The following is a 115343-nucleotide window of genomic DNA, read 5'->3' as shown; positions in this document are numbered from 1 at the left end:
GATCACCGTGCCCGAGTCGACGACCTCCTGCTCGAACGCGTTGATCTCGTCGTACCGCGGCTCCCACACCTCGGGCGGCACCAGCTTGTTCACGCGCACCACCAGCACGTCCTCGTAGTGCGACCGGTCGAACACCCCGATGTGCCCGCCGCTGGGCAGCGCCTCGCGGATGCGCTGGAGATAGTGCTGCGACCGCTCCTTCTCCGTCGGCACCCCGAAGGAGTGCAGCTGGACGCCCTGCGGGTCCACCAGGCCGAGCACGTGCCGGACGATCCCGCCCTTGCCCGCGGTGTCCATGCCCTGCAGGACCAGCAGCACCGAGCGGTTGCCACCCGCCCGGCCCTGGGCGAAGAGCCGCTCCTGCGCGTCGCTCAGGTGCTCCCCGTCGGCGACCAGCCGCTTGTCGGCCGCCTCCTCGCTGTGCTCCCAGCCGGGCGTCGCGGACAGGTCCGCTCTCGCCAGGTCGTACCCGGGCCTGACGCGCAGGACCTCGCGCGGGGGTGTGCTCCACGACTTCGCCATCGAAACGCCTCCTGGGTGCGCAGCGGACGAGTGCACGGTAGCGGGACGACGACGGCCCCGCTCCCCTGACCGGGGAACGGGGCCGCGCGCACGTCAGGTCAGTCGCTGCCGGGCGTCGTCTTCTGCACCTGGAGCAGGAACTCGACGTTCGACTTGGTCTCGCGGAGCTTGCCGATGAGCAGCTCGATGGCCTGGGTCTGGTCGAGCGCACCCATGACGCGGCGCAGCTTGTAGATGATCTTCAGCTCGTCGTGCGGCATGAGGATCTCCTCGCGGCGGGTGCCCGACGCGTTGACGTCGACCGCCGGGAAGATGCGCTTGTCGGCCAGGCCGCGGGAGAGCCGGAGCTCCATGTTCCCGGTGCCCTTGAACTCCTCGAAGATGACCTCGTCCATCTTGGAGCCCGTCTCCACCAGCGCCGAGGCGAGGATGGTGAGCGAGCCGCCGTGCTCGATGTTGCGGGCCGCGCCGAAGAACCGCTTGGGCGGGTACAGCGCCGAGGCGTCGACACCACCCGACAGGATGCGCCCGGACGCCGGGGCGGCCAGGTTGTAGGCCCGCGAGAGCCGGGTCAGCGAGTCCAGCAGCACGACGACGTCCTGGCCCAGCTCGACCAGGCGCTTCGCGCGCTCGATGGCGAGCTCGGCGACGATCGTGTGGTCCGAGGCGGGGCGGTCGAAGGTCGAGGCGATGACCTCGCCCTTGACCGTCCGCTCCATGTCCGTGACCTCTTCGGGGCGCTCGTCGACGAGCACGACCATGAGGTGGACCTCGGGGTTGTTGGTCGTGATCGCGTTCGCGATCTGCTGCATGATGATCGTCTTGCCCGCCTTGGGGGGCGCGACGATCAGGCCGCGCTGGCCCTTGCCGATGGGCGCCACGATGTCGATCACGCGCGGCGACAGCTTGCCGGAGTCGCTCTCGAGGCGCAGGCGCTCCTGCGGGTACAGCGGCGTGAGCTTGTTGAACTCGGGGCGCACGCGGGCGCCGTCCGGCTCCAGGCCGTTGACCGAGTCGAGGCGGACCAGCGCGTTGAACTTGCTGGGCCGGTTGCCCTGCGGCGGCTGCTGCTCGCCCTCGCGGGGCTGGCGCACCGCGCCGGTCACGGCGTCGCCGCGGCGCAGGCCGTAGCGCTTGACCTGGTTGAGCGAGACGTACACGTCGTTCGCGCTGGGCAGGTAGCCCGTGGTGCGGACGAACGCGTAGCTGTCCATCAGGTCGAGGATGCCGGCGACGGGAAGCAGGACGTCGTCGTCGTTGACCTCGATGTCGTCCAGGCCGGCGAGCTCGCCGGGGCCTGGACGGCCGCGCGTGCCGCGGCCCTTGCGGTCCCGGTCACGGTCGCGGTAGCGGTCACGCGAGCGCCGACGACGGCCGCCGCGCTCGTCGAGGCCGTCCTCGTCCTGGTCGCGGCGCGGCTGCGTGCCCTGCTGCGGGTTGGCCTGCTGGACGGTGCCGCCCTGCTGACGGTTGCCCTGCTGGGTGTCGCGCTGCTGGCTGCCCTGGCGCTCGCCCTGCTGGGTGTCGCGCTGCTGACGCTCCTGGCCGTTGGCCTGGGTCGGCTGGCCGTTGGTCTGGGCGCGGTCGGCCTCGTCGCCCTGCGGGGCTCCGGCGCCGCGACCGGCCCGGCGCGAGCGCCGCTCCMCGGTCACTCCCCCGACGGCGTCGGCGGCGCGCGCGGCACGGTCGTCGCGGTGCTCGACGGGCGCGAGCTTGGCGTCGAGCGCGGCCTCGAGGCCGGCCAGCGCGTCGCCGCGCGGCGCACGTGCGGGGCGCTCCTGCGCGGGGGCGACGTCCTGCGAGGCGGCGGGGACGTCGACCGTCAGGTCGAGCTGGGGCGCGTCGGTGCGCGGCGCGCGACCGCGACGCACAGGGGCCTCGGCCACCGCGACGGTCTCGGCACGGCGCGGCTCGAGGGCCTGCGGCCGAGAGCCGCCGCGGGCGTCCGAGATGGCCTGGACGAGGTCACCCTTGCGCATCTTGGACGTGCCCTTGACGCCCAGCTCGGACGCCATCGCCTGCAGCTCGGGCAGGCGGAGCGCCGAGATCCCGGCGCCGCGGGCGGACCCGCCGGACGTGCTCACGGCGGGCTCGATGGTGTCTGTCACGAAGGACCCTTCCCCTCGTCGGTGGCCGGGACCCGATGGGACGGGGATCGGCCGACGTCCGGTCGCGGTGACCGAGACGGTGCTGGAGCCACACACACTGCGTACGACGACGTCTGCGCACGGTGGGCTGGATCGTTCCCGGATCGTCTACTCACTCTGAGGCGGCCGGTCACTGACGACACGGGCCACCGGAGGACGAGATCCGGGGAACGCATCGATGCTATCACTGTCGGCTTGGCCACCCTCCCGGGTGAACGACCGGCGCGTACTTCACCCGGTCAACCCACCCGCTGGACGGTCGCGCCCTCGCGATCCACCGGGAGCGGCAGGATCTGCCAGCCCCCCATGGCACCGCCGAACGCGGCACGCACGGCATCGTCTGCGTCGGTCGACACGACGCCCTCGGCGGGGTTCGTGCTCCCGAGCCGCCGCGCGAGCACCAGGACCGTCGGCCCCGCGCCGGACACGACCGCGGCGACGCCGTGGGCCCGCAGGACGTCGACGAGCGCGAGCGAGCCCGGCATCACCGTGCGCCGGTACTCCTGGTGCAGCCGGTCCTGCGTGGCGGCCAGCAGCAGGTCGGGGCGGCGGCCGAGGGCCTCGACCAGCAGCGCGGACCGGCCCGCCTGGAACGCGGCGTCGGCGTGGGAGACCGTCGCCGGAAGGACTCCGCGGGCGGCCTTCGTGGAGAGGTGGTGCGGTGGGACGACCGCGAGCAGCGCGAGATCGTCGTGCACCGCGAGGTCCACCGCCCGGAACCGCTCGTCGTGCCAGGCGAGGGTCGCGCCGCCGAGCACCGCGGGCGCGGCGTTGTCGGGGTGGCCCTCGATCCGCGCCGCGAGGTCGAGCGCGACGTCGTCGGACAGAGCGTCGGGGTCCGCGATCAGCCCGCGGGCCGCGACGATGCCGGCGACGACGGCCGCGGCGGACGAGCCGAGACCGCGGCCGTGCGGGATCCGGTTGTGGCACACCAGGTGCAGGCCGGTCTGCGACGCACCGACCAGGTCGAGGGCGGCCCGCAGCGAGCTGACGACCAGGTGCTGCTCGTCGTCGGGAACCTGCCCGGCCCCCTCGCCCGTGACCTCCACCTTGACGCCCGGCGAGGCGAGCGCCCGCACCTCGAGCTCGTCGTACAGCCCGAGGGCGATGCCCAGCGCGTCGAACCCCGGTCCGAGGTTGGCGCTGGTGGCGGGGACGCGGACGCGGACGTGGTCCGCACCCAGGCGCATCGCGGGCCTCAGTCCAGGCCGAGGGCGGTGGCGATGGACACCACGTCCGACGAGATCCGCACCGGCACGACGTCGCCGCCGTCCGGGGTGCGCAGCGCCCACTGCGGGTCCTTGAGGCCGTGCCCGGTCACCGTGATGACGATCCGCGCGCCGGCCGGCACGCGACCCTCGTCGCTCAGACGCAGCAGGCCCGCCACGCCGGACGCCGACGCGGGCTCCACGAAGATGCCGACCTMGGCGGACAGGACGCGGTGCGCGGCGAGGATCTCCTCGTCGGTGACCGCCTCGATGAGGCCGCCGGACGAGTCCCGCGCCTCCTCGGCCTGCAGCCAGGACGCGGGGTTGCCGATGCGGATCGCCGTGGCGATGGTCTCGGGGTGGTCGATCGGGTGGCCCTTGACGAGGGGGGCGGCGCCCGCGGCCTGGAAGCCCCACATGATCGGCGTGCGCGTGGCGAGGGCCGTGTGCTCCGCGCCGGCGTCGAGGCCCGCGTACTCGCGGTAGCCCTTCCAGTACGCGGTGATGTTGCCGGCGTTGCCGACGGGTAGCACGTGGATGTCCGGGGCGTCGCCCAGCGCGTCGACGATCTCGAACGCGGCCGTCTTCTGGCCCTCGATGCGGTCGGGGTTGACCGAGTTCACCAGCTCGACCGGGTACGCCTCGGCCAGCTTGCGGGCGGCGACCAGGCAGTCGTCGAAGTTGCCGTCGACCTGCAGCAGCGTGGCGCCGTGCGCGACGGCCTGGCTCAGCTTGCCCATCGCGATCTTGCCGTCCGGCACGAGCACCGCGCAGACCATGCCGGCGCGCGTGGCGTAGGCCGCGGCCGACGCCGACGTGTTGCCCGTGGACGCGCAGACGACGGCCTTGGCGCCGCGGCCGGCCGCGGCCGACATCGCCGTCGTCATGCCGCGGTCCTTGAACGAGCCGGTCGGGTTCATGCCCTCGACCTTGATGAACACCTCGGCGCCCGTGCGCTGCGAGAGCGTCGGCGACGGGACGAGCGGCGTGCCGCCCTCCCCCAGCGTGACGATGCGCTCCTGGACGTGGGCGGGCAGGCGGTCGGCGTACTCGGCGATGACGCCGCGCCACTGGTGGGCCATCAGGCTCCCTCGACTCTCAGGACGGACACGACACGGCGGACGACGTCGAGGCCGGCGATGGCGTCGACGGTGCTGCGCAGCGCGTGCTCGGGGGCGACGTGCGTGGTGATGACCAGGCGCGCGAAGTCGGCGTCGGGCGTCTCCTTCACCGGCGACTGGCGCACGGCCTCGATCGACACGTCGTGCGACGCGAGAACGGTGGCCACCTGAGCGAGGACGCCCGGACGGTCCGCGACCTCGAGCCGGACCTGGTACCGGGTCCGCGCGGCGGAAGCGGGAAGCACGGGCAGCTCGGCGTACCGGGACTCGACGGGGCCCTTGCCGCCGAGCACGCGGTGGCGGGCCACGGAGACGACGTCGCCCAGGACGGCCGACGCCGTGGGCTCCCCGCCCGCGCCGCGCCCGTAGAACATGAGCTCGCCGGCGGCCTCGGCCTCGACGAACACCGCGTTGTAGGCGCCGCGCACACCGGCCAGCGGGTGGCCGACCGGCACGAGCGCGGGGTGCACCCGGACCTGCACGCCCTCGACAGGCGCGCCGGCTGTGTCGTCGATGACCCCGCGCTCGGCGATGGCGAGGAGCTTGAGGACGTAGCCGGTGCGCTGCGCCCACAGGACGTCGTCGGCCGTCAGCGACGTGATGCCCTCGCGGGACACGTCGTCGATGGACACGCGCGTGTGGAAGGCGAGCGAGGCGAGGATGGCCGCCTTGGCCGCGGCGTCGTACCCCTCGACGTCGGCCGTCGGGTCCGCCTCGGCGTAGCCCAGCGCCTGGGCCTCCTTGACCGCCTGGTCGAGGTCGAGGCCCTCCGACGCCATCTTGTCGAGCACGTAGTTGGTGGTGCCGTTGACGATGCCGAGCACGCGGGTCACGCGGTCGCCCGCGAGCGACTCGCGCACCGGGCGCACGATCGGGATGGCGCCGGCGACGGCGGCCTCGAAGTACAGGTCCACGCCCGCCTCGTCGGCAGCGGCGTAGAGCGTGGGACCGTCCTGCGCGAGGAGCGCCTTGTTGGCGGTGACCACGGACGCGCCGCCGGCGATCGCCCGCAGCAGCAGGCTCCGTGCGGGCTCGATCCCGCCCATCACCTCGACCACGACGTCGGCGCGCTCGACGAGCGACTCGGCGTCGGCAGTCAGCAGCGCGCGGTCGACGATCGCGTCGCGGGGGGCGTCGACGTCGCGGACCGCGACCCCGACCAGCTCGAGCGGCGTCCCGACCCGGGAGGCCAGGTCCGACGCCTGCGTCGTGAGCAGCCGCACCACTTCCGTGCCGACCACGCCGCAGCCGAGGACGGCGACGCGCAGGGGCGGGTGGGCGGCAGGCACGGGCGAGGACACGGGGCCTCCAGTCGGAGCGGGCGGGAGCGGACCCAGGATAGGGGTGCGTCCGCCTGGCGGGACGGGTGGTCCGACGGGTGGTCGGGCACCGCCACGCGCAGGCGCAGCCACCGGTCGAGGGAGCGCGGGTCCGGTCAGCCCTGGTCGAGCGCCAGCAGGTCGTCCTCGGTCTCGCGGCGCACGAGGACCCGGGAGGTCCCGTCGGCGACGGCTACCACCGGCGGGCGCGGGACGTGGTTGTAGTTCGACGCCATCGACCGCCCGTAGGCGCCCGTCGCGGCGACCGCCAGCAGGTCGCCCGCGCGGACGTCGGCGGGCAGCTGCACCTCGTGCACGACAATGTCGCCGCTCTCGCAGTGCTTGCCGACGACGCGCGCGAGCACGGTGTCGCCGCTCGCGAGCCGGCCGACGACCTCCGCGTGGTACTGCGCCCCGTAGAGGGCGGGCCGGATGTTGTCGCTCATGCCGCCGTCGATGGACACGTAGGTGCGGGTGCGTCCGTCCTCGATCCGGACGGGCTTGACCGTGCCGACCGTGTAGAGCGTGAGGCCGGCGGGGCCGACGATCGCGCGGCCGGGCTCGATGGCGAACCGCGGCAGCGGCGTGCCGAGCTCCGCGGCGCTCGCCGCGACCGAGGCCGCGACGTCCTTGGCGATCCGGTCGGGGTCGAGCGCGACCTCCCCGGGCAGGTACGCGATGCCGTAGCCGCCGCCGAGGTCGACCTCGTCGACCAGCACGCCGGTCCGCTCGGCCAGCTGGGCGCGCAGCGTCAGCACCGCGCGCGCGGCGACCTCGAAGCCCGACGGGTCGAGGATCTGCGAGCCGATGTGCGAGTGGATGCCCAGCAGCCGCAGCTCGGGCCGCGCCAGCACCGCGAGCAGTCCGCGCATGGCCGGGCTGTCGCCCTGCGCCGACGCGATCGAGAGGCCGAACTTCTGGTCCTCGTGGGCCGTCGAGATGTACTCGTGGCCGCCCGCGTGCACGCCCGTGGTCACGCGGACCATCACGGGCGCGGGTCGGTCGACGGAGGCGGCGTCGGCGACCCGCTCGATCTCGACCAGCGAGTCGACGATGATCCGGCCGACCCCGGCGTCGAGCGCCCGCGCAATCTCCGCGTCCGACTTGTTGTTGCCGTGCAGGCCGATGTCCGCGCCGGGGACGCCGGCGCGCAGCGCGACGGCGAGCTCGCCGCCCGTGGCCGTGTCGACGCGCAGGCCCTCCTCGTGCACCCAGCGCGCGACCGCGACCGACAGGAACGCCTTGCCCGCGTAGTACACGTCGACGCCGGCGCCGATCTCGGCGAACGCCGCCTCGAACGCGCGCCGGTAGCCCCGGGCGCGGGCACGCAGGTCGGCCTCGTCGAGGACGTAGGCGGGCGTGCCGTGCGCGGTGGCGAGCATCCGGACGTCGACGCCGCCGACGCTCACGACGCCGTCGGCCGCCCTCGCGACACCGGCGGACCAGGGTTCGCCGGGGATCGAGGTGCTCACATGCGGTCCGGGGCGGTGACGCCGAGCAGGCCTAGCCCGTTCGCGAGGACCTGGCGGGTGGCGTCGTTGAGCCAGAGCCGGGTGCGGTGCGCGTCGGTGACGGGTTCGTCGCCCTCGGGGACCACGCGGCGCTTCTGGTCGTACCACTTGTGGTACGACCCGGCGAGCTCCTCCAGGTAGCGCGCGACGCGGTGCGGCTCGCGCAGCTCGGCAGCCTGTGCGACGACCCGCGGGAGCTCCGCGATCTGCCCCAGCAGCACCGACTCGCTCGGGTGGTCGAGCAGCGAGGCGTCGAAGCCGTCCTCGCGGCGCACGCCGGCGTCCGCCGCGTTGCGGGCCACGCTCGACGTGCGCGCGTGGGCGTACTGGACGTAGAACACCGGGTTCTCGTTCGTCGCGCGCGTCAGCAGGTCCAGGTCGAGGTCGATGCTCGAGTCCGCCGACGAGCGCGCCAGCGCGTACCGGGCCGCGTCCACGCCGACGGCGTCGACGAGGTCGTCGATGGTGACGACGGTGCCGGCGCGCTTGCTCATCCGGACGGGTGCGCCGTCCTTGACCAGGTTCACCAGCTGCCCGATGAGGATCTCGAGGTTGACGCCGGGGGTGTCGCCGAACGCGGCGCAGACCGCCATCATGCGACCGATGTACCCGTGGTGGTCGGCCCCGAGCATGATCACGACGCGGTCGAAACCGCGCTCGCGCTTGTCGAGGTAGTACGCGATGTCGCCGGCGATGTACGCGGCCTCGCCGTTGGACCGGATGATCACGCGGTCGCGGTCGTCGCCGAACGTCGTCGTGCGCAGCCACACCGCGCCGTCGGCCTCGAAGATGTGGCCGAGCTCGCGCAGGCGGGCGATCGCATGGTCGACGGCGCCCGACTCGTGCAGCGAGTCCTCGTGGAAGTAGACGTCGAAGTGGACGCCGAAGTCCTCGAGGGACTTGCGGATCTCCGCGAACATCAGCTCGACGCCGCGAGCCCGAAAAGCTTCGTTGGCCTCGTTCGCGCTCAACGTGCGCGGGTCGGGCTCGCCGGCGGCCAGGGCGTCGGCCACCACCTGCTCGGCGATCTCGCTGATGTACTGGCCGCCGTACCCGTCCTCGGGCGCGTCCTGGCCCAGCGCGCGGGCGAGCAGCGAGCGCGAGAAGCGGTCGATCTGCGCGCCGTGGTCGTTGAAGTAGTACTCGCGGGCGACGGACGCGCCGGACGCCTGGAGCACGCGCGCGAGGCTGTCGCCCACGGCTGCCCAGCGCACGCCGCCGATGTGCAGCGGGCCGGTCGGGTTGGCGGAGACGAACTCGAGGTTGAGCGAGACGCCGGCCAGCGTCTCGTTCTGGCCGTACTCCGCGCCCTGCTCGACGACGGAGCGGGCCAGCTCTCCGGCCGCGGACGCCTCGAGCCGGATGTTGAGGAAGCCGGGGCCGGCCACCTCGACCTCGGACACTCCGGGGGTGTTGGCCAGGCGGCGCGCCAGCTCCTCCGCGAACGCGCGCGGGTTGGTGCCGGCCTTCTTCGCCAGCTGCATCGCCACGTTGGTCGCCCAGTCCCCGTGCTCGCGCTGCCGGGGTCGCTCGAGGTGCACGGTCGCGGGGATCGCGGCGGGGTCGAGGGCGAACGTGCCGTCGTCGACGGCGTGCACGAGGGCGGCCTTGAGGGCCTCGGAGAGCTGGGCGGGAGTCACCGGAGAAGGGTACCGAGCCGCCGGGAGCGGTTAGGCAGCGGGCTTCGGGCCGAGCATCGTGGGTCGGCAGGCGAACCAGCCCGCCACGAGCAGGAGTCCGACCAGGCCGAGGAGCACGAGGAACGGCTCCCGCCACGAGCCCGTCGCGACGTGCAGGACGCCGATGCCGACCGGCCCGACGACCGCGAGCCCGTACCCGACGCCCTGCACCATCCCGGACAGCGCGACGGCGATCGCGGGCGTGCGCGACCGCAGGCCGATGAGCGCGAGCATGATCGGGAACGAGCCGGGGCCGATGCCGACCAGCACCATCCACACCGCCGTCCCGTGCGCCGGAGCGAGCATCAGGCCGAGCAGCCCGACCACCCAGCACGCGACGAAGCCGACCACCAGCGGGTACGGGTTGCGCATCCGGGCGGTGAGCACGGGCGAGACGATGGACGCCGGCAGGCCGAGGATCGCGAAGACGGCGAGCCATCGCCCGCCCACGTCGGCGCCGAGGTCGGCGTCGGCCAGGATCTCCGGCAGCCAGGCGAACAGCACGTAGGTGCAGGTGGTGTTGGCGAAGAAGGTCAGCACCAGGGCCCAGGCAAGCCGCGAGCGCCACACGATCCGGCTCTCCTCCGCGCCCGCGCGCACCAGCGCCGCCGGTCGGTCGGTACGCGGCGCCCGTCGCACCAGGTTGCGCAGGTGCGCGCGCGCCGACACGGACTGCGCGATCACGACCACCCACGGCACCACGGCCGCGAACCCGAGGATCGCCCACATCCCGACCGACACGCGCCAGCCCACCGCCTGGGCCACCGGCAGCGCCACCAGGGGCGGGACGGCCGCGCTCACGGACATCGCCACGGAGTACGCCGCCGTGACCGTCCCGATGCGGTCGGGGAAGTACCTCTTGACCAGCGGCGGGAGCAGGACGTTGCCCATCCCGAGGCCCCCGAGCGCGACCACCGACCACGCCAAGAACGCCGGTGCCCCGTCGGCCAGCGCCCGCAGCAGCTCCCCGCTCATCGAGAGCAGGAGCGCGAGGATCATCGTCGGTTCGAGGCCCAGGCGGCGGGCCAGCGGCGTGGCCAGCGAGCCGAAGACCGCGAAAGCCGCTACGGGGATGGTGCCCAGCAGCCCCACCTGCGTCGCCGTGAGCGCGAAGTCCTCGCGGACCACCCCGATGATCGGCGAGACCGCCGCCACCGCGATGCGCAGGTTGAGCCCGACGAGGACGATGCCCGCGAGGACGACGAGCCGGCCGCGCCAGGGCGCGGGCGAGGGGGTCGACGGGCGCACGGGCACCTCTCTGCTCGGTGTCGGCGCGGGCCCGCAGATCATCCGTATGGGGGTCTGGCGCCGGCCGACCCGCCAGTGTTGACTGCACCGCATGCCTGGACACGGAGCGTAACCGGATGGCGCGACGGACCGGACTGATCGACACCGCAGTGGACGAGCTCCGCGGCCGGATCGAGTCGGAGCAGTGGCCGGTGGGGTCTCGGATCCCGCCCGAGCCCGCCCTCGTGGACCTGCTCGGCGTCGGCCGCAACACGGTGCGCGAGGCCGTGCAGTCCCTCGTCCACGCGGGCCTGCTCGAGCGCCGCCAGGGCTCGGGCACCTACGTGCTGTCGCGCTCCGAGCTCGCGGTGACCATGGGTAGGCACATCGCCGACGCCCGGCAGCGCGACGTCGTCGAGGTGCGCCGAGCCCTCGAGGTCGAGGCCGGCCGCCTGGCCGCCCGACGACGCACGGCGGCGGACGCGGCCGGCCTGCTCCGGCGTCGCGACGAGCGCGCGACGGCCTACCAGGCGGGCGACCTCGACGCGATGGTKGCCACCGACCTCGACCTGCACCGCGCGATCGTCCGCGCGACCGCCAACCCCGTCCTCGTCTCCCTCTACGAGAACCTGCTCGACGCGATCGGCGAGAACATCCGCTTCAACTTCGTCACCGACACCCACGGCCACGACGCCCACGACGCCCTGGTCGAGGCCATCGTCGCGGGAGACGACGGCCGGGCCGCCAGCGAGACCACGCGGTACCTGTCCGCCCTGCTGGGCGAGTGAGCGACGGCTGGTAGTGTCGTGCACCGCATCGACCCCCGGGTCGGTGTGCCCGCCCGCGTAGCTCAGTGGATAGAGCGTCTGCCTCCGGAGCAGAAGGTCGAAGGTTCGAGTCCTTTCGCGGGCACACTCACTGCAGTTCGTCAGGCCTCGTCGAGCCGGGCGCGCAGCTCGTCATCGAGCACGAGGTCCAGCGCGCCCAAGGACTCGTCGAGCTGCGCCACCGAGTGGGCGCCGACGATCGGGATGACGGGCGTCGGGCCGCCGAGCAGCCACGCGAGCGCGACCTGGTTCGCCGTGGCGCCGACGTCGCGCGCGACCTCGTGCAGCACCTCGACCCGACGCCGGCTGCTCGGGTGGTCGGCGCCGCCGAACAGCGGCTTGTCGGCACGCGTGTACGCCCCCTGGTGCAGCGGCGAGTACACGGTCACGGCGAGCGGCGGGCGTCCGTCGGCCCCTGTGGACGCGGCATAGTCGAGCAGGTCGCCGGACACCCAGCCGGACCGGAACGGCGTCGGGCTCGGGTACACGTAGCTGCCTTGCTGCTGGACGAGGCCGTACGGCTCGACGCCCAGGCGGACGGCGGTCTCGCGTGCCTCGACGACGCGCCACGTCGTGACGTTGGAGATGCCCGGCACGCCGATCACCCCGTCGGCCACGAGCTTGCCGAAGGCTCCGACGGTCTCCTCCAGGGCGGTGTCGCGGTCGTCCACGTGCCCGTAGAAGACGTCGATCCGGTCGACGCCCAGGTGTCGCAGGCTCGTCGCGGCCTCACGGTGGATGGTCTCGGCGGCCAGGCCCTGGAAGTTCGTCGGCGGTGTGTTCGACAGGGGCAGCGCCGGGTCCTTCTTGGCGGCGCCGCACTTCGTCGCGATGCGGACGCGGTCCCGCAGCCCGCGCGACGCCAGCCAGGCGCCGATCACGTCCTCGCTCTCGTGTCCGTGGCCGCCGGCGTCCCAGGCGTCGTAGTTGTTCGCGGTGTCGAGGAACGTGCCGCCGGCATCCACGAAGCGGTCGAGGACGTCGAAGGCCGTCTCGCGCGGGGTGTGCGTGCCGAAATGCATGGTGCCGAGGCACAGGACGCTGACGTCGGTGGAGGTGGGTCCGGAGCCGATGGTGCGCTGCTGCATGGTGTTCTCCTCGTGGATCTGGTGACAGATCCGACGCTAGGCGCGCAGCGGACCGGGAGTACGGTCCATTTCTGTGGCAGACGACCAGACCAATCGGTGGGTCGGCGACGCGCTCGTGACCATCGAGGGCGGCCAGCCGGTCCACGTCGCGCTCGAGCGCGCCCTGCGTACCGCCGTCCGCGAGGGACGCCTCCGCCCGGGCGACCCGGTGCCGCCGAGCAGAGCACTGGCGAGCGACCTGGGCGTCTCGCGGTGGGTGGTCACGCAGGCGTACGGCGGCCTCGTGGCCGAGGGGCTGCTGGAGGCTCGCACGGGCGCGGGCACCCGCGTCGCGTCCACGTCGTGGCCCACCCGCACGCCGGCCCGGGCTCCCGACCGCGCGGTCGCGCCGCGGCCCGCGTTCGACCTCGGGCCGGGCGTGCCGGACCTGCGCCACCTGCCGCGCGCGGCCTGGGTCTCGGCAGTGCGCACGGCCGTCGCGTCCGCGACCCCGGGCGACCTCGTCGCGCCGGACCCTCGCGGTGTGCCCTCGCTGCGGCAGGCGCTCGCCGATCGACTGACCGTCACGCGTGCGGTGCTCGTCGATGCGGACGCCGTCGTCGTGACGCACGGCGCAGCGGACGGCATGACACGCCTGGCGAGATCCCTGCGCGCCGCGGGCCACGACGCCGTGCTCGTCGAGGACCCGAGCTGGCCACGGCTGCGCGACGTCGCCGCGGCTGCCGGCCTGCACCCGGTGCCGGTGCCGGTCGACGAGGACGGGGTGGACACCGACGCGCTCGTGGCGGCGGCCGAGCGCACCGGCGCTCGCGCCGCGCTGGTGACCCCCTCGCACCAGTTCCCTGTGGGCGCCGCGCTCGTCCCGGCGCGGCGCGAGGCGCTCGTCCGGTGGGCCCGCTCCGTCGACGGCGTGATCGTCGAGGACGACTACGACGCCGAGTTCCGCTACGACCGCCGCCCGGTGGCGGCCCTGCGCGCGCTCGCGCCGGACCGCGTCGCCCTGCTGGGCTCGTGGAGCAAGACGCTCGCTCCGGGGCTCGGCGTGGGATGGCTCGTCCCTCCTGACGACGTCCCCGCCGCGCGCGCGGGGCTCGACGTCGACGCGGGCGCTCCGCCGTCGCTGCACCAGCTCGCCTGCGCCGCGCTGCTCGCCGACGGCGGCTACGACCGGCACCTGCGGTCGGCCCGCGCTCGGTACCGGCGCCGACGGGCGGCGCTGCTCGCCGCGCTCGAGCGCTGGCTGCCGGGCCTGCCCGTGACCGGCCTGGCCGCGGGACTGCACGTCGTGCTGGGGCTGCCGTCCGGAGCCGACGAGGACCGCGTGGCCAGGCTGGCCGCGCGACGCGACGTGCGCGTGGTGCCGGCGGGTCGCTATCGCGTCGGGACCACGGCCCGCCCCCCGGCGCTCGTCATCGGGTACGGCAACCTGGTCGACGCGCGGCTCGACGAGGCGGTGGCCCGCGTGGCCGCGGCCGTCAGCGAGGCGGCGTCGTCCGGAGGACGCGCACGAGCTCCGAGAGCTCGCGAGTCATGGCCGACGCCGTCGGTGCCCTGAGAAGGTGGAGGCGTTGCCGCCGGAGGCATGGTCCCCACGGGGCAACGTCGATACAGTCGCAGGCGGCCAGCCCCGACAGGAGGACGCGATGGACTCCACACTCGATCTCGACGGATACCACCCCGGGGCAGAGGACAACCTCCGCGAGTACATCGATCGCCTCGTGGCCGAGGGCTACACCGTCTCGGGCGGCGAAGGGGCGGACCCCGTCCTCATCGACCCGGGCGGCAAGGCCGTCGAGACGTGGCGCGAGGACTACCCGTACGACGAGCTGATGGATCGCGAGGAGTACGAGGAGGCCAAGTACCGCCTGCAGATCGAGCTGCTCAAGCTGCAGTACTGGGCGGAGGACAACGGCGAGCGCCACATCGTCGTGTTCGAGGGCCGGGACGCGGCCGGCAAGGGCGGCACGATCAAGCGGTTCATGGAACATCTGAACCCGCGCGCGGCACGCGTGGTGGCGCTGACCCAGCCCACGACCACCGAGCAGGGCCAGTGGTACTTCCAGCGGTACGTCAAGCACTTCCCGACCGCCGGCGAGATCGTGCTGTTCGACCGGTCCTGGTACAACCGCGCGGGCGTCGAGCGGGTGATGGGCTTCTGCACCGACGACGAGTACGAGTCGTTCATGAGCCAGGCCCCGGAGTTCGAGCGGCTGATCGTCGCCGACGGCACCCACCTGACCAAGTTCTGGTTCTCGGTCACCCGCCGCGAGCAGCGCACCCGCTTCGCGATCCGGCAGATCGACCCCGTCCGCCGCTGGAAGCTCTCACCGATGGACCTCGAGTCGCTCGACCGCTGGGAGCAGTACTCCGCGGCGAAGGAGGCGATGTTCGAGGGCACGGACACCGACCCCGCGCCGTGGATCGCGATCCGCAGCAACGACAAGAAACGCGCCCGGCTCAACGCGATGCGCTACTACCTCAGCCAGTTCTCCTACGAGGGCAAGGACGAGGCCGTCATCGGCGAGGTAGACCCCCTGATCGTCCAACGCGGCCGTCAGACGGTCGGCGACTGAGAGGCACCCGTGAAGGTTTTCGCGTCGTACAACATCAAGGGCGGCGTGGGAAAGACCTCCACGGCCGTGAACCTCGCGCACCTGGCGGCCCGCGAGGGACGACGGACGCTGCTGTGGGACCTGGACCCGCAGGGCGCGGCGACCTACATCTTCCGGGTCCGCCCGCGCGTCAAGGGCGGCGGGCACGCGCTCGTCACCGGGAAGCGCCCGATCGAGGACGCGCTCAAGTCGACCGACTTCGACAATCTCGACCTGCTGCCCGCCGACTTCAGCTACCGCAACCTGGACCTCGAGCTCGACGACGCCAAGAAGCGCACCCGCAGGCTGCGTCAGCTGGTGACGAGCGTCTCCGACGACTACGACGTCGTGTTCCTGGACTGCCCGCCGAGCATCTCGCTCATGTCCGAGAACGTCCTGCACGCCGCCGACACGCTGCTGGTGCCGCTGATCCCCGCGACGCTGTCGATGCGGACGTTCGAGCAGCTGAAGGGCTTCGTGGCCGAGTCCGAGAAGCCGCGCCCGAGCCTGTTCGCCTTCTTCTCGATGGTCGACCGTCGCAAGCGGCTGCACCGCGACGTGATCGACTCGGTCGCCCGGGACGGCGCCCGCATCGCGAGCACCGAGATCCCGGCCCTGTCGATCGTCGAGCAGATGGCCGAACGACGGGCGCCCGTGACCGCCTTCGACCCGACCAGCCGCGTCGCGCAGGCCTACGAGCAGCTCTGGGCCGAGGTCCGCAAGGCGTAGGGCGTTCCCGGCCGTCGTCCGCACGTGTCGCAGCAGACATGAGTGCGGCGAACCCGCTGGTGCGGTAGACGTGGGACCGACAGATCGCCCACCGCCGGAACAGGTGACTCGATGACCGCACCCCAGGGCACCGCGAGACGGCACTGGTCCGACCACGTCCCCCTCGTCGGCGCCCTGCGCGGCTACCAGCGCCCGTGGCTGCGGACGGACATCGCGGCCGGCGTCGCGGTCGCGGCGCTGATCGTGCCGAAGAACCTGGGGTACGCCGGGATCGCGGGGATCCCGCTGCAGAACGGCCTCTACGCCGCGGCTGCCGGGGCGATCCTCTACGCGATCTTCGGGACGAGCCGGCAGATCTCGACCGGGCCGAGCTCGGGCCTGGCCGCCGTCGCCGCGAGCGCCGTGCTCACCGCCGGCGTCGTCGGCGACCAGGTCGCGCCGTTCGTCGCGGGGATCACGCTGGTCTCCGGGCTGATCTTCCTGCTCCTGTCCGTGCTGAAGATGGGGTGGATCGCGCAGTTCCTCTCCCGTGCCGTGGTCACGGGGTTCCTCTTCGGTGCCGCCATCGACGTCGTCATCGGGGAGCTGCCCAAGATCACCGGCACGAGCGTCGAGGGGTCGACGCCGCCGCAGGAGCTCGTGTCGTGGCTCGGGACGCTGGGCGACGCCAACAGAGCGACCGTGCTCGTCGGAGCGCTCGCGCTGATCACCGTCTTCGGCCTGCGCCGCGTCGCCCCCCGGGTACCCGGGGCCCTCGTCCTGGTGGTGGGCGGCCTGCTCGCGACGTGGCTGCTGGACCTCGGGGCGCGGGGCGTCGCGCTCGTCGGGGACGTCCCGCGCGGCCTGCCGTCGGTGGTCGTGCCGGACCCGACGCTGCTGCTCGACAACGCCGCGACCGTCGCGCTCGCCTCGGTCGCCCTCGTGATGATCGGGTTCTCGCAGACCGCCGGCGACGCGCGCATGTTCGCGGCGCGGCACCGGTACCGCGTCGACATCGACCAGGAGTCCCTCGCGCAGGGCGCCGCGAACGTCGGCGCCGGGCTGCTGCAGGGCATGCCCGTCTCCACCAGCCTCTCGGCGAGCTCGCTGAACGACCGGTCCGGCGCGAGGTCGCCCGTGGCGTCGCTCACGTCCGGGGTGATGGTGCTGCTCACGCTCGTCCTGCTCGCGCCGCTGTTCTCGGGGCTGCCGACCGCGGTGCTCGCGGCGATCATCATCGAGGCCGTCGTCATGGGCATGATGGACGTGGCCGGGCTCCGCCGGCTCTTCCGCGTGCAGCGCTTCGACTTCTGGATCGCGATCGCCGCGCTGGTCAGCACGCTCGTCGTCGGGGTGCTGGCCGGTGTGCTCGTCGGCATCGGGCTGTCGCTGCTCTGGCTCGTCTCGGTGACCACGCGGCCGTCCCTGCCGCTCATGGCGCGCGAGCAGGGCACCCAGGTGTTCCGCGAGCTCGGCGTGTACCCGGACGACCTTCCTGAGCCGGGCATCGCGGTCATCCGCATCGACGGCGGGCTCTTCTTCGCCACCGCCGACGCCGTCCAGGACCGCGTGCGCGAGGTCGCCGACGCCCAGCCCGACGCCCGCATGATCGTCATCGACTGCGGAGCCGTCGCGGTGGTCGATGCCCAGGGCGCCGCGGCGCTCCACGAGATCCTCGACCTGGCGCGGGACACGGGCGTCGCCGTCCGGCTGGCGCGCGTGAAGCCGGCGGTCCGGGCGACGCTGCAGCGCGACGGCGTGGTCGAGCGGCTGGGCGCGGAGCGGATCCACGGGAGCGTGCACCGCGCAGTCGAGGCGCACCGCGCGCAGACGCCGCCCGACCGCGAGGAGTGAATCCCTCCCAATCTGGTACGCGTTTGACAGCGGACGAAGGCGTCGGTTTCACTGCCGAAGGGCGTCGAGCTGCTCGTACGCTCCCCCACCCGGCCGGTTCACGGCGCGGATGGCCGTCGGCTCGCTGCCGACGCACCAACGAGAGGTCGACCGATGGACGCGCGCGTGACCCGCACCCAGGCTGCCGAGCCCGCCGGGCCGGCCGTCATGTGTGCGCGCCCGGGCGACTGTCGGTCCCGCTCCCAGCACTGACCTGCTGACGGGCGTCCACGCCCGATCCGTGCCTCCGGCACCCGCACGCCACGCGACCCCGTCGTGAGGGCGCACCCCCGCACCACCCCGTCGGCCGTCGTCGTCACGGCCGAGTGTCCACACCAGGAGAACCCATGTCCGAGCCCGTCCCCGTCCTGCCCCCGAAGAACCGCCCGAACCGCACCGGCCTCATCGTCGGCGCCGTCGTCGCCGTCCTGGTGATCGTCGGCGCGATCGTGTTCTTCACCACTCGCGGCTCGTCGGACGAGCCCGCCGCCTCCGACGGAGGGTCGGCGCCCACGGTCGTCAAGCTCGGGACGACCGACGTGTCGCAGCCGCACTGGGCGATCCTCAAGGACCTCGCCGCGAAGGAGAACATCGACCTCGAGATCGTCGGGTTCTCGGAGTACACGCAGCCGAACCCCGCGCTGACCGAGGGCGAGATCGACCTCAACTCGTTCCAGCACATCCTGTATCTGGCCGACCACAACAACAACACGGGCGACGACCTGCAGCCCATCGGCTCGACGCTGATCGTGCCGCTGCCCCTGTACTCGGACAAGCACAAGGACGTCAGCGAGTTCACCAAGGGCGAGCAGGTGGCGATCCCGAACGACGCCACCAACCAGGCGCGCGCCCTGTTCGTGCTCGAGAGCGCCGGCCTGATCTCCTTCACCGGCGAGCCCAAGGTCCCGACCCCCGACGACGTCGACACCGCGGCGTCGACCGTGGCCGTGCGTCCCGTCGAGGCCTCGCAGACCGCCGGCCTGATCAGCGACCCGGACATCGCGGGCGTCGTCGTCAACAACAACTTCGCGTCCGACGCCGGGTTCGACCTCGACGGCTACGTCTACGCCGACGACCCCTCCTCGGCCGGCGCGCAGCCGTACATCAACGTCATCGCCGCCCGCCCCGAGGACGTCGACAACCCGGTGTACCAGCGGATCGTCGAGCTCTACCACGACCCGTCCGTGACGAAGTCCGTCGTGGAGTCCTCGGGCGGCACTGCCACGATCGTCGAGGGCTACGACGCGGCGAAGCTCCAGCAGGTCCTCAAGGACACCGAGGCGAACCTCAAGGCCGCCGGCTGACCCACCCCTCCCGGGCGGGGGCGTCTCCCCGACGCCCCCGCCCGTCCCCCGAGAGGCTGCGCGTGTCCCCCATCATCGAGTTCCGCGACGTGAGCAAGGTCTTCGACTCCCCGAGCGGCCCCATCCGTGCGGTCGACGGCGTGAGCCTGACCATCGAGGCCGGCGAGATCTTCGGCGTCATCGGGTACTCCGGCGCCGGCAAGAGCACCCTCGTGCGCCTGATCAACGGCCTCGAGCGCGTGACGTCCGGGCAGCTGGTCGTCGACGGTTCCGACGTCGCGACGCTCACCGAGCGCCAGCTCGAGCTCAAGCGCCGGGACATCGGCATGATCTTCCAGCAGTTCAACCTGTTCTCGTCGCGGACCGTCGCCGGCAACGTGGCGTTCCCGCTCAAGGTCGCCGGCTGGCCCAAGGCCGACCGCGACCGGCGGATCGCCGAGCTGCTCGACTTCGTCGGGCTGCTGGACCGTGCGCACTCCTACCCCGACCAGCTGTCCGGCGGGCAGAAGCAGCGCGTCGGGATCGCCCGCGCGCTCGCGGCGTCGCCGAAGATCCTGCTCGCCGACGAGTCCACCAGCGCGCTCGACCCGCAGACCACCCAGGACGTGCTGCGCCTGCTGCGCAAGGTCAACGCCGAGCTCGGCGTCACCATCGTCGTCATCACGCACGAGCTCGAGGTGGTCCGGGCGATCGCCGACCGCGTCGCGGTGCTGGAGAACGGCCGTGTGGCCGAGCACGGGACGGTGTTCGACATCTTCACCAAGCCGCGGGCGGAGGTCACGCAGCGCTTCGTGTCGACCGTCATCCACGACCGGCCCCGCGGCGCCAACCTGGACCGCCTGCGCCAGGCCCACGACGGCCGCATCGTCACCGCCACCATCGCGGACGGCAGCCGCCTGGGCGCCGTCCTCGCGTCGGCCGGAGCGCTCGGTGTGACGTTCGAGATCGTCTACGGCGGCATCGGGACCTTGCAGGACCAGTCGTTCGGCTCGCTCACGCTCGCCCTGGACGGCCCCGACGACGCCGTCGAGACGATCGTCGGGCGACTGCGCGAGGTCACGACCATCGAGGAGGCGTCATGATCCGCTCTGTCCTGCCGGCTGAGAACGACTTCGACTGGTCCTTCCACGGGCCCAAGCTGGTCGAGGCCCTGGGCGAGACCCTCTACATGGTGTCGGCGACGCTGCTCATCGGCGGCCTGTTCGGGCTCGCGCTGGGCCTCGCGCTCTACACCACGCGGCGCGGCGGGCTGCTGGCCAACCGCGGCGTGTTCGGCGTCGCCAACCTGGCGGTGAACGTCTTCCGGCCGATCCCGTTCCTCATCCTGCTCATGGTCATCGCACCCGTCACCGTCGCGCTCATCGGCACCCGGCTGGGCAGCACCGCCATGATCGTGCCGTTGTCGTTCGCGGCGACGTTCGGCGTCTCCCGGATCGTCGAGCAGAACCTCGTGGCCATCGACCCGGGCGTGATCGAGGCCGCGCGCGCCACCGGTGCGTCGCGCTGGCGCATCGTCCTGACCCTGCTCGTCCCCGAGGCGCTCGGGCCGCTCATCCTCGGCTTCACGTTCGTCTTCGTGGCGATCGTCGACATGTCCGCGCTCGCGGGCACGCTGGACGGCGGTGGCCTCGGTGCGTTCGCGCTCGACTACGGCTACAAGCGGTGGAACTTTGCGGTCGTCTGGATCACCGTGCTCGTCATCATCCTGCTGGTCCAGGTGGCGCAGGCGATCGGCAACCGGCTGTCCCGGCGGGTCCTGCGCCGCTGAACGACCCGGGAGCTATCGGCTCGTTCGACAGGGCCGCCGTCGATGACACTGGCCCCGTGACCCAGGACCTCCGCGCCGTCGCTTGGCCCGTGCGGACCGCTCGCCTCGCGCTGCGACCGGCGACCCCCGACGACCTCGACGCGGTCTGGCGGGTTCGTCGGCGCCCGGGGGTCGACGACTGGCTGAGCCACGACGTCGGCGACCGCGACCCCTACGTCGCGCGCCTCCTCGATCCCGACCGCCTCTCCGGGCTGCTCGTGATCGAGCTCGACGGACGCGTGGTCGGCGACCTGACCCTGCACCTCGAGGACGCCTGGGCGCAGAGCGCCGACGACGAGGACCGTGTTCGGCAGCAGCAGGCGATCCTCGGCTGGGTGCTCGACCCCGAGCTCGGCGGCCGCGGCTATGCCACGGAGTCCGTCGCCGAGCTGCTGCGGATCTGCTTCGAGGACCTCGGGCTGCGGCGGGTGCGGGCCTACTGCTTCGCCGACAACGAGCCGTCGTGGCGCCTGATGGAGCGGCTCGGCATGCGCCGCGAGGAGCACAGCGTCCGGGACTCGCTGCACCGCAGCCGGGGCTGGCTCGACGGGATGGCGTACGCGCTGCTCGCCGACGAGTGGCGGGACCAGCGCAGCCGTACGCCACACGTGTGACGCCGGTCGGTCGCGCCCAGGCGGCGTCTCTACACTTCGCCGGTGTCCCGCTCCCGTGCCTGGCCGTCCCTGGTCGCCGCCCTGGTCCTCCTCGCGCTCGGCTTCGCCGTGGCCCTGGGCGTCGGGGAGGCGCTCGGCCTGCGCCACGAGCCCGCCGACACCCCGCCGGCCGTCTCGTCCGCCGTGGACGTCGCGTCCGTCGTCCCCGTGCCCTCGATCGCCCGGATCGACGTCCCGGCCAGCGAGCGGGTCGAGCTGGCCGCCGCGGCCGTCGCGGATGCCCTGACCGAGCGTGGGGCGCCCGCGCCGACGGTCGGCACGAGCGCGACGGAGGGCGCCGACCTGGCCGTGCGCCTCGTGCCCGCCTTCGCCGACTCGCCCGAGGCCTTCCGGCTGAGCCAGGGCGTGGACGGGCGGTACGAGCTGCAGGCGGCCGGACCGGAGGGAGCCKCCGCGGGCCTGTACTCCGTGGCGGACAGGATCCGGTCGGGCGCCGCGCTCGTGGCCGACGGCACGACGCAGGAGCCGCGGCTCGGGCTCCGGCTCACCGACTCCGGCTCGGTGGGCCGCGAGGCCGACCCCGCCGCGTTCGCCGCGGGGACCGACTACTCGCTGAACACCGACGTCGTCGCGGGCGCCGTGCTGCCCGAGGCGCCGTGGGTGGACCAGGACGCGGTCGCGCGCATCGACGCGCAGTTCCGCCAGCTGGTCCAGCACGCGCTCCGGCAGGGCTACAACGGCGTGGTCGTGCCGGGCTTCCTCGAGTACGTGACGTTCAGCGGCGTGGGCGACGGGCACCAGGTCTACCCCGAGGGCGACCCGCACGTGGCCCGCGCGCAGGCGATGGTCGCGGCCTTCGGGCCGGTGTTCCAGTACGCCGCGGACCTGGGCATGCACGTCTACCTGCTCACGGACATGCTCGCCGTCTCGCCGCCGCTCGAGGCCTACCTCGAGCGGACCGTGGGCGGCCTGGCCGTCGACGACCCCGCGCTGTGGTCGGTGTACCAGGCGGGCCTGTCCGAGCTGTTCGACAGCATGCCGTTCGTCGACGGACTCATGGTGCGCATCGGCGAGGGCGGATCGGTCTACCAGGCCGGCTGGGACTACTCGTCGAAGCTCGCGGTGACCTCCGAGACGTCGGTGCGGGCCATGCTGCACGCCCTGCTGGAGACGGCGGCGGCGCACGACCGCGAGATCATCTTCCGCACGTGGACGGTCGGGGTCGGCGCCGTGGGCGACCTGCACACCAACCCGGCCTCGTACGAGACGGTGCTCGGCGGCATCGACGACCCGCACCTGATCGTGTCCACCAAGTACACGATGGGCGACTTCTACAGTCACCTGCCGCTCAACCCCACCCTGGCGACGGGCACGCAGCGCCGCATCGTCGAGTTCCAGGCTCGTCGCGAGTTCGAGGGGTTCGGCGCCCTGCCGAACGACCTCGTGGCCGAGGAGGGCCAGGCGCTCCAGCAGTTCCTCGCCGCGAACCCGCACGTCGAGGGCATCTGGAACTGGACGCAGGACGGCGGTCCGCTGCGCGCGGGGCCGATGACGCTGTACCTGCGGACCGGCTTCTGGCAGATGTACGACCTCAACACCTACGGGGCCGCGCGGCTGGCCTGGGACCCCGACGCGGCACCGACGCAGGTGACCGCCGACTGGGTCCGGCAGACGCTCTCGGACGACCCGGCCACCGCCGCGACCCTCACCGACGCCCTCGCACGATCGCGCGAGGCGATCACCCGCGGCCTGTACATCCGGCCGTTTGCCGAGCAGAGCGTCAAGGCGCTGGGCCTCGAGCCGCCGCCGATGATGTGGATCTTCGAGTGGGACATCGTCACGGGCGACTCCGCGGCGCTCGACAGCATCTACGCGGTGAGCCGCGACGACCTGGAGTCCGCGATCGCCGACGGACCCGCCGCGGCCGACGTCGCCGCGGGCATGCGGGACCGGGTGGCAGCGACCGCCCCGGGAACGTGGCGCTCCCCCGAGCTCTACGAGTCGTTCGTCGGCGCGCTCGACTACGAGACCGACCTGCTGGGCACGCTCTCGGCGTACCGCGCGACCGTGCTGCGGCACGTGCAGTGGCTCGACACCGGCAGCGCGACGGCCTACGACCAGTGGCGGCAGGCGGAGCGGGAGTACCGCGCGGCGCGCGACGAGCACCTCGCGCGCTACGCCGGGAACGTGGACCTGCCGGCGTACAGCTTCACGGCCGCCGACCTCGGCAGCGCCCGGGCAGACCGGGACCCGGCCATGGCGTGGTCGGCGCGCGCCCTGCTGGTCGGCGTCCTGCTTCTGCTCCTGCTCGGCTCCGGGTGGGGGCAGCGCGTGCTGCGCGTGCCAGGGGCGGCGGCCCTGCGGGCGATGTTCGTGGCCGCCACCCGCCCGTGGCGGCTGGCCGCGGTGCCAGCGGCGACTGCCCGGACGGACCGAATCGTCGTGTGGGCAGTGCCGGCGCTCGTGCTCGTGGTGAGCCGGTGCGTCTACACCTGGTTCGCCGCGCCCGCCCACCTCGTCGTGACCCTCGGCGCCTGGCTCGTGCTGGCGCTCGTCCTGCGCCTCGTCGTGGGCCGGCGCGACGCGTTCCACCTCTGGGCGGCCCTCGGCGGCGTGGTCCTGCTGCGGACGGTGGTCCTGCTCGTCGCGCTCGCCATCCGCGGGCCGGGGCGCTACTGGTTCGGCTTCTGGACCGACCCCGGCTCGCGGACCGCCTACATCACCGTGGCGTTCGCGGCGTTCGCGTGGCTTTTCGTCGTGGTGGCCGTGGTGCTCCGCCGCGTCTACGGGCTGGGGTCCGGCCGAGCCGTCGGCGCGACCGCCGTCGCCGGGGGTCTCACGCTGGCGGTGATGGCCGGCGGCGTGGCGATCATCGGGCTCGAGCAGGCCCTGACCGTGTGGAACGACCAGATGGCGCTGCTGCCGTGGGGGCTCAGCCGGATCCTCGGCATCACCGTCTACCTCGGCATCCCGCCCGAGCTCCCCGCCGCGCTCGCCGTCGTCGGCCTCGTCGTGGCGGCCGTCGGCGCGGTGCCCGCGCTGCTCGCGCGGCGTCCCGCTCGGACGTCGGCACCCTGACCGAGCGCCGCGGACCACCCGAACCGGTGGTCCGCGGCGAACGGCTCAGACCCCCGCGGTCACCAGCGCGGCGGCGGGCACGGGCAGGCCGAGGTTGTCGCGCAGCGTCGTGCCCGTGTACTCGGTGCGCAGCGAGCCGCGCTCCTGCAGCAGCGGGACGACGTCGTCGACGAACTCGTCGAGGCCGGTCGGGACCAGGTGCGAGCCGATGACGAACCCGTCCGAGCCGTCGTTCTGCACGAAGTCGTCGAGCGCGTCCGCCACCTGGGTGGGCGTGCCGACGAAGCTGCCACGCGTGAACTCCTCGACCACGGTCTGGCGCAGCGACCAGCCGTTCGCCTCCGCCTGGGCGCGCAGGCGCGCCACGGTGGCGGGACGGTCGGCGTGCGTGAGCGCGCGGCCGGCGATGAACGAGGGGGCGTCGAGCGCGGGCTCGACGTCCGGCAGCGGCCCGTCCGGGTCGTAGCCGGACAGGTCGCGGTTCCAGATCTGCTCGAGCAGGATCTGCGCGGTGCGGCCGGTGACCTGCTCCTCCTGCACCCACCGGGCCTTCTCCTGCGCCTCGGCCGCCGTCGCCCCGAGGACGAACGACGCGCTGGGCAGGATCTTGAGGTCGTCGGGGTTGCGCCCGAACCCGGCAGCGCGGGCCTTGATGTCCTCGTAGTACTCCCGGGCCTCCTCGAACCGGCCGTACGGGGAGAAGATCGCGTCCGAGTTCGCCGCCGCGAAGTCGCGCCCCTGCGGCGAGACGCCGGCCTGCAGGATCACCGGGTGCCCCTGCGGCGAGCGCGGCACACCGAACCGCCCCGACACGTCGAACTGCGACCCGCTGTGCGCGAACTCGCCGGCACCGGACCGGGCGAAGATGCCCGCGGCCTTGTCGATGACCAGGTCGTCGGCGGCCCACGAGTCCCACAGCTCACGGACGACCGCGACGGTCTCGGCCGCCCGCTCGTACCGCTGCGAGCGGTCGAGGAAGCCGCCCCGGCGGAAGTTCGCGCCCGTGAACGCGTCGAAGCTGGTGACCACGTTCCACGCGGCCCGGCCACCCGAGAGGTGGTCCAGGCTGGCCAGCTGGCGGGCCAGCTCGTACGGCTCGTTGAAGGTGGCGTTGATCGTGCCCGCCAGACCGAGGTGCTCGGTGACGGCCGCGATCGAGGCGAGCACCGTGAACGTGTCGGGGCGGCCGATGATGTCCTGGTCGAACACCTTCCCGTCGCGCTCGCGCAGCGCCAGGCCCTCGGCGAGGAAGAAGAAGTCGAACTTCCCGCGCTCGGCCGTGCGTGCGGTGTGCTCGAACGACGAGAAGTCGATCTGGCTGCCGGACTCCGGCAGGTGCCACAGCGTGTGGTGGTTCACGCCGCCCAGGTAGGCGCCGAAGATGATCTGCTTCTGGGGCTTGCTCATCGCTCTCACTCCCTCTCAGACGGTGGCGAAACGGTTGGGGACCTGCGTCGGCAGGCCCAGCAGGCCGCGCAGGGTGGGTGCGTCGTACGCGGTGCGGGCCAGGCCGCGGCGGCGCAGCTCGGGCAGCAGGTCGGCCACCAGCGCGTCGAGGTCGTCCGGCAGGACGGCCGGTCGGAAGCGCACGCCGTCGTACCCGAGCGAGGTCCAGGCCTCGACCAGGTCGGCCACCTCGGTGGCGGAGCCGGTGACGATGCGCGCGTCGGTGGCCCAGCCCCCGGCGCGGGAGTCGAGGCGGGCCAGCCGCTGCGCACCCGTCTCGCCGCCGGCGTCCAGCACGACCGCGAGGTCAGCCACGACGCGCAGCGGCTCCCCGGTGCGCCCGACGGTCGCCTGCGCGGCACGGACCTCGGCGAGGATCGACGCCGCCGAGGAGTCGTCGTGCGGTGTCACGAACACGACGTCGGCCGAGCGCGCGGCGAGCTCGTACGGGACGGTCGCGTGCGCCAGGGCAGTCACCACCGGCTGCCCCTGGGGCGGGCGCGGCGTGATCGAGGGGCCGCGCACCGAGAACCACGGCGTCTCGACGTCGACGCGGTGCACCTTGTCGACGTCGATGAAGCGGCGGGTCTCGACGTCGCGGATCTCGGCGTCGTCCTCCCAGCTGTCCCACAGCGCGCGGACGGTGTCCACGACCGCTGCGGCCTCGTCGAACCGCTCGCTGATGAACTCGTTCCCGCGGCCGGCCAGGTAGTCCTCGAGCGTCAGCGTCGGGAAGTCACGCCGCCCGGTCAGCGACGTCTCGTCGGTCAGGCCCGAGACCCGCACCTGCCAGCCCGCGCGGCCGCGGCTCGTGTGGTCGAGCGTGGCGAGCGCCTTGGCGACGTGGAACGGCTCGGTGTGGATGGTCGTGACCACCGGGACCAGGCCGACGTGCTGCGTCGCGGGCGCGACCCGTGCCGCGACGAGCTCGGCGTCCAGCCGCACACGCACCCGGTCGGTGCGCTCGCCCGCGGGGTCGTCGCGGGGGTCGGCGGGGACGCCGAACCTGTCCTCGAACGTCACGAGGTCGACCACGCCGGCCTCGGCGCGACGCGTGAGGTCGACCCAGTACGCGCCGTCGGTGAGCGCCTCGGGGCGGGCGGCGTCCTCGCGCCAGGCGGCCGGGTGCCAGCCGGCGCCCTCGAGCGCGACGGCGACGATGGGGTGGTGGGCACGGTCGCTCGCCATGGAGCACTCCTCGCGACATCGGGGTGGCCCTCGCGGGCCCTGAGACGGCGGTGACGATAGGTCCGCCGAGCCCCGTGCCAAGCCTTGTCCGCCGTCGTCTCGCATGGTGGATCGGCGGCGGTCGGACGACCCGTTCTCGCGATCCGGGACGACCGGCGGAGTCGTTGACCCGGGCCCGACCGGTTCCTACTCTCCGCAGTCCGCCCACCGTCAGGAGACCCGCCGTGCCCTCGATCCGCTCGCTCGCGTTCCTCACGCCGGGCAACTTCGCCGACGACGACCCCTACGACGGTCTGGAGTCGACGCTCGCCCTCTTCGCGTACGGCGAGCAGCTGGGGTACCGGGGCGCCTGGATCCGGCAGCGCCACCTCGAGCACGGCGTCTCGTCGGCGGCCACGTTCCTCGCCGCCGCCACGCAGCGCACCACCACGATCGAGCTGGGCACCGCCGTGATCCCGATCGGGTACGAGAGCCCGTTCCGCCTGGGCGAGGACCTGGCGACCGTCGACGTGCTGTCCCGCGGCCGTCTGCAGGCCGGCTTCAGCGCCGGGACGCCGCCGCACGCCGAGCTGCTGGCCGAGAAGGTGTTCGACGGCGACTGGCGCGACGTCGACTTCTCCCACGCCCGCATCGAGCGACTGGCCGACGGTCTGCGCGGCACGTACCTCGGCGACGAGGACACCCGCATCCACTCACCCGGCAACGTGCAGCGCCCGCGCCTGCAGCCGCACAGCCCGGGCCTGGTGGACCGGCTCTGGTACGGCGCCGCGTCGCGGCGCTCCTCGGTCTGGGCGGGCGAGCGCGGGCTGCACCTGCTGACCGGGAACATCGTCGCGGGCGAGGACACCGACGACTTCGTCACGGCCCAGCGCGCCAACCTCGCCGCGTTCCGCGCCTCGTGGTCGGGCGCCCACGCCCCGCGGGTCGCGCTCGGCCGCGTGATCGTTCCGACCGACGGCGCGGACCGGGCCACCCGCGAGCGCTACCGCGAGTACGCGCGCAGCCGGCACGAGCGCACCCTCGCGCCCGCCGGCCCGCGTCGCACTCTCTTCGCCCCCGACCTGGTGGGAACCAGCGACGAGATCGTCGAGCGGCTCCACGCGGACGCCGCGGTGGCCGAGGTGGACGAGCTGCGGCTCGAGCTGCCGTACGAGTTCACGGCCGCCGACTACGAGCAGATCCTGCACGACACCGTGACCCTGGTGGCGCCGCGCCTGGGCTGGAGCGCGGCGGTCCCGTCGACCGTGGGGGTCTAGCCGACCTGCTCCAGCGGTCGGGGGGCCTCCACCGGACGTGCCGCCGGCGGCGTGGCGTGCAGCCACGGCGTCGCGGCGAGCCCGGCGGCGAGCACCAGCAGGACGGCGCAGAACAGGAGCGCAACGACGAACGACCGGGGCGTGAGCACCGCGTCGGCTCCCCGGAAGAGCAGGCCCGAGGCCACGGCGACGCAGAACGTGGCCGACAGGCGCTGGGTCAGCTGCAGGAACGACGCCGCCACGCCGTGGAACCCGGCGGGTGCGAACCCGAGCGTGACGGCCCGCAGCGGCGGCTCGAGCAGCCCGCTGGCGAAGCCGAGCACAACCTCGAGGGCAGCGACCGCGGCGACGAACGCACCGCCGTGCACGCCGCCCCCGGCCACCGCGGCGAGGGCGACGATGCCGGCGGCCTGCACCAGCAGCGACAGGGGGATCGCACGGGTGCCGCGCCGGCTGAAGACGCGCGCGGCCACCGACGACGCGACGACCCTGCTCAAGGCCGACGGCACGAGGACGAGCGCGACCGCGAGGCTCGGCAGGCCGGTGCCCTGGATCAGGTAGAGCGTCAGCACGGTGCCGTGCGCCAGCACCGACCCGAACCACAGCAGCGCGACCCCGTTGCCCGCGAGGAAGCCGGGCTGCCGGACCAGCGCGGGCGCGAACAGCGGGACCTTCCCCCGGCGCGCGTACCGCCGCTCCCAGACCGCCAGCACGAGCACGATCACCGGCACGGCGACGGCCACCGCCACCAGCGCGACCGAGTGGGCGCCGGGGTCGATGACGGGCAGCGTGACCAGGACGGCCAGGGCACCGAGCAGGACGACGCCGGGCACGTCGAGGTCGAGCCGGCGCGGACCCCGGGGCGCAGCGGGCACGTACCGCAGCGCGAGCACGAGCGTGGCGACCGCGAACGGGATGTTGAGCAGCAGCACCCCCCGCCACGCCCACTCGGGCGGCAGGAGCGTGAGCATCGTCGCCGCCGCCAGCGGCCCCACCAGCGCGGCGGCCGCGCCCGCGCTGGTGTAGGCCGCGAGCGCCCGCACCCGTCGGGGGCCGGCGAAGAGGTCCTGGATGATCCCGAGCACCTGCGCGCTGATCAGGCCGGCGCCGAACCCCTGGATCACGCGCCCGGCGACGACCCACCACACGTCGCCCGCACCGGCAGCGGTGAACCCGCCCACCACGAAGACGATCAGGCCGGCGACGAAGAGCCAGCGGCGACCGTAGGCGTCCCCGAGCCGCCCGCCGGGGACGAGCCCGAGGCCGAACGTCAGGGAGTACGACGCGAGCAGCCACTGGACCTGCGCGGTGCTCGCCCCGAGCGCCGCGGTCATGCTCGGCACGGCGAAGCTCAGCACCACGGAGTCGAGGAGGGTGGCGAAGCCCGCGCCGAGGCAGCAGACGAGCGCGAGCCTGGTCTGTCGTTCGGTCACCAGGCACCACGGACGATCTGCGGGACCCAGGCGCCCGCCCGGTCGGCCACCTCGAGCTGGTGGGCCGCGCGCAGCCCGAACTGCGGGTCACGCAGGGCCGCGCGCCCGACGAACACGACGTCCGCGGCGCCGGAGGCGACGATCTGGTCGGCCTGCCGGGCGTCGGTGATGAGCCCGACCACGCCCACCGCGGCGGCGCTCGCCGCCCGGACGTGCGCGCCGTCGGGGACCAGGTAGCCGGGAGCGTGCGGCACGTGGGCCGGCAGCAGGCCGGCGGTGGAGACGTCGACGAGATCCACGCCGGCGCCCGCGAGGAGGCCCGCGAAGCCGGCGACGTCCGATACGTGCAGGCCGTCGGGCAGCCAGTCCGACGACGACACCCGCACCAGCAGCGGGTGCTCGCCGATCTCCCGCCGCACCCGCTCGACCACCTCGAGCGGGAACGCGGCGCGCGCCTGTGCCGACCCGCCGTAGCGGTCGGTGCGGGTGTTGGTGAGCGGCGACAGGAAGCTGTGCAGCAGGAAGCCGTGCGCGGCCTGCAGCTCGACGACGTCGAACCCGGCCTCGACGGCGAGCCGCGCGCTGCGCGCGAAGTCGTCGGCGATCCGCCGCAGGTCGGCGGCCGTCGCCTCGCGCGGCGCCGCGAAGCCGGGGTGCGGCTCGGCCGTGACGGACAGCGCCGKCCAGGTCAGGGCGGGCGGGTCCGCGCTCCAGGGGACGGGGATCGAGGCCTTGCGGCCCGCGTGCGACAGCTGGATGCCGATCGGCGAGCCCACGTCGTGCGCGAAGTCCACGATCCGCGCCCACGCGTCGCGCTGGGCGACGTCCCACAGCCCGGTGTCGGCGGTGGTGATGCGGGCGTCCGCCGACACGGCCGTGGCCTCGGCCATGACCAGCCCGTACCCGCCGCGCGCCAGGCCGCCGAGGTGGACCACGTGCCAGTCCTGCGGGATCCCGTCGCGCGCCGAGTACTGGCACATCGGCGAGACCCACAGCCGGTTGCGGAACTCGACCCCCCGCAGCGTGAGCGGCTCGAAGAGCGCGCTCACCGGGCGGGCTCGAGGAGAGCGCGCTCGGGCACCCGCCGACCGACCGACTCCGGCAGACCCAGGTTCTCGCGCAGCGTCGTCCCGGCGTACGCCGCGGGGTAGACGCCGCGGTCCTGCAGGGCGGGCACGAGCAGGTCGACGACGTCGTCCAGGCCGTCGGGGAACGCGTTGGGCGCGACGTTCAGCCCGTCGAACGCGTCGGACCGGACCAGGTGCGCGAGGCGGTCGGCCACGGTGCCGGGCGACCCGACGAACCGCGGACCGTCCGTGAGGTGGTGCACCAGCTGGCGGACGGTGAACCCCCGCTCCGCGGCCAGCTCGCGCCACTGCTGCGCCTTGCGCACCGGGTCGTCCGCGCTGTTCACCACGCCGTTGGCCACCGTCTGCTCCGGCACCGACGGACCGGTGGCCGGCAGGTCGCCGTCGACGTCGAGCTCGTCGGTCAGGTCGCGGCCCCACACGGCCTCGACCGCCTGACGGATGCGCCGGTCGCTGAGCAGGTAGTCGCGGTAGTGCCGCGCCTTGTCCTGCGCCTCGCCGTCCGTCTCGGCGACGACCAGGAACGCCCCGGGGAACACCAAGACGTCGTCCCCGGGTCGCCCGTGCTCGCGCGCGCGTCGTCGCAGGTCGGCCGTGAAGGCGACGCCGTCGTGCTCCTCGACCCGGTGCGTGAACACGCCCTCGGCGCGGCGGGCGGCGAAGTCGCGACCCTCGTCCGAGTCGCCGGCCTGGAAGTACACCGTCTGGCCCTGCGGGCTGCGCGGCACCGACGGGAGCGCGGTGAGGTCGTGGAACCGTCCGCCGCGGACCACCGGCGACGCGACCGACGCGTCGGCCCACGACGGGCCCGCGGCGTCCGCGGCGATCGCGTCCGCCTCGAAGCCGTCCCAGATCGCCTGCACCGCGGCGACGTACTCCTCGGCGTTGGCGTAGCGGTCCCGCGCGTCCAGGTAGCCGCCGCGGCGGAAGTTCTCCCCCGTCCACGCGTTGTGCGTGGTGACGATGTTCCAGCCCGCCCGACCGCCGCTGAGCAGGTCGACCGTGGCCAGCCGGCGGGCGAGCTCGACGGGGTCCGAGTACGTGGTGTTGAGGGTGGCGACGAAGCCGATGTGGCTCGTGCGCGCCGACAGGTAGGAGAACAGCGTCAGCGCGTCGGGGCGACCCGTGATGGCGATGTCGTTCAGCTGCCCCAGGTGCTCGCGCAGCCGCAGGCTCTCGCCCAGGAACACCGCGCTGAAGAGGCCGCGCTCGGCGGTCCGCACGAGCGTGGCGTACTGCTCGAACTCGTAGAAGTCCTGCGGCCGCGGGGTCCGGTTCCACTCGTAGACCGGGCCGAACGGCTGGAACAGGTTGAGGTGGATCCGTGCGTCGGGCCGGACGTACTCGCTCACGCGGCGTCGCCTTCCTGCTGGGAGCGGGCACGCCGCTCGGTGAACCGGTTGGCGGCCGCGGGCAGGCCGAGCACGTCGCGCAGGGCGCCGCCCTGCGGGAACGTCCACGGCGCGAGGACGTCGATGAGGACCGGCAGGTCGACGTCGAGCACGGCCGGGTCGAAGCGCACCGCGTCGACGTGGCCCTCGAGGTCGCGCAGGACCGCGCGCAGGGCGTCGGGGCTGCCGACGACGCGCAGCGCATCGGTGCGCGCCCACGGCGTCCAGGCGTCCAGGGCGGCGAGCCGCCGGCTGGCCGGGTGGTCGGCGTCGAGCAGCACCTCGACGTCGACCAGCACGCGCACCGCACCGGCGGCCCGCGCGGCGTCGGCGCCGCGCACGGCGTCCGCGACGTCGGTGCCGCCGATGCGCACCACGTCGGCCGCGGTGCCCCGGCCGAGCACCGGCAGGTGGCCCTGCGGCGGTCGCGGCGTGATGGACGGTCCCTTGATCGAGAAGTGCTCGCCGCGGTAGTCGGCGTAGTGCCACCGGTCGAGGTCGAGGAACCGGCCCGTCTGCTCGTCGGCGAGGAAGACTCCGTCCTCCCAGGTGTCCCACAGCGTGCGGACGGCGTCGACCACGTCGCGCACCTCGCCGGCGTCGGCGGCCACGGCTGCGGCCACCGCCCACCCCGCGCGACCCTGCGCGGCCCAGTCGAGGCTCGCGAGGCGGTTGGCCAGGTGGAACGGCTCGGCGCCCACGACCGCGGTCTCGACGACGAGGCCGAGCCGCGAGGTGACAGCGGCGAGGTAGGCCGCGGTCTCCACCGGGTCGAGCCGGCCCTGCACGTTCGGGTAGCCGTCCCCGGGCCGGGCCGCGGCGAGGGTCGCGAACGAGAACCCGGCCTCCTCCGCCGCGACCGCGACGCGTGCGAGCCGCGCGGGCGCGAGCAGCTCGTCCGGGGCGTGGTGCGCGGCCCGCCACGCGGCCGGGTGCGCGCCGTCMCCGTCGAGCTCGATGCCCACCGCTGCCGGCAGGGTGGCCGTCATGCCGTGGCGCCCAGCTCGCGGTCCCGCTTGGCCACCTCGTCCTTCACGATCGGGATGACGTACCGCCCGAAGTCGATGGCGTCGTCGAGCAGGTCGTAGCCCCGCGCCGAGATGATCCGCACGCCGAGGTCGTAGTACGCGAGGAGCGCCTGCGCGACGGTCTCGGGCGTGCCCACCAGGGCGTTCGAGTTGCCCGCGCCGCCGGTCGCCTTGGCCGTCGCGGTCCACAGCGCGGTGTCGAACCGCTCGCCCTGCTCCGCGATCTCGAGGAGCCGCTGCGACCCCGCGTTCTCGGGGGCACCGGCGGGACGCCATCGCGCCAGCGCCTCCCCCGCCGCGGCCTTGCGCGCCTCGATGCGGTCGAGGACGCGGTGCGCCTTCTCCCAGGCCAGCTCCTCGGTGGGCGCGATGATCGGCCGGAACGCCGCGTGGATGCGCGGCGGCGTTGTCCGACCGGCCGCCGCGGCCTCGGCGTGGATCCGCGCGATCTGCTCGGCGGTGCTGGCCAGGGGCTCGCCCCAGACGGCGAAGATGTCGGCCTCGGCGGCGCCCACGCGGTAGGCGGCCTCGGAGGACCCGCCGAACGAGATCGTCGGGCTGCGTCCCTCGAACGGCTTGGCGTCCAGGACGAAGTCGTCGAAGTCGTAGAACTCGCCGTGGTGGTCGAACGGCTCGGCGCTGGTCCAGGCCTGCTTGACGATCTGGATGTACTCGCGGGTGCGCGCGTACCGCTGGTCCTTGGTCAGCCGGTCGCCCTCGCGCGCCTGCTCGTGGTCGCTGCCGCCGGTGATGAAGTGGACCGACAGGCGTCCCTGGGACACCTGGTCGAGCGTCGCGAACGTCTTGGCGGCGAACGTGGGGTACGAGACGTTCGGGCGGTGGGCGAGCAGCAGCTCGATGGTGTCGAGCCGCCCCGCGAGGTAGCCGGCCAGCGCGGAGGGCTCCAGGCCGCTCGAGCCGTAGGCGAACAGCACGCGCGTCCAGCCGTTGTCCTGGTGCGCGCGGACGATGCGCTCGAGGTAGCCGAGGTCGACCGGTCGGGTGGTGGGGGCTGTGGTCTCGGAGGCGTCGCTGGTGGTCGCGATGCCGAGGAACTCGACGGGCATGGTGGGCCTTCCGCTCGGGTGGTGACGCGGAAGGTAGGAAGTGCTCGGACCAGCGTCAATGGTTGCCCGGGACTGCTCACGATCCGGACCGATCGGGCGCGTGCCGTCCCGGTCGACCAGCCCTAAGGTCGCTACGACCGCAGCCGTCGCGACGAGGAGGGCTCCGTGCACGACGTCGAGCTCTTCGTCCTGGTCACGGGCGCCGTCGCGGTCACCGCCCTGTGCCGCCGACGCGGGTGGCCCGCTCCCCTCGTCCTGGTCGCGGTGGCGATCGTCGTGTCGTTCGTCCCCGGGGTGCCGCGGTACGAGATCGAGCCGGAGATCCTGCTCCAGTTCGTCCTCCCGCCGCTCCTGTACTCGGCGGCGCTGTCCAGCTCGTACCGCGACTTCCGGTCGTCGCTGAACTCGATCACGCGCCTCGGCGTCGGCCTCGTGCTGGTCAGCGCCTTCGCCGTCGCGCTCGCGTTCTGGTGGTTCGAGCCGCCTGTCCCGCTGACCGCGGCGCTCGTGCTCGGCGCGGTGGTCGCGCCGCCCGACGCGGTGGCCGCCGCCGCCGTCGGCAAGCGCCTGGGCCTACCGCGCCGCGTGATGACGCTGCTGTCCGGCGAGAGCCTGATCAACGACGCGACGTCGCTCACGCTCTACAAGGTGGCGCTCGCGGGCGTGGCCACGGGCGCGCTGGCCTTCGCCGACGGGCTGGGGATCTTCGCGCTCGCCGTCGGCGCCGGGGTGGCGGTCGGCCTGGTCATCGCCTGGGCGGTGCACATGGCGCGGCTCCGCCTCGACGACCCGGTCGTCGCCTCCGCGATCGGGCTGCTGACCCCGTTCGCGGCGTACTGGCTGGCGGAGGAGCTGCGCGGCTCCGGGGTGCTCGCCGTGGTCGCCGCCGGGCTCTACCTGGGCCACACGTCCCCGCGAGCGGGCTACGCGACCCGGCTCTACGAGGAGCCGATCTGGTCCACCGTCGACCTCGTGCTGGAGTCGTTCACGTTCGCGCTCATCGGCATGCAGCTGCCGTGGGTGGTGCGCGACGTGATCGCGTCCGACCAGGGCCTTCGGCACGGCATCGCGGTGTCGCTGGCGATCCTGCTGGTCGCCATCCTGATCCGGCCGGTCTACATCTTCCTCACCGCAAGGTTCGACCACGTGCGCCTGCGCGGCAGCCATCGACCGGCCAAGGACTCGCTGTCCGCCCGCGAGTCGGCCGTCGTGTCGTGGGCCGGCATGCGCGGGGTGGTCACGCTTGCCGCGGCCGCGGCGATCCCGATCACCAGCAACGGCGCGCCGTTCCCCGAGCGGGCGACCATCCAGCTCGCGGCCTACACCGTGGCCATCGGGACGCTGCTCGTCCAGGGCCTCTCGCTGCCGTGGGTCATCACGAGGCTCGGGGTCGGGTCCGCCGACGAGACCGCGCACGACGCCGCCCAGGAGGCCGCCGTCCGGGTGGCCACCGCCGACGCCGTGCACGACGTGCTCGAAAGGCAGCGCGAGGACTGGAGCAGGAACCTCGGCCCGGAGCGCGCGGGCGAGCTCATCGACCGGCTCTCCGGCGTGTGGCGAGCCCGGGCGACCGCGGCGGCGGTGATGCTCGACCCCTCCTCCGCCGACGAGCTGGTGCCCGACGGCGAGCCCGCACCCGAGCTGACCGGMGTCTCGGGCGCGATCCGCGAGGTCAGCCCGGCGCGGGTGCCGACGTCGGAGGAGGGCCTGCGCACCCAGCGGCTCCGGCGCGAGATAGTCGCCGCGCAGCGCGAGGTGCTCATGGAGCGACGGGACGCGGGCGAGCTCGACGAGACGGTCATGCGCCGGATGATGCGCGAGCTCGACCTGGAGGACGAGAGCCTGTCGTCGTCGTGGATCGAGCGCGTGCGCCGGTCATGAGAGGACGTTCGGCCCACCAACGGACGCTCCCGGCTGCGTAACGTCGAGAACGTCGACACCGGAGGGTCTCGACACCATTCGACAGGGAGAAGAACGGTGACCGTCACGGATCACGCCACGTCCCGCAGCACCAAGAAGAGCACCACCCCCGCCCCCCAGGAGACCGACCCGGCCCCCGCGATCGACCAGCTGGTGGCGCAAGGCGCCAAGGCCCTGGCCGAGTACGCGCGCTTCACGCAGGAGGACGTCGACCACCTGGTGAAGAAGGCGTCCGTCGCCGCCCTGGACAAGCACGGAGAGCTCGCGCTCCTCGCGGTCAACGAGACCGGTCGAGGCGTCTTCGAGGACAAGGCCGTGAAGAACATCTTCGCGTGCGAGCACGTCACGAACTCGATGGCGAACCTCAAGAGCGTCGGGGTGATCTCCCGCGACGAGCTCACCGGCATCACCGAGATCGCGGAGCCCGTCGGCGTCATCTGCGGCGTCACCCCGGTGACCAACCCGACGTCCACGACGATCTTCAAGTCGCTCATCGCGCTCAAGACCCGCAACCCGATCGTGTTCGCGTTCCACCCCAGCGCGCAGGCGTCGTCCGTCGCCGCTGCGCGCGTGGTGCGCGACGCCGCGGTCGCCGCGGGCGCCCCCGAGCACTGCATCCAGTGGGTGGAGCAGCCGTCGATCGCCGCGACCACGGCGCTGATGAACCACCCCGGCATCGCGCTCATCCTGGCCACGGGCGGCAACGCCATGGTCCGGGCCGCGTACTCGTGCGGGAAGCCGGCGCTCGGAGTGGGTGCGGGCAACGTGCCCGCCTACATCGAGAAGTCCGCCAAGCTGCAGCGCGCGGTCAACGACGTGGTGCTGTCCAAGGCGTTCGACAACGGCATGGTCTGCGCGTCCGAGCAGGCCGTGATCCTCGACGACGCGATCTACGACGCCGCGCTGGCCGAGTTCGCCGTGCTGCACGCGTACCGCGCGAACGCCCGCGAGAAGGCGCTGCTGGAGAGCTTCATCTTCGGCGTGGACGCCGAGGGCTCGAACTGCGCGTCCGCGAAGCTGAACGCGTCCGTCGTCGGGCAGAGCCCGCAGTGGATCGCCGCGCAGGCGGGCTTCACGGTCCCCGACGACACGTCGATCATCCTGGTCGAGGTCAGCGGCGTCGGCCCCCAGGAGCCGCTGACGCGCGAGAAGCTCGCGCCGGTTCTCGCGGTGCTGCGCGCGGACTCGACGGAGCACGGCATCCGCCTGGCCGAGCAGATGGTCGAGTTCGACGGCCTGGGTCACTCCGCCGCCATCCACACCCAGGACGACGCCCTGACCGACGAGTACGGCAGCCGGGTCAAGGCCGTCCGCATCATCGCCAACGCGCCGTCGTCGCTGGGCGGCATCGGCGACATCTACAACGCGTTCATCCCGTCTCTGACGCTCGGCTGCGGCTCGTACGGCCACAACTCGGTGTCTAACAACGTCTCGGCGGTGAACCTGGTGAACGTCAAGCGGATCGGCCGACGCAACAACAACCTGCAGTGGTTCAAGGTGCCGGCCAAGACGTACTTCGAGCCGAACGCGATCCGCTACCTCGCGGACATGCCCGACGTCGAGCGCGTCACCATCGTCACCGACGCGACCATGACCACGCTCGGCTTCGTCGACAAGATCATCGACGTGCTCAACCGCCGGTCCTCCAAGGTCGCGCTCCAGATCATCGACCAGGTCGAGCCCGAGCCGTCCGTCAAGACGGTGCAGGCCGGGGCCGCGCAGATGCGCCACTTCCGCCCCGACACGATCATCGCGCTGGGTGGCGGCTCGCCCATGGACGCCGCCAAGGTCATGTGGCTGCTGTACGAGCACCCGGAGATCAACTTCTCCGACCTCAAGCAGAAGTTCTTCGACGTCCGCAAGCGCGCCTTCAAGTTCCCCGTGCTGGGCGAGCTCGCGCAGCTGGTGTGCATCCCGACCACCTCGGGCACCGGCGCCGAGGTGACGCCGTTCGCGGTGATCAGCGACCCGGAGGCCGGCAAGAAGTACCCGCTGGCCGACTACGCGCTGACCCCGTCGGTCGCGATCATCGACCCGGTCCTCACGTCCAAGATGCCGGCCTCGCTGGCGGCGGACTCGGGCTTCGACGCCCTCACGCACGCCACCGAGGCGTACGTCAGCGTCTACGCGAACGACTTCACCGACGGCATGGCCCTGCACGCGGTGCGGCTCATCTTCGACAACCTCGCGACGTCGGTGAACGGCGACCCGAACGACCCTGCCACGCAGGACGCGCGGGCGACCATGCACAACGCCGGGACGATCGCCGGCATGGCCTTCGGCAACTCGTTCCTCGGCATCGTGCACGCGATGGCGCACGTCGTCGGCTCCACGTACCACCTGGTGCACGGCCGGACCAACGCGACGCTGCTCCCCCACGTGATCCGCTACAACGGCACGGTGCCGACGAAGCTGACCAGCTGGCCCAAGTACGAGCACTACGTCGCCCCCGAGCGGTTCCAGCAGCTCGCCGCGGCGCTCGGCCTGCCGGCGTCGACCCCCGCCGAGGGCGTCGAGTCGTACGCGCTGGCCGTGGAGTCGCTGCGGGCCCGGGTGGGCATCCCGTCCTCGTTCCAGGCCCAGGGTGTCGACGAGCAGGAGTTCATCGCGCGGCTCGACGAGGTCGCGATGGGCGCCTACGAGGACCAGTGCGCACCCGCGAACCCGCGGATGCCGATGATCGACGACATGAAGGACCTCATGACTGCGGCGTACTACGGCACGTCCCTGGGTGACGTCCGCGCCCGCCGCAGCGAGCAGGCCGCGACCGACAGGGTCMCCTCCCCCGCGTCGTAGCCGCTCGCCCCGACGCCCCGCCCGCGCACGCGTGGGCGGGGCGTCGGCCTTTTCTCGGTGGGCGTGTCGCCGTGCCGACGGGCAGACTGTGGGACCCGGACCCTGCCATCAGCCCGAGCACCGGAGGACCGCATGCCCAGCCCGATCCGCCCTCGACTCGCCCGCGTCGGGGCTCCCCTCGTCGCCGCCGTCCTCGCCCTCGGGCTCGCGGCGTGCTCGGACGCCGACATCGACGACGCCGCGCAGAAGGCCAAGGACGCCGCCAGCCAGGCCCAGAGCGCGGTCGACGACCTCAGGGCGCAGGTCGACGACGCCAAGGCCCAGGCGGACGCCGCCGCGCAGAAGATCAACGACCTCAAGGAGAAGCTGGGCGACCTCGACGAGAAGGGCGACAAGGCCGTCACCGACGCGCAGGCCGCCGTGGCCGACGCCCAGGCGGCCCTCGAGAAGGCCAAGACCGATGGCTCGGCCGCGTCGCAGCAGGCGGTCGACGACGCCAAGGCCCAGGTGGCCGACGCCCAGGACGAGCTCGACGCGGCCAAGGCGAACGCCACGGGCGCCGCTGCCGACAGCCTCGACGAGATCTCGCAGCAGCTCGCCACGCTCAGCGACAAGCTGGACGCCGCCCGCGGCTGACCTCCTGCGCGGCTCGCGGCGCCGACCGACGCCCGAGTGTCCCCGGACAGCGATCCGTTGCGTGTCAACAGGGTGAATTCCCCGCTCATCGGCGCGGGATGTTGTACCTGGCGCGGTCCGTGCCGATCTTCTAGACATGGCCGAACGTCAGGCGCAGCGGGTTCTGCGGCGACACCACGTGGAGTGGTGGATCGTCGCGGCCTGGGCGTCACTTGCGCTCGTCGTGGTCGCGGGCCTCACCGCCGCGACCGGACTGGTGAGCTGAGCGGAGACGCTCCCGGACCCGTCGCACCGACGGGTCCACCTCGACCCACCGCTTAGCCTTCACCCCATGACCGCACCCCGCTGGCAGGACGTCGCCCGCGCGACCGGGCTGATGGGCGACGACGGCGTCCCCCGGGCCACCGTGTTCGCCGAGATGTCGGCACTCGCCGCCCGCACGGGCGCGGTGAACCTCGGGCAGGGCTTCCCCGACGTCGACGGCCCGGCCTCCGTGGCACAGGCGGCGGCCGACGCGATCGCGGCCGGTGCCAACCAGTACCCGCCCGGACCGGGCATCCCCGCGCTGCGCGAGGCGATCGCGGAGCACCAGGCGACGCGGTACGGCCTGCACTGGGACCCGGACAGCCAGGTGCTGGTCACCGCCGGCGCGACCGAGGCGATCGCGGCGACCGTGCTGGCGCTCGCCGGTCCCGGGGACGAGGTGCTCACGCTCGAGCCGTTCTACGACTCGTACGCGGCGGTCATCGCGATGGCCGGCGCCACCCACACCACCGCGCCCCTGCGCGCGACGCCCGACGGGTTCCGCCTGGACCTCGACGCGCTGGCGTCGGCGTTCACGCCGCGGACGCGGCTGGTGCTGGTCAATACCCCGCACAACCCCACGGGCACGGTGCTGACGCGCGACGAGCTCGCGGCGATCGCCCGGCTCGCGGTCCGGCACGACGCCCTGGTGGTCACCGACGAGGTGTACGAGCACCTGGTGCTCGACGGGTCCGATGCCGTGCACGTGCCCATCGCGACCCTGCCCGGGATGGCCGAGCGGACGCTCACGATCTCGTCGGCCGGCAAGACGTTCTCGTTCACCGGCTGGAAGATCGGCTGGGTCACCGGGCCGGAACCGCTGGTCACCGCGGTGCGCACCGTCAAGCAGTTCCTCACCTACGTGAACGGCGCGCCCTTCCAGCCGGCGGTCGCGTTCGCGTTGCGCGACCCCGACGTCGCCGCCTGGGTGGTCGACCTCGCCGCGTCGCTGTCCCGGCGGCGCGACCTGCTGTGCGGCGGCCTCGAGGACGCCGGGTTCCGGGTCGTCCGGCCGCAGGGCACCTACTTCGTGCTCGCCGACGCCACACCGCTCGGCTACGACGACGGCGCCGCGCTGTGCCGCGACCTGCCCGGGCTGGCCGGCGTCGTCGGCGTGCCCGTCACCGCGTTCACGCACGCCGGCTCGGACGTCGACACCGCGCTGCGCTCGTGGGTGCGGTTCACGTTCGTGAAGCGCGACGAGGTGCTGACACAGGCCGTCGCCGGCCTGCACCGGTTGCACCGGGGCTGACCGGTCAGACCGCCCAGGCCCCGTCGCGGTGGTACGCGGGGGTGGCCAGGCTGAGCACCAGCAGGGCCGCCATGGACGCGCCGACCATCACGGCCGCCATCGCGACGGCATCGCCGCCGAGCAGGCCCGACAGCGGGCTCACGAGTCCCGCGACGCCCGCCTGCATCGACCCGATCACCGCGGCGGCCGTCCCCGCGATCTCCCCGTGCCGGGTGAGTGCCAGCGCCGAGGCGTTCGGCGGGATGAAGTTCACCAGCGCGAGGATCAGCCACAGCACCACGAGCAGCGCGATGAGGCCGCCCCAGCCGGTGAGGGCCAGCGCGAGCAGGACGCCGGTGAGCCCGAGCGAGATGGGGAGGACCACGCGCACGATCCGGATCGGGGCAACCCGACGGACGAGGGACGCATTGATCTGCGCACCGAGCACCAGCCCGAGGCCGTTGACGGCGAAGAGCAGCGAGAACGCTCCCGACGACAGCCCGTAGCCCTCGCGGAGCACGAACGGCGACGCGACGACGTAGCTCATCAGCACCGCCATGCCGAGGCCCGGCAGGACGGCCAGCGCGACGAAGTGGCGGTCCCTGAGCAGCGAGCGGTAGCCGGAGACGGCGGTGCGCAGACCACCCTGACGGCGCCGGTCGGGCGGCAACGTCTCGGGGAGCCGACGCCAGACGACGACCCACAGCACGACCCCGAACACGGCGAGCGCGAAGAACACCGACCGCCATCCCCACTGCCCGGCGATGAGCCCACCGAGCGACGGGGCGAACAGCGGCGCGACGCCGATCACGAGCATGAGGCGAGACATCAGCCGCGAGGCGTCAGCACCGACGAACCGGTCGCGGATGATCGCCATGGCCACGACCGTGGCCGACGCGTTGAAGAAGCCCTGCACGCTGCGCAGCGCGATGAGCGGCACGATGGCTGGTGCGATCGCGCACAGCAGCGACGTGACGACGTGGAGCACGACGCCGATCAGCACGGGCTTGCGTCGCCCGAACCGGTCCGAGAGCGGCCCGATCACCAGCTGACCGACCGCGCCGCCGATGAGCATCGCCGTCATGGTCAGCTGCGCCGCGGTGGCCGACGTGTTCAGATCACGCGCCACGTCGGGCAGGGATGGCAGGTACATGTCGGTGGAGATGGCCGGCAGGGCGCACATCAGCCCCAGCATCAGCACGTACTTGGCGTTGGGCCGGAACTGGGGAGCGGGTGCGGCATCCGTCGCCGCCACCACACCCGGAGGTACGACGCCAGCGGCCGGCGCTCGACCGGTCGGTGCGGGAGTGGTGGTGCGTGACGTCATCGGAGCCCATCCTCCCACAAGAAACGAATCGATTCGATGCGAGTGGGCGTGACGCCTGGCACGCTGGACCTATGTGTGGTCGCTATGCCTCCTTCCGCGAGGACCAGGCGCTGGCCGACGAGTTCGCCATCGCCACCATCGCCGACGACGTCCGGCTGCTGCCGCCGAGCTGGAACGTCGCCCCGACCGACGGCGTCCGCATGGTCGTCGAGCGCGCGGACCGGGAGACCGGCGAGATCACCCGGCAGCTCCGGGTCGCGCGCTGGGGGCTCGTGCCGTCGTGGGCCAAGGACGTGTCGGTCGGCAACCGCATGATCAACGCCCGCGTCGAATCGCTCGAGGAGAAGTCGGCGTTCGCCCGCCCCTTCGCCGTCCGCCGCGCCCTGCTGCCGGCCGACGGGTACTACGAGTGGAAGAAGCCGGATCCCGGCGCCGCGACCAAGCGCAAGCAGCCGTTCTACCTGCACCCCGCCGACGGCGACCTCGTCGCCCTGGCCGGCCTGTACGAGTTCTGGAAGGACCCGACCAAGGCCGACGACGACCCCGACCGCTGGGTGGTCAGCGCGACCGTCATCACGCGCCCGGCCTCCGAGGAGCTCGCCCACATCCACGACCGCCAGCCGCTCATGCTCCGCACCGAGGCGTGGTCGGCGTGGCTGGACCCGGCGGTCGGCGCGGACGGCGCCCGCGAGCTGCTCGATACTCCCGCGCCACAGATCGTCGCCACCCCGGTCTCGACCGCGGTCAACACGGTCGCCAACAACGGCCCGTCGCTGGTCGACGAGGTCGAACCCGACCCGAGCGGCGCCTAGGCGCCCGCAGCCCGCAGCCGCACCGGGTGCACGGACCCGATCCCCGCGAGCCTGCGCGCCGGGCGCGGCTCGAGCACGAAACGCGCGTCGGCGGACAGCACCTCGGCGGTCGCGGCGTCGACGAGCACGGTGCTGGGCTCGGCGATGTCGGTCAGGCGCGCGGCCAGGTTCACGTCGGGCCCGAACACGTCGCCGAACCGCGACAGCACCCGACCCCAGACGAGCCCCACGCGCACGGGCGTGACGCCGCGGGCGCCCTCGAACAGGCCGCCGGTCGTGGTCTCCCGGTCGACGTCGAGCTCCTTGCCCAGGGCCTCGGCCAGCCCGAGCGCGATGACCGCACCGGTGCCGGGGCTGTCGGCGACGAAGAGGATGGCGTCGCCGATGGTCTTGACCACGCGCCCGCCGGCCGCGGAGACCACGTCGCGCGCGGCCGCCTCGAAGCGCTGCACGAACTGCGAGAGGTCCGTCGACCCGAGCCCGGCGGTGCGGCGCGTGAAGGACACCATGTCCGCGAACCCGACGGCGCGGGCCAGCGGCAGGGCGGAGCTCTCGGGACCGGGGGCACGGAGCTGGCCGAACTCGCCGGCGTAGCGGCCGGCGATCGCCGCGAGCTGGCGGCGGTACGAGTGCACCAGCTGGGCCTCGAGCACCGGCGCCAGCGACGCGAGCCGGTCGAGCACGAGCAGCCGGGCGGAGGTGTCGTCCAGCTCGTACCGCCCTGCCATGTCCTCCACCAGCGCCTCGACCTGCCACAGCGCGAGGCGGTCGGAGGTGTGGCCCAGCGCGCGCGTGACGGTCATGACGGTCCGCAGGTCGAGGCCGTGCTCGCGGACGAGTGCCGCGGCGCGGTCGATGGCCTCGGCGTCGCGCTCGGTGTAGATCGGGTCGTCCGGGTCGGCGTGCGGCAGGCCCATCGTGGTCCAGAACCCGCGGACGACGTCGACCTCGATGCCGGCGCGCTCGGCGAGGTCGCGGGCGCTGAGGCTACGGGTGCCGCCCAGCAGCTCGGCGTCCAGCTCACCCACCGTCGACTCGACGAAGTCGAGGTCCTGCGATCGCTCGTCCGGCACGGGTCGAGGGTAGTTCACCCGGCGGGGCGGACGTGACGTACGTCACCCGCCAGCACGCGGTGCTCGGCGCCCGCGTCGTCGACCACCACGAGGGCACCGTCGTCGTCGAGCCGCGCCGCCAGACCGCTCACGGAAGCACCGCCGGGCAGCTCCACCCGCACCACCGTCCCGAGCGTGCTGCACACGGCCGCGACCTCGTCGGCGAGGCCCGACCCGCGGGCGTCGCCCCCGGAGTCCCGCCACCGCTGGGCCACCTCGAGCTGCGCGTCGACGAGCGCCACGAGCATGCCCTCCCGGTCCACGTGCTGCGCGCCCGCGAGCGCGAGCGAGGTCGCGCTCGCCACGGGAAGCTCGTCGGCAGTCTGGCTGACGTTGATCCCGATACCGATGACGACCGCCGGCGACTGCCCCGCGGGCAGCGCCACGACCTCGGTGAGGATGCCGCCGATCTTGCGGGCGGCACCCCACCCCTCGACCTCGGTGTCGGCCGGCACGAGCAGGTCGTTGGGCCACTTGAGCGTCGCCGGGACCCCGCCGGTCGCCCGCAGGGCGTTGACGGCACCGAGGCCCGCGAGCAGGGCGATCCAGCCGAAGGACGCCGCCGGGACCGGAGGGTGGGTCACGAAGCTGCAGGTCAGCGCGGTCCCCGCCGGGGTCTCCCACGACCGACCGGCCCGCCCGCGCCCGCCCGCCTGGTGCTCGGCCACGAGCACGCTCGCGTCGGGCCACGAGGTCGGGTCCGCGCGCAGGTCCTCGGCCAGATCGGTGTTCGTCGACTCCGTGCGCTCGACGATCTCGACCCTCGACAGGGGACCGGCGGGGGCGAGCAGGAGGTCGCGGAGCTCGGCGACACGCAGCGCGGGCATCGGGGGCACAGCGCCATGATGGCCTGCGTTGTGGGAACCCGACACCCCGACGCGGGCAACACCGTGATCCGCCTGCACGTGCATGGTGGGCATCGACAACTAGCCTCGGTCGGGTGACAGACACCCAACAGCCCGTCGACACGGCCCCGCGCACCACGGCCGCCAAGCTGGCCGACCTCGCCGACCGCTACGCCGCCGCCGAGGCGGCGGAGCAGGCCGCGGTCGACAAGCAGCACGCGCGCGGCAAGCGGTCCGCCCGCGAGCGCATCGAGCAGCTCCTCGACGAGGGCTCGTTCACCGAGGTCGACGCGTTCGTGCGGCACCGCTCCACCAACTTCGGCCTGGACAAGAAGCGGGTCGAGGGCGACGGCGTCGTCGTCGGGCACGGGACGGTCGACGGCCGCCCGGTCTGCATCTACTCCCAGGACTTCACGGTGTTCGGCGGCAGCCTGGGCGAGGTGCACGGCCAGAAGATCACCAAGGTCATGGACCTCGCGCTGCGCACCGGCGTGCCGCTCATCGGCATCAGCGACGGCGGCGGCGCGCGCATCCAGGAGGGCGTCGCGGCCCTCACGCAGTTCGCGGAGATCTTCCGGCGCAACGTCGCGGCCTCCGGGGTCATCCCGCAGATCAGCCTCATCCTCGGTCCGTCGGCCGGCGGCGCCGTGTACTCCCCCGCGCTGACCGACTTCATCGTCATGGCCGACGGCACGTCGAACATGTTCATCACAGGCCCCGACGTCATCCGCGCCGTGACCGGAGAGGACGTCGGCTTCGAGGAGCTGGGCGGCGCGACCACCCACAACACCCGCTCAGGCGTCGCGCACTACATGGCCGCCGACGAGGACGACGCGTTCGACTACGTGCGCGCGCTGCTCACCTACCTGCCGCAGAACAACCTCACCGACCCGGTGACGTTCGACCACGAGACCGACCTGTCGGTGAACGAGACGGACGAGGAGCTGGACACGCTCCTGCCCGACTCCGACAGCCAGCCGTACGACATGCGGACGGTGATCGAGCACGTCCTGGACGACGGCGTACTTCTCGAGGTGCAGCCGTTGTACGCCCAGAACGTGCTCATCGGGTTCGGGCACGTCGAGGGCCACCCGGTCGGCGTCGTGGCCAACCAGCCGATGTCGATGGCCGGCACGCTGGACATCAACGCCGCCGAGAAGGCCGCCCGCTTCGTGCGCACGTGCGACGCGTTCAACATCCCGGTGCTCACGTTCGTCGACGTCCCGGGCTTCCTGCCGGGCACGGACCAGGAGTGGAACGGCATCATCCGGCGCGGCGCCAAGCTCATCTACGCCTACGCCGAGGCCACCGTCCCGCTCGTCACCGTCATCACCCGCAAGGCGTACGGTGGCGCGTACATCGTCATGGGCTCCAAACAGCTGGGCGCCGACGTGAACCTGGCCTGGCCCACCGCACAGATCGCGGTCATGGGCGCCGGGGGCGCGGTGAACATCCTGCAGCGCGGCGCACTGAAGTCCGTCGCCGACGCGGGCGGGGACGTCGAGGCCGAACGCCGGCGCCTGACGGCCGAGTACGAGGAGGCCATCGTGAACCCCTGGGACGCCGCCGACCGCGGCTACGTGGACGCGGTCATCGCGCCCGCGCAGACGCGCACGCAGATCACCAAGGCCCTGCGGCTGCTGCGCACCAAGCGCGCCAGCCTGCCCCCCAAGAAGCACGGGAACATCCCGCTGTGAGCGAGCACGAGCACGACGAGCACGGCGGGCACGACGACCCCGCGCACGGCCCGGAGCCGCTGGTCGGCGTCGACGCGACCGCCCTGCACGCCACCGTCGACGCCCTCTCGGCAGCGCTGCACGGCTACGTCGACGCGGCGGTCGGCGTCCGCGCCGAGTTCGGGTCGACGGAGGCGGACGAGGACCCGCGGATCCTGGTGCTGGAGTCGGAGATCGGCGGCCTGAACGCGCAGCTGTACGACCTGCTGCACGAGCGCCTGGGCATCCACGCCGACCTCACGGGCATGTCGTGGGGCGACGACGAGCACGGCGACGCCGACGCACCCCGCAGCGACGCGGAGATCGACACGTTCCACCTCGGCTTCGTCGTCGGCCCCCCGCCCGGCACGTCGGACCTGTCCCTCGACTCCGTGCTGGACCTGGTCGAGCAGGGCGGCGCCGAGCTGGCGCAGCACCTGGTGGACGCCGGGTTCGAGGTGGGCGAGTGGGGCGTCTCCCGCGGCGCCGCCGTCGCGTTCGAGGAGGACGACGACACCGACGAGGACGACGAGGACCGTGATGACTGACGCTCACGTGCAGGTCGTCCGCGGGACGCCCGACGACATGGAGCTCGCGGCCCTGGTCGCGGGCCTGATGGCGGCGGCGTCCGAGCGCGCCCGCCTCGCGGAGGTCTCGGACCGGGCCGTCGCGGCGCCGTGGGCGGACCGCCGACGCACGATGCGCGGCACGCGGGTCGGCCTGCGCCCGGGCCCGGACGCGTGGCGCTGGAGCCTGCGCGGCTGAGCAGAGAATGCGCGCTACTGCTCAGTAGCCCGCCGAGTAAGGTCGTGCGGGTGACTTCGACGACGAACTCCCCCGACGTGCGCGAAGCCTCCCCGATCGACGCGATCGCCGAGGCCTACATCGCCCAGTACGCAATCCTCGACCCCCTCGGCGCCACCGCCATGGGCATCGCGGGCCACGACGACGAGATGACCGATCTCTCCCCCGCCGGCCTCGACGCGCGGGCGGCGCTGGCCCGCACCACGCTGCAGGCGCTGGACGGCGTGGCGGCGACCGACGACATCGACCAGATCACGCTGGCCGCCATGCAGGAGCGCCTGGGCCTCGAGCTCGAGCTGCACGCCGCGGGCGAGTTCCTGCGGGACCTCAACAACATCGCCTCGCCCGTGCAGGGCCTGCGCGACATCTTCGACATCATGCCGACCGGCAGCGTCGAGGCGTGGTCGAACATCGCCGCCCGCCTCAACGCCCTGCCGACGGCGATCGACGGGTACATCGAGTCCCTGCGGCTCGCCGCGAGCACCGGCGCCGTCGCCGCGAAGCGCCAGGTCGAGGAGTGCGCCCGCCAGGCCGCCGAGCAGGCGGACCCGGAGTCCTCGTTCTTCACCACGTTCGTCACGGGCGAGGCCGTGGACTCCGTGCTCGACGAGTCCGCTGCCTGCTCCCTGGTGCGGGCCGAGCTCGAGCACGGCGCGACCGCGGCCCGGAGCGCGTACGCGACGCTCGCGACGTTCCTGTCCGACGAGCTCGCGCCCCAGGCCCCCGAGGCGGACGCCGCCGGTCGCGAGCGCTACGCACTGTGGTCGCGGGCGTTCCTGGGCGCCACGGTGGACCTCGAGGAGACCTACCGGTGGGGGCTCGAGGAGCTCGCGAGGGTGGTCGCCGAGCAGGAGGCCGTCGCCGCCCAGATCGCCGGGCCGGGCGCCACGGTCGAGCAGGCCGTCGCCGTGCTCGACCAGGACCCCGCACGCACGCTGCACGGCACGGACGCGCTCCAGGCGTGGATGCAGGAGACGTCGGACGCCGCGATCGAGGCGCTCAACGGCGTGCACTTCGACATCCCCGTCCCCGTCCTCACGCTCGAGTGCAAGATCGCCCCGACGCAGAGCGGCGGCATCTACTACACGGGGCCCAGCGACGACTTCAGCCGGCCGGGCCGCATGTGGTGGTCCGTGCCGCCGGAGGTCACCACCTTCAACACGTGGCGCGAGAAGACGACGGTCTACCACGAGGGCGTGCCGGGCCATCACCTGCAGGTCGGGCAGGCGGTCTTCGAGCGCGCGACGCTGAACACCTGGCGCCGGCTGGCGTGCTGGACGTCGGGCCACGGGGAGGGCTGGGCGCTGTACGCCGAGCGCCTCATGGCCGACCTCGGCTTCCTGGACGACCCGGGCGACCGGCTCGGCATGCTGGACGGGCAGCGGATGCGCGCCGCCCGCGTGGTCTTCGACCTCGGCGTGCACCTCGGCCTGGAGGCCCCCGAGGAGTGGGGCGGCGGCACCTGGGACGCCGACAAGGGCTGGGAGTTCCTGCGGGCCAACGTCAACATGCCCGAGGCGTTCATCCGCTTCGAGTGGAACCGCTACCTGGGCTGGCCGGGGCAGGCGCCCTCGTACAAGATCGGGCAGCGCCTCTGGGAGCAGACCCGTGACGCCGCCAAGGCGAAGGCGGACGCGGCCGGCCAGGAGTTCGACATCCGCGCCTTCCACGCCCGCGCGCTGGCGATGGGCTCCCTCCCGCTGGACGTGCTGAAGGCGGCCTTCGCGAGCTGACGACGAACGACCAGGGGCCGGTGGCGCACCGCCACCGGCCCCTCGTCGTCGCTCCAGGTCAGAGGAAGGACGAGCCGTACTTGAGGACGATCGCGGCCGCCAGCAGCACGATGAGCGCGACGGTGACGAACCAGTCGTTGCCGTGCGCGACGAACCGTCGGGCGGACGGACCCCACCGCCCCGGGAAGTTGATCGCGTGCTCGCGCACGTTCAGGCGCGTCAGGCCCGCCCACACCAGGGTCGTCGTCACCGTGATGAGCAGGCACCACGGGCACAGCGCCTTGATGACGAAGTACGCCTCGAAGAACAGCCACCACGCGAACAGGAAGCCGACGGTGTAGATCGCCTGCGCCGAGAGCATGAACCAGCGCGGGAACCGCACCCCGCCGAGGATCGCCACGGCCACGGTGATGACGACGGCCTCGGCGGCGATCCCGAGGAACGCGTTGGGGAAGAACTCGCCCAGGATGTGCGCCTGCCACGTCTGGGCCACGGCCTTGCAGTCGATGACGGAGTTGAGCGAGCACCCGAGGTTCGCGTCCGGGTTGGCCGCCAGCGTCACCGCGTCGATCGAGAGCACGAACGACGCCAGCAGGCCGAGCGCGCCGGAGATGACCATCTCGATCGCGGTCCGCGTCCGCCATGCCTGCGTGGGCGGCTCGAGCAGGTCGGGGTCCGGGTCGACGAGCTCGTCGAGCTCGTCGATCTCGTCGGGGTCGCCGTCGTGCAACGACCTCGTCGCGTCTCCCACAGGGCGCCTCCTCGTGACCTCGGGCCGGCGGTACCGCCCGCGCGCGCCCATTGTGCCTTGGCAAGCGGTGCTTCGGGCCAGGACCTTCGGTCTGGCCGTCGGGTTCTCGCGACGACGTCATGCGTCCCGACCAGCGCTCTCGCACGCGGCGCCGACGAACTAGGCTCGCCACCCGTGACCCGCCTGCTGCTCGCCTCCGCCTCGCCCGCCCGCCGCGCCACCCTCCAGGCCGCCGGGATCGACCCGCTCGTCGCGGTGTCGGGTGTCGACGAGGAGGCCGTGCTGACGGCGGCGGGCGAGCGGTTCGGGAGACTCGACCCGGCGGACGCCGTGCTGCTGCTGGCCCAGGCCAAGGTCGAGGACGTGTCACGCAACCTGCCCGAGGAGCTCGAGGACGCCGACGACCTGCTGCTGCTCGGCTGCGACTCGATGCTCGAGCTGGACGGCGAGATCTACGGCAAGCCCCAGGACGCCGCCGAGGCGACGGCCCGCTGGCGCGCGATGCGTGGCCGGACGGGCGTGCTGCACACCGGGCACTGGCTCATGGACGAGCGCGACGTGCCGGCGATGCTGGGGGCGACGTCGTCGACGACGGTGACATGGGCCAACCTGTCCGACGACGAGATCGACGCCTACGTCGCGACGGGCGAGCCGCTCGCGGTGGCCGGTGCGTTCACCATCGACGGCCTGGGCGGACCCTTCGTCGAACGGATCGAGGGCGACCACCACGGCGTGGTCGGACTGAGCCTTCCGCTGCTGCGCGAGCTGCTCGGCGAGGTCGGCGTGAGCATCCCGGACCTCTGGCAGAGAGCCTGACCTAGGTCCCAGGGGACGGCTGTCCGGGCAGTGAACGATGTTCACGTGGGCCAGCCCGAGAGGCCCATCGGGGACGGGTAGGCCGGACCCGAAGGGGCGTCCGAGGGGACATTGACATGTCGACCGATACTGCCAAGAACAGCCGCTTCGTCCGGATCTCCGGCCTGGTGGCGATCGTCGCCGGTGCCGTGATGGTCATCGCCGGCGCAGTGACCTGGGGGGCCGTCGCCTCCCACCTGACCGCCGAGAACATCACCGTCAGCGAGGATGCTGCGGCCTTCGGCGGGCAGACCGTGAACACGCCGTGGGAGGCCTACGCACAGGCCGAGATCATCAACCACCACGCGCTCGAGGCGACCGGCGGCAAGACCTACGCCGAGCTGGACAAGGAAGACCCGCTGCGCGCCGTCGCCATGAACGGCTCGTTCCTGCGGGCGTCGCTCTTCACCTCGGTCGTCGCCTTCGGCGTCGCGGCCCTGGTGGTGGGGGTCGGCCTGGTCTTCGGTCTGATCGGCTTCGCGCTGCGCAAGGTCGCGCCGGCCGCCGAGGTCGTCGCACCGGCCGTCGACGAGAACCTCGTCGCCCGCGTCTGACGGCACGCAGCCGAGCCCGGTCTCCCCAGGGGGCCGGGCTCGGTTGCGTTCGCGGTGATTGTGGCGTTGCGACAACCGCGCCGTCGCAGATCCGTCATGACGGGCGGCGCACCTGAGGATCCCTACAAACCCGCGCCCTGGACGGTTGGTCGGATCGACAATCTTGGGAGGGCGCGCGCCCCGGGCGCCGGTCCGGCACGCACCGGGCGTTACGGTGAGCCGTGCCCGCCATCTCCAAGGTCCTCATCGCCAACCGCGGTGAGATCGCCGTCCGCATCGCCCGAGCCTGTCGCGACGCAGGGATCGGCTCCGTCGCCGTCTACGCCGACACCGACCGCGAGGCCGTGCACGTGCGGATCGCCGACGAGGCGTTCGCCCTGAACGGTGCGCGCGCGGCGGAGACGTACCTCGACATCCCCAAGCTGCTCGACGTGGCCCGCCGGTCGGGCGCCGACGCCGTGCACCCGGGCTACGGCTTCCTCGCCGAGAACGCCGCGTTCGCGCAGGCGGTCCTGGACGCCGGGCTCGTGTGGATCGGTCCCCCGCCGTCGGCGATCGAGTCCCTCGGCGACAAGGTCAGCGCGCGGCACATCGCGCAGAAGGCCGGCGCACCTCTGGTCGCCGGCACCGCCGACCCCGTGCAGGGCGTGGCCGAGATCCACGCATTCGTCGCCGAGCACGGCCTGCCCGTGGCCATCAAGGCGGCGTTCGGAGGCGGAGGTCGCGGTCTGAAGGTCGCCCGCGAGTCCGGTGAGATCGACGAGATGTTCGAGTCCGCCACGCGCGAGGCCGTCGCGGCGTTCGGGCGCGGCGAGTGCTTCGTCGAGCGGTACCTCGACCGCCCGCGGCACGTCGAGACGCAGTGCCTCGCGGACGCCCACGGCACGGTGGTCGTCGTCTCCACGCGTGACTGCTCGCTGCAGCGCCGCCACCAGAAGCTGGTCGAGGAGGCCCCGGCGCCGTTCCTCACCGACGCCCAGCGCACCCAGCTGGTCGAGTCCTCGAAGGCGATCCTGCGCGAGGCCGGGTACGTCGGCGCGGGGACCTGCGAGTTCCTGGTCGCCGCCGACGGCACGATCTCGTTCCTCGAGGTCAACACCCGCCTGCAGGTCGAGCACCCGGTCACCGAGGAGATCAGCGGCATCGACCTGGTCCGCGAGCAGCTGCGCATCGCGGCCGGCGAGCCGCTCGGCTACGACCACGTGGAGACCCGCGGCCACTCCCTCGAGTTCCGGATCAACGGCGAGGACCCTGGCGCGGGCTTCCTGCCGGCCCCGGGCCGCATCACGACGCTGCGGTTCCCCTCCGGCCCCGGCGTGCGCGTCGACTCCGGCGTGGTCGAGGGCGACAGCGTCTCGGGCCTGTTCGACTCGATGATCGCCAAGGTCATCGTCACCGGCGCCGACCGCCCCCAGGCGCTCGCCCGTGCCCGCCGCGCGCTGGCGGAGCTCGAGGTCGTCGGCATCCCCACGGTCGTCCCGTTCCACCGCGCGGTGCTGGACGCCGAGGCGTTCGCCCCGGCCGACCCGGCACAGCCGTTCTCCGTGCACACGCGCTGGATCGAGACGGAGTTCGCGGAGACGGTCGCCGCGCTCGCGCCGGCCGCACCGCAGGACGAGGACGAGGACGACGAGCCCGCGGCGCTGGAGCGCGTGGTCGTCGAGGTCGGCGGCAAGCGGCTCGAGGTMGTCCTKCCCGCCGCGCTCGCGCTCGGTCGCGGCCCGGGCGGCGCCGGTCGCGGACCCGGCGGCCCMGGCGCGCGCCGACCCGTGCGCCGCGCGGCCCGCGCGAACGGGAGCAGCAACGGCACCACCCTGGCGTCCCCGATGCAGGGCACCATCGTCAAGGTCGCGGTCGCGGAGGGCACGCAGGTGGCCGAGGGCGACCTGGTCGTCGTGCTCGAGGCGATGAAGATGGAGCAGCCGCTTCTGGCGCACCGCGCCGGCACCGTGACGTCGCTGTCCGCGGGCGTGGGGTCGAGCGTGAGCGCCGGCACCGCCATCTGCGAGATCGTCGGCTGACCCGGGCGTGCCGGACGGACCACCGCCCCACCGCCAGCGCCAGCCGGGCGACGGCTGGGTCGAGTGCGCGTGCGGCCGGCGCCACTGGGGGCTGCACGGCGCCGCGGGCCTGCTGCTCGCCCGGCGCGACGCCGACGGCACCCCCACGGCGGTCGTCCTGCAGCACCGGGCCGTGTGGAGCGACCAGGGCGACACCTGGGGCGTGCCCGGCGGAGCCCGGATGCCGGGCGAGTCGGCCGAGGATGCAGCCCTCCGCGAGGCCGAGGAGGAGGCCGGGATCGACCGCCAGGCCGTGCGCCTGCGCGAGTCGTCGGTCCTGCAGCATCCCGACTGGTCCTACACGACCGTCCTGGCCGACGAGATCACGCCCGTTCACCCCGCCGTGACCGACGCGGAGAGCGTGGAGCTGCGCTGGGTGCCGATCGACGAGGTGGCGGACCTCCCGCTGCTGCCCGCGTTCGCCGACGCCTGGCCGCGGCTGCGCGAGCGCCTGGTGGCCCTCGGCGGCCGGTGACCGGCCTCACAGCACCGGCTGCCGGACCGTCTCGCGCCCGGACGGCTCGCCGGGGTAGTGTCCCCTCAGTGAGGTAAGCCTGCCCTCATCCGATGCCCGACCGGGTGTCAGCCCCTGCACTCGGAAGACGCTCCATGGTCGCCAACTACCTCATCGGTCTGCGCGAGGGCCTCGAGGCCGCGCTGGTCGTCAGCATCCTCGTCGCGTACCTGGTCAAGACCGGGCGCCGCGACCAGCTGCCGGCGCTCTGGGCCGGGGTCGGCATCGCGGTGCTCGCGTCTCTCGTGTTCGGCGCGATCCTCACGTTCGGCCCGTCGGGGCTGTCGTTCGAGGCTCAGGAGGCCATCGGCGGCACGCTCTCGATCATCGCCGTCGGCCTGGTCACCTGGATGATCTTCTGGATGGCCCGCACGGCCCGGCACATGAAGTCCGACCTGCACCACAAGCTCGACGACGCGCTCAGCGCGGGCAAGAAGGCGGTCCTCGTGGTCGCGATGCTCGCGGTCGGACGCGAGGGCCTTGAGACCGCGCTCTTCCTGTGGGCCAGCGCCCAGGCGACCAGCGGCACCGCCGTCAACGCCAGCCCGAACCTCGGCCCGCTCATCGGCGCGGCCCTCGGCCTCGGCACCGCGGTGCTGTGCGGCTGGCTGCTCTACCGCGGTGCCCTCAAGCTCAACCTCCGCCTGTTCTTCGCCTGGACCGGCCTGTTCCTCGTGGTCGTCGCCGCGGGCGTGCTGTCGTACGGCGTGCACGACCTGCAGGAGGCCGGCATCCTGCCCGGCCTGAACAACCTGGCGTTCGACGTCTCGGCGACCGTCCCGCCCAGCAGCTGGTACGGCTCGCTGCTCAAGGGCGTCTTCAACTTCTCGCCCGCCACCACGTGGCTCCAGCTCGTCGCCTGGTTCGCCTACATCGTGCCGACGATGTACTTCTTCATCCGCATCACGTGGGGCTCCGCGCCCGCCCGCCCGTCGGCCCCCGCCGTCGCGCCGGCCGTGCGCGCGACCGCCGCCTGACACCCGCCGCGCCCGTTCCCCAGGAGAACCATGTCCCGCCGCTCCACCGCCGTCGCCGCCGCCGTGGCCGCGCTCGTCCTGCCGCTCGTCGCCGCCTGTGTCCCCAACGACACGTCGACGCCGGGCGCCAGCGGCTCCGCGGGCGCGCTGACGGTCACGTCGACGGCGGACACCTGCGACGTCTCCGCCACCGAGGCCGATTCCGGCACGGTCCGGTTCGCGGTCACCAACGCGGGCGACGACGTCACCGAGTTCTACCTGCTGGGGGACGACGGGCTGCGGGTGGTCGCCGAGGTCGAGAACGTCGGCCCCGGCCTCTCGCGCGACCTCATCGCCCAGGTCAAGCCGGGCACGTACTACACCGCCTGCAAGCCGGGCATGGTCGGCGACGGCATCCGCGCCGAGTTCACCGTGAACGACAGCGGCGCCGAGGTGGGCCCCACGGGCGACACCGCCGACCAGCTCGCGGCCGCCGAGGCGTCCTACGTCGCGTACGTGAAGGACCAGGTGGGCGCGCTGATCTCCGGCACCCAGGAGTTCGCCGACGCGTACACCGCGGGGGACGACGAGAAGGCGAAGGACCTCTACGCCGACACGCGCGCGCACTGGGAGCGCATCGAGCCCGTCGCCGAGTCGTTCGGCGACCTCGACCCCAAGCTGGACCTGCGCGAGGCCGACGTCGAGGAGGGTGACGCCTGGACCGGCTGGCACCTGGTCGAGAAGGACCTGTGGCAGCCGACCGCCGACGCGAACGGCGGCGTGACCTATGTGCCGCTCACGCAGGAGCAGCGCGCGGCCGCGGCGGCCGACATCGTCGCGAACACGCAAGCGCTGGTCGACGAGGTCAACGCCACCGACTTCACGTTCCAGGCCTTCCAGATCGCCAACGGCGCCAAGGAGCTTCTCGACGAGGTCGCCACCGGCAAGGTCACCGGCGAGGAGGAGATCTGGTCGCACACCGACCTCTGGGACTTCCAGGCGAACGTCGACGGCGCCCGCGTGGGCTACGAGGTGCTCGCGGACGTCGTCGAGGCCGAGAACCCGGACCTCGCGGCTACGCTGGCCACCCGGTTCGAGGAGCTCGACACGCTGCTGGCGGCGCAGGGCTCGCTGGACACCGGCTTCACGTACTACGACAAGCTCACGGACGCGCAGGTCAAGCAGCTCGCCGCTGCGGTCGACGCGCTCTCCGAGCCCCTCTCCCAGCTCACCGCGACGGTGACGGGCGCCTGACCGAAGAGGAGTGCCCGTGTCCGCCCCCACGGACCCGCACGACGAGCCCACCGCCCCGACCAGCGGCCTGTCCCGGCGCGCTGTCCTCGGACTCGGCGGCGGGCTCGCCGCCGTCGGCGTGGCCGCCGGCTTCGGCCTCGGCCGCGCGACGGCTCCCGAGCCCTCCGCCGGCGCGACGGCCGCCGCGGGGACGTACCCGTTCACGGGTGAGCACCAGGCCGGCATCGTCACGCCCGCCCAGGACCGGCTCTACCTCGCCGCCTTCGACCTGACGACGACCTCGCGCGACGAGCTGGTCGAGCTGCTGCGCCGCTGGACCACGATCGCGGCGCGGCTCACCCAGGGCCTGTCGGCGGGTCCGTTCGGGCCGGCGTCCGGACCGTACGACGCCCCGCCCGACGACACGGGCGAGGCCGCGGACCTTCACCCGGCCGGGCTGACGATCACCTTCGGGTTCGGCCGGTCGCTGTTCGTCGGTACCCCGTCGCCCGACGGCACACCCGGCGAGGACCGCTTCGGCCTGGCCGACCGCCTGCCCGGTGGGCTCGTCGACCTCCCCCACTTCGCCGCCGACGACCTCGACCCCGCACGCAGCGACGGCGACCTCGTCGTGCAGGCCTGCGCGGACGACCCGCAGATCGCCGTGCACGCCATCCGCAACCTGTCGCGTGCCGCGTTCGGCAGCGCGACGATCCGCTGGACGCAGCTCGGGTACGGCCGCACGTCGTCGACGAGCACCACCCAGCGCACACCCCGCAACCTGTTCGGGTTCAAGGACGGCACGGCCAACGTCAAGGCCGAGGAGACGAAGGCGCTCGACGAGCACGTGTGGGTGCCCGCGAGCGCGGCCCGGGCCGACGAGACCGACTCGGCCTGGCTCACCGGGGGCTCCTACCTCGTCGCGCGCCGGATCCGGATGCGCATCGAGACGTGGGACCGCACGTCGCTGCGCGAGCAGGAGAACCTCATCGGCCGGACGAAGGGCGAGGGCGCCCCGCTGTCCGGCGGCACCGAGTTCACGGAACCGGACTTCACCACCGAGGGCAAGGGGGGCGCCCCGCTCATCGCGGTCGACTCGCACGTCCGGCTGGCGCACCCCGACTTCAACGACGGCGTCCGGCTGCTGCGACGCGGCTACAACTTCACCGACGGCAACGACGCGCTGGGCCGGCTCGACGCGGGGCTGTTCTTCCTCGCGTTCGTCCGCGACCCCCGCACGCACTTCATCCCGATGCAGTCGTCGCTGTCGAGCAACGACGCGCTCATGGAGTACCTCACGCACACCGCGTCCGGCCTCTACGCGGTGCCGCCGGGCATTCCCGACGGTGCGCTGGTCACCGGCCCGGACGGCACGCCGGTGACCACGCACGACAGCCCGTTCGTCGGGCAGCAGCTCTTCGCCTGACGGCGGGAGTACTCTGCCGCGCGTGACGACGACGCCCGACGAGACCCCCGCCCGGACGCCGCCCGATGCCGGCACACCCACGCGCGTGTGGCTGGTCGCGCTGCTCACCGTGATGTGCCTCGAGATGGTGCGGGCCTCCGGTCCGTTGCTCGACCGCGCGTTCGCGGCCGGCACGGTGAACGCCGCCGTCACGGCGCTGGGCACCTACGCGGGCGCGGGCCTGGTCGCGGCGGTGATCCTGCTCCTCGTCGGGCGCTCGTCCGGCACCCCCGACGCGCGCACGCTGCTGCTCGGCGCGTCCGTGCTGGCCGTGCTGCGTGTGGCCGTCCAGGCGCTCGACGGGCTCGCGCTCGACGTCGTCGGTCTGGTCACGGTCGCCGTGTCGGTCGGCGTGCTGACGCTGGCGGTCGCGTTCGTCGCGGGGCGCCCGGCGGGCGGTCGGCAGGCCGCCACCGGGCTGGTGATCGGCTCCGGGCTGTCCGTCGGCCTGCAGCTGGTGCTCGGCACGTGGGACGCGGTGTGGCGCGACAGCTGGACGGGCTGGGTGGTCGCCGTCGTGCTCGCGCTCGCCGTCGTGGCCACGGCCCGCGGCCTGGTCGCCTTCACCACGCCCGACGAGCAGGCCACCGGGCGGCCGCGCCGACTCTGGGCGCTCGGGCTGTACCTGGCGCTGGCGGCGATGATCGTCGCCAACCCCGCATTCGTCGCGTCGCAGTCGGGCGTCGCGCTCGGCTGGGCCGGGCTCGGCGTCGTCGTCGCGAACGCGCTGGGCGCCTGGTCCCTGCTGCGGGCCAACCCGTGGTCGGCCGGCGTGCGGGTGGGGGCCGCGGTGCTGCTCGTCGCGGGTGTCGCCTGCGCGCTGTGGCTCACCGGGATCGCCGCGCTCGTCGCCGTGCTCGTCCTGCAGCTCTGCGTCGGCATCGTCCTGTCGGCCGCGCTGAGCGCCCACCGCCCGGCGCCGCGCGGCATCCCGCGCACGGGCGCGGCGACCCTGGTGGTCGGCCTCGGCACCATCGGGCCGCTGCTGCTGTACATGCTCGACTACGACGTCCCGCTGCCCGTCGACAACGTCTGGGTCGTCATCCTGGCCGCGATCGGCCTGGCCCTCTCGGGCCTGCGTCGGCGCACCCCCGGCGCCGTCCCGGCGCTCACCAGCCCCGACCGCATGCCCACCCGGCTGAGCTCGGTGCGGCTGCTGATCCTGCCCGCGATCGTGCTCGCGCTCCTCGGCCTCATCCCGTCGACCATCAGCACCGCCGGCGCCGACGTGCCGGCGCGGGCGGCCGGCGACGACCTCACGCTGGTCGACTGGAACCTGCACTACGGCGTCTCGCCGCTCACCGCGGTGGACCTGGAGGGCATCGCGGCGACCATCGAGCAGCAGGACCCCGACGTCGTCACGCTCCAGGAGGTCGAGCGCGGCTGGGTGTTCGGCGGCGGCGCGGACATGGCGACGTGGCTGGCGCACCGGCTCGGCATGACCATCCACTTCGCGCCCGCGGCCGACCACCAGTTCGGCAACGCCGTGCTGGCGCGGTCGGCGCTGACCGACGCCGTCGCCCACCCGCTGCCGTACGGTGCCGGCCCGCAGAGCCGGTCGGCTTTGAGCACCACGCTGACCACCGCGTCCGGGGCGGACGTGCGGGTCACGTCGATCCACCTGCAGCACCGCGAGTCGAACACCGCCACCCGGCTGGAGCAGCTGACGGCCTTCGCCGGGGTACCGGTGACCCCGCCCTCCGTGCTGGCCGGTGACTTCAACGCCGAGCCGGGCTCGCCCGAGATCCGGCTGCTGGAGGCCGCGGGCTGGGTCAGCGCGGGTCCCGCCGAGGTCCCCACCTCGCCCTCACCACGCCCCCGGCAGAAGATCGACTGGGTGTTCGGGCAGGGCGTGACGTTCGGCCAGGCGACCGTGCTGGTCTCGCCCCAGCAGTCCGACCACCTACCGCTGGTCGCGCAGCTCCGGGTCTCCGACTGACACCGGACCCGTCGACACCACGTGCCGTCCGCGCCGCGGCCGGACCGCCCGTGTTGAAGCCTGCACCGCCCGAGAGGACCCTCGACCACATGACGCCCCGGCAGCCCCTGCCCTCCCGCCCCGCCGCCGACCCCGGCGCGATCGTCGTCGGGCCCCACTGGCGGATCACGGTGCTGACCGACGGGCTGGTGCGGCTCGAGCACTCCCCCGACGGCGGCTTCGAGGACCTCGCGTCGACGTTCGCGCTCAACCGCGACCTGCCGGTGCCGACGTTCCGCGTGGTCGAGACCGAGACCCACGTCGAGGTGCTCACCGCCCGGCTGCACCTCGTCTACGACCGTCGGCCCTTCAGCACGAGCGGGCTCAGCGTGTCCGTGCTGGGCGACATCAGCGCGTACCACTCGGTGTGGCGCTATGGCGAGGACGGCGACGGGCTCGGCGGCACCGCGCGCACCCTCGACCTGGCCGACGGCGCCATCCCGCTGGAGCCGGGCGTCGTGTCCCGTCAGGGGTTCGCGGTCCTGGACGACTCGCGCTCGATGGTGTTCGACGACGAGGGCTGGGTGTCCCCCCGCGACGGCGCGCGCACCGACCTCTACGTGTTCGCGTACGGCCACGACCACCGCGCGGCGCTCGAGGCGTTCTACGCGGTCTCCGGCCCGACGCCGCTGCTCCCCCGCTTCGCGCTGGGCAACTGGTGGAGCCGGTTCCACCGGTACACCGCCGACAGCTACGCGGCCCTCCTCGACCGGTTCGACGCCGAGGGCCTCCCGTTCAGCGTCGCGGTCATCGACATGGACTGGCACCTCACCGACATCGACCCCGCTCTGGGCAGCGGCTGGACCGGCTACACCTGGAACCGGTCGCTGTTCCCCGACCCCGCCAAGTTCCTGGCCTCCCTGCACGAGCGCGGCCTGCGCGTGACGCTCAACGTGCACCCCGCCGACGGCGTCCGCACGCACGAGGACGCGTACCCGGCGATGGCCCGGGCGCTCGGCCTCTCCGAGGGTGACGCGATCCCCTTCGACGTCACCGACCGCGCCTTCATGGACGCGTACTTCGACGTCCTGCACCGCGGGCTCGAGGACGACGGCGTCGACTTCTGGTGGCTCGACTGGCAGTCGGGCCCACACTCCCGCGTCGCGGGCATCGACCCGCTGTGGATGCTCAACCACTTCCACTTCCTCGACAGCGCGCGCGACGGGCGTCGGCCGCTGACGTTCTCCCGCTACGCCGGCCCCGGCAGCCACCGGTACCCGGTCGGGTTCAGCGGCGACACCGTCATCTCGTGGGCGTCGCTGGCGTTCCAGCCGTACTTCACGGCCACCGCGTCGAACATCGGCTACGGGTGGTGGAGCCACGACATCGGCGGCCACATGTTCGGCGGCAAGGACGACGAGCTGGCCACCCGGTGGCTCCAGCTCGGGGTGTTCTCCCCGATCCTGCGACTGCACTCGTCGGCCAACGAGTTCACGACGAAGGAGCCGTGGACGTACGCGGCGGAGGCCCGCGTCGTGATGACCGAGCACCTGCGCCTGCGCCACCGGCTCCTGCCGTACCTGCACACGATGAACCACCGGGCCGCGGCCGGGCGGCCGCTGGTCGAGCCGCTGTACCACCAGTGGCCGTCGGCTCCCGAGGCCTACGACCAGCCCAACCAGTTCCTCTTCGGCAGCTCCCTGCTCGTGGCGCCGCTGACCACGCCGGCCGACCCGCGCACACGCCTCGCCGCCGTGCGCGGCTGGCTCCCGTCGGGCACCTGGGTCGACGTGTTCACCGGGCTCGTCTACGACGGCGGCCGCGAGCTCCTGCTGCACCGCGACCTGTCGACGATCCCCGTGCTCGCACCGGCCGGCGCGATCGTGCCGCTCGACGCGGCGGGCGTCCCCGCCAACGACCCGGTGAACCCCGTGGCGCTCGAGGTGCTCGTGGTCCCCGGCGCCGACGGCTCGTTCACGTTGGTCGAGGACGACGGCAGCGTCGAGGGAGTCGCGACGACCCCGCTGACGTTCTCGCAGGCCACCGGGTCGTTCGTCGCCGGACCGGCCGAGGGTGCGATCGCCTGCCTCCCGGCCTCGCGCACGTGGACCGTCACGTTCCTGGCCTCCGACGGCTCCCCGGCCGCCTCGGTCGATGGCGTCGCCTGTGCCGGTTCCCTGCTGCGAGGGGACGACCGCGTCTCGCTCACGGTCGAGGACGTCCCGGTCGGCGCGATGCTCACGGTCACGCTCGGCGACGACCCGCAGCTCGCGGCCAACGACGTCGCCGGTCGCCTGTTCACCCTGCTGGACCGCGCGCAGATCAGCTACGACCTCAAGACCCGCGTGCAGACGATCGCCACGTCCGACGCCCCGCTGTCCGTCCGCGTCAGCCACCTGCAGGCCCTGCAGCTGGACGCGCCGCTGTCGGCCGCGGTCAACGAGCTCCTCCTGGCCCGCCCCTGACCACGCCATGAGCGCCGTCACGCGGGCCGATCACGTCCGCCACGGCTTGCTCGTCGCGCGAACCGCACTGATGTCGGGGTCGGCAGACGGTCGTCAGACGAGGTACTGCACCAGGGTGCCGACGCCGTCCGCCAGCGTGACGTCGGCGAGAGCGCCGTTGACCAGCGCAAGCTGCGGCGGGACGTGCCCGATGTCCAGGTCGTACAGGACGGGGACGTCGAGCGGGCCGAGGGCGTCCCGCACGGCGTCGAGCTGCGTGAACCCCGGCGACCCCGGCGCCGACGTGCGGCCGACCAGCACCGCGTTCGCCCGGTCGAACCACCCGGCGAGGCGCAGGTGGTGGAGCATGCGCCCGGCCGTGAACGCGTCGACCTCGGCGACCTCGACGTAGACCAGCAGACCCTCCGGTGCGTGCCGGTCCGCGAACCCCGCGATGTCCCCGTACGGCGTCCCGGGCAGCATCGAGATCGTCTCCAGGCAGCCGCCGATCAGCCGGCCGCGCAGGGTGCCGACCGTGTCCCCCAAGAACCGCCAGCGGGCCGGGACCGTGAGCCGCTGCTCCGTCACGTCCGGGTGCGTCCGGAAGTCCGGCCACGACTCCTGCGCCCAGCGCGCGGCCCCCTGCGTGACCGCGGCACCCGGCTGGGCCGAGGCCAGGTCGAGCCAGTGCCGCAGCGGGTCGGGCACGACGAACGGCGTGTCCATGAGCGCCGGCCCGTGCAGGGTCGCCGTGCCGGTCAGGACCGTCAGCGGGAGCAGCAGCGTGCTGGTGTCGGAGTAGCCGACGAACCACGTCGGGGCGGACCGGGCGATCGCGTCGAAGTCCAGTAGCGGCAGCAGGTCGATCGCGAGCTCCCCGCCCCACGGCGGGACGACCGCGCGGATGCGTGAGTCGGTGAGCATCCCCATCAGTTCGGCCGCCCGCTCGGCCGCCGGCGCGCTCGTCGGACCCGTCCCGTCCATGCACCGCCCGACCTCCACCTCGAACCCGCGCCGACGCAGGTCCTCGACGCAGAAGTCGAGCCGTGGACGCATGTCGTCCGCGACGCCCGCCGACGGCGACGTGACACCGATGACGTCGCCGGGCTGCAGCGGTGCGGGGTAGCGCACGATGGGGTCCTCTCCGGGAGCGGCCGACCAAGCCATGGGCGTCGTCAACCGACCGTATGGCGACGCTGAGGCCTTGGTCGACACGGAGCGCCGCGAGCCCACCCTGCGCTGCGGGTCAGTCCTCGGTTCTCATGGTCGGACTGACCCTCCGCTCCGCTCCGGGTCAGTCCTCGGAGCGGTGGTGGAGGATGCGGGCCACCTCCGCGATCGTGCCCGACATCGACGGGTAGACCGTGGCGGTCTCGGCCAGCTGGTCGGTGGTCAGGCGGTGGGTCACCGCGATCGTCAGCGGGTAGATCGACTCGCTGGCGCGGGGGCCGACGACGACCGCGCCCAGGACCGTGCCGCTGCCGGCGTGGGCGAAGATCTTGATGAACCCGTCGCGGACGCCCAGCATCTTGGCGCGCGGGTTGCGGGCCAGCGGCAGCATGCTCACGGTGTACTTCACGCCCTGCGCGTGCAGCTGCGTCTCGGACCAGCCGACGGTCGCGATCTCGGGCAACGTGAAGATGTTGGCGGACACGCCGCGCAGCGACAACGGCTTCACGGCGTCGCCGAGCGCGTGGGCCATCGCGAGTCGGCCCTGCATGGCGGCGACCGACGCGAGCGGCAGCACGCCCGTCACGTCGCCGGCCGCGTAGATCCCGCGGACGTTGGTCCGCGACACCTTGTCCACCTCGATGTGCCCGGACGGCGTGAGCCGCACGCCGGCCTCCTCGAGGCCGAGGCCCGAGGTGGTGGGGATGGAGCCGACCGCGAACAGCACGTGCGACCCCTCGATGACGCGGCCGTCGGACAGCGTCACCTCGACCCCGTCGGCGGTGCGCCGGGCTCCGGACGCCCGGGACTGCGACATGACCGTCATGCCGCGGGTCTTGAACACGTCCTCGAGCAGCTGGGCGGCATCGGCGTCCTCGCCGGGGAGCACACGATCGCGGCTGGACACCAGCACGACGTCGGCGCCGAGCGACGTGTAGGCGCCGGCGAACTCGGCGCCGGTCACGCCCGAGCCGACGACGATGAGCCGCGTCGGCAGCGCCGGGAGGTCGTACACCTGGGTCCACGTGAGGATGCGCTCGCCGTCCGGCCGGGCCTCGGGGAGCTTGCGGGGGGTCGCGCCGGTGGCCACGAGGATGACGTCGGCGTCGAGCGTGAGCTCGTCGGCACCCCCCGGGGTGGTCACGATGACGCGGGACGGCCCGTCGAGGTGCCCGTGGCCGAGGACGATCTTCACGCCCTCGCGCTCGAGCCGCGCCCGGATGTCGGCGGACTGCGCGGCCGCGAGCGCCTTGACGCGCGTGTTCACCGCGGCGAGGTCGATGCGGTGCCGCAGCTCCTCGAGGGTGCCGCCCACGGCGCCGGACAGCAGGGTGCCGTCGAGCCGGATGCCTAGCTCGGGGGCGCGGTCCGCAATGGTCATCCACTCGGCGGTCGCGATCAGCGTCTTGGACGGGACGACGTCGGTCAGGACCGCGGCGCCACCCATCCCGGCGGCCTCGACGACGGTGACGTCTGCCCCGAGCCGGCGTCCGACGAGGGCCGCCTCGTACCCGCCGGGTCCGCCTCCGACGATGACGACGCGAGGAGCGGGCGATGACGGCGCGGGGGTGCTCACGGAGACCCATTCTGCCGGTCCGGCGGCGCGCGGCCAGGCGGGGAGCGAGCGTTAACCTCGGACCATGAGCGACGTCACACCCCTCCCCGACCTCGACGACCCCACGACCGACCCGTTCGACGTCGCCCGGGCGGCCGCCGCGTACCTCGCGCAGGCCACCGGCGTGGAGCGCCACGACGTGCTGCTGGTGCTCGGTTCCGGCTGGGGCGGCGCCGCCGACCTGCTGGGCGAGACGGTCGCGGAGGTGCCGAGCCACGAGATACCCGGCTTCTCGGCACCGGCTGTGGCCGGTCACGGCGCGACGACCCGGTCCATCCGGATCGAGGGCACCGACCGGCACGCGCTCGTGCTCGGCTCGCGCACCCACCTGTACGAGGGCCGCGGCGTGCGGCGGGTGGTGCACGGGGTCCGCACCGCGGCCGCCGCCGGCGCCACGACGGTCGTCCTCACCAACGGCTGCGGCGGGCTCAATCCCGCCTGGCTGCCCGGGACGCCCGTGCTCATCCGCGACCACATCAACCTCACGGCCACCTCCCCGCTCGAGGGTGCGACGTTCGTCGACCTCACCGACCTGTACTCGGCTCGGCTCCGGGCGGTCGCGCGGGAGATCGACCCCACGCTCGACGACGGCGTCTACGTGCAGTTCCCCGGCCCCCACTACGAGACGCCGGCCGAGGTGAAGATGGCCGGGATCCTGGGCGGCGACCTGGTCGGCATGTCCACCACGCTCGAGGCCATCGCGGCCCGGCACGCCGGGCTGGAGGTGCTCGGCATCTCGCTCATGACGAACCTCGGCGCGGGGATCTCCGCCACCCCGCTGTCCCACGCCGAGGTGCTCGAGGCCGGTGCCGCCGCGGGACCCCGGATCAGCGCGCTGCTGGCGCAGATCGTCCGCAGGCTCTAGGGAAGCGCGGGCGGGTCGTCCTGAGTACGTTGGGCCCATGACCGGCGACGATGCGTGGGCAGACCTCGAGGCGCGGGTACGGACCTGGATCGACGACGACCCCGATCCCCAGACGGCGGGCGAGCTCCGCGAGCTGCTCGACCTGGCGCGGGCCGAACCACCGACGATCGCGTCGGGCTCCGAGCCCGACCCGACGCAGCAGCAGGAGCTCGACGCTCGGTCTGCGGCCCGCGCGGAGCTCGCGGACCGGTTCAGCGGGCTGCTCCAGTTCGGCACCGCGGGACTGCGCGGGCGGCTCGGCGGCGGCCCGCACCGGATGAACCGCGCGGTCGTCATCCGCGCCGCCTCCGGCCTGGCCGACTACCTGCTCGGTGAGCTCGACGGCGTGCACCCCCGGCCCCGCGTGGTCATCGGGTACGACGCCCGGCACAAGTCCGTGGACTTCGCGCGCGACTCGGCGGCGGTGCTGACGGCGGTCGGCATCGAGGTGCTGGTCCTGCCCTCGGCACTCCCGACGCCCGTGCTGGCCTTCGCGGTCCGGCACCTCGCCGCCGACGCCGGGATCATGGTCACGGCGTCGCACAACCCGCCGCAGGACAACGGCTACAAGGTCTACCTCGGCGGTCGGGTGGTGACCGACTCCGGCCAGGGCGCGCAGATCGTGCCGCCGGCCGACGCGGCGATCGCCGCCGAGATCGCGCACGTGCCGTCGGTCGCGTCGGTCCCGCGCGCCGCGAGCGGCTGGACGATCCTCGGGCCGGAGGTCGTCGACGACTACGTCCGCAACGTCGTGGCTCTCGCGCCGACCGACGAGGCGACCCGGGCCGCCGCCAAGCGCCTGCGCATCGTGCTCACGCCGCTGCACGGCGTCGGCGGCGAGGTCGCGCAGCGCGTGCTGAACGAGGCCGGGTTCACCGACGTGCTCGTGGTGCCGGAGCAGGCCGAGCCGGACGGCGACTTCCCGAGCATCGCGTTCCCCAACCCGGAGGAGCCGGGCGCCATCGACCTGGCCATCGGCCTGGCCAGCGACGAGGGCGCCGACCTCGTGATCGCGCTGGACCCCGATGCCGACCGCTGCGGCGTCGGCGCCCAGGACCTGCGCCACCGGTCGTTCCGCGGCCCGGACACGGCCGAGGCGGAGGGTTGGCGCATCCTGCACGGCGACGAGACCGGGTCGTTGCTCGGCGCGGCCTTCGCGGCCGGCGGCGGCAACCCGAACGGGTCGTACTTCGCCAGCTCGATCGTCTCGTCGCGCCTGCTGGGCAAGATCGCGAGCGCCGCGGGCTACGGCTACGCGCAGACTCTCACGGGATTCAAGTGGATCTCCCGCGTCGACGGCCTGGTGTTCGGGTACGAGGAGGCGCTCGGCTACTGCGTCGACCCCGCGCACGTGCGCGACAAGGACGGCATCTCGGCCGCGCTGCTGGTCGCGGGCCTGGCCGCCCGGCTCAAGGCGGACGGCCGCACGGTGGTCGACGCTCTCGACGACCTCGCCCGGGTGCACGGCCTGCACCTGACCGACCAGGTCTCGGCCCGGTTCGTCGACCTGGCGCAGATCGGCGAGACCGTGCACCGCGTGCGCAACCGGCCGCCGAGATCTCTTGGCGGGTCCCGCGTGACCGAGGTGGTGGACCTGGCCGCCGGCACCGACGACGACCGCGACGGCCTGCCGCCCACCGAGGGCCTGCGCCTGCTCACGGACGACGGCACCCGCGTGATCGTGCGGCCCAGCGGCACCGAGCCCAAGGTCAAGTGCTACCTGGAGGTCGTCGTGCCCGTGGAGCCCTCGGCCGACCACAAGGCGGTCGGACGGGCCCGCACCCAGGCCCGCGCGCGGCTCGACGCGGTCGCGACAGACGTCCGGGCGGCCCTGGGTATCTAGCAGGCGAGCATCTATCGGGTCCGGGAGCAGCTCACCTGCGGCACCAGCAGGCCGGCGTCCCCGGGCGCGCTGCCCTGGAACCCGAAGGTCGTGGTCGCGCCCTCCTTCAGGCTGCCGTTGTAGTCCATGTTCTCGGCGGTCACCTGGCCGCCGCGGGTGCCCAGGCGCGCGTTCCACACGGTGGAGATCTGCTCCCCCGCGGGCATCGCCCAGGTGACGGCCCAGCCCTCCACCCCGGTGCTGCCCCCGGTGACGACGACCTGGCCCTGGAACCAGTTCTGGCCCTCCGAGGACCAGTGGTTGGTGACGGTGTAGACGGCCGCGCAGGCGCTCGCGGGCATGGGCTCCGGGGGCGCGACGCCGCCCTCGGTGGGGCTCGGGCTGGACGGCGTCGGTGCCGGCGCCGGCTGAGCCGCGGGCGGCCCCGTCGGGCTGGGCGTCGGTGTGGGGGTGGCCGGCGGCGTCGTCGGCTCCGGCGTCGGYTCGGCCGTCGGCGTGGGAGCCGCGACCCCGCTGAGGGCGAGGTCGGCGGCGGCGAAGGGTGTGGCGGCGACGTTGACGTCCGGCGTCCCCGCTCGACCGTCGCACGTGCGGGCGGGGTCGAAGCTGGCGTACGCGCCCGAGGTGCACGTGAAGTCCACGACCGCGTCCCCGGCGACGACGACCGTCCCGCCGAGCCGCGCGCCGGACCGGACCACCGCGACGTCGCGCACGACCGCGTCACCGCCGACCACGGCGCCGGCCTCCACCCACGCCCGACCCTCGATCCGGGCGTTCTCGTGCACCTGCGCGGCGCCGCGCACCACGGCGTCGGGGCCGACGAACGCCGTGGGGTCCACGGTCGCGGCGTCGTCCACCCAGCCGCCCCCGTTCGGGTGCCGGTGACCACCGGCCACCGCTGGCCCCGACGCGTCGTCCGCGACGGTCGCGCCCGACAGCCGGAACTCGTACGGGTACCGGGTGACGTCGCCGTACCCGTCGGCCGCGGCGTGCGGGCGGTGCTCGGCGGGTGTCCCTGCGACCACGAGGTACAGCTCCTGCTCCCCGGCGCGCAGCGTGAACTGGACCTCCTGGTCGAGGCTCTCCGTCACGGGGCTGTACCGGGGCGTCTCTCCGCGCAGGGCGACGAAGCCGAAGCTCAGGCCGGCGCCGGCGGCCTCGCCGTGCCCCCGCAGTCGCAGGTGGATGTCCGTGGTTCCCGGGTCCGGGGTCAGCCGCGCGATAGTGAAGCCGTAGTCGGAGGGCGCGAACGCGTCGAGCACGCGATAGTGCCCCGGGTCGCCCTCGACGCTCTCGACCGGCGTCGTCCGGTCGGCGAGCAGCACCGGGTCGAGGTCCGCGACGGCCGCCGCGATCGCGCTGCGGTCGGTGAAGTCCCAGGTGACGGTGCGCAGGGCGTACTCCGCGACGCGGCGGTTCAGGTCCGCCTGCGTGAGCCCGGTGAGCCGCTTGTACGCGGTGAGGGGGTCCTCGCCCGCCCGCGCGTCCCGCCACAGCTCCCCGAGCAGCTGCTCGCCGTCGCGCTCGGCGAGGTACTGCAGCAGGAGCCAGCTGCCGTCGCCGAGCCGCGGGCTCGACCAGTGCAGCTGTGGGCTGCGCACGAGGTCGGCGGTGCTGCCGATCCCACCGGGCGCCGCTACGGTGGCGAGGTAGGCGGCGCTGGCGGGCCAGAACGTCGCGTCATCGTCGGACGCGAAGCCGCGGCCGGGCGCGTCCAGGGCCGCGAAGCCCTGCACCACCTCGGCGAAGCCCCGGGCAAGCTCCCACGACGGGTCGAACTCCGAGCCGCCCACCGGGCCGGCCGCTGAGGTTGTGGTCGCGGACTCGTGCCCACGGGCGGTCAGCGCCGAGACGTCCACGCGCAGGAGCCCGACGCCGTCCACCACCCTGCCGGTCGCCCCGCGCGGCTGCTGCGAGAGACCGCCGGTCAGCGGGACGATCACGTCGCCCTCCGACGAGCCGGGGCCCTCCGACCACGTCCCGTCGACGACGACGACGACCTTGTGGTCGGCGATCGCCCCGTCGTCGGCCACGACGCCCAGATCGTGCACGTCGAGGGCGTACAGGGCGTCGAGCTGCGCGACGGCGCGGTCGGCGTCGAACCGGAGCGCGGCGGGAGCGTCCGACGGGTGCGCGCCGGCCAGGTCCCCCCAGGCGAGGACGACGTCGTGGCCCTCGCGGACATGGCCGCTTTTCCAGGACTCCGCCCACGCCGCGGGCACCACCAGCGACTTGGCCGGGCGCAGGTTCTGCACGACGACGGCGAGCCCGAGGCCGACCGCCAGGGCGGTCACGAGCGCGACAGCGAGCGGCGCGCCGCGTCCCCACCGACCCATGCCGTGCCCGTCCCCTCGCCATGGCCGACTGCGGCCGCCCCACTGTCTCCGACACCCCGCGGCGAGTCAATTGCGGGCCTAGCCACCGGAAGGACGATTCTGGGCGCGTGCTCATATGAGCAGAGATCACTACGAGTGTTGCGGGACGAGGGCGGGATGCCTACTGTGGAGAGGTGATCGAGTCGGACGAGCTGCTGTCCATCCGCGCAGCCGAGCTGTACTACGAGGACGACAAGACCCAGGACGAGATCGGCTCGATCCTGCGGCTCACCCGGTGGAAGGTCGGCCGGCTGCTCGCGCAGGCCAAGGCGGACGGCTTCATCCGCATCGAGATCGTGCACCCCCGCGCTCGTCGGCTGCCGATCGAGCGCCGGCTGCGCGAGACGTGCGGCCTGGCCGACGCGATCGTCGTCTCGACGGCCGGCGTCGACGACCACGACGAGCTCCAGGCGCGCGTGGCGCAGGCCGCCGCCGACTACCTCTCCACCCTGCGGCCCGCGCCCAGGACGCTCGGCATCAGCTGGGGCCGGACGCTGCACGAGATCTCGGTGCACCTCGAGGACGGCTGGGCGCCCGGCGTCGACGTCGTGCAGATCAACGGCGGCGTGAGCCTGACCCGGCGGGCCGGCACCGCGGCGACCACCGCGGTCACCATCGCGCAGAAGGGCCGGGGGCAGGCGGCGCTGCTGCCCAGCCCGGCCATCCTCGAGCGCATGGAGACCAAGCAGGCGATCGAGGCGGACCGGGCGGTCGCGGCCGTCCTCAGGCTCGCCTCGACCGCGAACGCCTACCTGTTCAGCGCGGGGCCGGCCGACGAGACGTCGGTCCTGGTGGACAGCGGCTACCTCACGGCCGCCGACGTCGCGGGGCTCGTGCGCCGGGGTGCCGTCGGCGACGTCCTCGGCAGGTACATCGACGCGGCCGGTGGCATCGTCGATACCGAGCTCGACGAGCGGACGGTCGGCCTGCCGCTCGAGAACCTCCGCGCGGCGACGCACAGCATCGCCGTCATCTCCGGCCCTACCAAGCACGCCGTCGCCGCGGCCGTCGTCGGCAGCGGACTCTGCACGGTGCTCGTCACGGACGAGGACACCGCGACCAGCCTCATCGAGAGGCAGATGAACAACGAAGGACTGCGAGGCTCAGAATGACAGGCACTCAGATCGCCCACGCCGACCGCGCGGTCGCGCTGCTCGGCGGTGAGGCGAACGACGCCAACCTGCGGCGCTACCTGCAGGGCATCCCGGGGGTCGACGCCGTCGGGCTCGAGCAGCGGGCGGCCGGCCTCGGCACGCGCTCCATCAAGACCACGTCGAAGGCGTGGGCGCTGGACCGGATCATCGGGCTCATCGACCTGACCACGCTCGAGGGTGCGGACACGCCCGGCAAGGTGCGCTCGCTCGTCGCGAAGGCCGTCACGCCCGACCCGACCGACCCGAGCTGCCCGCGCGTCGCCGCGGTGTGCGTGTACGGCGACATGGTCCCGCACGCCGTGCAGGCGCTCGGGTCCTCGCACGGGGACCCCGACCAGGGTGGCATCGCCGTGGCGGCGGTCGCGACGGCGTTCCCCAGCGGTCGCGCCTCGCGGTCGATCAAGCTGGAGGACACCAAGGACGCGGTCGAGTCGGGGGCCGACGAGATCGACATGGTCATCGACCGCGGCGCCTTCCTCGCCGGCCGCTACGGCCAGGTCTACGACGAGATCGTCGCCGTCAAGGAGGCCTGCCGCCGCACGGACGGCACCTCCGCGCACCTCAAGGTGATCCTCGAGACGGGCGAGCTGACCACCTACGACAACGTGCGCCGGGCGTCCTGGCTCGCGATCCTCGCCGGCGGCGACTTCATCAAGACGTCGACGGGCAAGGTCGCGCCCGCCGCGACGCTGCCCGTCACCCTGCTCATGCTCGAGGTCGTGCGGGACTGGTACCGGCTCAGCGGGGACAAGGTCGGCGTCAAGCCGGCGGGCGGCATCCGCGCGTCGAAGGACGCGATCAAGTACCTGGTGACAGTCGCTGAGACGGTCGGTGAGGAGTGGCTGACGCCGCACCTGTTCCGGTTCGGCGCCTCGAGCCTGCTCAACGACGTGCTGCTGCAGCGCCAGAAGATGACGACCGGCCACTACTCCGGTCCCGACTACGTGACGATCGACTGAGGGGCCTTCCAGATGTCATTCCTCGAGTACGCCCCCGCGCCCGAGTCGCAGGCGATCCTGAACCTGCGCAGCGAGTACGGCCTGTTCATCGGCGGTGAGTTCCGCGAGGGCCACGGCACGCCGTTCGCCTCGATCTCGCCGGCCACCGAGAAGCACCTCGCGACGATCGCGACCGCCGACGAGGCCGACGTGGATGCCGCCGTCGCCGCCGCCCGCAGGGCCTACGACAAGGTCTGGTCCCGGATGTCGGGCGCCGACCGCGGCAAGTACCTGTTCCGGATCGCCCGCCTGCTGCAGGAGCGCGCCCGCGAGCTCGCCGTCGCCGAGAGCCTCGACAACGGCAAGCCCATCAAGGAGTCGCGCGACGTCGACGTCCCGCTGGTCGCCGCGTGGTTCTTCTACTACGCGGGCTGGGCGGACAAGCTCGACCACGTGGGCCTCGGCGCCTCGCCCGCACCGCTGGGCGTGGCCGCGCAGGTGATCCCGTGGAACTTCCCGCTGCTCATGCTCGCGTGGAAGATCGCCCCGGCGCTGGCGGCCGGCAACACGGTCGTGCTCAAGCCGGCCGAGACCACGTCGCTGACCGCGCTGCTCTTCGCCGAGATCGTGCAGCAGGCCGACCTGCCGGCCGGCGTCGTCAACATCGTCACCGGTGCGGGCCAGACGGGCGCGACGCTCGTGGGCCACGGCGACGTGGACAAGGTCGCGTTCACCGGGTCGACGTCCGTGGGTCGAGCCATCGCGAAGCAGGTGGCCGGCACGCGCAAGAAGCTGACCCTCGAGCTGGGAGGCAAGGCGGCGAACATCGTGTTCGACGACGCCCCCATCGACCAGGCCATCGAGGGCATCGTCAACGGGATCTTCTTCAACCAGGGCCACGTGTGCTGCGCGGGCAGCCGCCTGCTGGTGCAGGAGTCGATCCACGACGAGGTGGTCGACCGGCTGAAGAACCGGCTCTCGACCCTGCGGCTGGGCGACCCGCTCGACAAGAACACCGACATCGGTGCCATCAACAGCGCGGAGCAGCTGGAGCGGATCCGGACGCTGAGCGACGTCGGAGAGGCCGAGGGTGCCGAGCGCTGGACGGCCGCCTGCACGATCCCGGAGAACGGGTTCTGGTACGCGCCGACCATCTTCACCAACGTGTCCACCAGCCACCGCATCGCCCGCGAGGAGATCTTCGGGCCGGTGCTGAGCGTGCTCACGTTCCGCACGCCGGCCGAGGCGATCGCCAAGGCCAACAACACGCCGTACGGCCTGTCCGCCGGCATCTGGACCGACAAGGGCAGCCGCATCCTCGCGGTCGCGGACAAGCTCCGCGCGGGCGTCGTCTGGGCCAACACGTTCAACCGGTTCGACCCGTCCAGCCCCTTCGGCGGTTACAAGGAGTCCGGGTACGGCCGCGAGGGCGGCCGGCACGGCATCGCCGCGTACCTCAAGAACGGAGCCGCCAAGTGAGCCGCCTGGCCGTGCCCAAGACGTACAAGCTCTACATCGGCGGGGCGTTCCCGCGCAGCGAGTCCGGCCGGACCTACGAGATCGTCGGGGCCAAGGGGTCGTTCCTGGCCAACGCGGCCAAGGCGTCCCGCAAGGACGCCCGCGACGCGGTCGTCGCCGCGCGCGGTGCGGTCGGCGGCTGGTCGGGCGCGACCGCGTACAACCGCGGTCAGGTGCTCTACCGCGTCGCCGAGATCCTCGAGGGGCGTCGGGCGCAGTTCGTCGCCGAGATCGTCGACGCCGAGGGTGTCTCGAACGCGGTCGCGACCGCGCAGGTCGACGCGGCCATCGACCGCTGKGTCTGGTACGCGGGCTGGTGCGACAAGTACGCGCAGGTGGCCGGCAACGCCAACCCGGTGGCCGGGCCGTACTTCAACATCTCGGTCCCGGAGCCCACGGGCGTCGTCGCGATCATCGCGCCGCAGGACTCGTCGCTGCTCGGCCTGGTGTCCGCGGTGGCGCCCGCCCTCGTCGGCGGCAACACGGTCGTCGTCGTCGCCAGCGAGAAGCTGCCGCTCTCGGCGATCAGCCTGGCCGAGGTGCTCGCGACGAGCGACGTGCCCAAGGGCGTCGTCAACGTGCTCACGGGCTCCCCGGCCGAGATCGCGCCGTGGCTGGCCAGCCACGCCGACGTCAACGCGCTCGACCTGGTGGGTGCCGGCGACCTCGACTGGATCGACCTGCAGATCGCGGCGGCCGACACGCTCAAGCGCGTCCTGCCACCGGAGAACGGGCCGGATGCCGCGGCGCCCTCCCTGGACCGGATCACCGCCTTCTCCGAGACGAAGACGGTGTGGCACACGAAGGGCCTGATCTAGTCATCACGCAGGCCCGCACCCGGCGCGGGTGCGGGCCTGCGTGATGCTCAGGCGCGGTGCCTGCTGCCGCGGGCGGTGGCGTACGCGGGCAGCAGCACCTGCTCGATGAGCGCCATCCGCTCGTCGTGGTGCAAGAACGTGTGCTGGGCCGCGGTGACCGCGACGTCGCGCAGGTCGGCGAGCGTCCAGCCGGCCTCCTCGACCAGGAGCGTCAGCTCGCGGGTCAGCGACGTGCCGGACTGGAGGCGGTTGTCGGTGTTGACCGTGACCGCGAAGCCGAGCTCCTTGAGCTTGGTGATCGGGTGTGCGGCCACCGACTCGGCGGCGCCGGTCTGCACGTTCGAGGACGGGCACAGCTCGAGCGGGATGCGCTGGTCGCGGACCCAGTGGGCGAGCCTGCCGAGCTTGTCGCCCAGCTCGTCGGCCGTGACGTCGTCGATCAGCCGCACGCCGTGGCCGATGCGGCTGGCGTGGGCCACGTGCAGGGCCTCCGCGATCGACTCCAGGCCGGCCGCCTCGCCCGCGTGCACCGTCGCCGGGAAGTCGGCGTTCTCGAGGGTGGCGAAGGCCGTGGCCTGCCGCGACGGCGGGAAGCCGATCTCGGCGCCGGCGATGTCGAAGCCGACCACGCCGTTGTCGCGGTTCTCCAGGGCCAGCGCGGCGATCTCGTCGCCCCGGTCGGCGTGCCGCATGGCGGTGATCAGGGTGCCGATGCGGATCGAGCGTCCCTGCGACGCCGCCTCGGCGATGCCCTCGGCGAAGCCGGCCTGCACGGCGTCGACCACCTGCTGCAGGCTGAGCCCCTTGCTGAGGTGCTGCTCGGGCGCGTAGCGCTGCTCGGCGTAGACCACGCCGTCCGCGGCGAGGTCGAGGACTGACTCGCGCGCCACCCGGCGCAGGCCGTCCTCGGTCTGCATCACCGCGACGGTGTGGTCGAAGGTCTCGAGGTAGCGCACCAGGGTCCCGGAGCTCGCCGCCTCGACGAACCAGCGACCCAGCTCGTCGGCGTCCGTGGACGGCAGCTCGTAGCCGATCTCGGCGGCCAGCTCGATGATGGTCGAGGGGCGCAGGCCCCCGTCGAGGTGGTCGTGCAGCACGACCTTGGGCAGTCCGGGGATCAGTGCGACGAGCGACGCCACGGCGTCGGTGACCTCGGGCGCGTCGGTGGCCTCGGGCGTGTCGGAGGGGGACGTCATGGCCTCACCGTAGCGGGACGAACCGCCCGGGGCTGTGTCAGCCGAGGGAGCCGGCGTCGGCCCCGTCGTCGTCCGGCACCTCGGAGTCCTGCTCGACCACGTCCGCCTCGTCCGCGCGGCCGTCCCGGTCGGCGCGGGCGAACTCCGGCTCGTACTCCTCCGGGTCCACGGCGTCGTCGGCGGCATCGCCGAGGCGGCGGGGCTCGTCCGGGTCGACCGGGGCCAGGCCGTCATCCCGCCACGCGTCGTCCCCCCGCACCGTGCTCATGCCACCATCGTCCCCCCGTCGCGGCCGGGTGGCGAGGGGTCAGGCGTCGATGCGGTCGATCACCAGCGGCCGTACCGGCACGGGTGTGCCGGCGGGTGCGACGACGACCGCGCCGGCGAGCGCCTCGCGCGCGCGGCCGAACCGCTCGGGCGTGTCGGTGTGCAGCGTCAGGAGCGGCTGCCCGGCCCGCACCGCGTCTCCCGGCTTCGCGTGCAGCTCGACCCCGGCACCGGCCTGCACCGGGTCCTCCTTGCGGGCGCGCCCCGCCCCGAGCCGCCAGGCGGCGATCCCGACCGCGTAGGCGTCCAGCTCGGTGAGCACGCCGTCGGCCTCGGCCAGCACCTGCTCCGTCTCGCGGGCCACCGGGAGCGTGGCGTCGGGGTCGCCGCCCTGGGCGGCGATCATCCGCTTCCACGCGTCCATGGCCCGACCGTCCCGCAGGGCGGCCTCGACGTCGTCGGACGGCCGCCCGGCCGCCGCGAGCATCTCGCGCGCCAGCGCGACCGTGAGCTCGACGACGTCCGCCGGTCCCCCGCCGGCCAGCACCTCGACCGACTCGCGGACCTCGAGCGCGTTGCCCGCGGTGAGCCCCAGCGGCGTCGACATGTCGGTGAGCAGCGCCACCGTCTTCACGCCCGCGTCGGTGCCGAGCGCGACCATCGTGCGGGCGAGCTCGCGGGCCCGGTCTACGTCCTTCATGAACGCGCCGGAGCCCACCTTGACGTCGAGCACCAGGGCGCCCGTGCCCTCGGCGATCTTCTTGCTCATGATCGAGCTGGCGATCAGCGGGATGGCCTCGACGGTCCCCGTGACGTCGCGCAGCGCGTAGAGCTTGCGGTCGGCGGGCGCGAGGCCCGAGCCGGCCTGGCAGATGACCGCGCCGACGTCGTCCAGCTGCGCCATCATCTCGTCGTTGCTCAGGGCGGCCCGCCAGCCGGGGATCGACTCGAGCTTGTCGAGCGTGCCGCCCGTGTGGCCCAGCCCGCGGCCCGACAGCTGCGGCACCGCGACGCCGAAGACGGCCACCAGCGGGGCCAGGGGCAGCGTGATCTTGTCGCCCACGCCGCCGGTCGAGTGCTTGTCCGCCGTCGGGCGCGACAGCCCCGAGAAGTCCATCCGCTCGCCGCTCGCGATCATCGCGGCGGTCCAGCGGGCGATCTCGGCGCGGTCCATCCCGTTGAGCAGGATCGCCATGTTGAGTGCCGACATCTGCTCCTCGGCCACGACCCCGCGCGTGTAGGCGTCGATGACCCAGTCGATCTGCGCGTCGGACAGGCGGTGCCCGTCGCGCTTGGTGACGATGACGTCCACGGCGTCGAAGCTCTCCGTGCTCATGCGCGTTCCTCCAGGTCAGCCGGGCCGAACGCGTCGGGGAGCACCTCGGTCATCGGCTTCACGCCGTGCGTCGTCTCCACCAGCAGTCGCGCTCCCCCGTGCTCCCAGAGCAGCTGCCGGCACCGGCCGCACGGCATGAGCACGTTGCCGTGCTTGTCCACGCACGTGAACGCCACGAGGCGGCCACCGCCCGAGACGTGCAGGCCGGAGACCAGCGCGCACTCCGCGCACAGCGTCACCCCGTACGAGGCGTTCTCGACGTTGCAGCCGACGACCACCCGCCCGTCGTCGACCAGCGCGGCGGCGCCGACCGGGAAGTTCGAGTAGGGCGCGTACGCGCGGTGCATGACGTCCGTGGCGGCCGCCTTCAGGGCAACCCAGTCGATGTCCACAGGAACACTCACTTCGTGTAGGGGATGCCCTCGGCGGCCGGCGGGCGCACCCGTCCGACGAGCCCCGCGACGGCGAAGATCGTCACGATGTAGGGCGTCATCAGCATGATCTGGCTGGGGATCGGGGTCTGGATGATGCTCAGCTGCAGCTGCAGGTTGTTGGCGAAGCCGAATAGCAGCGCAGCAGCGAGGGCGCCCTTGGGGCTCCAGCGGCCCAGGATCATGGCGGCGAGCGCGATGTACCCCTTGCCGTTGGTCATCTCCTTGCCAAAGGCCAGCCCCGCCGCGACCGTGAAGAACGCGCCACCGAGCCCGGCGACCGCACCGCCGAGGACCGTGGAGCGCAGCCGGGTCCGGTTGACCTTGATGCCCACGGTGTCCGCGGCCTTGGGGTGCTCGCCGACCGACCGCAGGCGCAGGCCCCAGCGGGACCGGAACACCATGATCTGCAGCACGACCACGACGACGTACATGATGTAGACGAGCGCGGTCTGACGGAACAGGACCGGGCCGATGATCGGGATCTGGGAGAGCACCGGGATGCTGATCACGGGCAGCCCGGGCGGGCTGTTCCAGGTGTCCGGGTTCTGCTTGAGCACGGTGGAGAACAGGTAGCTGGTCACGCCGATCACCAGCACGTTGAGCACGACGCCGACGATGATCTGGTTGACCACGTACTTGATCGCGAAGAGCACCAGCAGCAGGCCGACGAGCGCGCCGGCGATCGGTGCGGCGATGAGGCCCGCATAGGCGCTGCCGGTCAGGGTCGCGACGACGGCGGCGAGGAACGCACCGCCCAGCAGCTGCCCCTCGATGGCGATGTTGATGATGCCGGACCGCTCGCACAGCAGGCCGGCGAGGGCGCCGAACACCAGCGGGATCGCCAGGAACAGCGAGCCCTGCAGCAGGCCCGTGAGCGGCAGGCCGCTCGTCTTGCCGGCGACGGCCCAGACCAGGAAAGCGAACACCATGAGCACGCCGTAGGTGATCGGGAGCCACGGACCGACCTTGCGGCGCTGCCGGGTGGCATTGAACGACACGCCCGCGAGCACGAGGGCGGCGACGCACAGGACGATCGCGGTCGCCTTCGACGGCACGGAGAACGGGTCGAACTGGATGAAGTCCTTGGACGTCGAGATCGAGAAGGTGCTGACGTCGCCGCTCTTGCCGAGGAGTCCGAACACGATCAGGCCGAGCAGGGCCACGACGCCGTAGGCGATCGGTGCGTGCCACTTGATCGGGGGCAGGACGGGTTCGGCGGCCGACCGGGCCGGGGCCGGGGAGTCGATCGTGGGGGCGCTCACGCGCTGACCTCCTTCGCGGCGACGGGGACGACGGGCTTCGGTGCGCGTGGCGTGTCCGGGGACGGCAGCCGGAACACCGCCCGGACCAGCGGCGGGGCCGCGATGAACAGGACGATGAGCGACTGCACGACGAGCACGATGTCGATCGGGGTCCCGGTGCGTGCCTGCATGACCACGCCGCCGGCACGCAGCGCGCCGAACAGGATGCCCGCGAACACCGTGCCCAGGGGCTTGGACCGGCCGAGCAGCGCGACCGTGATGGCGTCGAACCCGTAGCTCGCCGCGACGCCGGCCGTGAGCACCCGCTCGGTGCCCAGCACCTGCGCCGACCCGGCGAGACCGGCGAGGGCACCGGCCGTGAGCATGACCCAGACGTAGGTCGAGTTCACCGAGATGCCGGCCGTCCGCGCCGCGTTCGGGTTGGACCCCACCGCGCGCCACCGGAAGCCGATGGTCGAGCGCTCCATGAGCCACCACGTGAACACCGCGGCGGCGATGGCCACGAGGAAGCCGGCGTGCAGGCGATAGCCCTCGCCCAGGAGCAGCGGGTAGGCCGCGCTGTCGGGGATGGGTGGGCTGACCGGGTTGTTGCTGCCCGGGCGCTGGAACGCGTCGAGGCTCAGCAGGTACGCCACCAGGTAGACGGCGATGTTGTTGAGCATGATCGTCACGATGACCTCGTGCGCACCGGTGCGCGCCTTGAGCACGCCCGCGATGCCCGCCCACAGAGCACCACCGAGCGCCGCGCCGATGACGCATAGCAGCAGGTGCAGGGGGAAGGGGAGGTCGAACGTGAACCCGATGAACCCGGCGAAGATGCCACCGAGGATGATCTGGCCCTGCGCACCGATGTTGAACAGCCCGGCGCGGAACCCGATCCCCAGGCCGAGGCCGGCGAGGATCAGGGGCGTCGCCACGGTCAGGGTCTCGGTGAGCGGCCGGATGGCGCGCGCGAACGTCTCCGCCCGCGGGTCGTAGATCGCGCCGGCGAACAGCGCCTTGTAGGCCTCGGAGACCGCGGTCCACGCCGCCGAGATCAGGTCGCCCGGCTTCGCGAAGAAGTACTGGGCCGCCGCCTGGACCTCGGCGTCGGCCGCGGCGATGAGCAGCCCGCCGAGGATCAGGGCCAGGACGACCGCGAGCACCGAGACGAGCCAGCTGCTCGAGAGCATCTCGTGCAGGATCCGGCGGCCACCGTCGGACTGGTCGGGCTCCTCGGTCGTCGGCTCGACGACACCGGTCTGTCCCGGCGGCGGCACCTGCGCGTCGGGCAGCGGGTCCGGCGTCTGGCTGCTCACAGCTCCTCCTGGGGGAACGTCGGGGCGGAGGTCGGCGCGCCGGGTACGTCGGTCTCGAGGTCGAGCTCGCCGAGGGTGGTGTGGTGCTCGGTCGCCTGCCGCACGGCATCGTCGAGGGGCACGCCGGCCATCATCAGGCCGAGCACGTCACGGTCGGTGCCTCCGGGCACGTCGCCGACGATGCGGCCGCGGTACATCACGAGGATGCGGTCGGCGAGCGCCAGCACCTCGTCCAGCTCCGTCGACACGATGATCACCGGGGTCCCGCTGTCGCGCTCCTGCACGATCCGGGTGTGCACGAACTCGATCGACCCGACGTCGAGGCCGCGGGTGGGCTGCGAGGCGATGAGCAGGCGCAGCGGCCGGGACATCTCCCGCGCCAGCACGACCTTCTGCTGGTTGCCGCCGGACAGGGTGCTCGCGTGGGCGTCGATCGACCCGGTGCGCACGTCGAACTCGGCGATCCGCCGCTCGGCGTTCTCCCGGACCGCGGCGGCCCGGAGGGCGACGCCCCGGGAGAAGGGCTCGTGGCGGTGCAGGTCGAGGATGAGGTTCTCCGCGATGGAGAAGTCGGCGATGACGCCGTCCGTGGACCGGTCCTCGGGCACGAACCCGAGGCCGGCGTCGAGCACCTCGCGCACCGACCGGCCGACCAGCTCGACGCCGTCCAGCTGCACCGAGCCGGCCACGGGCGTCTGCAGGCCGAGCATGACCTCGGTGAGCTCCGTCTGGCCGTTGCCCTGCACGCCGGCGATCGCGACGATCTCCCCACGTGCGACGTCGAACGACACGTCGTCGATCTGCCGCACACCGGCCTCGTCGATGACCGTGAGGTTGCGCACCTGGACGGTGGCCTCGCCCGGCACGGCCGCGCTGCGCGCGACGCCCAGCTCGACCGAGCGGCCCACCATGAGGGAGGCCAGCTCGGTCTCGGAGCTGGTGGGCTCGGCGGTGCCGACGACCTTGCCGCGCCGGATGACGGTGATGCGGTCCGCGACCGCGCGGACCTCGCGCAGCTTGTGCGTGATGAAGACGATCGAGGTGCCCGACTCCTTGAGCTGGCGCATGATCGCGATGAGCTCGTCGGTCTCCTGCGGCGTGAGCACGGCGGTGGGCTCGTCGAGGATGAGGACCTTGGCGTGGCGCGAGAGCGCCTTGATGATCTCGACGCGCTGCTGGACGCCGACCGGCAGGTCCTCGATGTAGGCGTCGGGGTCGACGTGGAACCCGAACTGGTCGGAGATCTCCTTGACCCGGCGGCGCGCCTCGGGCAGGTCGATGAGGCCGCCGCCGCGCACCGGCTCGTGCCCGAGCACGACGTTCTCGGCGACCGTGAACACGGGCACGAGCATGAAGTGCTGGTGGACCATGCCGATCCCGGCGCCCATGGCGTCGCCCGGACCGGCGAAGGTGACGGGGACGTCGTCGACGAGGATCTGGCCGTCATCCGGGTCGTACAACCCGTACAGGACGTTCATCAGCGTGCTCTTGCCGGCACCGTTCTCCCCGAGCAGCGCGTGGATCTCACCGGGCTCCACGACGAGGTCGATGTGGTCGTTGGCGACCAGAGACCCGAAGGTCTTCGTGATGCCCTGCAGCTCCAGCTTCACCGGTGGGCTCCTTCGAGGTCGCGCGTTCTCAGACACTATCCATCCGTCCGGCAGGCACGCGTGCCGGACAGGCCGACGGCCCGGGCACGTGGCCCGGGCCGTCGTCCTTGCGTCGTGCGTCAGATCACTTCGGCGAGGCGTCCGACTCGACGACGATGTCGCCCGAGATGATCGCGGCCTTGAGCTCCTCGACCTTCGCCTTGACCTCGTCCGAGACCTTCGAGTCGAAGTCGTGGAACGGCGCCAGGCCGAGGCCCTCGTTCTCCAGCGTGCCGACGTACGGGTCGGAGCTGAACTTGTCGTCCACGGCCTCGCTGATCGTGTCGAAGACGGCCGGGCCGATCTCCTTCATGACCGAGGTGAGGACGATGGGGCCGTACTCCGTCGTCTCGAACCAGTCGGCGTCGACACCCACGATGGCGACGTTGCCGGCCGCCTGGGCGACCGACGCGGTGCCCAGACCGACCGGGCCGGCGACGGGCATGATGATGTCCGCGCCCTGGTCGATGAAGGACTGGCCGATGTTCTTGCCGTCGTCCTGGCTGTCGAAGTTGCCGGCGAAGACGCCGGTCTGCGCCGCCTTGTCCCAGCCGAGGAGCTGGACGGACTTGCCGTTGTCCTCGTTGTACTTGGCGATGCCGTCCGCGAAGCCGTCCATGAAGATCGTGACGGACGGGATCTGGATGCCACCGAACGTCGCGACCTTGCCGGTCGTCGACTGCGCCGCGGCCACGTAGCCCGCGAGGTAGGCCGACTGCGCCGTGTCGAAGAGGATCGGCTTGGCGTTGTCGAGCGTGACGGGCTTGAAGTCAGCGTCCGAGAAGGAGCTGTCGACGAGCGCGAACTTGATGTCCGGGTTCGCCTCGGCGGCCGTCTGGATCGGGTCCTCGAGCAGGAAGCCGACGCCGATGATCAGGTTGCAGTTCTCGGCGACGAGGCTGTCGATGTTGGGCGTGTAGTCGGTGTCGGCGCTCGACTCGACGTGCGCCTCCGTGATCCCGAGCTCGTCCTTGGCCTTCATGAGGCCCTCGAAGCCGGCCTGGTTGAACGACTTGTCGTCGAAGCCACCGGCGTCCGAGACCATGCAGGCCTTGAAGTCGACGGTCGCGGCGGAGGACTCTCCGCTGCCGGCCGTCTCGTTGTCCTCGGGGGCACTGCCACACGCGGCAAGCGCGAGGGCGACCGCCCCGCCGAGCGCGGCCACTCGAATGATCTTCTTCACGCGACTCTCCTGAATCTCGTCAGCAGCCGGTCCGGCTGGGCCGACCGTGCGGGTTGGCACGACGGTGTGCCACCACATGGCTGGGGCTGCCCGGCATTGATGGTCGGACCCTAACGAGCGCAACGTGTCGCGCAGGTTACCGCTGGGTATCTGCGCAGGTTCCGTTACCGACTTGGTATGTCGGCCCAGGTGACGGACGTGTCGTCTCAACCAGCGAGAAAGGCGGCGCGGGCCAGGAGCAGCGCGCCGACCTCCACCGCGCGCTCGTCCACCCGTAGGTCGCCCTGGTGGATGTCGAAGGTGTGCCCGCCCGGCGTGCGCGTCCCGAGCCGGGCCATCGCGCCGGGCACCTTGGTGAGGTACCAGGCGAAGTCCTCCCCGCCGAGCGACTGCTCGGTGAGCAGCACCGACCCCGGACCCAGCACGTCGCGCGCGGCCGCCTCGAGCACGCCGGTCGCGTGCTCGGCGTTCTCGACCGGCGGGACGCCGCGGTGGTGCCGCACGTCCACGGTCACACCGAGCGGCGCGACGACCTGCTCGACCGCGGCGTGGAAGACCTCCGACGCCTTCTCCCAGGCGCGGACGTCGAGGCAGCGCAACGTGCCCTTCACGACGCCGGTCGCCGGGATCGCGTTGTGCGCGGCGCCCGCCTGGACGGCGCCCCACGTCAGGTTGACGCCGGAGCGAGGGTCCAGCCGGCGGCCCAGGATGGCCGGCACCTGCGTGATGACCTGACCGAGCGCGTAGACGACGTCGCCGGTGAGGTGCGGCCGCGAGGTATGCCCGCCGGGACCGGAGATCGTGACCGTGACCTCGTCGCTGGCGGACGTGATGGGCCCGATGCGCGTGCCCACCTGGCCGACGTCCACCTTGGGGTCGCAGTGGAAGGCGTAGATCTGTCCGACCCCGTCGAGGCCGCCGGCGGCCACCACGTCGAGCGCACCCCCGGGCTGCACCTCCTCGGCGGGCTGGAAGATCAGCCGGACGCCCGTGGTGAGCTCGTCGGCCACCTGCGCGAGCGCGAGTCCCGCACCCAGCACCGCGGCGGTGTGCACATCGTGTCCGCACGCGTGGGTCACACCGCGGACCGTCGAGGCCCACGGCACCCCGCTCGTGTCCTGCACGGGCAGGGCGTCGAGGTCCGCCCGCAGGGCGACCCGCTTGCGCCCGGTCGCCGTCGGGCTCGGCCCGAGGTCGCAGACCAGGCCGCTGCCCGGCAGCAGCTCGGGCTCGAGCCCGGCCGCGCGCAGCCGCTCCGCGACGAGCTTGGTGGTCCGGACCTCCGTGCGACCCAGCTCGGGGTGGGCGTGGATGTCGCGCCGGACGGCGACGAGCTCGTCGCGCAGGTCCGCCACCAGCGCGGCGAGCCGCGCCGAGAGCGGCTCGACCGGGTCGGGCCGGAGGCTGGTCAGCGGGGCGACGACGGGCAGGAGGGAGACGGACGGCACGCCTTCGACCTTATCCGCGACGGCGCGCAAGGGCGGGGGCTGTCCGTGTCAGAGCAGGTCCTGGCGTCCCGCGGCCCGCCACCCGTCGACCGCGGACTTCACGGCCTGGGCGTGGGCGCGCGTCGTCACGAGCACCGCGTCGGGCGTGTCGACGACGACCGCGCCCGGCACACCGAGCACCGTGACGGTGCGACCGGCACCCGGCACGACGAACGCGCCCGCCGCGTCGAGGCGCAGCACGGCGGACTCGTCGCCCAGCGTGTCGCCGGCCAACAGCTCCGCGAGCGAGTCGAAGTCACCGATGTCGTCCCACGTGAAGTCGCCCGGCACGACGGCCACGCCACCGGCGGCCGCGACCGGCTCCGCGATCGCGTGGTCGATCGCGATCTTGGTCAGGCCCGGCCACACGCGGTCCAGGACCTCGTCGCGCCCGGCCGTGTCCCATGCGGCGGCGATCTCGCGCAGCCCGGCCGCGAGCGCCGGCAGCTGCGTCGCCAGGTGGTCCAGGAGCACGCGGGCCCGGACGATGAACATCCCCGCGTTCCAGCGGTACTCCCCCGTCGCCAGGTAGGCGGCTGCGGTCTCGGCGTCGGGCTTCTCCGTGAACCCCGCGACGTGCGCGACGGTCGGGGCGCCGTCGAGGCCGAGCAGCGCGCCCGCCCGGACGTACCCGAACGCTGTCGACGGGCCGGTCGCGGCGATCCCGAGCGTCACCACGTAGCCCGCCCGGGCTGCCTCGACGCCCTCGCGCACCGCCTGCTCGAACGCCGCGGTGCCGTCGATGACGTGGTCGGCGGCGAAGGACCCCAGCACGACGTCCTCGCCGTGGCGCTCCAGGAGCACCGCCGCGGCCAGGCCGATCGCCGCCATGGAGTCACGCGGGGACGGCTCGGCCAGCACGTCGTCCGTCCCCAGCTCGGGCAGCTGGCCCGCGACGGCGACGGCGTGACGGGCACCGGTGACGACGAGCACCCCGCCCCGGCCGGTCAGCGGCAGCAGCCGGTCGACGGTCGCCTGCAGCAGCGTGCGGCCGGTCCCGCTGAGGTCGAGGAGGAACTTCGGGTGCCCGGCGCGCGACAGGGGCCACAGGCGCGTACCTGCTCCGCCGGCAGGGACGACGGCGTGGAAGCCGGGAATCGTGGTGGACATGGGCGCCAGGGTACCGACCAGGACACCCGGGATCCGGCTGTGCAATACCTCACAGCGGGGGCCCAAGGGCCCTTGCCGAGCGGTTGGGTACTGATCGGTTCACTACAGTTGACGCGACAAGGACGCCGTCGTCCGAACCTCTTCTTCGCCAGGAGGCCCTCCAGTGCCTGCCGCGACCTCCGAACGCGGAGCGCCGTCCGAACGCAAGGTGCCCGCCGGAACGCTGTACCGCGGGCGAGAAGGCATGTGGTCGTGGGTCGCGCACCGCGTGACCGGCATCGCGATCTTCTTCTTCCTGCTCGTCCACGTGCTCGACACGTCGCTCGTGCGCATCTCGCCCGAGGCGTACAACGACGTCATCGGCACGTACAAGAACCCGATCATGGGACTCGGTGAGGCCGGCCTCGTGGCCGCCATCGTGTTCCACGCGTTCAACGGCATCCGGATCATCCTTGTCGACTTCTGGGCGAAGGGCCCCAAGTACCAGCGCGTGATGCTCTGGGTGGTGGTCGGCCTGTTCGCCGTGACCATGGCGGGCTTCCTGCCCCGCCACCTCATGCACGTGTTCGGGGGCGAGTGATGACCACGATCGCCGACCCGAAGGCCCCTCGCGGCCCCCGCGCCAGGCCGTCCCGCCTGACGACCCGCGGCAACACCGAGCTGTACGGCTGGGTGTTCATGCGCGCGTCCGGCGTCGTGCTGCTGGTGCTGATCTTCGGGCACCTCTTTGTGAACCTGGTCGCCGGCGAAGGCGTCAAGGCGATCGACTTCGGCTTCGTCGCCGGCAAGTGGGCGTCGCCGTTCTGGCAGGTCTGGGACCTGCTCATGCTCTGGCTCGCGATGATCCACGGCACCAACGGTGTGCGCACGATCATCAACGACTACGCCGAGCGCGACGGCCTGCGGCTGGTCCTCAAGGGGCTGCTCTACCTCGCGTTCCTCGTCGTCGTCGTGCTGGGCACGCTCGTCATCTTCACGTTCGACCCGTGCCCGTCGGGCTCTCCCGCGGACCTGCTCCCGTCGTTCTGCACGGCGTCCTGACCTTCGCTTCCCCCAGAGACAGGAAGGCATCGACCCCGATGCAGACCCACCAGTACGACGTCGTGATCGTCGGCGCGGGCGGCGCCGGCATGCGCGCGGCCCTCGAGTCGTCGACGCGCGTGCGCACGGCTGTCATCTCCAAGCTCTACCCGACGCGCTCCCACACGGGTGCGGCGCAGGGCGGCATGTGCGCCGCGCTGGCCAACGTCGAGGAGGACAACTGGGAGTGGCACACGTTCGACACCGTCAAGGGCGGTGACTACCTGGTCGACCAGGACGCCGCCGAGGTGATGGCCAAGGAGGCCATCGACGCGGTGCTGGACCTGGAGAAGATGGGCCTGCCGTTCAACCGCACGCCCGAGGGCAAGATCGACCAGCGCCGGTTCGGCGGGCACACCCGCAACCACGGCGAGGCCGCCGTGCGCCGGTCCTGCTACGCCGCGGACCGCACGGGTCACATGATCCTGCAGACGCTGTACCAGCAGTGCGTGAAGAACGACGTCGAGTTCTACAACGAGTTCTACGTGCTCGACCTGCTCGTCGACCACGACCTCGCGGCCGGCCACGTGCCGGACGGCGAGGAGGTCAACGTCTCCGGCGTCGTGGCGTACGAGCTGGCCACGGGCGAGATCCACGTCTTCCAGGCCAAGTCGGTCGTGCTCGCCACGGGCGGCGCCGGGAAGATCTACAAGACGACCTCCAACGCGCACACGCTCACGGGCGACGGCATGGCGCTGGCGTACCGCCGTGGCATCCCGCTCGAGGACATGGAGTTCTTCCAGTTCCACCCGACCGGCCTGGCCGGCCTCGGCATCCTGCTGTCGGAGGCCGCGCGCGGCGAGGGCGGCATCCTGCGCAACTCCGAGGGCGAGCGCTTCATGGAGCGCTACGCCCCGACCATCAAGGACCTCGCACCCCGCGACATCGTCGCCCGGTCGATGGCCAACGAGGTGCGCGAGGGCCGCGGCGCCGGCCCCAACAAGGACTACGTGCTGCTCGACCTCACGCACCTCGAGCCGGCGCACATCGACGCGAAGCTGCCGGACATCACCGAGTTCGCGCGCACCTACCTCGGCATCGAGCCGTACACCGAGCCCGTGCCCGTGTACCCGACGGCGCACTACGCCATGGGTGGCATCCCCACCAACATCGAGGCCGAGGTGCTGCGCAACCAGACCGACGTCATCCGCGGCCTGTACGCCGCCGGCGAGGTCGCCTGCGTCAGCGTGCACGGCTCGAACCGCCTGGGCACCAACTCGCTCCTCGACATCAACGTCTTCGGCAAGCGGGCCGGCATCTCCGCCGCCGCGTACGCGCTGACGGCGTCGTTCGTGGAGCTGCCGGAAGACCCCGCCGCGACGGTCGTCGCCGGCCTCGAGGAGATCCGCACGCGGCCCGACGGCGAGCGCGTGGCGGACATCCGCCGGGCTCTCCAGGAGTCGATGGACCTCAACGCGCAGGTGTTCCGCACCGCCGAGTCCCTCACGCAGGCGCTCGACGACATCAAGGCCCTGCAGAAGCGGTTCCGCCACGTGTCCGTGCAGGACAAGAGCAAGATGTTCAACACCGACCTGCTCGAGGCCGTCGAGCTGGGCTTCCTGCTCGACATCGCGGAGACGGTCGTCGTCGGCGCCCTCAACCGTGACGAGTCGCGCGGCGGGCACTTCCGCGAGGACTTCCCGGACCGCGACGACAAGAACTACATGCGCCACACCATGGCCTACCGGCGCCCGTTGCCCGTCAAGGGGCACCGCCTGTGGGGCTCGGAGGGCGACGGCGACCACAAGGGCTCGTTCGCGCACATCACGCTGTTCGACGACTACCAGCTCGTGCTGGGCTCCAAGCCCGTCACGATGACCCGCTACCAGCCGATGGAGCGTAAGTACTGATGACCGCGACTCTGGATGCCCCGGCGGCTGAGGTCGGAGCCATTCCCTCGTTCGACGTGACCCTCAAGGTCCGCCGTTACCTCCCCGGCGAGGACGGCGCCGCCGCCGAGCCCTACTGGGACGAGTTCACCGTCCGCGCGCACGGCACCGACCGCGTGCTCGACGCCCTGCACAAGGTGAAGTGGGAGGAGGACGGCTCGCTGACGTTCCGCCGATCCTGCGCTCACGGCGTGTGCGGCTCCGACGCCATGCGCATCAACGGCCGCAACCGCCTCGCGTGCAAGACGCTGCTCAAGGACCTCGACCTCAAGAAGCCGATCACGGTCGAGCCCATCAAGGGCCTGCCCGTGATCAAGGACCTCGTCGTCGACATGGAGCCGTTCTTCGCCTCCTACCGCGAGATCATGCCGTTCCTCATCACCACCGGGAACGAGCCGACGAAGGAGCGCCTGCAGAGCGCCGAGCAGCGCGCGCGGTTCGACGACACCACCAAGTGCATCCTCTGCGCAGCCTGCACGTCGTCGTGCCCCGTGTTCTGGACCGACGGGCAGTACTTCGGCCCCGCCGCGATCGTCAACGCGCACCGGTTCATCTTCGACAGCCGCGACGAGGGTGGCGCCCAGCGCCTGGAGATCCTCAACGACAAGGAGGGCGTGTGGCGCTGCCGCACGACCTTCAACTGCACCGAGGCGTGCCCGCGTGGCATCGAGGTGACGAAAGCGATCCAAGAAGTCAAGCGCGCCATGATCACGCGCGCCTTCTGAGGCGCCCGAACAAGGTCGCGAAGGACCAGTCAAGCGCGCCATGATCACGCGCGCCTTCTGATGATCACTCGCGCCTTCTGACCTTGGCGACGTGCCCTCGTTGCGTGAAGGCTTCGTCGTGCCATGCGGAACGAAGTCTTCACCTAGCGGCGGGCGCGGGTCGCGCGCGGGCGGTGCTGCGCGCGATGATCGCGCGTGCCCTCTGACTCCTCGATGACCTCCGACGGCCCGACCGACGAGATCCCGCTGCCCGGCGGGAACGTCGGCGGGGCCGTCCGCGTCGGCGACACCGTGCGCCGCCCCACGGGCCCGTGGACGCCCGCGGTGCACGAGCTGCTCGACTACCTCGCCGACGCCGGGCTCCCCCGCATCCCGCGCGTGCTGGGCATCGACGACCGCGACCGCGAGATCCTCACGTTCCTGCCCGGCCGGGTGCTCGACATCGGGCGGGAGACGCTGAGCGACGCGCAGGTCCGCTCGGCCATGTCCTGGCTGAGGTCCTTCCACGCCGTGGTCGCGGGATTCCCGCGTGACAGCCGGCGCTGGCGGTTCGTCGAACGAGCCCTGCGACCGGGCGAGATCGTCTGCCACCAGGACAGCGCGATGTACAACATGGCGTTCGACGGTGACGATCTGGCCGGGGTGTTCGACTGGGACGTGGCCGGCCCGGGGATCCCGCTGGACGACGTCGCGATCTTCGCGTGGAACACCGCCGTCCTGTTCCCCGACGCCCCCGCGGACGAGGCCGCTCGCGGGCTGCGCACCATCGCGGACGGCTACGGCGGGCTCGACCCGCATGCCGTGCTCGACCGCGTCGTCACGCGCATGACCGATGCTGCCGACCGCATCGCGGCCGCCCAGGAGGCGGGCGATCCCGGCATGCTCCGGCTGGGCGAGGCCGGGGAGCCCGCGAACACACGCGCGCGCCTCGCGGTGCTGACACGGCGCCTGCCCGAGCTGCACGCCGCGCTGGACGACGCGCACTGATCTGTCAGGCCGGCGCCGGGGCCGCCGGGCCGCCCGGCGGCTCGACGTACGGCGGGTCGGCGGTCCAGGCGGCCGCCAGCAGCATGATCCGGGCGATGAGGTTGACCCAGACCAGCAGCGTGACGAGCACGGCCACGGAGGTGAACAGCGGGTTCTTGCTGACGCTCCCCGCCACGACGGTCGTGCCGAGCGTCCGCACGATGCCGAGGCCGACCGCCGCGATCACCGAGCCCCGCAGCAGGTCCCGCCACGGCGGGTTCTCCGCGGCCAGCACCCTGACCACCAGCAGGAACAGCGCGGCGTCGATCACGAAGGCGACGGCGATGCCGAGCGTCCGCAGCACGACGGTCGTCAGGCCGCTCAGGCCGAGGGCGTCGAGGATCCACGACGCCACCGTCCCGACGCCCGTGGTCAGCAAGGCGGACAGCAGCACCGCGACCCCCATGCCGACGAACCCACCGAGGTCGCGCGCCTTGCCGACCATCGGGTTGCCGCCGAACTCCGTCGCGAACATCGCGCGCACCGACCTGCGCAGGGCGGTCATCGCCGCGATCGCACTGAGCAGCAGCACCACGACGGCGACGATGCCGGCCACGGTCAGGTTGCTGGACAGCTCGAGCGTCGCGGGGTCGATCGCGCCCTGCCCGTCCCCGGTGTCGAGCAGGTGGGGATACGTGGTGTCGACCGCCTCCAGGACCCTCGCCCTCAGCTCCTCGTTGTCGCCGAGCACTGCGACGAACGCGGTATAGCTGATGGTCAGTGCGGCGAACACCGAGAACAGCGCCGCATAGGCGATGCCGCCCGAGAGCACGCCACCGCTGCGGGCCCGGAAGCGCGCGTTCGCCCGGCCGGGTCGGGTGTGCTTCCACCACAGGAACATTGCCGTGCCGCGGGCGGCGAGCGACGGCCTCGCGGCGGGCTGCGCTCGGTCGCCCGAGACCGCGGCGCGGCGCACCTGCGCCCCGCCCGTCGCCACCGCGGGGACTGTCTCGTCGGCTGCCATGCGCTGACCCTAGGTGGAGCCCGGAAGCCCGGTACAGCCGCTCGAGCCGGTGTCGCTCTCGCGCCGGTGCGCTCCGGGTCCCGCGCGTCAGGCGTCCGCCGGGGCCGGATCCTTCGCTGCCGTGTCGACGTACGGCGGGTCCGCGGTCCAGGCGGCCGCGAGCAGCACGATCCGCGCGATGAGGTTGATCCAGACGAGCAGCGTCACGATGACGGCGACCGAGGTGAACAACGGGTTCTTGTTCACGCTCCCCGCGACCACCGAGGTGCCCAGGATCCGCACGACCCCGATGCCGACGCCCGCGATGACCGCACCCCAGCGCAGGTCGCGCCAGGGCGGGTTCTCGCCGGCGAGCACCTTGACCAGCAGCAGGAAGATGGCCGCGTCGATGACGAACGCGACGAGGATGCCGAGCACACGGAGCACGACCGTCGTCGAGCTCCCCCATCCCAGGGCCTCGAGCACCCACGACGCCGCGCTGGCGACACCCGTGGTCACCAGCGCCGAGATCAGGACCGCGACGGCGATGCCGGCGAAGCCGCCCAGCTCGCGCGCCTTGCCCAGCACCGCGTTGCCGCCCCCGTCGGACGCGAACATCGCGCGCAGGGCGATCCGCAGGGCGGCCATGGCCGCGATCGCGCTCAGCAGCAGGACGACGACGGCGATGATGCCCGTGACCGTCAGGCTGCCGCTCAGCACCAGCGAGTCGGGGTCGATCATCCCCGTGCCGTCGCCGGTGTCGATCAGGCCCGGGAGCGAGGCGTTCACCGCGTCGAGCACCTTCTGACGCAGCTCGTCGTTCCCGCCGAGCACTGCCATGAAGATCGTGTAGCCGATGGTGAGCGCCGCGAAGACGGAGAACAGGGCCGCGTAGGCGATGCCGCCGGTGAGCACGCCGCCGCTGCGGGCGCCGAACCGGGCGTTCGCCCGCGCGGGGCGCGTGTGCTTCCACCACTCGAGCAGCGACTTCGCCCTCGTCACCAGCGACGGCTTCGAGGTCGGTTCCGACGGGTCGGGCGCCACCGCGGCCGCGCGCGTGTGCGCTGCTCCCGCCCCCGCGGCCGGTCCCGTCTGGTCCCGTGCGGGAGTGCCGTCGGCCGTCATGACCCGACCCTAGGTCGCGGCGATGACCCCGGCATCTGCGGGCGATCCCGCCAGCGTGAAGTCCCGCGCGGGCCGCCACACGCCGTCGTCGCCGTGCGCGTAGCTGTGGAAGCTGTCCACGACGAACGAGGCGTCGAAGTCGGCCAGGCCMGCGAACGCCTCATCGAGCTGCGGGTCGGCCACCTCGTGCGCGACGGTCACGTGCGGGTGGTAGCGGAACCGGAGCTCCTGCTCGAGCACCCCGGACCGGACGCTGCTCTCGAGGCGCGCGCACCCGTCCGCGCCCGCGGCCACCTGCACGAACACCACCGGCGAGACCGGACGGAACGTCGCGGTCCCCCGCAGCCGGACGACGAACGGCGCGTGCTGCGCGGCCACGGCGGCCAGGTGCTCGTCGACGGACGTGATCTCGTCGTGCTCGATCACGGTGGGACCCAGCAGCGTGATGTGCGGCGGGATGAAGTCCGCCCAGGGGTCGCCGAACCGGGCCCGAGCCGCCTGCAGCACCGAGCCGTACGGCTCCGGCACGGTGATCGCGACGCCGATCCGGACCTGGTCGCCGGATCGCTCCGGCAGCCTCACGCGCCGACTCGCGCGCGGGAGCGGCGCGGGAGGAGCCCGCTGCGGTCGTAGAGCCGTTCCAGGGTGGCCCCTGCCAGGTCCCGGGCGCGGTCGGCGCCGTCGGCCAGCACGTCGTCGAGCGACGACGGGTCGGACAGGTACCCGTGCACCCGCGCCTGGAAGGGCGTGAGGAAGTCGACGACGACGGCGGCCAGGTCGACCTTGAGGTCGCCGTAGCCCTTGCCCGCGTAGTCGGCCTCGAGCGCGGCGACCTCGCGGCCGGTCAAGGCGGAGTAGATGGTGAGCAGGTTGGAGACGCCCGGCTTGCCCTCGGGGTCGAACCGGATCTCCCGGCCCGCGTCCGTCACCGCGGACCTGATGCGCTTGGCGACGACCTTGGGGTCGTCCAGCAGCTCGATCAGCCCGTTCGGGCTCTCCGCCGACTTGCTCATCTTGGCCGTCGGGTCCTGCAGGTCGTAGATCTTCGCCGTGGCCTTGACGATGTGCGGCTCCGGCACCACGACCGTGTCCGGCCCGAACCGCGAGTTGAGGCGCTGCGCAAGGTCCCGCGTGAGCTCGAGGTGCTGGCGCTGGTCCTCGCCCACGGGCACGAGGTTCGTGTCGTAGAGGAGGATGTCCGCCGCCATGAGCACCGGGTACGTGAACAGCCCGACGGTGGTGCCCTCGGTGCCGTGCTTCCCGGACTTGTCCTTGAACTGCGTCATCCGGTTGGCCTCGCCGAACCCGGTGTGGCACGACAGCAACCAGGCGAGCTCCGCGTGCTCGGGCACCTGCGACTGCACGAACAGGATCGAGCGGTCGGGGTCGACACCCGCGGCCAGGTACTGCGCGGCGGTCCGGCGGGTGCGGTCCCGCAGGACCGACGGGTCGGGGCTCACGGTGAGGGCGTGCAGGTCGACGACGCAGTAGAGCGCGTCGTGGTCCTCCTGCAGGGCGACCCACTGGGTCAGCGCGCCGAGGTAGTTGCCCAGCTGGAGGGAGTCGGACGTGGGCTGCATCCCGGAGAAGATGCGCGACTGCTGCGGCGCCAAGACCATCGGACCATTCTGTCAGGGTGGGGACGCCCGGCTGTGCGGGTTCCGTCCCGGCGGGAGGGGGCAGGCGGGTGGACCGGCGTCAGGTCGCCTCGTCGTCGTACGGGCTGGGTCTCGGGGGGCTCRCCGCCGCGGCAGCGGCCACCCCGCCAGCCGCGGCCGCCCCGGCGGTGGCCGCGCGGGCAGCCGCAGCTCCCGTCACCGGCCGGGTGGCCGGGGTGCTCACGGGTCGGACCGGGTCGTCCTCGAGGAGGGCGTCGCGCACGATGCGTCGCGGGTCGTACTTGCGCGGGTCGAGCGCGGACCAGTCGACGTCGCCGAGCTCGTCGCCCAGCTCCTGGTCGACTCGCGCCTTGGCGTCGCGGATGAACGCGCGCCCCTTGCGGACCCACAGGCCCAGCTGCTCGGCGTAGCCCGGGAGCCGCTCGGGGCCGATGACCAGCGCGGCGACGACGAGCAGCACCAGGAGCTCTCCGCCGTTGATCCCGAACACCGGGTCAGAGTACCTCTCGCCCCTGAGAACCCGGTGCCCGCCTGGGGTCAGTCCGTGGGCGACTCGTCGAGCTTGACGCGGACGTCGCGCTCGCTGGAGCCGCTGCGCACGTGCAGCACGATCGTGTCCCCCGGCGTCCGCGCGCGGATGGCGACGATGAGCTCGTCGGGGTCGGTGACGGGACGGCCGTCGATGGCCAGGATGATGTCGCCCGGGTGGATGCCGGCCCGCTCGGCGGGGCCGTCGGCCGTGATCGGCTGCTGGCCGGACTGCGAGTCGCCCGAGACCTGCACGCCCTCGCCCGAGTACCGGTCGTCGAGGAGCACGCCGATGATCGGGTACGTCGCGTGCCCGGTCTCGATGAGCTGGTCGGCCGTGCGTCGCACCTGGTTGGACGGGATGGCGAAGCCGAGGCCGATGCTGCCGCCGACGAGCGCGGTGGAGCCCGGAGGCTGCGCGATCGCGGAGTTGATCCCGATGACCTCGCCGGCCGCGTTCACCAACGGCCCACCGGAGTTGCCGGGGTTGATCGCCGCGTCGGTCTGGATCGCGTTGATGAACGCCTGGCGGTCCGTCTCGGTCGCCTCGCCCGCCGACACGGGCCGGTTGAGCGCGCTGACGATGCCCGTGGTCACGGTGCCGGCGAGCCCGAGGGGCGCACCCACGGCCACGACGGCGTCCCCGACCACGACCGCGTCCGAGTCCCCGAGAAGCAGCGGCGTGAGGCCCTCGACGTCGACCTTGAGGACGGCGAGGTCGTAGTCGGACGTGCTGCCGACGATCGACGCGGCCTGCTCGCTGCCGTCGACGAACGTGACGGTGATCGTGGTCGACGCCGCCTCCTTCGCCTGCGCGATCACGTGGTTGTTGGTGATCAGGTACCCGTCGCCCCGCAGCACGAAGCCCGACCCGGTGGCGCTGCCCTGCGGCCCGTCGACCTGGATCGACACGACGCTCGGCAGCACGCCCGCGGCGATGCCGGCCACCGAGTCCGGCGCCCGCTCGATCGTGCCGTCGCCGACGGTGGCCACCGGCAGACCGGCGTCGGCGAGGTGGTCGTCCTTGCTGACCCGCGCCCCGACGGCACCGCCGATCGCGCCCGCGACGAGCGCGAGGAGGACGAGCGGGACCACCCAGGCGACCGAGAGCGTGCGCCGACGCTTGCGGTGCAGGACGACCGTGTGCGGCACGCCCGTCGCAGGTGGTGCTGGCTCCGCGGGGCCGGTCGCGTACGGGACGCCCTGCCAGGGCGCGGCACCGGTGGGCTGCTGGGCGCTCGGGCCGGCCGGGTTCGGCGGTGCGTACGGCGACTGCCCTGCGACGGAGGCCGACGGCGGGTACGTCGACGGCGGTGTGTAGGCGGGCACGGAGCCGTGCGGGACCGACCAGTGGGATCCCGGCGGCCGGACCGGCACGGGGGCGACCCGGGGTTCGGCGATCGACGGGTCGGGGCGTCCGGCGTCGACGGGCTCCAGCGGCGTCGTCGGCGCGGGTCCTGGGCTCGGGTGCGCTGCCGGCAACGGCGCTGTGGGCGCGGATCTCGAAGGCTCGGATGCTGACTGGGGTGCGTCCGGCGCGGATTCCGCCGGGGCGGGCGGTGCCGACGCGACAACCGGCTCGCCCACGACCGGCGCGGGCGGGACGTTCGACCACACGGGCCAGGTCGGCGGGCGGTCCTCGACCACGGGCTCGACCGCCCCGGCGTCGGCCGGGGGCGCCTCGGGCGTCGGCGGGAGGTCACGGCGTCCCGACGGTGAGACGAACGGGCTCGTCGGCGCCGCGTCCGCGGGGCGGTCCGGGGCGGGTCCGGCCGGCTGCGCGTCGTCGTCGGGGGTCGTCATGGCCGTTCGAGCGCTCCTGTCACGGTGTCCCAGCCCCGCGTGATCCGCGCGGGGACGCCATCGTCGAAGGCGCCGCCCGGAAAGGCTCCCACAAGTGTCGCGGCGTCGTCGGACGACTGCGAGCCGACCACCTGGACCACGGTGGCGTCCGCCTGCCACACCACGTGCCACGGCTCGTACGAGAGCACGTACACCTCGCGGCCGCCGACCTCACCCGTCGGGGCGCCCGCGAGGGCCGTCGTGTCCAACCGTCCTTGCTGCTCCGTGACCACGAGCGAGGCGCCGTCGGGGCCGAGCACGTCGACCTCGAGCACACCCGCGTCGTCGCCGGACCACCGGACGGCCGTGACGGACCAGCCGTCGGGCAGCTCCTGCGGGAACGACCACTCGTGCGCACGCAGCCACGACGTGGTCTCGGTGTCCGCGGACTCGTCGGTGACGACCGGCCAGGCGGCGGTGCCGATCGAGCCGGTGCGCGTGGCCGGGTCGACGGTGACGGCCTGACCGAGGAGGGTGAGGTCGGCGCCCGGGTGCACGCTGGGGACGACGTCGGGCCGCTCCCCCAGCACGAAGAGCATCGCGGCGACCGCGCCGAGGCCCGCCATCGAGCCGGCCGCGATCCGCACCGACGACCGCCGCTGGCCGACGTCGCCGCGCAGGGACGAGCCGGACCGCCAACCGCGCGCACCCAGACCACCGCTGGCGACGCCGTAGGACGCGAGCTCGTCGCGCGACTGCCGGACGGGCGGCGCGAAGGGGTCGCCACCCGCCGGCTCGGTGCTCGCGGCGAGCGAGAGGAGCCGGGCCGTGAGGTCCGGGGCTGGCGCCATCTCGTCGGCCGACGCCAACGCCCGGCGGGCCGCGCGGGACGCGGCGAGCTCGGCGGAGCACTCGGGGCAGACCGCGACGTGCGCGAGGGCCCGCTCGGTGTCCGCCACCGAGAGCTGCCCGTCGACCAGCGCGCTGATCCGCGACCCGAGGTGGCTCATCCGAGGACCGTCAGCGGGGTGTCGTCGTCGGCGGGGGCGAGGGACCCGGGGGCGCGGTGCTCCAGGGAGACGCGCAGCCGCGCGCGGGCGCGGTGGATGCGGGACCGGACGGTGCCCAGCTTGATGCCGAGCGTGACCGCGATCTCCTCGTACGACAGGCCCTCGATGTCGCAGAGGACCACGGCCGCGCGGTACTCCGGAGGCAGTTCGTCGAGCGCCTTCTGGATGTCGAGATCGAGGTTGCCGTGCTCGAACGCGCGCTCCGGGGCGCCGAGCTGGTCGCCCGAGGCGTAGCGCTCGGCGTCCTCACCCATGGCGTCCATCCGGATGCGCTGCCGCCGGCGGGCCTGGTCGAGGAAGAGGTTCGTGGTGATCCGGTGCAGCCAGCCCTCGAACGTGCCGGGTGTGTAGGAGTGCAGCGAGCGGAAGACCCGGACGAACGTCTCCTGCGTGAGGTCCTCGGCGTCGTGCTTGTTGCCGGTCAGGCGGTAGGCGAGCCGGTAGACCCGTGCGGAGTGGTCGCGCACGATGTCTTCCCACGACGGTGCCTGCCAGGCGGCGGGCTGGACGGTCATGGGGTCGGTCTCCTCGGTGCGTGCCATCGTGCTCCAGTGTCCCAGGTGGAACTGTGAGGCTCGTTCGGTAGGAACGCCTCCGGCGGCCCAGAAGTTCCGCCGTCAGCGGAGCCGACCACCTCCCGCGTCGATCGGGGCCCCGCGGCTACGCTGGCAGACGACCGTTGTAGCCCCGTCAGCCCGCCCAGGAGGCAGCCATCTCCACCGACAAGGCCCAGAGCTGGGTCTACTGCGAGGAGTTCCTGCAGGAGGACGACATCGTGCTGCGGGCCCGCGAGCGCGCGGCCCAGCTCGGGTGCACGCCCGTCCTGCCCGGATCAGGTGCCGCCCTCAGCGTGCTGGCGGCGGCCGTGGCGGCTCGCGCGGTCGTCGAGATCGGCACCGGCGCCGGCGTCGGCTCCCTCTACCTGCTGCGCGGCATGCCCGCCGACGGCGTGCTCACCACCATCGACCTCGAGGTTGAGCACCAGCGCGCCGCCAAGGAGGCGTTCGTCGAGGAGGGCGTGAAGCCCACCCGCACGCGCACGATCTCCGGCCGCGCCCTCGACGTCGTCCCGCGCCTCACCGACGGCGGCTACGACCTCGTGTTCGTCGACGCCGACAAGGAGAACTACCCGGGCTACGTCGAGCAGGCCGTGCGCCTGCTGCGCCCGGGCGGCGTCCTGGTGGTCGACAACGCGCTCTGGCACGACCGGGTGGCGGACCCCGCGCGTCGCGACGAGACCACGACCACCATCCGCGAGGTCGGCCGCATCGTCCGCGCGGACGACCGCTTGCTCCCCGCCCTCCTGCCCACCGGCGACGGCCTGCTGGTCGCGGTCAAGCGCTGACGCGGTAGGGGCGGAAGAACTCGCGCAGCTCCCGCGCGTACAGCTCGGGCTCCTCGAACGGCGCGAAGTGGCCGCCCCTCGGCGGCTCGGTCACGCGCACGACGTTCGCGGTGCGCTCGAGCCAGGCGCGCGGCGGGCGGAGGATGTCGCCGGAGAAGAGCGAGAAGCCGGACGGCACCTCGACCCGACGGGCGTGCTGCTCGGAGGGGATCGCGGCGTTCGCGACGTACATCCGCATCGAGGAGCCGATCGTGCCCGTGAGCCAGTACATGGTGACGTTCGTGAGGATCTCGTCCCTCGTGTAGCTGCGCTCGACGTCGCCGCCGCAGTCGCTCCACGCCCGGAGCTTCTCGACGATCCACGCGGCCAGCCCGGCCGGGGAGTCGGTGAGGCCGACGGCTGCGGTCTGCGGCTTCGTGCGGTGGACGGCACCGTAGGCGCCCTCGGCCGCGAGCCAGGCCGCGGACTCGTCGAGGAGTGCGCGCTCCTCCGGAGCCAGGACCTGCCGGTCGCCGGTGAAATGAGGAATGCCGCCGTCCATGCGGTGGACGGCGACCGCGCGGTCAGGAAAGTCGAGCCCGAGGAATCGGCCCACGGCGCTGCCGATGTCCCCGCCCGCCGCTCCGAACCGCCCGTACCCGAGCACGTCCATCAGTTCCGCCCACAGAGCGGCCACGGCGACCGAGTCCGGCGACGGACCGACGGGGCGGTCGGAGTACCCGTAGCCCGGCATGTCCGGGACGACCACGTCGAACGCGTCGGCGGGGTCGGCTCCGTGCGCTCCCGGGTCGGTGAGCAGCGGGATCACCTTGGTGTAGCGCCAGAACGAGTCCGGCCAGCCGTGGCACAGGACCAGCGGCAGCACGGGGCCGGTCGGCGCCACGGCTCGGGCGTGCACGTAGTGGATCCCGAGCCCGCCGAGCGAGACGCGGAAGTGCGGCAGCGTGGCGAGCGCAGCCTCCTGCGCCGGCCAGTCGAACTCCTCCGCCCAGTAGGTGACCAGGTCGCGGAGGTAGTCGACGTCCGCGCCGAGCGACCAGCCGGCATCCTCAGGGGCGTCCGGCCAGCGCGTCGCGCGCAGTCGCGCGCGCAGGTCCTCGAGGGCCGCGGGGGCGGTCTGCAGGGTGAACGGCTCGGGGCGGGCAGGCACGTCCGGCATGCGTCTCACCCTAGGGACGCAGCGCTCGCACGTCAGCAGATCCCGCGTTGACGGACCCCGCAGGCGTCGTCAGCGCAGGTCGTCGAGGTAGCGCAGCAGCAGGCGGGCGCCGAAGCCGGTCGCACCCTCGGTGACCTCGTGCTTGTCGGCGGTCGCACGCGCGGGGCCGGCGATGTCGAGGTGGGCCCAGCGACGCTGCCCGACGAAGTGCCGCAGGAACAGCGCCGCGGTGATGGACCCGCCGCCGATGTGCTTGTCGAGCGGCACGTGCCGCAGGTCCGCGACGTCGGAGCGCACGGCCTCCTCGTACTCCTCGACCAGGGGCATGTGCCAGGCGAGCTCACCCGACGCGTCGGCGGCCGCGACCAGCGCGGTCACCAGGGCGTCGTCGGCGGAGTAGAGGGCCGCGTGCTGCTTGCCGAGCCCGAGGGTCGCCGCGCCGGTCAGGGTCGCGACGTCGATGAGCACGTCGGGGTCGAGGGTGGCGTCCGCCCAGGCAAGCGCGTCGGCGAGGACCAGGCGGCCCTCGGCGTCGGTGTTGGCGATCTCGACGGTGGTACCGCCCCACATCGTGAGGACGTCGCCGGGCCGGTAGGAGGCGCCGCCGAAGTGGTTCTCGGCGAGCGGAAGCACCGCGGTGACGCGGTGGGCGACGCCCGCGGCGGCCGCGCCGAGCACGGTCGCCAGCGCGACGGCCGCACCGGTCATGTCCGTCTTCATCGGGACCATGCCCTCGCGCGGCTTGATCGACAGGCCACCCGTGTCGAACGTGATGCCCTTGCCGACGACGACGACGTGGCGCCCACCCGCGGTCGCCGGCGTGTACGAGACGGTGACCAGCCGGGGCGTCGACGCCGAGCCGGCGCCGACCGCGAGGATGCCGCCGAATCCCTCCGCGACGAGCTCGCGGGGGCCGCGGACGGTGACCTCGAGCCCGGCCTTCGTCGCCAGGCGCTTCGCCTGGTCCGCGAGCCACGCGGGCGTCTTGGTGTTGGACGGCGTCGTGGCCAGGTCCCGGACCAGCCAGGTCGCCGTGGCCGCGGTGCGGCCCTCCGCGACGGCGGCCGAGGCGCGGGTCCCGTCCCGACCGAGCAGCACGAGCTCGGCGGCGTCCGTGGAGCGGGAGGGGGCAGCGGCGGCGCTGGGCGGGACGTAGGCCGCCAGCAGGTAGCCCTCCGCGACCGCCCGTGCGGCGGTCGCCGCGGCCGATGCGTCCTGGTGGGCCTCGGCGCCGAGCGTGGTGACGACCTGACGCAGACCCCGGGACGAGCGCGCGAGGGCGGCACCGGCACGACGCAGGTCGGCCGGGCGTCCCGTACCGACGCCGACCAGCACCAGGCGCGGCGGAAGGTCGGCCCAGGGCAGCGTGACCGACGAGCCGACCGGCCGGGGCAGCTGCAGGACGTAGATCTCCCCCGCCGCACCGGTCAGTCGTGCACGCTCACCGATCTCGGCCAGGTCCACGCCGTAGCGCGCCGCGGCCTCGGCCGTGCCCTCGAGCGGGCGCAGCGCGTCGTCGCCCGCTCGCGCCGGGGCCACGGGGATCGCGACCGCGTCCGTCGACCCGTCGGTGAGCAGCGTCGTGGTCGCGATGCTGCCGCCGGAGACGGTCACCGCGGGCGGCGTGCGCCCGATCGGCGACCGTGCCGATGTCGTGCTTGCCCGTGCCATCGTCAGCTGACGACGGACGTCAGGGCCTCACCCAGCTCCGCGGCCTCGGTCGCGTTGAGCTCGACCACCAGCCGTCCACCGCCCTCGAGCGGCACGCGCATCACGATGCCGCGCCCCTCCTTCGTGACCTCGAGCGGGCCGTCACCGGTCCTCGGCTTCATCGCGGCCATGCGGGGCCTCTCCTTCGCTTCGTGCGTCCGGTGCGCGGCTCGTGCGGAGCGTTTTCGCGCACCGCACGTCGTCGTCGTCTGCCGGTTGTCCGAGAGTCATCCTAGTTCACCCCGGGCCCCTCACCTGTCCGGATGCCGGTCAGGCCACCGATCGGACGAACGTCCAGTCCGACCGGAGCGGGCGCCGGACCGATCACGGCGGCCAGTCGGCCACCGGGTTGGCGTGCCACATCTGCCGGACCCACAGCACCTGCAGCCCGAGCATGAGGACGACGACCGCGCCGAACCACCATCGCCGCCCCGCGGGCGGGCGCGTGACGACCCCGGCGGTGACCGCGGCGAGCGGGAACGCGAGGAGCAGGAACCGCGCCAGGCTGCTGCCCGGCTCGACCACCGCGGCGATGTAGACGACGTAGGCGGCGGCCCACGTGTGCAGCTCGTTGCCCAGCCGCCAGGCCGCGGGTACCACGAGCACCGCGATCACCAGCGCGAAGCCCAGCCCCACCACCAGCGGCGCCCGCGACCCGAACCAGAACTCCGGGACGTAGGACCAGCCGCCGAACGGCTCGACCTCCCGGACACCACGCCACGCCTCCTGCGTCTGCAGGTAGCCGTCGGGCACGCCGGTCACCCAGCCGCAGATCGCCGGCCACAGCAGCCCGGACGCGGCGGACAGCACGGCGAGCGCAGCGAGGCCCCCGGCCGTGCGCCAGGTGAAGGTGTCCGTCCCCCGGCGCGACCCCCACCAGCGGACCGCCGCGTGCACGACGACGACCGCGGCCATCGGCAGCGCGACGGCGCGCGTGAACCCGAGGGCGACGACGACGAGGGCCATCCACCAGTAGTCGCGCCGCAGGAGCAGCAGCAGGGCGCTCGCGACGAGCAGCAGCGCGAGCGCCTCGGTGTAGGCGGTCTGCAGCACGGCCGCCGTCGGGAAGACGCTCACCAGCGCGACCGTCGCCAGCGGGAGCCCGGGGCGGGCCGCGACCGCGCGGGGTGCGCCGCGGACCACGGTCCGGTGGATGGCGAGCACGGCACCGGCACCCAGGACGGTGGCCAGCAGCGGCGCGACGACCTCCCACGGACCGCCCGTGACCTGCATGATCCCGCGCGCGAGCATCGGGAAGAGCGGGAAGAAGGCCCACGCGTTCTGCTGGACCAGGCCGTCGGCGCCGCGCGGCAGCTCGGCCGGGTAGCCGTTCTCGGCGACGTTCCGGTACCAGGAGCCGTCGAACATGAACCCGACGTACGGGAAGTAGCCCGGGTGCGGGCCGGTCCAGGGGTTCTGGTCCTGCACGCTGGCCACCCACAGGAAGACGACCGTGGTGAACAGCCGGGCCGCAGCGTAGACGGCGAGCACCTGGACCCACCAGGGCCGGCTCACGGCCCACGCCCAGGCGCCGGCGGCGACGGGCTCCGCAGTCGGCCCGTCGACCTCCTGCACCTCGCTCACGCCAGCCCCCTGACCGCCCGGGCGGGGGGTCGGTCCCCGCGGATGCTGGCGACCATGTCCAGGGTGCGCCTCGTCGCACGCACGTCGTGCGCCCGGAAGACGCGCGCACCGAGCCACGCGGCGACGGCCGTGGCCGCCAGCGTCCCCTCCAGCCGCTCCTCGGCGGGCAGGTCCAGGGTCTCGCCGACGAAGTCCTTGCGCGAGAACGCCATGAGCACCGGAAAGCCGAGCGCGACCAGCGCCTCCGTGCGGCGGACCAGGTGCAGCGAGTGCCACGTGTTCTTGCCGAAGTCGTGCGTGGGGTCGACGAGCACGCTCGCGKGGTCGATGCCGAGCGACACCGCCCGCTGCGCCGCCGCCGACACCGTGCGGACGACGTCGTCGAGCACGCCGTCGAGCGGCTCCGGGCCGGGGTACTCGACGCGGAACGGGTCGGTGCGCGGTCGTGCGCCCCCGGTGTGCGAGCAGACGATCCCGAGGCCCCGCTCGGCGGCGACCTCCATGAGCGTGGGGTCGTGGCCCGCCCAGGTGTCGTTGACCAGGTCCGCGCCCTCGTCGGCGGCCGCGCGCGCCACCTCCGCGCGCCACGTGTCGACGCTGATCGGCAGGTCCGGGAAACGGGCGCGCACGCGCCTGACCAGCGGGATCACGCGCGCGATCTCCTCGTCGGCCTCGACCCGCGGCCCGCGGCCCGCGCGCACGCCGCCGAGGTCGACGATGTCCGCGCCCTCGTCGACCGCGCGTGCGACCGCGTCGTCCGCCGCCGCGTCGTCGTACCGCGCCGGGGCGTAGAACGAGTCCGGCGTGCGGTTGACCACGGCCATGACGACCGGGCTGTCGGGGCCGATCCAGCGCCCCCGGAGGCGCAGCCCCGCGCCCGGCGACGGCGTGGTCACCGGGAGGACTCCTGGGCGGTCTGCTGCGCGCGGGCCGTCGCGGCGGCGGCGGCCTCCTCCTCGGCCCGCAGCTGGGCGCCACGCTCGAGCACGATGTCGACGGCCTCCTGCGCCGAGTCGACGACCTTGAGCAGCTCGAGGTCCGCGGCGGAGATCATGCCGCGATCCAGCGAGGCCGTGCTCACCCAGTCGACGAGCCCCTGCCAGTAGTCGCGCCCGACGAGCACGATCGGGAAGCTGATCACCTTGTGGGTCTGCACCAGCGTGAGCGCCTCGAACAGCTCGTCGAACGTGCCGAACCCACCGGGCATCACCACGAAGCCCTCGGAGTACTTCACGAACATGGTCTTGCGCGCGAAGAAGTACCGGAAGTTCACGCCCAGCTCGACGTAGTCGTTCATGCCCTGCTCGAACGGCAGCTCGATGCCGAGCCCGACGGACAGCCCGCCCGCCTCGAGCGCGCCGCGGTTGGCCGCCTCCATGATCCCGGGGCCGCCCCCGGTGATCACCGCGTAGCCCGCCTCGACCAGCAGCCGGGCCACCTCCATGCCGATGGCGTAGTCGGGGTGGTCGACGGGCACCCGCGCCGAGCCGAACACGCTGACCGCGGGGCCGACCTCGGCGAGCGCCCCGAAGCCCTCGACGAACTCGCTCTGGATCCGCATCACGCGCCACGGGTCGCCGTGCACCCAGTCGGCGCTGCCGGCGCCGCTCAGCAGACGCTGGTCGGAGGTGGTCTTCGGGATCTGCTGGCCGCGCAGCAGGACCGGGCCCTTGCGGTAGCCGTGCCCCGGTGCGGACAGACCGTCGTCGCTCATGGCCCGACTCTAGGTCGAGCGGGGGCCCGCGACGGTCGCGTCGCCCGTTCGACGCGCACCGTTCACCTCGAGAACCGGCGTGACCGTGGCGAGGTCCGGCCGTGACCTAGGGTTGTCGCCATGACTTCACGGACGGCCTGGGGATTCGGCCTGGCCACGGTGGCCGACGACGGCACGACCCTCGACGTCTGGTACCCGTCCCCCGCGCTGGGTTCGCCCGCCGACGACGCCACCGCGCCGGACCAGCTCGCCGCGGGCGCGCGCGTCGACGAGGCGCGGCGCGTCCGCGTCGAGGTCGTGCTCACCGTCACCGACCTCGACGCCCCGCTGACCGACACCGCGGACGCCTACCTGCGGCTCCACCTGCTGTCGCACCGCCTGGTCCAGCCGCACGGCCAGAACCTCGAGGGGCTGTTCAACGTGCTGCCCAACGTGGTGTGGACCGACCGGGGGCCGTGCGCGGTCGACGGCTTCGAGGAGACCCGTGGCCGCCTCCGCGCCGCGACCGGCGTCGCCCCGACGGTGCTCGGCGTCGACAAGTTCCCGCGGATGGTCGACTACGTGCTGCCGTCCGGGGTCCGGATCGCCGACGCCGACCGCGTCCGGCTCGGCGCGCACCTGGCCGCGGGCACCACCGTCATGCACGAGGGGTTCGTCAACTTCAACGCGGGCACGCTGGGCACGTCGATGATCGAGGGCCGCGTCTCGGCCGGTGTCGTCGTCGGCGACGGGTCGGACATCGGCGGCGGCGCCTCGATCATGGGCACCCTGTCCGGCGGCGGGCGCGAGGTCGTCTCCATCGGTCGGCGGACGCTGCTCGGAGCCAACGCGGGCGTCGGCATCCCGCTCGGCGACGACTGCGTGGTCGAGGCCGGCCTCTACGTCACCGCCGGCACCAAGGTCGCACTGATCGGTTTCGAGGACGCCGGGCGCGTGGTCAAGGCGCGCGAGCTGGCCGGCCGCGACGGCGTGCTGTTCCGCCGCAACTCCCTGTCCGGCGGGGTCGAGGCCGTCGCGCGCGCAGGCTCGGGCGTGCAGCTCAACGCCACGCTGCACGCCAACGAGTGAGCGCTCGCCGGCGCCGGCGGGCACGTCGCGCGGGCTGCGCGGTCGTCCTGGTGCTGGCGGTGCTCGTGGCCGGGGTGGCGGCGGTCGTCGTCGCCCTCTCCCGGATGCACCCCGCTCCCCCGGCGGCGGAGCGGTGCGTCGCCGAGGTCGACGGCACGCGGTGGTCGTTGACTCCTGACCAGGCGCAGAACGCCGCGCTCATCGCCGCCGTCGGCATCCAGCGGGGCCTGCCGGCCCGGGCCGTCACGATCGCGCTGGCCACGGCCCTGCAGGAGTCCAAGCTGGTGAACGTCGCGCACGGCGACCGCGACTCGCTCGGCCTGTTCCAGCAGCGGCCGTCGCAGGGCTGGGGCACCGAGGCGCAGGTGCAGGACCCCGTGTACGCGACCGGCCGCTTCTACGACGGGCTGGTCAAGATCGACGGCTACGAGAACCTGCCGATCACCGAGGCCGCGCAGGCCGTCCAGCGCTCGGGCTTCCCGGAGGCGTACGCCCAGCACGAGTCACGGGCGCGCGCCTGGGCCTCGGCGCTCACCGGCTGGTCACCCGCGATCCTCACCTGCCGGCTGCACGACCCGGACCCGGGCGCCGCGTCCGCCGACGCCGCCGTCGCGCGGGTGCAGCGCGACCTCGGCGCCGTCCCGGTCGCCGCGACGCCGCTGCCCGAGGGCGGCACCGCGCTCGTCCTCGACACGTCGGCCGTCGGMGCCGAGGCCGACCGCGCACGGCTCGACTGGGCCGTCGCGCAATGGGCCGTCTCGGTGGCGCAGCCGCTCCAGCTGACCGCGGTCGACGTCGCCGACCAGACCTGGGACCGCGAGCAGAGCACGTGGGCGCCCAGCACGGACCCGCTCCCCGCGGGGAGCGTCCGGCTGCATCTGGCGGGCTAGCGGGCGTCGACCTCGACGTGGTCGCGGGCTCGCCTCACGCGGCCGCCGACCATGGCCGAGCTCAGCGGGCGTCGACCTCGACGTAGTCCCGGGCTCGCCTCACGCGGCCGCCGACCATGGCCGAGCTCAGCGGGCGTCGACCTCGACGTAGTCCCGGGCTCGCCTCACGCGACCGCCGACCATGGACGAGCTCAGCGGGCGTCGACCTCGACGTAGTCCCGGGCTGTTGCCCCCGTGTAGATCTGCCGCGGGCGGCCGATCTTCGTCTGCGGGTCCGTCATCATCTCGCGCCACTGCGCGATCCACCCGGGCATGCGGCCCAGGGCGAACAGCGGGGTGAACATCTCGTCGGAGAAGCCCATCGCCCGGTAGATCAGGCCCGTGTAGAAGTCGACGTTCGGGTACAGCTTGCGCGAGATGAAATAGTCGTCGGAGAGGGCGATCTCCTCCAGGCCCATCGCGAGGTCGAGCAGCTCGTCGTTGTGGCCGAGGGCCGCAAGCACCGAGTCGGCGCTCTTCTTCACGATCGCCGCGCGGGGGTCGTAGTTCTTGTAAACGCGGTGCCCGAAGCCCATGAGACGGACGCCGGGCTCCTTGTTCTTCACGCGCTTCATGAACTCGGTGGCGTCGCCGCCGTTGGCCTGGATCTCCGTGAGCATCTTCAGCACGGCCTCGTTGGCGCCGCCGTGCAGCGGGCCGGACAGCGCGTTGATGCCGGCTGCGACGGACGCGTAGAGGTTGGCGTGGCTGGAGCCGACGATGCGGACGGTCGACGTCGAGCAGTTCTGCTCGTGGTCGGCGTGCAGGATCAGCAGCTGGTCGAGGGCCTGGACGACCGTCGGGTCCGGGTCGTACTGCTGGTACGGGACCGCGAACGTCATCCGCAGGAAGTCCTCGACGTACCCGCGCGAGTAGTCCGGGTAGAGCAGCGGCTCGCCCTTGGACGCCCGGTGGACGTACGACGTGATGGTGCGCGTCTTGGCCAGGATCAGCACCGTGGCCAGCTCGACGGTCTCGGGGTCGAACGGGTCCAGGGACTCGGGGTAGAACGTGGACAGCGCGTTGATCGCCGACGACATCACGGCCATCGGGTGCGCGTTGCGCGGGAACGTCCCCATGAACGTCCGGAAGTCCTCGTGCACCAGCGTGTGGCGGTTGACCCGCTCCTCGAACGCGTCGAGCTCGGTCGTCGTCGGCAGCGCGCCGTGGATCAGCAGGTACGCGACCTCGAGGAACGAGGAGTGCTCGGCCAGCTGCTCGATGGGGTACCCGCGGTAGCGCAGGATACCCTCGTCGCCGTCGATGTAGGTGATCTTGGACTCGCACGACGCGGTGTTCATGAACCCCGGGTCGACGGTGACCTTGCCCGTGTCACGCAGGAGCGAGGAGACGACGATCCCGTCGTTGCCCTCGGTCGCGGTCACGATCGGCAGGTCCTTCGACTGGCCGTCGACGATCAGCTGGACCGGTGCGGTGACGACGTCCGACATGGTGTTCCTCTCCTGCGACTCCCGGCCCTGCGGGGATGTCCCGCGCGTCCGGTGCGTCGGCGTCTGTGCTTGCCAGGCCGGTCGGGACCTGCACGTGCGAGCCCTCGTTGGCGTGGATCGACGGTACCCGCGCGGAACGTTCCGTGACCAATCCTCGACGAGACGTTGGTGCCGGTGTGACCACGATCACACGGGGTCTTGTCACGCCCCGGAGAGCCTCGCGGCGGCCTCGGCGATCCGCTCGTCGGAGGCCGTCAGGGCCACCCGCACGTGCTCGGCGTCGCCGTAGAACGCTCCCGGCGCGACGAGGATCCCGAGCCCGGCCAGGTCCGCGACGGTCGCCCAGCTGTCCTGGCCGCCGGACTCCGGGCGCACCCACAGGTACAGCCCGGCGTGCGAGCGGTCGACGGCGTAGCCCGCGCTCTCGAACGCCGCGCGCAGCACCCGCCGACGGCGGCCGTAGACCGCCCGCTGCGCGGCGACGTGCTCGTCGTCGGCCAGCGCCGCGGTCGTCGCGGCCTGCACCGGGCCGGGCACGATCATCCCCGCGTGCTTGCGGATCTCGAGCAGCCGGGACACCAGCGCCGGGTCGCCGGCGACGAAGGCCGCCCGGTAGCCCGCGAGGTTCGACTGCTTGGACAGCGAGTAGACCGCGAGCAGCCCCGTGAGGTCGCCGCCCGTGACCCTCGGGTCGAGGATGCTCGGCACCCCGGCCGACGCCCACGGCTCGTCCCAGGCCAGCTCGGCGTAGCACTCGTCGGAGGCGACGACGACAGGCTGTGACGACGAGCGCGCCGCGTCGACGACCGCGCGCAGCTGCTCGACGCCGAGCACCGAGCCGTCCGGGTTGCCGGGCGAGTTCAGCCACACGAGCCGCACGTCCGTGCTGCCGGCCAGCCGGGCGGCCGGGTCGTCCGTCGGCTCCGGGGTCGCGCCGGCGAGCCGGGCGCCCACGTCGTAGGTCGGGTAGGCCGCCGACGGGTGGAGCACGACGTCGCCCGCGCCGAGGCCCAGCAGCGACGGAAGGAACGCGACGAGCTCCTTGGAGCCGACGGTCGGCAGCACGGCCGCGGGGTCGAGGCCGCGGACCCCGCGCCGGCGGGCGAACCAGTCGACGACCGCCCTCCGCAGGGCGGGCGTGCCGTGCGTCGTCGGGTAGCCGGGCGCGTCAGCCGCGTCCGCCAGGGCCTGGCGGACCACCTCGGGGGTCGGGTCCACCGGGGTTCCGACGGAGAGGTCGACGATGCCGCCCGGGTACGCGCGGGCGCGGTCGGCGAACGGGGTCAGCGTGTCCCAGGGAAAGTCCGGCAGGGCGCCGGTCAGCAGGCCCATCGGGCGGGCGTCACTCGCCGTGCACGCGCAGCGGCAGCGTCGCGATGATCGGGTGGTCCTTGTCGATCTCACCCATCTTCGCGGCACCACCAGGCGAGCCGAGGTCGTCGAAGAACTCGACGTTCGCCTTGTAGTACTCGGTCCACTGCTCGGGGACGTCGTCCTCGTAGTAGATGGCCTCGACCGGGCAGACCGGCTCGCAGGCGCCGCAGTCGACGCACTCGTCCGGGTGGATGTACAGCGATCGCTTGCCCTCGTAGATGCAGTCCACGGGACATTCCTCGATGCACGCCTTGTCCTTGACGTCCACGCAAGGCTCGGCGATCACATACGTCACGGTCGGTCCTCCACAGGCCAGGGGTGCTCCTAGTATCGCTTACATGCTCAGGCCCGCGACGCGCTGTCCACGACGGGGACACCGATGACCGCGGACGGGTGGCGGGGCTGGTCGCCGGGCGACCGCGTCGTGGTGCGACGCCTGCGCGACGACCTGCCCGAGCCGCACCCCGACCATCCCGACCTGCACGTCGCCCGGCACACCGACGTGCTGGGCGAGGTGATCGAGGTCGACGACGACGGCGTGCTCGTGCGCACCCGACGGGGTGACGTGCGCGTGCCCGCTTCCGACATCGTGCTCAGCAAGGTGGTCCCCGCCGCGCCCGCCGACCGGCGTCACCGGCCGACGGACGCGTAGCTACGGCGTCGCCGGGGGCGGCGTGGCCGTGGGCGCCGGTCCGCAGATGATCTTGTTCTGCGGCTTGTAGCGCCACGAGTTCGACTCGGTCTTCTTCAGCTCGCCGTTCAGCGACGTCTTGCGCGTCACGGTCACCGAGAAGCCGGGGTTGCCGGCCGCCGAGGCCTCGCACGTCGGCGACTGCGAGTACACCGTCGTCGGCGCGACGACCCCCGACCGAGGGCTCGTGATCGACTCGACGGTCCAGTACTTGGTGCCCCAGACCCGGACGTACACCCGGCCCTCGGAGACCCACGCCTGCACGAGCGCGCCGTACGGCGTGTTGTTCTTCCACCGCATGTCGAGCGTGCCGGTGAAGATCGTCGCCTCGCGCCCCTCCGGGTACCGCGCGAACCACTCGCTGTGCGGGCGGTGCTCGATGTCCTCGAAGCCCGCCAGGAACCCGGCGTTGTACGTCGTGGTCGAGATCTGGCTCAGCCCGCCGCCCCAGGCGTCCGTGTGCTCGCCGGAGACGATCGCGCCGGCCTCGACGAAGCCGTGCGCCGCGTCGATGGGCCCGAGGGCGTCGGTCAGGCTGAACGTCTCGTCGGGCCGGATCAGCGTGCCGCTGATCTTGCTCGCCCCGTTCGTGATGTTCACCGTGCGTCGCGGCTCGCTGGTCAGCGGCGTGGAGAACTCCGAGACGATCTCCTTGACGCCCAGCGCCTCGAGCTCCGCGGTCGACTGCGCCGGGTCCGCCTCGACGAGCTCGACGTGCGCCGTCCGGTCGCCCGAGGTGGCCGCCGTGGCGACCGAGGTAGCCAGCGCGGCGGGGTCGAGCGACGTGCCCGGCGTTCCCGGGACGATCACCGGGGCGTCGTTGACGAACTCGAAGTGCGCGTCCGCGGAGGCGGTCAGCAGGTCCGGCAGCTGCGCCAGCACGGCGTCCGACAGACCCTGCCCGTTCATCTGGAGCACCAGGTTGCTGTCGGTCGGCACGTACGAGGCGTTCGCGGCGAGCGTCGCCGTGTCGAGCAGCGCGATCTGGTCCGCCACCACCACGGAGACCGGCGCCGACGTCACCTTCTGCGCCTCGACCAGCGCGGCGTCGGTCTCGTCCTGCGTGATGTCCGGCGCGACCGTCACGGTCGGCAGCTCGATCGGGCGTGCGGCGACGAGCCAGTCCTCGCTGAGCACGTCGGCGGCGCCGTCCTGGTCCAGGTCCCAGCCGTCCACCGCGTCCGTCGACTGCGCCGAGGCGTCGACGAACACGATCGTGCCGTCCACCGGCGCCAGCGCGAGGGAGGTGCCGAGGTCGCTCAGCGCGGCGGCCAGCGCCTCGTCGTCGACGGAGGTCACCGGCTCCTGCTCTCCGACACCCACGAGGTGCTTCCACAGCCGCATCGGCTCGACGAGCTCCACGCCGGTGAGCTGGTCGACCGTCGCCTGCGCGTCGAACGTCAGCCCGGCCGCGACCGGATCGATCGTCGCCTGCACGTCGTTGGCCACGACCTCGATGGGCTGAGTGGTCGCGTCCGCGAGCTCCTCGTCCAGCCGCGCGACCGCCTCGTCCGACGTCAGGCCGCCGATGTCGACGCCCGCCACCGTCGCGCCGCGCGGCACGCGGTCGGCCAGCCCGTACGACACCCCGACGTAGGCCGCGGCGAGCACGACCACGACGCCCAGCGCGATGAGGAGGCGCTTGGGCCAGCGCCGCTTGCCGTCCTCCGCCTCGAAGACGTCCAGTGGCGACTCCTTGCGCGCCGACGGCGGCACCGGTCCCGATGCGATGGGCGACTTCGTCGGTGTCGCCGAGGCGGCGGCCCCCGCCGCAGCCGCAGCGGCGACCGGACCGGCCGAGACGCGAGTCGGTGCGGCGGGCGGTGCGGCCGGCTGTGCCGCGGCGGATGCCGCCGAAGCGGCCGCGACCGGCGTCGTCACAGCGGCCGACGTTGCCTCGGCGGGCGTTGCCGCGGCCRGCGTGGTCGGCACCGTCGCGGTCGACGCGGTCGCCGATGACGGGATCGTGCGGGTGACCGGGGCGGCGAGCGTCCCGACCGGCGCCGGGGCACCGGGCGCCCCGGCGGCAGGCGTCGCGGCGGTGGACGCCCCGGTGGCGGATGCCGCGGTGGCCGCGGCGACCGGTGCGATCACCGCCGTGGCAGCGTCGCGACCGTCCGTCGGCGCGGCTGACGTCGGCTTGGAACCAGTCTCGGCGGCGGCCTCCGCCTCCGGCGCGTTGTTCGGCTCCAGGGCGGCACCGGGCGCGGCGCCGACGGACTCGGCCTCGGCCTCGGCCTCGGCGGACTCAGGCTCGTCGGGCTCGGCCTCGGCGGACTCGGCGCCAGCGGGTTCGACCTCGGTCGACTCCGTCGCGGCGGGATCGGCCGCCGAGGAGCTCTCCGCGTCGGTCTCGTCGGCGTCAGCGTGGTCGGCGCCGACGTTCGCCCCGGGCGCGCCCGGGGATGCAGCGGCGGCTGCGACGACAGCGGCGGCCGCGACCTTCGGGGCGGCGTCGTCGGCGGACTTCTCAGTCTCCGACGCACCGGCGACGACCTCGGGTTCGGGTGCCGCGTCGACCTGGCTCGCGGGCTCCGAGTCCGTGTCGCCGGCGGAGTCGACTGTCGTCGGGCCGTCACCCTCGGCGGCTGCGGACTCGGTGATCTCCTCGCGCGACGCGACGGGGTCGTCTGCCGCGTCGGTCTCGTCCGCCGCCTCGGCCGGCTCGTCCTCCGCGCTCGCGGTGTCGGCGCCGGACTCGGCGACGGGGTCGTCGGCGTCGGCCGGGGGCGCGACGGCGTCGACGGGTTCGCCGTCGAGGGCGTCCACCGGGGGATCGAGGCCCGCCTCCGGCTCGGCGTCGGCCTCCGGCTCGGCGTCGGCCTCCGGCTCGGAGTCAGCCTCCGGCTCGGCGTCGACCTCCGGCTCGGCGTCGGCCTCCGGCTCGGCGTCGGCCTCCGGCTCGGCGTCGGCCTCCGGCTCGGCGTCGGCCTCCGGCTCGGCGTCGGCCTCCGGCTCGGCGTCGACCTCCGGCTCGGCGTGTGTCTCGGCGCCGGGCGCGGCCGACGATCCGGACTCCAGGGCATCGGTCGCCGTGTCGTCGTCGACCGATGTGCTGGTCGACTCGTCAGCGCTGTCGGGCACGGAGACGTCCGTGGCGTCAGGACCTGCGGGAGTCCCGGCGCCGCCCCACACGGGCCAGACCGGGTCCGACGACTGACCACTGCCCGGCTCGGGCGGGCTCTGCCGCCCGTCGCCGCCGCGCTGTCCGGGCTCGTCGCCGTCGGTGCCGTTGCTCATCCTGCTCCCCCGCTGCTCCACGCGCGCACACGCGTCCGCGCGAGTCTACGTGCCCGGGCTAACCGATCCGGACGGAGACGCGGCGAGCGGGACGCGGTTCTCACCCGCCTGGCTGCCCTCGCGCTCAGGCACGGCGCCAGACGGATCAGCGGACCGGGCGCAGCCGTCCGCGCAGGTGCACCAGACCGCCGGCGCCGGCGGCGCCCTGCTCCGCCGCGAGGACGGAGCCGACGACGATGTCGTGGTCCCCCACGCGGTGGACGGAGGCCGTCCGGCAGTCGAACCACGCCGCGGCACCGTCGACCCAGACGGCGTCGGACACGGGTGCCGGACGGTGCGGGACGCGCGCGAGCTGGTCGATCGCCGGGCGCCCCGGGGACGCCAACCAGTCGGCGGTGTGACCCTGGTCGTCGGCGAGCACGCTCACCGACCAGGTGTCGACGTCGTCCAGCGCGTCGCGGAACCGGGCATCGGTGTGCACGCAGAACAGCAGCATCGGCGGCTCGAGCGAGACGGACGTGATCGCGCTGGCCGTCATGGCGTGCAGGGTGCCGCGCCAGCGGAGCGTGATGACGGCGACGCCCGCGGGGAGCCGGCCGACGGCCGAGCGGAAGGCGTCCGGGGACACCTCGGACGCGTCGGTCACGGGGTCGCGCCCGACCCGTCGCCCTCGAGCACCGGCGCCGCCTCCGGTMGCGGCTTGCGGGCGCGCGGGCGGTCGTCGAACAAGGCGCCGGGCAGGGCGCCCGCGAGGATCGTGACGACGATGGACCCGAGCACCCACCACCAGCCGATCGCCTGCCCGTCCGGCACCAGCACGTCGCCGCCGGGCCCCTCCTGCGTGAGGACCTGCACGGACACGACCAGCCCGATCGCGTAGCCGGCGAGCGCCACGAAACCACCCCAGGCGCGCGCCGTGATCGCGGCGGCGAACGCGAGCACGAGGCAGACGACGACGCCCCAGGGCTCGATGCTGCGGTGCATCACCGTGCCCAGGGCGCCCACGACCACCCCGAGGACGAGGGTCGCGACGGCCGTGCCGATCGCACCGGCGGTGAGGCGTTGCACGCGCGTCAGGCTACCGGGCGGACGCCGACCGGCCAGACAACGTCCTCGCCGGACCCGCCCGTCCCTCGCCGGTACCCCTCGACGGGCAGCAGCGGCGCGAGGACGCGGTTGCTCAGCGCGTAGCAGGCGACCAGCCCGGCG

At 73.1% G+C, this 115343-nt stretch carries 99 protein-coding genes and 1 tRNA gene (2 of these 100 cut by a window edge); 46 read left to right on the top strand and 54 right to left on the bottom strand.

Annotation, left to right across the window (positions count from 1 at the left end):
* The 8 genes from ACXJKA_RS01245 to ACXJKA_RS01210 all read right to left on the bottom strand — a co-directional run.
* A protein-coding gene (locus ACXJKA_RS01245; protein WP_456823337.1) for a PPK2 family polyphosphate kinase crosses the window boundary here: on the bottom strand, positions 1-522 show its 5' portion. Its footprint begins 333 nt before the window's first position; the window shows 522 of its 855 coding nt (coding positions 1-522); its start codon is at positions 520-522; the stop codon falls past the left edge of the window.
* A 98-nt stretch (positions 523-620) separates the two neighbouring features.
* A complete protein-coding gene (gene rho / locus ACXJKA_RS01240) occupies positions 621-2630 on the bottom strand; it encodes a transcription termination factor Rho (RefSeq protein WP_456823336.1) in 2010 nt (669 codons plus the stop codon).
* Positions 2631-2908: 278 nt separating this feature from the next.
* Complete coding sequence (gene thrB / locus ACXJKA_RS01235) at positions 2909-3859, bottom strand: homoserine kinase (RefSeq protein ID WP_456823335.1); 951 nt, start codon at positions 3857-3859, stop codon at positions 2909-2911.
* Positions 3860-3867: 8 nt separating this feature from the next.
* Positions 3868-4959: a threonine synthase gene (gene thrC / locus ACXJKA_RS01230; RefSeq protein WP_456823334.1), complete on the bottom strand. Its 1092-nt coding sequence runs from the start codon at positions 4957-4959 to the stop codon at positions 3868-3870.
* On the bottom strand, positions 4959-6299 hold the full coding sequence (locus ACXJKA_RS01225) for a homoserine dehydrogenase (protein ID WP_456823333.1): 1341 nt from the start codon (positions 6297-6299) through the stop codon (positions 4959-4961). Before ACXJKA_RS01225 ends, thrC begins: the two co-directional genes overlap by 1 nt.
* 134 nt (positions 6300-6433) lie before the next feature.
* Entirely contained in the window at positions 6434-7789 is a 1356-nt protein-coding gene (gene lysA / locus ACXJKA_RS01220) for a diaminopimelate decarboxylase (RefSeq protein ID WP_456823332.1), read from the bottom strand.
* Positions 7786-9468, bottom strand: a complete 1683-nt coding sequence (argS, locus tag ACXJKA_RS01215) for an arginine--tRNA ligase (RefSeq protein WP_456823331.1) — start codon at positions 9466-9468, stop codon at positions 7786-7788. Before argS ends, lysA begins: the two co-directional genes overlap by 4 nt.
* 30 nt (positions 9469-9498) lie before the next feature.
* A complete protein-coding gene (locus tag ACXJKA_RS01210; RefSeq protein WP_456823330.1) occupies positions 9499-10755 on the bottom strand; it encodes an MFS transporter in 1257 nt (418 codons plus the stop codon).
* A gap of 116 nt (positions 10756-10871) precedes the next feature.
* Between ACXJKA_RS01210 and ACXJKA_RS01205 the strand changes: the two genes are divergently transcribed.
* The gene (locus ACXJKA_RS01205; protein WP_456823329.1) at positions 10872-11522 is read left to right on the top strand and encodes a FadR/GntR family transcriptional regulator; all 651 of its coding nucleotides are present in this window, start codon (positions 10872-10874) and stop codon (positions 11520-11522) included.
* A gap of 51 nt (positions 11523-11573) precedes the next feature.
* Positions 11574-11646, top strand: a tRNA-Arg gene (locus tag ACXJKA_RS01200).
* A 16-nt stretch (positions 11647-11662) separates the two neighbouring features.
* On the opposite strand, the gene ACXJKA_RS01195 is transcribed toward ACXJKA_RS01200, so the two are convergent.
* The gene (locus tag ACXJKA_RS01195; RefSeq protein ID WP_456823328.1) at positions 11663-12649 is read right to left on the bottom strand and encodes an aldo/keto reductase; all 987 of its coding nucleotides are present in this window, start codon (positions 12647-12649) and stop codon (positions 11663-11665) included.
* Positions 12650-12722: 73 nt separating this feature from the next.
* Between ACXJKA_RS01195 and pdxR the strand changes: the two genes are divergently transcribed.
* The 9 genes from pdxR to ACXJKA_RS01150 all read left to right on the top strand — a co-directional run bounded on the left by pdxR (position 12723) and on the right by ACXJKA_RS01150 (position 24644).
* Entirely contained in the window at positions 12723-14204 is a 1482-nt protein-coding gene (gene pdxR / locus ACXJKA_RS01190; protein ID WP_456823327.1) for a MocR-like pyridoxine biosynthesis transcription factor PdxR, read from the top strand.
* A gap of 88 nt (positions 14205-14292) precedes the next feature.
* On the top strand, positions 14293-15222 hold the full coding sequence (ppk2, locus tag ACXJKA_RS01185; protein WP_456823326.1) for a polyphosphate kinase 2: 930 nt from the start codon (positions 14293-14295) through the stop codon (positions 15220-15222).
* Between the two features lie 9 nt (positions 15223-15231).
* Positions 15232-15969: a ParA family protein gene (locus ACXJKA_RS01180; protein WP_456823325.1), complete on the top strand. Its 738-nt coding sequence runs from the start codon at positions 15232-15234 to the stop codon at positions 15967-15969.
* A gap of 111 nt (positions 15970-16080) precedes the next feature.
* Complete coding sequence (locus tag ACXJKA_RS01175; protein WP_456823324.1) at positions 16081-17802, top strand: SulP family inorganic anion transporter; 1722 nt, start codon at positions 16081-16083, stop codon at positions 17800-17802.
* A gap of 386 nt (positions 17803-18188) precedes the next feature.
* A complete protein-coding gene (locus tag ACXJKA_RS01170) occupies positions 18189-19145 on the top strand; it encodes a MetQ/NlpA family ABC transporter substrate-binding protein (protein WP_456823323.1) in 957 nt (318 codons plus the stop codon).
* 62 nt (positions 19146-19207) lie between these two features.
* Positions 19208-20227: a methionine ABC transporter ATP-binding protein gene (locus ACXJKA_RS01165; RefSeq protein ID WP_456823322.1), complete on the top strand. Its 1020-nt coding sequence runs from the start codon at positions 19208-19210 to the stop codon at positions 20225-20227.
* Complete coding sequence (locus ACXJKA_RS01160) at positions 20224-20913, top strand: methionine ABC transporter permease (protein ID WP_456823321.1); 690 nt, start codon at positions 20224-20226, stop codon at positions 20911-20913. The genes ACXJKA_RS01165 and ACXJKA_RS01160 overlap by 4 nt, the downstream gene beginning before the upstream one ends.
* A 56-nt stretch (positions 20914-20969) precedes the next feature.
* On the top strand, positions 20970-21566 hold the full coding sequence (locus tag ACXJKA_RS01155; RefSeq protein WP_456823320.1) for a GNAT family N-acetyltransferase: 597 nt from the start codon (positions 20970-20972) through the stop codon (positions 21564-21566).
* A gap of 42 nt (positions 21567-21608) precedes the next feature.
* The gene (locus tag ACXJKA_RS01150) at positions 21609-24644 is read left to right on the top strand and encodes a hypothetical protein (RefSeq protein WP_456823319.1); all 3036 of its coding nucleotides are present in this window, start codon (positions 21609-21611) and stop codon (positions 24642-24644) included.
* 45 nt (positions 24645-24689) lie between these two features.
* Here the strand turns inward: ACXJKA_RS01150 and ACXJKA_RS01145 are convergent, their stop codons facing one another.
* Positions 24690-26051 carry an NtaA/DmoA family FMN-dependent monooxygenase gene (locus ACXJKA_RS01145; RefSeq protein WP_456823318.1) on the bottom strand — a complete coding sequence of 454 codons (1362 nt, stop codon included), beginning with the start codon at positions 26049-26051 and terminating at the stop codon, positions 24690-24692.
* 15 nt (positions 26052-26066) lie between these two features.
* Positions 26067-27278: an LLM class flavin-dependent oxidoreductase gene (locus tag ACXJKA_RS01140; RefSeq protein WP_456823317.1), complete on the bottom strand. Its 1212-nt coding sequence runs from the start codon at positions 27276-27278 to the stop codon at positions 26067-26069.
* Positions 27279-27502: 224 nt separating this feature from the next.
* Here ACXJKA_RS01140 and ACXJKA_RS01135 point away from each other — a divergent pair, with 224 nt between their 5' ends.
* The gene (locus ACXJKA_RS01135; protein ID WP_456823316.1) at positions 27503-28534 is read left to right on the top strand and encodes an LLM class flavin-dependent oxidoreductase; all 1032 of its coding nucleotides are present in this window, start codon (positions 27503-27505) and stop codon (positions 28532-28534) included.
* On the opposite strand, the gene ACXJKA_RS01130 is transcribed toward ACXJKA_RS01135, so the two are convergent.
* From ACXJKA_RS01130 to ACXJKA_RS01110, 5 genes are read right to left on the bottom strand one after another with little or no spacing between them, the layout of a single operon-like run.
* Positions 28531-29967, bottom strand: coding sequence for an MFS transporter (locus ACXJKA_RS01130; RefSeq protein ID WP_456823315.1), 1437 nt, complete (start codon positions 29965-29967; stop codon positions 28531-28533). The genes ACXJKA_RS01135 and ACXJKA_RS01130 overlap by 4 nt on opposite strands.
* On the bottom strand, positions 29964-31016 hold the full coding sequence (locus ACXJKA_RS01125) for an oxidoreductase (RefSeq protein WP_456823314.1): 1053 nt from the start codon (positions 31014-31016) through the stop codon (positions 29964-29966). Before ACXJKA_RS01125 ends, ACXJKA_RS01130 begins: the two co-directional genes overlap by 4 nt.
* Entirely contained in the window at positions 31013-32407 is a 1395-nt protein-coding gene (locus ACXJKA_RS01120; protein WP_456823313.1) for an NtaA/DmoA family FMN-dependent monooxygenase, read from the bottom strand. The genes ACXJKA_RS01125 and ACXJKA_RS01120 overlap by 4 nt, the downstream gene beginning before the upstream one ends.
* Complete coding sequence (locus ACXJKA_RS01115) at positions 32404-33435, bottom strand: LLM class flavin-dependent oxidoreductase (protein ID WP_456823312.1); 1032 nt, start codon at positions 33433-33435, stop codon at positions 32404-32406. The genes ACXJKA_RS01120 and ACXJKA_RS01115 overlap by 4 nt, the downstream gene beginning before the upstream one ends.
* On the bottom strand, positions 33432-34541 hold the full coding sequence (locus ACXJKA_RS01110; RefSeq protein ID WP_456823311.1) for an LLM class flavin-dependent oxidoreductase: 1110 nt from the start codon (positions 34539-34541) through the stop codon (positions 33432-33434). Before ACXJKA_RS01110 ends, ACXJKA_RS01115 begins: the two co-directional genes overlap by 4 nt.
* A gap of 165 nt (positions 34542-34706) precedes the next feature.
* Between ACXJKA_RS01110 and ACXJKA_RS01105 the strand changes: the two genes are divergently transcribed.
* The 5 genes from ACXJKA_RS01105 (at position 34707) to ACXJKA_RS01085 (ending at position 41448) form a co-directional block, all read left to right on the top strand.
* Positions 34707-36422, top strand: coding sequence for a Na+/H+ antiporter (locus ACXJKA_RS01105; protein ID WP_456823310.1), 1716 nt, complete (start codon positions 34707-34709; stop codon positions 36420-36422).
* A 96-nt stretch (positions 36423-36518) separates the two neighbouring features.
* Positions 36519-39257, top strand: a complete 2739-nt coding sequence (adhE, locus tag ACXJKA_RS01100) for a bifunctional acetaldehyde-CoA/alcohol dehydrogenase (protein WP_456823309.1) — start codon at positions 36519-36521, stop codon at positions 39255-39257.
* Between the two features lie 132 nt (positions 39258-39389).
* Positions 39390-39893 (top strand): hypothetical protein, encoded by a 504-nt coding sequence (locus ACXJKA_RS01095; protein ID WP_456823308.1) that lies wholly within the window; start codon positions 39390-39392, stop codon positions 39891-39893.
* Between the two features lie 136 nt (positions 39894-40029).
* Complete coding sequence (locus ACXJKA_RS01090) at positions 40030-40158, top strand: molybdopterin oxidoreductase (RefSeq protein WP_175346467.1); 129 nt, start codon at positions 40030-40032, stop codon at positions 40156-40158.
* 66 nt (positions 40159-40224) lie between these two features.
* The gene (locus tag ACXJKA_RS01085; RefSeq protein WP_456823307.1) at positions 40225-41448 is read left to right on the top strand and encodes a pyridoxal phosphate-dependent aminotransferase; all 1224 of its coding nucleotides are present in this window, start codon (positions 40225-40227) and stop codon (positions 41446-41448) included.
* A 4-nt stretch (positions 41449-41452) separates the two neighbouring features.
* Here ACXJKA_RS01085 and ACXJKA_RS01080 read toward each other — a convergent pair whose 3' ends face one another.
* Complete coding sequence (locus ACXJKA_RS01080; protein ID WP_456823306.1) at positions 41453-42754, bottom strand: multidrug effflux MFS transporter; 1302 nt, start codon at positions 42752-42754, stop codon at positions 41453-41455.
* A 71-nt stretch (positions 42755-42825) separates the two neighbouring features.
* Here ACXJKA_RS01080 and ACXJKA_RS01075 point away from each other — a divergent pair, with 71 nt between their 5' ends.
* The gene (locus ACXJKA_RS01075) at positions 42826-43566 is read left to right on the top strand and encodes an SOS response-associated peptidase (RefSeq protein WP_456823305.1); all 741 of its coding nucleotides are present in this window, start codon (positions 42826-42828) and stop codon (positions 43564-43566) included.
* Here the strand turns inward: ACXJKA_RS01075 and ACXJKA_RS01070 are convergent.
* Positions 43563-44639: an adenylate cyclase regulatory domain-containing protein gene (locus ACXJKA_RS01070; protein WP_456823304.1), complete on the bottom strand. Its 1077-nt coding sequence runs from the start codon at positions 44637-44639 to the stop codon at positions 43563-43565. The genes ACXJKA_RS01075 and ACXJKA_RS01070 overlap by 4 nt on opposite strands.
* A gap of 14 nt (positions 44640-44653) precedes the next feature.
* Positions 44654-45505, bottom strand: a complete 852-nt coding sequence (locus ACXJKA_RS01065; RefSeq protein ID WP_456823375.1) for a biotin--[acetyl-CoA-carboxylase] ligase — start codon at positions 45503-45505, stop codon at positions 44654-44656.
* Positions 45506-45618: 113 nt separating this feature from the next.
* Between ACXJKA_RS01065 and ACXJKA_RS01060 the strand changes: the two genes are divergently transcribed.
* The 4 genes from ACXJKA_RS01060 to ACXJKA_RS01045 are packed head-to-tail and all read left to right on the top strand — an operon-like array spanning position 45619 to position 49775.
* Entirely contained in the window at positions 45619-47220 is a 1602-nt protein-coding gene (locus ACXJKA_RS01060) for an acyl-CoA carboxylase subunit beta (RefSeq protein ID WP_456823303.1), read from the top strand.
* Entirely contained in the window at positions 47217-47786 is a 570-nt protein-coding gene (locus ACXJKA_RS01055; protein WP_456823302.1) for a hypothetical protein, read from the top strand. Before ACXJKA_RS01060 ends, ACXJKA_RS01055 begins: the two co-directional genes overlap by 4 nt.
* The gene (locus tag ACXJKA_RS01050) at positions 47779-48003 is read left to right on the top strand and encodes an acyl-CoA carboxylase subunit epsilon (RefSeq protein ID WP_456823301.1); all 225 of its coding nucleotides are present in this window, start codon (positions 47779-47781) and stop codon (positions 48001-48003) included. The genes ACXJKA_RS01055 and ACXJKA_RS01050 overlap by 8 nt, the downstream gene beginning before the upstream one ends.
* Before the next feature lie 50 nt (positions 48004-48053).
* The gene (locus tag ACXJKA_RS01045) at positions 48054-49775 is read left to right on the top strand and encodes a DUF885 domain-containing protein (protein WP_456823300.1); all 1722 of its coding nucleotides are present in this window, start codon (positions 48054-48056) and stop codon (positions 49773-49775) included.
* A gap of 58 nt (positions 49776-49833) precedes the next feature.
* On the opposite strand, the gene ACXJKA_RS01040 is transcribed toward ACXJKA_RS01045, so the two are convergent.
* Positions 49834-50526, bottom strand: a complete 693-nt coding sequence (locus ACXJKA_RS01040) for a vitamin K epoxide reductase family protein (RefSeq protein ID WP_456823299.1) — start codon at positions 50524-50526, stop codon at positions 49834-49836.
* 174 nt (positions 50527-50700) lie between these two features.
* Here ACXJKA_RS01040 and ACXJKA_RS01035 point away from each other — a divergent pair, with 174 nt between their 5' ends.
* The 9 genes from ACXJKA_RS01035 (at position 50701) to ACXJKA_RS00995 (ending at position 62546) form a co-directional block, all read left to right on the top strand.
* Positions 50701-51342 carry a Maf family protein gene (locus tag ACXJKA_RS01035; RefSeq protein WP_456823298.1) on the top strand — a complete coding sequence of 214 codons (642 nt, stop codon included), beginning with the start codon at positions 50701-50703 and terminating at the stop codon, positions 51340-51342.
* A 116-nt stretch (positions 51343-51458) separates the two neighbouring features.
* Positions 51459-51935: an aromatic ring-opening dioxygenase LigA gene (locus ACXJKA_RS01030; protein WP_456823297.1), complete on the top strand. Its 477-nt coding sequence runs from the start codon at positions 51459-51461 to the stop codon at positions 51933-51935.
* Between the two features lie 221 nt (positions 51936-52156).
* Complete coding sequence (locus tag ACXJKA_RS01025; RefSeq protein WP_456823296.1) at positions 52157-53956, top strand: acetyl/propionyl/methylcrotonyl-CoA carboxylase subunit alpha; 1800 nt, start codon at positions 52157-52159, stop codon at positions 53954-53956.
* Between the two features lie 7 nt (positions 53957-53963).
* Positions 53964-54470, top strand: a complete 507-nt coding sequence (locus ACXJKA_RS01020) for an NUDIX domain-containing protein (RefSeq protein WP_456823295.1) — start codon at positions 53964-53966, stop codon at positions 54468-54470.
* Positions 54471-54604: 134 nt separating this feature from the next.
* Positions 54605-55486: an iron uptake transporter permease EfeU gene (gene efeU, locus ACXJKA_RS01015; RefSeq protein ID WP_456823294.1), complete on the top strand. Its 882-nt coding sequence runs from the start codon at positions 54605-54607 to the stop codon at positions 55484-55486.
* 30 nt (positions 55487-55516) lie between these two features.
* On the top strand, positions 55517-56719 hold the full coding sequence (gene efeO / locus ACXJKA_RS01010) for an iron uptake system protein EfeO (RefSeq protein ID WP_456823293.1): 1203 nt from the start codon (positions 55517-55519) through the stop codon (positions 56717-56719).
* Positions 56720-56735: 16 nt separating this feature from the next.
* Positions 56736-58124: an iron uptake transporter deferrochelatase/peroxidase subunit gene (efeB, locus tag ACXJKA_RS01005; RefSeq protein ID WP_456823292.1), complete on the top strand. Its 1389-nt coding sequence runs from the start codon at positions 56736-56738 to the stop codon at positions 58122-58124.
* Positions 58125-58146: 22 nt separating this feature from the next.
* Positions 58147-60102: an endonuclease/exonuclease/phosphatase family protein gene (locus ACXJKA_RS01000; RefSeq protein WP_456823291.1), complete on the top strand. Its 1956-nt coding sequence runs from the start codon at positions 58147-58149 to the stop codon at positions 60100-60102.
* 89 nt (positions 60103-60191) lie between these two features.
* Positions 60192-62546 carry a TIM-barrel domain-containing protein gene (locus ACXJKA_RS00995; protein ID WP_456823290.1) on the top strand — a complete coding sequence of 785 codons (2355 nt, stop codon included), beginning with the start codon at positions 60192-60194 and terminating at the stop codon, positions 62544-62546.
* Between the two features lie 93 nt (positions 62547-62639).
* Here the strand turns inward: ACXJKA_RS00995 and ACXJKA_RS00990 are convergent, their stop codons facing one another.
* Together ACXJKA_RS00990 and ACXJKA_RS00985 are read right to left on the bottom strand one after the other, a co-directional pair.
* Complete coding sequence (locus ACXJKA_RS00990) at positions 62640-63656, bottom strand: S66 family peptidase (RefSeq protein ID WP_456823289.1); 1017 nt, start codon at positions 63654-63656, stop codon at positions 62640-62642.
* A 163-nt stretch (positions 63657-63819) separates the two neighbouring features.
* Positions 63820-65271, bottom strand: coding sequence for an NAD(P)H-quinone dehydrogenase (locus tag ACXJKA_RS00985; protein ID WP_456823288.1), 1452 nt, complete (start codon positions 65269-65271; stop codon positions 63820-63822).
* Positions 65272-65335: 64 nt separating this feature from the next.
* Between ACXJKA_RS00985 and ACXJKA_RS00980 the strand changes: the two genes are divergently transcribed.
* Both ACXJKA_RS00980 and ACXJKA_RS00975 read left to right on the top strand, forming a co-directional pair.
* The gene (locus ACXJKA_RS00980; RefSeq protein WP_456823287.1) at positions 65336-66175 is read left to right on the top strand and encodes a purine-nucleoside phosphorylase; all 840 of its coding nucleotides are present in this window, start codon (positions 65336-65338) and stop codon (positions 66173-66175) included.
* Between the two features lie 37 nt (positions 66176-66212).
* On the top strand, positions 66213-68057 hold the full coding sequence (locus tag ACXJKA_RS00975; RefSeq protein ID WP_456823286.1) for a phospho-sugar mutase: 1845 nt from the start codon (positions 66213-66215) through the stop codon (positions 68055-68057).
* Positions 68058-68068: 11 nt separating this feature from the next.
* On the opposite strand, the gene ACXJKA_RS00970 is transcribed toward ACXJKA_RS00975, so the two are convergent.
* Positions 68069-70393 (bottom strand): DUF6055 domain-containing protein, encoded by a 2325-nt coding sequence (locus tag ACXJKA_RS00970; protein WP_456823285.1) that lies wholly within the window; start codon positions 70391-70393, stop codon positions 68069-68071.
* Positions 70394-70566: 173 nt separating this feature from the next.
* Between ACXJKA_RS00970 and ACXJKA_RS00965 the strand changes: the two genes are divergently transcribed.
* Genes ACXJKA_RS00965 through ACXJKA_RS00950 form a run of 4 tightly spaced genes read left to right on the top strand, consistent with a single transcriptional unit; the run spans position 70567 to position 74860 of the window.
* On the top strand, positions 70567-71544 hold the full coding sequence (locus ACXJKA_RS00965) for a sugar-binding transcriptional regulator (protein ID WP_456823284.1): 978 nt from the start codon (positions 70567-70569) through the stop codon (positions 71542-71544).
* Complete coding sequence (gene deoC, locus ACXJKA_RS00960) at positions 71541-72545, top strand: deoxyribose-phosphate aldolase (RefSeq protein ID WP_456823283.1); 1005 nt, start codon at positions 71541-71543, stop codon at positions 72543-72545. Before ACXJKA_RS00965 ends, deoC begins: the two co-directional genes overlap by 4 nt.
* A 12-nt stretch (positions 72546-72557) precedes the next feature.
* Positions 72558-74003 carry an aldehyde dehydrogenase family protein gene (locus ACXJKA_RS00955; RefSeq protein ID WP_456823282.1) on the top strand — a complete coding sequence of 482 codons (1446 nt, stop codon included), beginning with the start codon at positions 72558-72560 and terminating at the stop codon, positions 74001-74003.
* Positions 74000-74860 carry an aldehyde dehydrogenase family protein gene (locus ACXJKA_RS00950; protein ID WP_456823281.1) on the top strand — a complete coding sequence of 287 codons (861 nt, stop codon included), beginning with the start codon at positions 74000-74002 and terminating at the stop codon, positions 74858-74860. The genes ACXJKA_RS00955 and ACXJKA_RS00950 overlap by 4 nt, the downstream gene beginning before the upstream one ends.
* Before the next feature lie 47 nt (positions 74861-74907).
* Here the strand turns inward: ACXJKA_RS00950 and ACXJKA_RS00945 are convergent, their stop codons facing one another.
* The 10 genes from ACXJKA_RS00945 to ACXJKA_RS00900 all read right to left on the bottom strand — a co-directional run bounded on the left by ACXJKA_RS00945 (position 74908) and on the right by ACXJKA_RS00900 (position 86082).
* The gene (locus ACXJKA_RS00945; protein ID WP_456823280.1) at positions 74908-76056 is read right to left on the bottom strand and encodes an adenosine deaminase; all 1149 of its coding nucleotides are present in this window, start codon (positions 76054-76056) and stop codon (positions 74908-74910) included.
* Between the two features lie 37 nt (positions 76057-76093).
* Positions 76094-76324, bottom strand: coding sequence for a hypothetical protein (locus ACXJKA_RS00940; protein WP_456823279.1), 231 nt, complete (start codon positions 76322-76324; stop codon positions 76094-76096).
* Positions 76325-76363: 39 nt separating this feature from the next.
* Positions 76364-77659 carry a thymidine phosphorylase gene (locus ACXJKA_RS00935; protein ID WP_456823278.1) on the bottom strand — a complete coding sequence of 432 codons (1296 nt, stop codon included), beginning with the start codon at positions 77657-77659 and terminating at the stop codon, positions 76364-76366.
* Positions 77656-78063: a cytidine deaminase gene (locus ACXJKA_RS00930; RefSeq protein ID WP_456823277.1), complete on the bottom strand. Its 408-nt coding sequence runs from the start codon at positions 78061-78063 to the stop codon at positions 77656-77658. The genes ACXJKA_RS00935 and ACXJKA_RS00930 overlap by 4 nt, the downstream gene beginning before the upstream one ends.
* Positions 78060-79355 (bottom strand): ABC transporter permease, encoded by a 1296-nt coding sequence (locus ACXJKA_RS00925; protein ID WP_456823276.1) that lies wholly within the window; start codon positions 79353-79355, stop codon positions 78060-78062. The genes ACXJKA_RS00930 and ACXJKA_RS00925 overlap by 4 nt, the downstream gene beginning before the upstream one ends.
* Positions 79352-80653: an ABC transporter permease gene (locus tag ACXJKA_RS00920; RefSeq protein ID WP_456823275.1), complete on the bottom strand. Its 1302-nt coding sequence runs from the start codon at positions 80651-80653 to the stop codon at positions 79352-79354. The genes ACXJKA_RS00925 and ACXJKA_RS00920 overlap by 4 nt, the downstream gene beginning before the upstream one ends.
* Positions 80650-82263, bottom strand: a complete 1614-nt coding sequence (locus tag ACXJKA_RS00915) for an ABC transporter ATP-binding protein (RefSeq protein WP_456823274.1) — start codon at positions 82261-82263, stop codon at positions 80650-80652. The genes ACXJKA_RS00920 and ACXJKA_RS00915 overlap by 4 nt, the downstream gene beginning before the upstream one ends.
* Before the next feature lie 124 nt (positions 82264-82387).
* Positions 82388-83485: a BMP family lipoprotein gene (locus tag ACXJKA_RS00910; RefSeq protein ID WP_456823273.1), complete on the bottom strand. Its 1098-nt coding sequence runs from the start codon at positions 83483-83485 to the stop codon at positions 82388-82390.
* Between the two features lie 206 nt (positions 83486-83691).
* Positions 83692-84897, bottom strand: coding sequence for an amidohydrolase (locus ACXJKA_RS00905; RefSeq protein WP_456823374.1), 1206 nt, complete (start codon positions 84895-84897; stop codon positions 83692-83694).
* Between the two features lie 84 nt (positions 84898-84981).
* Entirely contained in the window at positions 84982-86082 is a 1101-nt protein-coding gene (locus ACXJKA_RS00900; protein WP_456823272.1) for a mannose-1-phosphate guanylyltransferase, read from the bottom strand.
* A 208-nt stretch (positions 86083-86290) separates the two neighbouring features.
* Here ACXJKA_RS00900 and sdhC point away from each other — a divergent pair, with 208 nt between their 5' ends.
* From sdhC to ACXJKA_RS00875, 5 genes are all read left to right on the top strand, one after another.
* A complete protein-coding gene (gene sdhC, locus ACXJKA_RS00895) occupies positions 86291-86662 on the top strand; it encodes a succinate dehydrogenase, cytochrome b556 subunit (RefSeq protein WP_456823373.1) in 372 nt (123 codons plus the stop codon).
* Positions 86662-87123, top strand: coding sequence for a succinate dehydrogenase, hydrophobic membrane anchor protein (gene sdhD / locus ACXJKA_RS00890; RefSeq protein WP_456823271.1), 462 nt, complete (start codon positions 86662-86664; stop codon positions 87121-87123). The genes sdhC and sdhD overlap by 1 nt, the downstream gene beginning before the upstream one ends.
* 38 nt (positions 87124-87161) lie before the next feature.
* Positions 87162-89012: a succinate dehydrogenase flavoprotein subunit gene (sdhA, locus tag ACXJKA_RS00885; protein WP_456823270.1), complete on the top strand. Its 1851-nt coding sequence runs from the start codon at positions 87162-87164 to the stop codon at positions 89010-89012.
* Positions 89012-89776 (top strand): succinate dehydrogenase iron-sulfur subunit, encoded by a 765-nt coding sequence (locus ACXJKA_RS00880; RefSeq protein WP_456823269.1) that lies wholly within the window; start codon positions 89012-89014, stop codon positions 89774-89776. Before sdhA ends, ACXJKA_RS00880 begins: the two co-directional genes overlap by 1 nt.
* Positions 89777-89971: 195 nt before the next feature.
* Positions 89972-90763: a phosphotransferase gene (locus ACXJKA_RS00875; protein WP_456823268.1), complete on the top strand. Its 792-nt coding sequence runs from the start codon at positions 89972-89974 to the stop codon at positions 90761-90763.
* 4 nt (positions 90764-90767) lie between these two features.
* On the opposite strand, the gene ACXJKA_RS00870 is transcribed toward ACXJKA_RS00875, so the two are convergent.
* From ACXJKA_RS00870 to sigE, 8 genes are all read right to left on the bottom strand, one after another.
* Entirely contained in the window at positions 90768-91766 is a 999-nt protein-coding gene (locus ACXJKA_RS00870; protein WP_456823267.1) for a YihY/virulence factor BrkB family protein, read from the bottom strand.
* 87 nt (positions 91767-91853) lie between these two features.
* Positions 91854-92870, bottom strand: a complete 1017-nt coding sequence (locus ACXJKA_RS00865) for a YihY/virulence factor BrkB family protein (protein ID WP_456823266.1) — start codon at positions 92868-92870, stop codon at positions 91854-91856.
* Between the two features lie 9 nt (positions 92871-92879).
* The gene (locus ACXJKA_RS00860; RefSeq protein ID WP_456823265.1) at positions 92880-93452 is read right to left on the bottom strand and encodes a 2'-5' RNA ligase family protein; all 573 of its coding nucleotides are present in this window, start codon (positions 93450-93452) and stop codon (positions 92880-92882) included.
* The gene (gene trpS, locus ACXJKA_RS00855; RefSeq protein ID WP_456823264.1) at positions 93449-94489 is read right to left on the bottom strand and encodes a tryptophan--tRNA ligase; all 1041 of its coding nucleotides are present in this window, start codon (positions 94487-94489) and stop codon (positions 93449-93451) included. Before trpS ends, ACXJKA_RS00860 begins: the two co-directional genes overlap by 4 nt.
* 79 nt (positions 94490-94568) lie before the next feature.
* Positions 94569-94979: a Sec-independent protein translocase TatB gene (locus ACXJKA_RS00850; protein WP_456823263.1), complete on the bottom strand. Its 411-nt coding sequence runs from the start codon at positions 94977-94979 to the stop codon at positions 94569-94571.
* Positions 94980-95026: 47 nt separating this feature from the next.
* On the bottom strand, positions 95027-96820 hold the full coding sequence (locus ACXJKA_RS00845; protein ID WP_456823262.1) for a trypsin-like peptidase domain-containing protein: 1794 nt from the start codon (positions 96818-96820) through the stop codon (positions 95027-95029).
* The gene (locus tag ACXJKA_RS00840; RefSeq protein WP_456823261.1) at positions 96817-97809 is read right to left on the bottom strand and encodes a zf-HC2 domain-containing protein; all 993 of its coding nucleotides are present in this window, start codon (positions 97807-97809) and stop codon (positions 96817-96819) included. The genes ACXJKA_RS00845 and ACXJKA_RS00840 overlap by 4 nt, the downstream gene beginning before the upstream one ends.
* Positions 97806-98411, bottom strand: a complete 606-nt coding sequence (gene sigE / locus ACXJKA_RS00835; RefSeq protein WP_456823260.1) for an RNA polymerase sigma factor SigE — start codon at positions 98409-98411, stop codon at positions 97806-97808. The genes ACXJKA_RS00840 and sigE overlap by 4 nt, the downstream gene beginning before the upstream one ends.
* 170 nt (positions 98412-98581) lie before the next feature.
* Here sigE and ACXJKA_RS00830 point away from each other — a divergent pair, with 170 nt between their 5' ends.
* Entirely contained in the window at positions 98582-99214 is a 633-nt protein-coding gene (locus ACXJKA_RS00830) for an O-methyltransferase (protein ID WP_456823372.1), read from the top strand.
* Here ACXJKA_RS00830 and ACXJKA_RS00825 read toward each other — a convergent pair.
* The 6 genes from ACXJKA_RS00825 to ACXJKA_RS00800 all read right to left on the bottom strand — a co-directional run bounded on the left by ACXJKA_RS00825 (position 99204) and on the right by ACXJKA_RS00800 (position 105381).
* On the bottom strand, positions 99204-100373 hold the full coding sequence (locus ACXJKA_RS00825; RefSeq protein WP_456823259.1) for an epoxide hydrolase family protein: 1170 nt from the start codon (positions 100371-100373) through the stop codon (positions 99204-99206). The two genes, ACXJKA_RS00830 and ACXJKA_RS00825, sit on opposite strands and share 11 nt — an antisense overlap.
* A 69-nt stretch (positions 100374-100442) precedes the next feature.
* Positions 100443-102044, bottom strand: a complete 1602-nt coding sequence (locus ACXJKA_RS00820; protein ID WP_456823258.1) for a leucyl aminopeptidase family protein — start codon at positions 102042-102044, stop codon at positions 100443-100445.
* A 2-nt stretch (positions 102045-102046) separates the two neighbouring features.
* Positions 102047-102214, bottom strand: a complete 168-nt coding sequence (locus ACXJKA_RS00815) for a DUF3117 domain-containing protein (RefSeq protein WP_013772033.1) — start codon at positions 102212-102214, stop codon at positions 102047-102049.
* Positions 102215-102407: 193 nt separating this feature from the next.
* The gene (locus tag ACXJKA_RS00810) at positions 102408-103667 is read right to left on the bottom strand and encodes a hypothetical protein (protein ID WP_456823257.1); all 1260 of its coding nucleotides are present in this window, start codon (positions 103665-103667) and stop codon (positions 102408-102410) included.
* On the bottom strand, positions 103664-104563 hold the full coding sequence (folP, locus tag ACXJKA_RS00805; RefSeq protein WP_456823256.1) for a dihydropteroate synthase: 900 nt from the start codon (positions 104561-104563) through the stop codon (positions 103664-103666). Before folP ends, ACXJKA_RS00810 begins: the two co-directional genes overlap by 4 nt.
* On the bottom strand, positions 104560-105381 hold the full coding sequence (locus tag ACXJKA_RS00800; protein WP_456823255.1) for an LOG family protein: 822 nt from the start codon (positions 105379-105381) through the stop codon (positions 104560-104562). Before ACXJKA_RS00800 ends, folP begins: the two co-directional genes overlap by 4 nt.
* Positions 105382-105501: 120 nt before the next feature.
* On the opposite strand from ACXJKA_RS00800, the gene dapD reads away from it, so the two are divergent.
* Both dapD and ACXJKA_RS00790 read left to right on the top strand, forming a co-directional pair.
* Positions 105502-106449, top strand: a complete 948-nt coding sequence (gene dapD, locus ACXJKA_RS00795; RefSeq protein ID WP_456823254.1) for a 2,3,4,5-tetrahydropyridine-2,6-dicarboxylate N-succinyltransferase — start codon at positions 105502-105504, stop codon at positions 106447-106449.
* Complete coding sequence (locus tag ACXJKA_RS00790) at positions 106446-107339, top strand: hypothetical protein (protein ID WP_456823253.1); 894 nt, start codon at positions 106446-106448, stop codon at positions 107337-107339. The genes dapD and ACXJKA_RS00790 overlap by 4 nt, the downstream gene beginning before the upstream one ends.
* Positions 107340-107530: 191 nt before the next feature.
* Here ACXJKA_RS00790 and ACXJKA_RS00785 read toward each other — a convergent pair whose 3' ends face one another.
* The 3 genes from ACXJKA_RS00785 to fdxA all read right to left on the bottom strand — a co-directional run bounded on the left by ACXJKA_RS00785 (position 107531) and on the right by fdxA (position 110498).
* Positions 107531-108829, bottom strand: coding sequence for a citrate synthase (locus ACXJKA_RS00785; protein ID WP_456823252.1), 1299 nt, complete (start codon positions 108827-108829; stop codon positions 107531-107533).
* 201 nt (positions 108830-109030) lie between these two features.
* Positions 109031-110161, bottom strand: coding sequence for a succinyldiaminopimelate transaminase (dapC, locus tag ACXJKA_RS00780; protein WP_456823251.1), 1131 nt, complete (start codon positions 110159-110161; stop codon positions 109031-109033).
* A 10-nt stretch (positions 110162-110171) separates the two neighbouring features.
* On the bottom strand, positions 110172-110498 hold the full coding sequence (gene fdxA / locus ACXJKA_RS00775) for a ferredoxin (protein ID WP_426594590.1): 327 nt from the start codon (positions 110496-110498) through the stop codon (positions 110172-110174).
* A gap of 84 nt (positions 110499-110582) precedes the next feature.
* Here fdxA and ACXJKA_RS00770 point away from each other — a divergent pair, with 84 nt between their 5' ends.
* Positions 110583-110855 (top strand): hypothetical protein, encoded by a 273-nt coding sequence (locus tag ACXJKA_RS00770; protein ID WP_456823250.1) that lies wholly within the window; start codon positions 110583-110585, stop codon positions 110853-110855.
* Here the strand turns inward: ACXJKA_RS00770 and ACXJKA_RS00765 are convergent, their stop codons facing one another.
* From ACXJKA_RS00765 to ACXJKA_RS00750, 4 genes are all read right to left on the bottom strand, one after another.
* Entirely contained in the window at positions 110856-114134 is a 3279-nt protein-coding gene (locus ACXJKA_RS00765) for a VanW family protein (protein WP_456823249.1), read from the bottom strand.
* Between the two features lie 145 nt (positions 114135-114279).
* Complete coding sequence (locus ACXJKA_RS00760) at positions 114280-114780, bottom strand: flavin reductase family protein (RefSeq protein WP_456823248.1); 501 nt, start codon at positions 114778-114780, stop codon at positions 114280-114282.
* A complete protein-coding gene (locus ACXJKA_RS00755) occupies positions 114777-115202 on the bottom strand; it encodes a hypothetical protein (protein WP_456823247.1) in 426 nt (141 codons plus the stop codon). The genes ACXJKA_RS00760 and ACXJKA_RS00755 overlap by 4 nt, the downstream gene beginning before the upstream one ends.
* A gap of 5 nt (positions 115203-115207) precedes the next feature.
* Positions 115208-115343 carry the 3' portion of a PIG-L family deacetylase gene (locus tag ACXJKA_RS00750; protein WP_456823246.1) on the bottom strand. The gene runs 824 nt beyond the window's last position, so the window shows 136 of its 960 coding nt (coding positions 825-960); its start codon lies off the right edge, out of view; its stop codon occupies positions 115208-115210.

The organism is Cellulomonas sp. P5_E12, assembly GCF_054049315.1.
This window is presented reverse-complemented; position numbering and strand designations above follow the sequence as displayed.

Bases quoted from the DNA above. Each gene is read 5' to 3' on its own strand.
- thrB (WP_456823335.1), bottom strand. From the start codon at position 3,859: ATGCGCCTGGGTGCGGACCACGTCCGCGTCCGCGTCCCCGCCACCAGC.
- ACXJKA_RS01195 (WP_456823328.1), bottom strand. From the start codon at position 12,649: ATGCAGCAGCGCACCATCGGCTCCGGACCCACCTCCACCGACGTCAGC.
- ppk2 (WP_456823326.1), top strand. From the start codon at position 14,293: ATGGACTCCACACTCGATCTCGACGGATACCACCCCGGGGCAGAGGAC.
- ACXJKA_RS01175 (WP_456823324.1), top strand. From the start codon at position 16,081: ATGACCGCACCCCAGGGCACCGCGAGACGGCACTGGTCCGACCACGTC.
- ACXJKA_RS01170 (WP_456823323.1), top strand. From the start codon at position 18,189: ATGTCCGAGCCCGTCCCCGTCCTGCCCCCGAAGAACCGCCCGAACCGC.
- ACXJKA_RS01160 (WP_456823321.1), top strand. From the start codon at position 20,224: ATGATCCGCTCTGTCCTGCCGGCTGAGAACGACTTCGACTGGTCCTTC.
- ACXJKA_RS01145 (WP_456823318.1), bottom strand. From the start codon at position 26,051: ATGAGCAAGCCCCAGAAGCAGATCATCTTCGGCGCCTACCTGGGCGGC.
- ACXJKA_RS01140 (WP_456823317.1), bottom strand. From the start codon at position 27,278: ATGGCGAGCGACCGTGCCCACCACCCCATCGTCGCCGTCGCGCTCGAG.
- ACXJKA_RS01110 (WP_456823311.1), bottom strand. From the start codon at position 34,541: ATGCCCGTCGAGTTCCTCGGCATCGCGACCACCAGCGACGCCTCCGAG.
- ACXJKA_RS01095 (WP_456823308.1), top strand. From the start codon at position 39,390: ATGCCCAGCCCGATCCGCCCTCGACTCGCCCGCGTCGGGGCTCCCCTC.
- ACXJKA_RS01090 (WP_175346467.1), top strand. From the start codon at position 40,030: ATGGCCGAACGTCAGGCGCAGCGGGTTCTGCGGCGACACCACGTGGAG.
- ACXJKA_RS01085 (WP_456823307.1), top strand. From the start codon at position 40,225: ATGACCGCACCCCGCTGGCAGGACGTCGCCCGCGCGACCGGGCTGATG.
- ACXJKA_RS01080 (WP_456823306.1), bottom strand. From the start codon at position 42,754: ATGACGTCACGCACCACCACTCCCGCACCGACCGGTCGAGCGCCGGCC.
- ACXJKA_RS01075 (WP_456823305.1), top strand. From the start codon at position 42,826: ATGTGTGGTCGCTATGCCTCCTTCCGCGAGGACCAGGCGCTGGCCGAC.
- ACXJKA_RS01065 (WP_456823375.1), bottom strand. From the start codon at position 45,505: ATGCCCGCGCTGCGTGTCGCCGAGCTCCGCGACCTCCTGCTCGCCCCC.
- ACXJKA_RS01050 (WP_456823301.1), top strand. From the start codon at position 47,779: ATGACTGACGCTCACGTGCAGGTCGTCCGCGGGACGCCCGACGACATG.
- ACXJKA_RS01030 (WP_456823297.1), top strand. From the start codon at position 51,459: ATGTCGACCGATACTGCCAAGAACAGCCGCTTCGTCCGGATCTCCGGC.
- efeU (WP_456823294.1), top strand. From the start codon at position 54,605: ATGGTCGCCAACTACCTCATCGGTCTGCGCGAGGGCCTCGAGGCCGCG.
- efeO (WP_456823293.1), top strand. From the start codon at position 55,517: ATGTCCCGCCGCTCCACCGCCGTCGCCGCCGCCGTGGCCGCGCTCGTC.
- ACXJKA_RS00995 (WP_456823290.1), top strand. From the start codon at position 60,192: ATGACGCCCCGGCAGCCCCTGCCCTCCCGCCCCGCCGCCGACCCCGGC.
- ACXJKA_RS00980 (WP_456823287.1), top strand. From the start codon at position 65,336: ATGAGCGACGTCACACCCCTCCCCGACCTCGACGACCCCACGACCGAC.
- ACXJKA_RS00975 (WP_456823286.1), top strand. From the start codon at position 66,213: ATGACCGGCGACGATGCGTGGGCAGACCTCGAGGCGCGGGTACGGACC.
- deoC (WP_456823283.1), top strand. From the start codon at position 71,541: ATGACAGGCACTCAGATCGCCCACGCCGACCGCGCGGTCGCGCTGCTC.
- ACXJKA_RS00955 (WP_456823282.1), top strand. From the start codon at position 72,558: ATGTCATTCCTCGAGTACGCCCCCGCGCCCGAGTCGCAGGCGATCCTG.
- ACXJKA_RS00945 (WP_456823280.1), bottom strand. From the start codon at position 76,056: ATGACGTCCCCCTCCGACACGCCCGAGGCCACCGACGCGCCCGAGGTC.
- ACXJKA_RS00940 (WP_456823279.1), bottom strand. From the start codon at position 76,324: ATGAGCACGGTGCGGGGGGACGACGCGTGGCGGGATGACGGCCTGGCC.
- ACXJKA_RS00935 (WP_456823278.1), bottom strand. From the start codon at position 77,659: ATGAGCACGGAGAGCTTCGACGCCGTGGACGTCATCGTCACCAAGCGC.
- ACXJKA_RS00900 (WP_456823272.1), bottom strand. From the start codon at position 86,082: ATGTCCACCACGATTCCCGGCTTCCACGCCGTCGTCCCTGCCGGCGGA.
- sdhD (WP_456823271.1), top strand. From the start codon at position 86,662: ATGACCACGATCGCCGACCCGAAGGCCCCTCGCGGCCCCCGCGCCAGG.
- sdhA (WP_456823270.1), top strand. From the start codon at position 87,162: ATGCAGACCCACCAGTACGACGTCGTGATCGTCGGCGCGGGCGGCGCC.
- ACXJKA_RS00880 (WP_456823269.1), top strand. From the start codon at position 89,012: ATGACCGCGACTCTGGATGCCCCGGCGGCTGAGGTCGGAGCCATTCCC.
- ACXJKA_RS00870 (WP_456823267.1), bottom strand. From the start codon at position 91,766: ATGGCAGCCGACGAGACAGTCCCCGCGGTGGCGACGGGCGGGGCGCAG.
- ACXJKA_RS00865 (WP_456823266.1), bottom strand. From the start codon at position 92,870: ATGACGGCCGACGGCACTCCCGCACGGGACCAGACGGGACCGGCCGCG.
- trpS (WP_456823264.1), bottom strand. From the start codon at position 94,489: ATGGTCTTGGCGCCGCAGCAGTCGCGCATCTTCTCCGGGATGCAGCCC.
- ACXJKA_RS00845 (WP_456823262.1), bottom strand. From the start codon at position 96,820: ATGACGACCCCCGACGACGACGCGCAGCCGGCCGGACCCGCCCCGGAC.
- ACXJKA_RS00840 (WP_456823261.1), bottom strand. From the start codon at position 97,809: ATGAGCCACCTCGGGTCGCGGATCAGCGCGCTGGTCGACGGGCAGCTC.
- sigE (WP_456823260.1), bottom strand. From the start codon at position 98,411: ATGGCACGCACCGAGGAGACCGACCCCATGACCGTCCAGCCCGCCGCC.
- ACXJKA_RS00825 (WP_456823259.1), bottom strand. From the start codon at position 100,373: ATGCCGGACGTGCCTGCCCGCCCCGAGCCGTTCACCCTGCAGACCGCC.
- ACXJKA_RS00820 (WP_456823258.1), bottom strand. From the start codon at position 102,044: ATGGCACGGGCAAGCACGACATCGGCACGGTCGCCGATCGGGCGCACG.
- ACXJKA_RS00815 (WP_013772033.1), bottom strand. From the start codon at position 102,214: ATGGCCGCGATGAAGCCGAGGACCGGTGACGGCCCGCTCGAGGTCACG.
- ACXJKA_RS00800 (WP_456823255.1), bottom strand. From the start codon at position 105,381: ATGAGCGACGACGGTCTGTCCGCACCGGGGCACGGCTACCGCAAGGGC.
- dapD (WP_456823254.1), top strand. From the start codon at position 105,502: ATGACTTCACGGACGGCCTGGGGATTCGGCCTGGCCACGGTGGCCGAC.
- ACXJKA_RS00785 (WP_456823252.1), bottom strand. From the start codon at position 108,829: ATGTCGGACGTCGTCACCGCACCGGTCCAGCTGATCGTCGACGGCCAG.
- dapC (WP_456823251.1), bottom strand. From the start codon at position 110,161: ATGGGCCTGCTGACCGGCGCCCTGCCGGACTTTCCCTGGGACACGCTG.
- ACXJKA_RS00770 (WP_456823250.1), top strand. From the start codon at position 110,583: ATGACCGCGGACGGGTGGCGGGGCTGGTCGCCGGGCGACCGCGTCGTG.